125 protein-coding genes, 2 pseudogenes, 2 riboswitches and 1 other annotated feature (2 of these 130 only partly in view) are annotated in these 115343 nt (G+C 36.2%); of the genes and pseudogenes, 98 read left to right on the top strand and 29 right to left on the bottom strand.

Annotated features, from left to right (window positions below):
• The 3 genes from NY607_RS11925 to NY607_RS11935 all read left to right on the top strand — a co-directional run.
• Positions 1-557, top strand: partial view of a hypothetical protein gene (locus NY607_RS11925; protein ID WP_259419741.1) — the 3' end only. 1081 nt of this gene lie to the left of the window's left edge; 557 of the gene's 1638 nt are visible here — the last part of the coding sequence; its start codon lies off the left edge, out of view; its stop codon occupies positions 555-557.
• Positions 547-1251 (top strand): hypothetical protein, encoded by a 705-nt coding sequence (locus tag NY607_RS11930; RefSeq protein ID WP_259419742.1) that lies wholly within the window; start codon positions 547-549, stop codon positions 1249-1251. Before NY607_RS11925 ends, NY607_RS11930 begins: the two co-directional genes overlap by 11 nt.
• A gap of 384 nt (positions 1252-1635) precedes the next feature.
• A complete protein-coding gene (locus NY607_RS11935) occupies positions 1636-2061 on the top strand; it encodes a hypothetical protein (protein WP_259419743.1) in 426 nt (141 codons plus the stop codon).
• Between the two features lie 127 nt (positions 2062-2188).
• Here NY607_RS11935 and NY607_RS11940 read toward each other — a convergent pair whose 3' ends face one another.
• On the bottom strand, positions 2189-2746 hold the full coding sequence (locus NY607_RS11940; protein ID WP_259419744.1) for a carbon monoxide dehydrogenase: 558 nt from the start codon (positions 2744-2746) through the stop codon (positions 2189-2191).
• Positions 2747-3317: 571 nt separating this feature from the next.
• Here NY607_RS11940 and NY607_RS11945 point away from each other — a divergent pair.
• Both NY607_RS11945 and NY607_RS11950 read left to right on the top strand, forming a co-directional pair.
• Positions 3318-4664, top strand: a complete 1347-nt coding sequence (locus NY607_RS11945) for a M1 family metallopeptidase (protein ID WP_259419746.1) — start codon at positions 3318-3320, stop codon at positions 4662-4664.
• Positions 4665-5042: 378 nt separating this feature from the next.
• Positions 5043-5459: pseudogene (locus NY607_RS11950) on the top strand (DUF3888 domain-containing protein).
• Positions 5460-5601: 142 nt separating this feature from the next.
• On the opposite strand, the gene NY607_RS11955 reads toward NY607_RS11950, so the two are convergent.
• The 3 genes from NY607_RS11955 to NY607_RS11965 all read right to left on the bottom strand — a co-directional run bounded on the left by NY607_RS11955 (position 5602) and on the right by NY607_RS11965 (position 8583).
• Positions 5602-6012, bottom strand: coding sequence for a hypothetical protein (locus NY607_RS11955; protein ID WP_253294173.1), 411 nt, complete (start codon positions 6010-6012; stop codon positions 5602-5604).
• A 253-nt stretch (positions 6013-6265) separates the two neighbouring features.
• On the bottom strand, positions 6266-7204 hold the full coding sequence (locus tag NY607_RS11960; protein ID WP_216486247.1) for a hypothetical protein: 939 nt from the start codon (positions 7202-7204) through the stop codon (positions 6266-6268).
• Between the two features lie 386 nt (positions 7205-7590).
• Positions 7591-8583, bottom strand: a complete 993-nt coding sequence (locus NY607_RS11965; RefSeq protein ID WP_216486250.1) for a DGQHR domain-containing protein — start codon at positions 8581-8583, stop codon at positions 7591-7593.
• Positions 8584-8716: 133 nt separating this feature from the next.
• Here NY607_RS11965 and NY607_RS11970 point away from each other — a divergent pair, with 133 nt between their 5' ends.
• Together NY607_RS11970 and NY607_RS11975 are read left to right on the top strand one after the other, a co-directional pair.
• Positions 8717-9061 carry a helix-turn-helix domain-containing protein gene (locus tag NY607_RS11970; RefSeq protein WP_259419748.1) on the top strand — a complete coding sequence of 115 codons (345 nt, stop codon included), beginning with the start codon at positions 8717-8719 and terminating at the stop codon, positions 9059-9061.
• A gap of 96 nt (positions 9062-9157) precedes the next feature.
• Positions 9158-11350 (top strand): DNA topoisomerase III, encoded by a 2193-nt coding sequence (locus NY607_RS11975; RefSeq protein ID WP_216486255.1) that lies wholly within the window; start codon positions 9158-9160, stop codon positions 11348-11350.
• A gap of 49 nt (positions 11351-11399) precedes the next feature.
• Here NY607_RS11975 and NY607_RS11980 read toward each other — a convergent pair whose 3' ends face one another.
• Positions 11400-15965, bottom strand: coding sequence for an AAA family ATPase (locus tag NY607_RS11980; protein WP_259419749.1), 4566 nt, complete (start codon positions 15963-15965; stop codon positions 11400-11402).
• 101 nt (positions 15966-16066) lie between these two features.
• Between NY607_RS11980 and NY607_RS11985 the strand changes: the two genes are divergently transcribed.
• Together NY607_RS11985 and NY607_RS11990 are read left to right on the top strand one after the other, a co-directional pair.
• Positions 16067-17521, top strand: a complete 1455-nt coding sequence (locus NY607_RS11985; protein ID WP_216485773.1) for a DUF5677 domain-containing protein — start codon at positions 16067-16069, stop codon at positions 17519-17521.
• Positions 17508-18590: a hypothetical protein gene (locus tag NY607_RS11990; RefSeq protein WP_216485775.1), complete on the top strand. Its 1083-nt coding sequence runs from the start codon at positions 17508-17510 to the stop codon at positions 18588-18590. Before NY607_RS11985 ends, NY607_RS11990 begins: the two co-directional genes overlap by 14 nt.
• A gap of 160 nt (positions 18591-18750) precedes the next feature.
• On the opposite strand, the pseudogene NY607_RS11995 reads toward NY607_RS11990, so the two are convergent.
• Positions 18751-19071 (bottom strand): annotated as a pseudogene (locus NY607_RS11995) (toprim domain-containing protein); the annotation flags it as partial.
• Between the two features lie 375 nt (positions 19072-19446).
• Between NY607_RS11995 and NY607_RS12000 the strand changes: the two are divergent.
• The 14 genes from NY607_RS12000 to NY607_RS12065 all read left to right on the top strand — a co-directional run bounded on the left by NY607_RS12000 (position 19447) and on the right by NY607_RS12065 (position 33423).
• A complete protein-coding gene (locus tag NY607_RS12000; RefSeq protein WP_131520718.1) occupies positions 19447-20064 on the top strand; it encodes a TetR/AcrR family transcriptional regulator in 618 nt (205 codons plus the stop codon).
• 118 nt (positions 20065-20182) lie between these two features.
• The gene (locus NY607_RS12005; protein WP_036078132.1) at positions 20183-21325 is read left to right on the top strand and encodes an acyl-CoA dehydrogenase; all 1143 of its coding nucleotides are present in this window, start codon (positions 20183-20185) and stop codon (positions 21323-21325) included.
• A gap of 43 nt (positions 21326-21368) precedes the next feature.
• A complete protein-coding gene (locus NY607_RS12010) occupies positions 21369-23003 on the top strand; it encodes an AMP-binding protein (protein ID WP_131520719.1) in 1635 nt (544 codons plus the stop codon).
• A 15-nt stretch (positions 23004-23018) separates the two neighbouring features.
• On the top strand, positions 23019-24377 hold the full coding sequence (locus tag NY607_RS12015; protein WP_131520720.1) for an acetyl-CoA carboxylase biotin carboxylase subunit: 1359 nt from the start codon (positions 23019-23021) through the stop codon (positions 24375-24377).
• 68 nt (positions 24378-24445) lie between these two features.
• The gene (locus NY607_RS12020) at positions 24446-24658 is read left to right on the top strand and encodes an acetyl-CoA carboxylase biotin carboxyl carrier protein subunit (RefSeq protein ID WP_004225532.1); all 213 of its coding nucleotides are present in this window, start codon (positions 24446-24448) and stop codon (positions 24656-24658) included.
• A gap of 14 nt (positions 24659-24672) precedes the next feature.
• On the top strand, positions 24673-25590 hold the full coding sequence (locus tag NY607_RS12025; protein ID WP_131520721.1) for a hydroxymethylglutaryl-CoA lyase: 918 nt from the start codon (positions 24673-24675) through the stop codon (positions 25588-25590).
• On the top strand, positions 25587-26369 hold the full coding sequence (locus NY607_RS12030) for an enoyl-CoA hydratase (protein ID WP_259419752.1): 783 nt from the start codon (positions 25587-25589) through the stop codon (positions 26367-26369). Before NY607_RS12025 ends, NY607_RS12030 begins: the two co-directional genes overlap by 4 nt.
• 53 nt (positions 26370-26422) lie before the next feature.
• Positions 26423-27961 (top strand): acyl-CoA carboxylase subunit beta, encoded by a 1539-nt coding sequence (locus NY607_RS12035; protein ID WP_004225528.1) that lies wholly within the window; start codon positions 26423-26425, stop codon positions 27959-27961.
• Positions 27962-28006: 45 nt separating this feature from the next.
• Positions 28007-28660, top strand: coding sequence for a VanZ family protein (locus NY607_RS12040; RefSeq protein ID WP_259419753.1), 654 nt, complete (start codon positions 28007-28009; stop codon positions 28658-28660).
• A gap of 326 nt (positions 28661-28986) precedes the next feature.
• On the top strand, positions 28987-29712 hold the full coding sequence (locus NY607_RS12045; RefSeq protein ID WP_237899204.1) for a hypothetical protein: 726 nt from the start codon (positions 28987-28989) through the stop codon (positions 29710-29712).
• Positions 29713-29736: 24 nt separating this feature from the next.
• Complete coding sequence (gene ybaK, locus NY607_RS12050; protein ID WP_131520726.1) at positions 29737-30231, top strand: Cys-tRNA(Pro) deacylase; 495 nt, start codon at positions 29737-29739, stop codon at positions 30229-30231.
• A 120-nt stretch (positions 30232-30351) separates the two neighbouring features.
• A complete protein-coding gene (locus tag NY607_RS12055; RefSeq protein ID WP_131520727.1) occupies positions 30352-30987 on the top strand; it encodes a YczE/YyaS/YitT family protein in 636 nt (211 codons plus the stop codon).
• A 101-nt stretch (positions 30988-31088) separates the two neighbouring features.
• The gene (locus NY607_RS12060) at positions 31089-32165 is read left to right on the top strand and encodes a nucleotide kinase (protein ID WP_131520728.1); all 1077 of its coding nucleotides are present in this window, start codon (positions 31089-31091) and stop codon (positions 32163-32165) included.
• A 58-nt stretch (positions 32166-32223) separates the two neighbouring features.
• On the top strand, positions 32224-33423 hold the full coding sequence (locus tag NY607_RS12065; RefSeq protein ID WP_193767354.1) for a glycine C-acetyltransferase: 1200 nt from the start codon (positions 32224-32226) through the stop codon (positions 33421-33423).
• A 131-nt stretch (positions 33424-33554) separates the two neighbouring features.
• Here NY607_RS12065 and NY607_RS12070 read toward each other — a convergent pair whose 3' ends face one another.
• The 6 genes from NY607_RS12070 to NY607_RS12095 form a co-directional block, all read right to left on the bottom strand.
• Entirely contained in the window at positions 33555-34751 is a 1197-nt protein-coding gene (locus tag NY607_RS12070; RefSeq protein WP_131520730.1) for a CaiB/BaiF CoA transferase family protein, read from the bottom strand.
• Positions 34748-35908, bottom strand: a complete 1161-nt coding sequence (locus NY607_RS12075; protein WP_131520731.1) for an alpha-hydroxy acid oxidase — start codon at positions 35906-35908, stop codon at positions 34748-34750. Before NY607_RS12075 ends, NY607_RS12070 begins: the two co-directional genes overlap by 4 nt.
• A gap of 14 nt (positions 35909-35922) precedes the next feature.
• Complete coding sequence (locus NY607_RS12080) at positions 35923-36702, bottom strand: enoyl-CoA hydratase/isomerase family protein (RefSeq protein WP_131520732.1); 780 nt, start codon at positions 36700-36702, stop codon at positions 35923-35925.
• Positions 36703-36715: 13 nt separating this feature from the next.
• Positions 36716-37387: a methionine ABC transporter permease gene (locus tag NY607_RS12085; protein ID WP_004225517.1), complete on the bottom strand. Its 672-nt coding sequence runs from the start codon at positions 37385-37387 to the stop codon at positions 36716-36718.
• Positions 37380-38405, bottom strand: a complete 1026-nt coding sequence (locus NY607_RS12090; RefSeq protein WP_131520733.1) for a methionine ABC transporter ATP-binding protein — start codon at positions 38403-38405, stop codon at positions 37380-37382. The genes NY607_RS12085 and NY607_RS12090 overlap by 8 nt, the downstream gene beginning before the upstream one ends.
• Before the next feature lie 106 nt (positions 38406-38511).
• Positions 38512-39342 carry a MetQ/NlpA family ABC transporter substrate-binding protein gene (locus tag NY607_RS12095; protein WP_259419754.1) on the bottom strand — a complete coding sequence of 277 codons (831 nt, stop codon included), beginning with the start codon at positions 39340-39342 and terminating at the stop codon, positions 38512-38514.
• Between the two features lie 88 nt (positions 39343-39430).
• Positions 39431-39535: riboswitch (SAM riboswitch) on the bottom strand.
• A 122-nt stretch (positions 39536-39657) separates the two neighbouring features.
• Here NY607_RS12095 and NY607_RS12100 point away from each other — a divergent pair.
• Positions 39658-40161 (top strand): PPC domain-containing DNA-binding protein, encoded by a 504-nt coding sequence (locus tag NY607_RS12100; RefSeq protein ID WP_131520735.1) that lies wholly within the window; start codon positions 39658-39660, stop codon positions 40159-40161.
• 41 nt (positions 40162-40202) lie between these two features.
• Here the strand turns inward: NY607_RS12100 and NY607_RS12105 are convergent, their stop codons facing one another.
• A complete protein-coding gene (locus NY607_RS12105) occupies positions 40203-41372 on the bottom strand; it encodes a pyridoxal phosphate-dependent aminotransferase (protein WP_131520736.1) in 1170 nt (389 codons plus the stop codon).
• Positions 41373-41468: 96 nt separating this feature from the next.
• On the opposite strand from NY607_RS12105, the gene NY607_RS12110 reads away from it, so the two are divergent.
• Entirely contained in the window at positions 41469-42263 is a 795-nt protein-coding gene (locus tag NY607_RS12110; protein WP_259419755.1) for a carbon-nitrogen family hydrolase, read from the top strand.
• Between the two features lie 52 nt (positions 42264-42315).
• On the opposite strand, the gene NY607_RS12115 is transcribed toward NY607_RS12110, so the two are convergent.
• Complete coding sequence (locus tag NY607_RS12115; protein ID WP_259419756.1) at positions 42316-43884, bottom strand: PucR family transcriptional regulator; 1569 nt, start codon at positions 43882-43884, stop codon at positions 42316-42318.
• Positions 43885-44117: 233 nt separating this feature from the next.
• On the opposite strand from NY607_RS12115, the gene NY607_RS12120 reads away from it, so the two are divergent.
• From NY607_RS12120 to NY607_RS12185, 14 genes are all read left to right on the top strand, one after another.
• Positions 44118-45530 carry an amino acid permease gene (locus NY607_RS12120; protein ID WP_259419757.1) on the top strand — a complete coding sequence of 471 codons (1413 nt, stop codon included), beginning with the start codon at positions 44118-44120 and terminating at the stop codon, positions 45528-45530.
• Positions 45531-45553: 23 nt separating this feature from the next.
• Entirely contained in the window at positions 45554-47083 is a 1530-nt protein-coding gene (locus tag NY607_RS12125; protein WP_259419758.1) for a CoA-acylating methylmalonate-semialdehyde dehydrogenase, read from the top strand.
• 24 nt (positions 47084-47107) lie between these two features.
• A complete protein-coding gene (locus NY607_RS12130; protein WP_237899217.1) occupies positions 47108-48460 on the top strand; it encodes an aspartate aminotransferase family protein in 1353 nt (450 codons plus the stop codon).
• 483 nt (positions 48461-48943) lie between these two features.
• Complete coding sequence (locus tag NY607_RS12135; protein WP_259419759.1) at positions 48944-50527, top strand: glutathione ABC transporter substrate-binding protein; 1584 nt, start codon at positions 48944-48946, stop codon at positions 50525-50527.
• 66 nt (positions 50528-50593) lie between these two features.
• On the top strand, positions 50594-51517 hold the full coding sequence (locus NY607_RS12140; RefSeq protein WP_259419760.1) for an ABC transporter permease: 924 nt from the start codon (positions 50594-50596) through the stop codon (positions 51515-51517).
• Between the two features lie 13 nt (positions 51518-51530).
• Complete coding sequence (locus NY607_RS12145; protein ID WP_259419761.1) at positions 51531-52427, top strand: ABC transporter permease; 897 nt, start codon at positions 51531-51533, stop codon at positions 52425-52427.
• An 11-nt stretch (positions 52428-52438) separates the two neighbouring features.
• Complete coding sequence (locus NY607_RS12150; protein WP_259419762.1) at positions 52439-53431, top strand: ABC transporter ATP-binding protein; 993 nt, start codon at positions 52439-52441, stop codon at positions 53429-53431.
• Entirely contained in the window at positions 53424-54389 is a 966-nt protein-coding gene (locus NY607_RS12155) for an ABC transporter ATP-binding protein (RefSeq protein WP_237899223.1), read from the top strand. The genes NY607_RS12150 and NY607_RS12155 overlap by 8 nt, the downstream gene beginning before the upstream one ends.
• 18 nt (positions 54390-54407) lie before the next feature.
• Positions 54408-55286 (top strand): sugar phosphate isomerase/epimerase family protein, encoded by an 879-nt coding sequence (locus NY607_RS12160; RefSeq protein WP_112117293.1) that lies wholly within the window; start codon positions 54408-54410, stop codon positions 55284-55286.
• Between the two features lie 13 nt (positions 55287-55299).
• A complete protein-coding gene (locus NY607_RS12165) occupies positions 55300-56358 on the top strand; it encodes a Gfo/Idh/MocA family protein (protein ID WP_237899225.1) in 1059 nt (352 codons plus the stop codon).
• A 1-nt stretch (position 56359) separates the two neighbouring features.
• Positions 56360-57241, top strand: a complete 882-nt coding sequence (locus NY607_RS12170) for a sugar phosphate isomerase/epimerase family protein (RefSeq protein ID WP_103117394.1) — start codon at positions 56360-56362, stop codon at positions 57239-57241.
• A gap of 14 nt (positions 57242-57255) precedes the next feature.
• Complete coding sequence (locus NY607_RS12175; RefSeq protein WP_237899227.1) at positions 57256-58407, top strand: ROK family transcriptional regulator; 1152 nt, start codon at positions 57256-57258, stop codon at positions 58405-58407.
• An 18-nt stretch (positions 58408-58425) separates the two neighbouring features.
• The gene (locus NY607_RS12180) at positions 58426-59427 is read left to right on the top strand and encodes an asparaginase (RefSeq protein WP_237899229.1); all 1002 of its coding nucleotides are present in this window, start codon (positions 58426-58428) and stop codon (positions 59425-59427) included.
• A gap of 12 nt (positions 59428-59439) precedes the next feature.
• Positions 59440-60420, top strand: coding sequence for an N-acetylglucosamine kinase (locus NY607_RS12185; RefSeq protein ID WP_131520751.1), 981 nt, complete (start codon positions 59440-59442; stop codon positions 60418-60420).
• Between the two features lie 56 nt (positions 60421-60476).
• On the opposite strand, the gene NY607_RS12190 is transcribed toward NY607_RS12185, so the two are convergent.
• The gene (locus tag NY607_RS12190; protein ID WP_227744921.1) at positions 60477-61643 is read right to left on the bottom strand and encodes an FtsW/RodA/SpoVE family cell cycle protein; all 1167 of its coding nucleotides are present in this window, start codon (positions 61641-61643) and stop codon (positions 60477-60479) included.
• Between the two features lie 243 nt (positions 61644-61886).
• Here NY607_RS12190 and NY607_RS12195 point away from each other — a divergent pair, with 243 nt between their 5' ends.
• The 3 genes from NY607_RS12195 (at position 61887) to NY607_RS12205 (ending at position 66670) form a co-directional block, all read left to right on the top strand.
• Positions 61887-63557: a methyl-accepting chemotaxis protein gene (locus NY607_RS12195; protein ID WP_131520753.1), complete on the top strand. Its 1671-nt coding sequence runs from the start codon at positions 61887-61889 to the stop codon at positions 63555-63557.
• Positions 63558-63908: 351 nt separating this feature from the next.
• On the top strand, positions 63909-64862 hold the full coding sequence (locus NY607_RS12200; protein WP_004225462.1) for an L-threonine 3-dehydrogenase: 954 nt from the start codon (positions 63909-63911) through the stop codon (positions 64860-64862).
• Positions 64863-65050: 188 nt separating this feature from the next.
• The gene (locus NY607_RS12205; RefSeq protein WP_259419763.1) at positions 65051-66670 is read left to right on the top strand and encodes a long-chain fatty acid--CoA ligase; all 1620 of its coding nucleotides are present in this window, start codon (positions 65051-65053) and stop codon (positions 66668-66670) included.
• A gap of 43 nt (positions 66671-66713) precedes the next feature.
• Here the strand turns inward: NY607_RS12205 and trpB are convergent, their stop codons facing one another.
• The 4 genes from trpB to NY607_RS12225 all read right to left on the bottom strand — a co-directional run bounded on the left by trpB (position 66714) and on the right by NY607_RS12225 (position 70625).
• Complete coding sequence (gene trpB / locus NY607_RS12210; RefSeq protein ID WP_259419764.1) at positions 66714-67877, bottom strand: tryptophan synthase subunit beta; 1164 nt, start codon at positions 67875-67877, stop codon at positions 66714-66716.
• Between the two features lie 58 nt (positions 67878-67935).
• Positions 67936-68135: a binding site (T-box leader), on the bottom strand.
• A gap of 68 nt (positions 68136-68203) precedes the next feature.
• Positions 68204-68686 carry a QueT transporter family protein gene (locus tag NY607_RS12215; protein WP_131520756.1) on the bottom strand — a complete coding sequence of 161 codons (483 nt, stop codon included), beginning with the start codon at positions 68684-68686 and terminating at the stop codon, positions 68204-68206.
• A 6-nt stretch (positions 68687-68692) separates the two neighbouring features.
• A riboswitch (PreQ1 riboswitch) is annotated at positions 68693-68737 on the bottom strand.
• A gap of 64 nt (positions 68738-68801) precedes the next feature.
• Entirely contained in the window at positions 68802-69908 is a 1107-nt protein-coding gene (locus tag NY607_RS12220; RefSeq protein ID WP_259419765.1) for a site-specific integrase, read from the bottom strand.
• An 84-nt stretch (positions 69909-69992) separates the two neighbouring features.
• The gene (locus tag NY607_RS12225) at positions 69993-70625 is read right to left on the bottom strand and encodes a LexA family protein (RefSeq protein WP_221679247.1); all 633 of its coding nucleotides are present in this window, start codon (positions 70623-70625) and stop codon (positions 69993-69995) included.
• A 185-nt stretch (positions 70626-70810) separates the two neighbouring features.
• On the opposite strand from NY607_RS12225, the gene NY607_RS12230 reads away from it, so the two are divergent.
• Positions 70811-71026, top strand: coding sequence for an XRE family transcriptional regulator (locus NY607_RS12230; RefSeq protein WP_221679248.1), 216 nt, complete (start codon positions 70811-70813; stop codon positions 71024-71026).
• 109 nt (positions 71027-71135) lie between these two features.
• Positions 71136-71375, top strand: coding sequence for a hypothetical protein (locus NY607_RS12235; protein WP_259419766.1), 240 nt, complete (start codon positions 71136-71138; stop codon positions 71373-71375).
• Between the two features lies 1 nt (position 71376).
• Here NY607_RS12235 and NY607_RS12240 read toward each other — a convergent pair whose 3' ends face one another.
• Positions 71377-71736 carry a hypothetical protein gene (locus NY607_RS12240; RefSeq protein WP_259419767.1) on the bottom strand — a complete coding sequence of 120 codons (360 nt, stop codon included), beginning with the start codon at positions 71734-71736 and terminating at the stop codon, positions 71377-71379.
• 137 nt (positions 71737-71873) lie between these two features.
• Here NY607_RS12240 and NY607_RS12245 point away from each other — a divergent pair, with 137 nt between their 5' ends.
• Positions 71874-72116 (top strand): hypothetical protein, encoded by a 243-nt coding sequence (locus tag NY607_RS12245; protein WP_259419768.1) that lies wholly within the window; start codon positions 71874-71876, stop codon positions 72114-72116.
• Positions 72117-72119: 3 nt separating this feature from the next.
• On the opposite strand, the gene NY607_RS12250 is transcribed toward NY607_RS12245, so the two are convergent.
• The gene (locus NY607_RS12250; RefSeq protein ID WP_259419769.1) at positions 72120-72407 is read right to left on the bottom strand and encodes a hypothetical protein; all 288 of its coding nucleotides are present in this window, start codon (positions 72405-72407) and stop codon (positions 72120-72122) included.
• 108 nt (positions 72408-72515) lie between these two features.
• On the opposite strand from NY607_RS12250, the gene NY607_RS12255 reads away from it, so the two are divergent.
• The 41 genes from NY607_RS12255 (at position 72516) to NY607_RS12455 (ending at position 100366) form a co-directional block, all read left to right on the top strand.
• A complete protein-coding gene (locus tag NY607_RS12255) occupies positions 72516-72845 on the top strand; it encodes a DUF771 domain-containing protein (RefSeq protein WP_259419770.1) in 330 nt (109 codons plus the stop codon).
• A gap of 39 nt (positions 72846-72884) precedes the next feature.
• Positions 72885-73244, top strand: coding sequence for a hypothetical protein (locus NY607_RS12260; protein ID WP_259419771.1), 360 nt, complete (start codon positions 72885-72887; stop codon positions 73242-73244).
• Between the two features lie 283 nt (positions 73245-73527).
• Entirely contained in the window at positions 73528-74460 is a 933-nt protein-coding gene (locus NY607_RS12265; RefSeq protein WP_259419772.1) for a replication protein, read from the top strand.
• Positions 74435-74920: a hypothetical protein gene (locus NY607_RS12270; protein ID WP_259419773.1), complete on the top strand. Its 486-nt coding sequence runs from the start codon at positions 74435-74437 to the stop codon at positions 74918-74920. The genes NY607_RS12265 and NY607_RS12270 overlap by 26 nt, the downstream gene beginning before the upstream one ends.
• 13 nt (positions 74921-74933) lie before the next feature.
• The gene (locus tag NY607_RS12275; protein WP_259419774.1) at positions 74934-76472 is read left to right on the top strand and encodes a PcfJ domain-containing protein; all 1539 of its coding nucleotides are present in this window, start codon (positions 74934-74936) and stop codon (positions 76470-76472) included.
• A complete protein-coding gene (locus tag NY607_RS12280; RefSeq protein WP_259419775.1) occupies positions 76469-77323 on the top strand; it encodes a DUF3102 domain-containing protein in 855 nt (284 codons plus the stop codon). The genes NY607_RS12275 and NY607_RS12280 overlap by 4 nt, the downstream gene beginning before the upstream one ends.
• A 2-nt stretch (positions 77324-77325) precedes the next feature.
• Complete coding sequence (locus NY607_RS12285) at positions 77326-77535, top strand: hypothetical protein (protein ID WP_221679258.1); 210 nt, start codon at positions 77326-77328, stop codon at positions 77533-77535.
• A gap of 55 nt (positions 77536-77590) precedes the next feature.
• Positions 77591-77785: a hypothetical protein gene (locus NY607_RS12290; protein ID WP_259419776.1), complete on the top strand. Its 195-nt coding sequence runs from the start codon at positions 77591-77593 to the stop codon at positions 77783-77785.
• Between the two features lie 52 nt (positions 77786-77837).
• The gene (locus tag NY607_RS12295; protein WP_221679260.1) at positions 77838-78359 is read left to right on the top strand and encodes a hypothetical protein; all 522 of its coding nucleotides are present in this window, start codon (positions 77838-77840) and stop codon (positions 78357-78359) included.
• 269 nt (positions 78360-78628) lie between these two features.
• Positions 78629-78865, top strand: coding sequence for a hypothetical protein (locus NY607_RS12300; protein ID WP_259419777.1), 237 nt, complete (start codon positions 78629-78631; stop codon positions 78863-78865).
• Between the two features lie 197 nt (positions 78866-79062).
• Entirely contained in the window at positions 79063-79299 is a 237-nt protein-coding gene (locus NY607_RS12305; protein WP_259419778.1) for a hypothetical protein, read from the top strand.
• 180 nt (positions 79300-79479) lie between these two features.
• Entirely contained in the window at positions 79480-80436 is a 957-nt protein-coding gene (locus tag NY607_RS12310; protein ID WP_259419779.1) for a hypothetical protein, read from the top strand.
• A 64-nt stretch (positions 80437-80500) separates the two neighbouring features.
• Positions 80501-80803 (top strand): Rho termination factor N-terminal domain-containing protein, encoded by a 303-nt coding sequence (locus tag NY607_RS12315; RefSeq protein ID WP_259419780.1) that lies wholly within the window; start codon positions 80501-80503, stop codon positions 80801-80803.
• Positions 80800-81147: an HNH endonuclease gene (locus tag NY607_RS12320; RefSeq protein WP_259419781.1), complete on the top strand. Its 348-nt coding sequence runs from the start codon at positions 80800-80802 to the stop codon at positions 81145-81147. Before NY607_RS12315 ends, NY607_RS12320 begins: the two co-directional genes overlap by 4 nt.
• 122 nt (positions 81148-81269) lie before the next feature.
• Positions 81270-81800 carry a phage terminase small subunit-related protein gene (locus NY607_RS12325; protein WP_259419782.1) on the top strand — a complete coding sequence of 177 codons (531 nt, stop codon included), beginning with the start codon at positions 81270-81272 and terminating at the stop codon, positions 81798-81800.
• Positions 81797-83515, top strand: a complete 1719-nt coding sequence (locus tag NY607_RS12330) for a terminase large subunit (RefSeq protein ID WP_259419783.1) — start codon at positions 81797-81799, stop codon at positions 83513-83515. The genes NY607_RS12325 and NY607_RS12330 overlap by 4 nt, the downstream gene beginning before the upstream one ends.
• Before the next feature lie 14 nt (positions 83516-83529).
• Positions 83530-84744 carry a phage portal protein gene (locus NY607_RS12335; RefSeq protein ID WP_259419784.1) on the top strand — a complete coding sequence of 405 codons (1215 nt, stop codon included), beginning with the start codon at positions 83530-83532 and terminating at the stop codon, positions 84742-84744.
• On the top strand, positions 84713-85297 hold the full coding sequence (locus NY607_RS12340; RefSeq protein ID WP_396631595.1) for an HK97 family phage prohead protease: 585 nt from the start codon (positions 84713-84715) through the stop codon (positions 85295-85297). Before NY607_RS12335 ends, NY607_RS12340 begins: the two co-directional genes overlap by 32 nt.
• Positions 85290-86627 carry a phage major capsid protein gene (locus NY607_RS12345; RefSeq protein ID WP_259419786.1) on the top strand — a complete coding sequence of 446 codons (1338 nt, stop codon included), beginning with the start codon at positions 85290-85292 and terminating at the stop codon, positions 86625-86627. Before NY607_RS12340 ends, NY607_RS12345 begins: the two co-directional genes overlap by 8 nt.
• Positions 86628-86631: 4 nt before the next feature.
• Positions 86632-86892 carry a head-tail connector protein gene (locus tag NY607_RS12350; protein ID WP_259419787.1) on the top strand — a complete coding sequence of 87 codons (261 nt, stop codon included), beginning with the start codon at positions 86632-86634 and terminating at the stop codon, positions 86890-86892.
• Positions 86870-87208: a phage head closure protein gene (locus NY607_RS12355; RefSeq protein ID WP_259419788.1), complete on the top strand. Its 339-nt coding sequence runs from the start codon at positions 86870-86872 to the stop codon at positions 87206-87208. The genes NY607_RS12350 and NY607_RS12355 overlap by 23 nt, the downstream gene beginning before the upstream one ends.
• On the top strand, positions 87205-87633 hold the full coding sequence (locus NY607_RS12360) for an HK97 gp10 family phage protein (RefSeq protein ID WP_259419789.1): 429 nt from the start codon (positions 87205-87207) through the stop codon (positions 87631-87633). The genes NY607_RS12355 and NY607_RS12360 overlap by 4 nt, the downstream gene beginning before the upstream one ends.
• The gene (locus NY607_RS12365) at positions 87630-88112 is read left to right on the top strand and encodes a phage tail terminator family protein (RefSeq protein ID WP_259419790.1); all 483 of its coding nucleotides are present in this window, start codon (positions 87630-87632) and stop codon (positions 88110-88112) included. The genes NY607_RS12360 and NY607_RS12365 overlap by 4 nt, the downstream gene beginning before the upstream one ends.
• A gap of 3 nt (positions 88113-88115) precedes the next feature.
• A complete protein-coding gene (locus tag NY607_RS12370) occupies positions 88116-89174 on the top strand; it encodes a phage tail sheath subtilisin-like domain-containing protein (protein ID WP_259419791.1) in 1059 nt (352 codons plus the stop codon).
• Positions 89175-89187: 13 nt separating this feature from the next.
• Positions 89188-89622 carry a phage tail tube protein gene (locus NY607_RS12375; protein WP_259419792.1) on the top strand — a complete coding sequence of 145 codons (435 nt, stop codon included), beginning with the start codon at positions 89188-89190 and terminating at the stop codon, positions 89620-89622.
• A gap of 26 nt (positions 89623-89648) precedes the next feature.
• Positions 89649-90041 (top strand): phage tail assembly chaperone, encoded by a 393-nt coding sequence (locus tag NY607_RS12380; RefSeq protein WP_259419793.1) that lies wholly within the window; start codon positions 89649-89651, stop codon positions 90039-90041.
• A gap of 187 nt (positions 90042-90228) precedes the next feature.
• Positions 90229-92256, top strand: coding sequence for a phage tail tape measure protein (locus NY607_RS12385; RefSeq protein WP_259419794.1), 2028 nt, complete (start codon positions 90229-90231; stop codon positions 92254-92256).
• A 12-nt stretch (positions 92257-92268) separates the two neighbouring features.
• Complete coding sequence (locus NY607_RS12390) at positions 92269-92691, top strand: hypothetical protein (RefSeq protein ID WP_259419795.1); 423 nt, start codon at positions 92269-92271, stop codon at positions 92689-92691.
• Positions 92691-93668 carry an XkdQ/YqbQ family protein gene (locus NY607_RS12395; protein WP_259419796.1) on the top strand — a complete coding sequence of 326 codons (978 nt, stop codon included), beginning with the start codon at positions 92691-92693 and terminating at the stop codon, positions 93666-93668. The genes NY607_RS12390 and NY607_RS12395 overlap by 1 nt, the downstream gene beginning before the upstream one ends.
• Positions 93669-94034: a DUF2577 domain-containing protein gene (locus tag NY607_RS12400; protein ID WP_259419797.1), complete on the top strand. Its 366-nt coding sequence runs from the start codon at positions 93669-93671 to the stop codon at positions 94032-94034. It abuts the gene before it with no gap.
• A complete protein-coding gene (locus NY607_RS12405) occupies positions 94034-94477 on the top strand; it encodes a DUF2634 domain-containing protein (protein WP_259419798.1) in 444 nt (147 codons plus the stop codon). The genes NY607_RS12400 and NY607_RS12405 overlap by 1 nt, the downstream gene beginning before the upstream one ends.
• Positions 94478-95518, top strand: a complete 1041-nt coding sequence (locus NY607_RS12410) for a baseplate J/gp47 family protein (protein ID WP_259419799.1) — start codon at positions 94478-94480, stop codon at positions 95516-95518. It abuts the gene before it with no gap.
• Positions 95515-95862, top strand: coding sequence for a phage tail fiber protein (locus tag NY607_RS12415; RefSeq protein ID WP_259419800.1), 348 nt, complete (start codon positions 95515-95517; stop codon positions 95860-95862). Before NY607_RS12410 ends, NY607_RS12415 begins: the two co-directional genes overlap by 4 nt.
• A 16-nt stretch (positions 95863-95878) precedes the next feature.
• Positions 95879-96694 carry a putative phage tail protein gene (locus NY607_RS12420; protein WP_259419801.1) on the top strand — a complete coding sequence of 272 codons (816 nt, stop codon included), beginning with the start codon at positions 95879-95881 and terminating at the stop codon, positions 96692-96694.
• On the top strand, positions 96694-97869 hold the full coding sequence (locus NY607_RS12425; protein ID WP_259419802.1) for a hypothetical protein: 1176 nt from the start codon (positions 96694-96696) through the stop codon (positions 97867-97869). The genes NY607_RS12420 and NY607_RS12425 overlap by 1 nt, the downstream gene beginning before the upstream one ends.
• Before the next feature lie 14 nt (positions 97870-97883).
• Positions 97884-98180, top strand: a complete 297-nt coding sequence (locus tag NY607_RS12430) for a hypothetical protein (RefSeq protein WP_259419803.1) — start codon at positions 97884-97886, stop codon at positions 98178-98180.
• Positions 98180-98320, top strand: a complete 141-nt coding sequence (locus NY607_RS12435) for a hypothetical protein (protein ID WP_259419804.1) — start codon at positions 98180-98182, stop codon at positions 98318-98320. The genes NY607_RS12430 and NY607_RS12435 overlap by 1 nt, the downstream gene beginning before the upstream one ends.
• Positions 98321-98405: 85 nt before the next feature.
• Positions 98406-98801: a hypothetical protein gene (locus NY607_RS12440; RefSeq protein WP_259419805.1), complete on the top strand. Its 396-nt coding sequence runs from the start codon at positions 98406-98408 to the stop codon at positions 98799-98801.
• A 59-nt stretch (positions 98802-98860) separates the two neighbouring features.
• Positions 98861-99265 carry a phage holin family protein gene (locus tag NY607_RS12445; protein ID WP_259419806.1) on the top strand — a complete coding sequence of 135 codons (405 nt, stop codon included), beginning with the start codon at positions 98861-98863 and terminating at the stop codon, positions 99263-99265.
• A gap of 62 nt (positions 99266-99327) precedes the next feature.
• Positions 99328-99954, top strand: a complete 627-nt coding sequence (locus tag NY607_RS12450; RefSeq protein WP_310794749.1) for a peptidoglycan recognition protein family protein — start codon at positions 99328-99330, stop codon at positions 99952-99954.
• Between the two features lie 223 nt (positions 99955-100177).
• A complete protein-coding gene (locus NY607_RS12455) occupies positions 100178-100366 on the top strand; it encodes a hypothetical protein (RefSeq protein WP_259419808.1) in 189 nt (62 codons plus the stop codon).
• A gap of 233 nt (positions 100367-100599) precedes the next feature.
• Here the strand turns inward: NY607_RS12455 and NY607_RS12460 are convergent, their stop codons facing one another.
• From NY607_RS12460 to NY607_RS12470, 3 genes are all read right to left on the bottom strand, one after another.
• The gene (locus NY607_RS12460) at positions 100600-101121 is read right to left on the bottom strand and encodes a PH domain-containing protein (RefSeq protein WP_259419809.1); all 522 of its coding nucleotides are present in this window, start codon (positions 101119-101121) and stop codon (positions 100600-100602) included.
• A gap of 354 nt (positions 101122-101475) precedes the next feature.
• Positions 101476-101670: a hypothetical protein gene (locus tag NY607_RS12465; protein WP_066036958.1), complete on the bottom strand. Its 195-nt coding sequence runs from the start codon at positions 101668-101670 to the stop codon at positions 101476-101478.
• A 17-nt stretch (positions 101671-101687) separates the two neighbouring features.
• A complete protein-coding gene (locus NY607_RS12470; protein ID WP_259419810.1) occupies positions 101688-101888 on the bottom strand; it encodes a helix-turn-helix domain-containing protein in 201 nt (66 codons plus the stop codon).
• 162 nt (positions 101889-102050) lie between these two features.
• Between NY607_RS12470 and NY607_RS12475 the strand changes: the two genes are divergently transcribed.
• The 5 genes from NY607_RS12475 (at position 102051) to NY607_RS12495 (ending at position 107073) form a co-directional block, all read left to right on the top strand.
• Complete coding sequence (locus NY607_RS12475; protein WP_259419811.1) at positions 102051-102938, top strand: helix-turn-helix domain-containing protein; 888 nt, start codon at positions 102051-102053, stop codon at positions 102936-102938.
• A 108-nt stretch (positions 102939-103046) separates the two neighbouring features.
• A complete protein-coding gene (locus tag NY607_RS12480; protein ID WP_259419812.1) occupies positions 103047-103586 on the top strand; it encodes a hypothetical protein in 540 nt (179 codons plus the stop codon).
• A 563-nt stretch (positions 103587-104149) separates the two neighbouring features.
• The gene (locus NY607_RS12485; RefSeq protein WP_237899231.1) at positions 104150-105172 is read left to right on the top strand and encodes an ABC transporter substrate-binding protein; all 1023 of its coding nucleotides are present in this window, start codon (positions 104150-104152) and stop codon (positions 105170-105172) included.
• Between the two features lie 85 nt (positions 105173-105257).
• Positions 105258-106286 (top strand): ABC transporter permease, encoded by a 1029-nt coding sequence (locus NY607_RS12490; protein WP_009371612.1) that lies wholly within the window; start codon positions 105258-105260, stop codon positions 106284-106286.
• Entirely contained in the window at positions 106279-107073 is a 795-nt protein-coding gene (locus tag NY607_RS12495; protein WP_054549124.1) for an ABC transporter ATP-binding protein, read from the top strand. Before NY607_RS12490 ends, NY607_RS12495 begins: the two co-directional genes overlap by 8 nt.
• A gap of 477 nt (positions 107074-107550) precedes the next feature.
• Here NY607_RS12495 and ilvA read toward each other — a convergent pair whose 3' ends face one another.
• Positions 107551-108813, bottom strand: coding sequence for a threonine ammonia-lyase IlvA (gene ilvA, locus NY607_RS12500; RefSeq protein ID WP_131520758.1), 1263 nt, complete (start codon positions 108811-108813; stop codon positions 107551-107553).
• A gap of 289 nt (positions 108814-109102) precedes the next feature.
• Here ilvA and NY607_RS12505 point away from each other — a divergent pair, with 289 nt between their 5' ends.
• Positions 109103-109846, top strand: coding sequence for a TerC family protein (locus NY607_RS12505; protein WP_259419813.1), 744 nt, complete (start codon positions 109103-109105; stop codon positions 109844-109846).
• A 40-nt stretch (positions 109847-109886) separates the two neighbouring features.
• Here the strand turns inward: NY607_RS12505 and bshB2 are convergent, their stop codons facing one another.
• From bshB2 to NY607_RS12520, 3 genes are all read right to left on the bottom strand, one after another.
• Positions 109887-110576 carry a bacillithiol biosynthesis deacetylase BshB2 gene (bshB2, locus tag NY607_RS12510; RefSeq protein ID WP_259419814.1) on the bottom strand — a complete coding sequence of 230 codons (690 nt, stop codon included), beginning with the start codon at positions 110574-110576 and terminating at the stop codon, positions 109887-109889.
• Between the two features lie 13 nt (positions 110577-110589).
• The gene (locus tag NY607_RS12515; RefSeq protein ID WP_004225428.1) at positions 110590-110940 is read right to left on the bottom strand and encodes a YojF family protein; all 351 of its coding nucleotides are present in this window, start codon (positions 110938-110940) and stop codon (positions 110590-110592) included.
• Positions 110941-111486: 546 nt separating this feature from the next.
• Entirely contained in the window at positions 111487-111768 is a 282-nt protein-coding gene (locus NY607_RS12520) for a hypothetical protein (RefSeq protein WP_048393429.1), read from the bottom strand.
• 196 nt (positions 111769-111964) lie between these two features.
• On the opposite strand from NY607_RS12520, the gene NY607_RS12525 reads away from it, so the two are divergent.
• Positions 111965-112513, top strand: coding sequence for an acyl-CoA thioesterase (locus NY607_RS12525; RefSeq protein ID WP_131520761.1), 549 nt, complete (start codon positions 111965-111967; stop codon positions 112511-112513).
• A gap of 43 nt (positions 112514-112556) precedes the next feature.
• On the opposite strand, the gene thiD is transcribed toward NY607_RS12525, so the two are convergent.
• Entirely contained in the window at positions 112557-113387 is an 831-nt protein-coding gene (gene thiD, locus NY607_RS12530) for a bifunctional hydroxymethylpyrimidine kinase/phosphomethylpyrimidine kinase (protein WP_131520762.1), read from the bottom strand.
• Positions 113388-113562: 175 nt separating this feature from the next.
• Here thiD and NY607_RS12535 point away from each other — a divergent pair, with 175 nt between their 5' ends.
• The 5 genes from NY607_RS12535 to NY607_RS12555 all read left to right on the top strand — a co-directional run.
• Positions 113563-114240, top strand: coding sequence for a uracil-DNA glycosylase (locus NY607_RS12535; protein WP_259419815.1), 678 nt, complete (start codon positions 113563-113565; stop codon positions 114238-114240).
• A gap of 75 nt (positions 114241-114315) precedes the next feature.
• Positions 114316-114492 carry a hypothetical protein gene (locus NY607_RS12540; protein ID WP_048393435.1) on the top strand — a complete coding sequence of 59 codons (177 nt, stop codon included), beginning with the start codon at positions 114316-114318 and terminating at the stop codon, positions 114490-114492.
• Positions 114492-114758 carry a YwdI family protein gene (locus NY607_RS12545; RefSeq protein ID WP_131520764.1) on the top strand — a complete coding sequence of 89 codons (267 nt, stop codon included), beginning with the start codon at positions 114492-114494 and terminating at the stop codon, positions 114756-114758. Before NY607_RS12540 ends, NY607_RS12545 begins: the two co-directional genes overlap by 1 nt.
• A 26-nt stretch (positions 114759-114784) precedes the next feature.
• Positions 114785-115165 carry a DUF423 domain-containing protein gene (locus NY607_RS12550; RefSeq protein WP_048393440.1) on the top strand — a complete coding sequence of 127 codons (381 nt, stop codon included), beginning with the start codon at positions 114785-114787 and terminating at the stop codon, positions 115163-115165.
• Between the two features lie 163 nt (positions 115166-115328).
• On the top strand, positions 115329-115343 hold the beginning of the coding sequence (locus NY607_RS12555) for an amidohydrolase (protein ID WP_310794747.1). The gene runs 1161 nt beyond the window's last position; the window shows 15 of its 1176 coding nt (coding positions 1-15); the start codon lies at positions 115329-115331; its stop codon lies beyond the right edge, outside the window.

Raw genomic sequence — 115343 nt, forward strand, 5'->3', positions numbered from 1 at the left:
TAGCAAATATGGCAGGTCATCAAAGTATTTATACACAAAATGAATATTTCTCTCATGCGAAGCATTTTGCCACATCTTATGTATATATAATGGCTCAGAAAAAATTAGGATTTTCATTTTCTAAAAACTTTTCTGGTGGATTAGTCGGCTGGAAACGCTATATGTACGATGTTGGTAAAACGATTTCTTATGAAGAATTAGATTTAGAACAAATTGTTGGACAAGTTGATTACGGTATCTGTAAAGAGTTAGAGAAAGAGTTTCCTATGAATTGTATTGAGGACTGTAGATTCTGTAATAAGTACTATTTCAAACCTGCTGTTTCAGAATTTAATGAAGGAATGGAATGGTTGGTTAATGAATCTAACCAAATGAAAATTAAAATTGAAAACGCAATTGATTTCATGAAAGATATAGTTACTAATAGTATAAATAATGACAATAAGGCTGCTCAGAATTTATTACAAACCACATCACAAAACCTTGTGAGTTACATGGATTTAAAAGCTATAGTCGACGCAAAGATATTGGAGAGTGATAAAAATCATGAGTTCTAAAGAATATAAAAAAGGACCTGGAAGACCAGAAAGTTACACTGATTCAGAGCTAAAAGAGCTAGCAGTTAAAATAAAATATAAATTTAAAGGTGTGAAAATTACTCCTTCGTTACTGGACCAAGAAACAGATATAGGTAGAAACACTTGGAGTAGAAGATTAAAAGATTTCTTACAGGAATTAAATGACCCTATTTTGCGCTCAATACCTTTAAATGATTCAGATGAAATTTTTCTACCTAACATAGAAATGATTTTTGAAAAATATGGAGATAATAAAATCGGTATAATAAGAGAATTATATTCTTTAGAAGAAATGATAGATACTTTATATTCTGAAGTAAAATTATTAAGAGATGAAAATAAAAAGTTAAGTAATTATAGAATTGAAGCTATCAAATACAAAAAACAATCTACAGAGCAGTTTCAAAAAGCAAAATACTACGAGGAATTATACAATAAAACAGTTGCTTCAAGTTTATATCCACATCTATATTCTAAATCTCCTCTTTTAAAAGAATTTAACATCAATAACAAGCTTATAGATGTTAAAAATAATACGGATAAACATATGATGTTTAAGAATATTAAGCTAGATGTCGATGTAGAAGAAACTTATGAAGAGAGTTTGTCTTTAGATGAAATAAATAAAAAAGAGGATGTAATGACTCTTTTAAAAGATGAATTTGATTTATAAATGTAGCATGGAAATAACGGTTTATAAACAAATATATCGATAAAAGTGCGTTTTACGGCAATTTAAAAGAACCCCTTTTGATAGAAGTTTAATCAAAAGGGATAATTATCTAACATATTTAAGCTTCTTTTTTATAAAAAGAAAGATTTATTTTTTTGTCTTGTGATATTCAACAATCGCGCCCGATTGTAGAAGATCATAAGGATATTTTTTCTTAAACAAAGCAAGTTTAACTCTTTTGATTGTTTATAAAGTTTAGCTATTTACAAAATTCTTAACCATAAATATCCCTGTTAGCATTGTCCTTACGCAGTTTAAATCAATATTTCTGGAACATAATAAGTTGTGTTGAAATAAAAATAAAAAATAATTAAGGAGTGTACAATGAGAAAAATTTTATACACGTCACTAGTCTTTATTTCTTTGATTTCCATTTTTTTAAACAGTTCAATTTCTGCAAAATCTCAGACTACAGAAAACGTTGAAAATTCTTCGTATATAAAAAATAGCGATGAAGGAAAAGTTGTTTTTAGTTACAAAAGAGATTTTAAATCTTTAGCAAATTTTTTCAACCTTTCTGAGAATGAATATTTCCAAATGCGGGAAGATAAAAGCATGATTGAAATTGCTGAAATTCAAGGTATAAACAAAGATGATCTATTTTATTATTTGGTTGCTAGAAATTATGAAGCTCTGGAATCGGCGTACAATAAAGGACAAGTAGATTTACATTTTGTTATGGATTATGTTTTATATTTAAAACAAGATGTGGAGCAAGAAATGCAAGCTAAAAGAGATATTGATTTTTAATACGAAGATTAATTAGTCAACTCTACTTTAAACACTAAATAGCCATCTGTTGAGAAATCAGCCAGATGGCTATTTCATTTTATAAGGTCCCAATGATTTTCATCTAAATTATTATTTAAATTAATTATTAAATTGAGTTAGCTATTAGAACAAAAGTTTCAGGTGTTACTTTGTTGGCTACTTTATTATAAATTCCAAGTATATACTGCAAATTATTTTTTTCAAATACAAAAAAGTTAAATAGTTGATGCTCAAAATAAATGGCTTTTGCACCATCTTGAAGTGTATACTCTTTTCCATTTAAGTTCAGTTTATCTGCAAAGTCCAATTTGTTTTTTAAAGGACGAATATCAATTTTATAAATATTATTACTTAAATCTTTGTTAATAAACCTAATTTCCAGGGAATCATTCACATTATAGTTCTTATCTTCAAAGAATCTTCCATATTGATGTGTGAAAGAAATAGAAGGCAACTTTTCGGGTACCTTTACATCACATTTACAATGATTTTCAAATTCCTTAACAGCAGCTTTTACAGATTTATATCCAGCTTCAGTGTACTTTTCCTCAAAAGAGGGAGGAGTATCACTCGACTTTGCATTTTTTACTGTTCCAAAACACCACACGCAAATTAATAGACTAAATAAAACCATTAGAAGAGGAATACGTTTATCCAATTTCATCACCCTTATTTTTTATTTAGATATAGTATGTCTTGTTCATTTACAATAATTCTTTCTTCAACTATTACTATCCTGCACCTTTAGAAAGTGATAATCTTCATAGTATATTTGCTTCATAATGATTCTCTTTAAATGTGTTATTCAAGAAAATGACCCTTTCCATGAAGAAAGACGCTTTCCTATTTCAGAAAAGCGCCCGATTGTTGAAGATGTTTTTCTGTGTCCCCAAACTTTTATTTTAGAACTTTTTTTGTATCGAACCCATCTGGTGAATTTTTCGTTGTGCTTTCCACAAAAGATCTTTCATTTTCGATTTCAACAATTTCTCCTGTAATTGTGGTAGAACATCATTATCAAATCCGACATTTTGAGTAGAGAAACGTAGTAACTATTAAGTTCAAGAAATATGTATAAATTTAAAAACTTTTTAGTAAATTCATATAGTGGAGTAAATTTTTTTAGTGTTACGTAGATTGGAGGGGAAGTTATTAAGAAGAAAATAATTATTATATTTTTAGTCTTATTATGTGTATTTTTCGCAGCATGGAAGTTAAATAAACAAGATGATAACTTGGAATCGACTGTTACTAAAAAAGTGAATAGAGAAGAATTTATTTCCAAAGGAGTAAATCCTGGAAATTCCAGTGATTATGACATTAAACTAACAATGGATACTAACGGAAATTTCCAATTTGAATTAACCGGTTTAATCAAAAATCTATCTACCGATGATTGGGAACAATTAACCTTCTATTTTATACCAAATATATTTACAAAAAGTGTTTCACCAGAGCTGGAAAATCCCTCTACGGTTAATTTTCATAACATATCTATTGATGGAAAAAAAGTCGTTTACACATTAGAAAGAGATACTTTAAATATTCAACTTCCCCATAAGTTGAAACCTAATCAAGAAGTTAAAGTTTATTTTTCCTATGAACTCACCTTTCCTGAACAAGGCTTAAGATTTACAAAGAGTAATAATGGTAATTTTCATTTAGCTCAATTTTACCCAATGCTTGCAACATATAGGAACTCTCGGTGGAACAAGGAGTCTTACCGAGATAGAGGAGAGACTTACCATACTGGATTTAGTAATTTTAAATTAACATACGATATTCCGAAAGGTTTCACCTTTGTATCTTCATCTGATAAAGAAGTCTTTCCGAGTTCAAACGTTGGTTCCATTGAAGCAAAGAATATAAAAGAAATATTTGTCGCTATTTTAAAAGATCCTATACTTGTGGAAAATGATGGGGGCCCTTCCGTTAGAGTATTTGGATTTAATGAAAATAAAGAAAAACTATATCGAGAAATAGCAGATGAGGCTATAGCTGCAATAAACTATTTTGAAGAAATTATTGGTCCTTATCCTTTCAAACAATTTGATATTATAGTAGATGGAATGGGGATGGAGTATCCAGGAATAGTTACAGTTGGTTCGATTTATAATACTGGTCCTAGTAATTCTCAAGAGCTAAAAAATATGGTGATACATGAAATTGCTCATCAATGGTTTTATGGGATCGTTAGCAACGATCCTTATAGTGATGCATGGTTAGATGAAGGTTTCGCAGTATTTGCAGCGAGTTTATTCAAACTTTCCAAATTGAAAGAGACTGAAGATTATAATTCAATGTACAGACCAGATCCTAATTTAGAGTTACCAGTAAATTTACCTCTCAATCAATATGAATCCAACATGAGTTCCTATGTTTATGGAAAATCTGCCAGAAAGTTATGGGAATTATTTAAAGATAATGGAGAGGTTAAAGAAGCTGAAAAATTTTTAAAAATATATTACCATTTTTATAAATATAAAGAAATTGATACTAAAGAATTTGTGAGATTCGTAAAATACTATTTTGATTTAAAAGATGATACCCTATTTGAGGGTTGGTTAGAACTAGAAAAATAAAACCTAATAGTCAAAAGAGACGTAAAAAAGCACCCTTTAAGGCTGCAGTGAACTTTAGATAAAAGGTATCTAGAAGAGTATTCTCGATACCTTTTTTGTCATTCTTATTTTTCATCATTTAGATTACTCCTTTTAGAAGTAACGTACCCTAAATGTTCTTTACTATCCTGCTCTGTTGGTTTAAGTGAAAATCTTCAAAATTTCATTGCCTATTACGATTTTCTTTAAATGTATTACTCAAGAAAATGTCCCTATTCATGAAGAAAGACGCTCGTCATTACAGAAAAGCGCCCGATTGTGGAATAAGCACATACTTTAATACGAAGAGGAAACAATACAATTAATTTTGATAAAGGTATAAGAGGTGTATTGAAGAAAATGAAAAAGATGTTAATCACTTTTGTACTATCCCTTGTTCTTATTATTTCTTTTCAAACAACCGGTGTTTCATCTTCTGAAGCAACTTAAGACTCTAAAGAGCTAAGATTACAGGATATGCTTATGATTATGCTTACTCCTTATATCGAAAAGGACTTGCGTAAATATTATTATCCGAAGGTTGTAAAAGATTTTTCACCTGCTGTCGCTCCATGGAAAATTGAAGTGATAGATACAAGAAGAGTTAATGGCTTTCGTGGCTTTATATTACAAATTACGTTTGATATAGAGCCAACCGATGGTGGACAATGGATTCCAATTGGGAAAGACCGAATGACCTATGAAATTTCATCTGGACCTACGATTAAATTGATAAATCACACACACCTCAAGACGTATGAATATCAATCGGAATAATTGGTACATTAAAAGCAAAAAGGCGCAAATTCATCTTCTGAAAATGTGCCCTTTAATTGAATAACGATTAACCTTCTATTAGCTGGTTTAGTTGAAGAAGAAAAGTGAAGTTTATTCAACATTAGCGTCCTTTGTGGAAAGGTTAATGAAATCTAAACCAAGCAAACCATTGGCCTTGTTTATTTTTGGTCACGAAAATTTGTCTGTGTGATGCATCATATGCCGGTAAATACTTCGGAAAGAGTACTTCCACAAACCAAGAATTGTTAGCTATTTCCTCCCCGCAATAATGTTTCGCCATTGCATAATAAGCTTCCGGATGTGGTGCTTTTGAAAGATGTGCTATGGTTTCTATTTTCCAACCTTTATAATTATCTTCTTTATAAACCTGAGGAATAATTGTATTTAATGCATTTATAAGACCTTTATCTGAACTGATATGTCTCAAACTTTGCGAGTTCGGACATTTACCATTGTTAATTAAAAAGGGTACTTCCTCATCTGTTTCAGCAAATGATATTTGAGCGTGCATCAATATTCCTAAAAAACACATGTAAATAATAACTCTTAAATAATTTATGATTCATCACCCCTTGAATAGTTATTATTCATAAAGTAAGGGGTTTTTATGCTAATCTTTATAACAATATGCATCGATTGTTGAACTAACTTGCTTCGTTTGTTGAGTAAAGAAAAAAGAGCTGCCTAAGCAACTCAATGATCTTCAAGAAAAGCGCCCTTTAATGGAAAAACATAAATATTTAAAAGAGCTAGAGCTTTAGAAAATAAGATTGACCTAAATCTCACTATTTTACTTCCTTATCATTTTTATCCCTAATAATAATTTCGTATGGAATTTCTTCAATCGATAACTCTTCTATTTTCAACTCTATGATTTTATCTACATATTCTGTAATTTGATTTATCTTTTTATCAGAATTCCCGAACCATTTAGATGAATGGATGTTAGTTTTAATAATAATTTGTAATGGTTCGGGGTGGAATGAATAGGCAAACCCCCGATATTCCTTAAATCTCTTGTTCGTTTCTTCTCTTATCGCATCAAAGATTGGTTGCCAATCTTGATCACGTAATGCAAGTTTGCTTTTTTTCCTTATCTTAACTGTATAATCTAAGTCCGTATTTGAGTGAATCGTTTGACCGATGATTTTTTTGAGTTCTTCAATTTCTTTACTTTTCTCTAAATCTTCCTTCATTCCTTGTATTTCAATAATGATTTCATTATTTGGATTAGTTGAGATTGAGTTAGAATGGTATCCCTTTTCCTTTAATAAAGCCGAAATCTCTTCAAATACTTTCGTCATAGATTTCCTTAACTTTTCATCTTCTTCACTTAATGTAGGATAGCTATCTAAAGTGAGAAAATCTACTTTAAAATCTTGAAATCCAACCTTTTTAGCAGTGGTATGAATGATCTTTTCAATGTTTATTTTATTCGCTTCTAATAACGCCTTATCCTGGACTTGCACAGTTAAGTTTCGTTCTTCATGTGAAAAATTTAAACCAACTTGATACCCACTATCCTTTAGTTCCTTAAAACTCTTTGTTAAAAACTGCTCTAATAACTTCTTTTCCGTTTTAGATTCTTCCATACTTTTAACTAAAGTATTTTCTATTTTTTCAGTATTTACAGATGCTGATGTATTTGACTCTTTTTTATGTAACATATTAGATGCCGTAATTATGAGTAATAACACAACAAAACCTGTTAGGACTTTTTTCAAAATACCGCCTCCTATTAAGAAGGTATGTCGGTTTTTTCACATTATTCTCATTGCCATTCCACATAATTGTAAATGTATTTCTTTACTTTATCCCACTCGCGTTATTAAACAATCTGGCCCGATTGTTGAACACAAGTTAAAAAAATTACTTAAACTAACCAGCGCCGTTAGTCTAAATGCGTTTCTTCACTATCTTCATTGTTGCTTTAATAAAAATACCCAATAAAAATCATCTCTCAACAAAGAAGTCTCTAGTCGGGAGATGATTTTAATTAACCTATATTTAAAACTATCTAAATTTGTAGTAAGTTATCGACATTAATAAAAAGGCTACATTTCAAAAGATAAATTATATTATACTTTTGGAGTCCTTTAAATTTACTAAGTTATTTCAAACAATTTCTTATGTCCTCAGCTAAAATTTTTGACCCCGAAATTCCTTTTAAAAATTTTAAATCTCCATTTGACGACCAATCGATTTCTCCTAAACTTTGCAGCTTTTTTGCGATTTTAACAGAATCTGTTTGTTGTGATTTTTCTGAGTAAAATTCATTCACTAGCTCATTACCTACTATAGCAAGAGCGTTTAAACATGTTATATGTGTGAGTCGGTAATTTTTATAATCATTCCATTCATCAGGTAGCAATTCTTTGATTAAATTAAAGTAAAATAATGTAATATTCAATATTTTTTCCTTTGGTAACTTTGCTAAAGGTGATTTTTTAGTTAATAAATTTACAATTTGATATAAATTTTGTAAGGTAATATGTTTTTCCTTTGTACGTCTACCAATTAATGTTCCCTTACTAAAAAAGGGGCTTTCCGGCTTTATTATAAGATTAGTGGCTATCCATCCAAAATCGTCATTATTCCGGTTTAAATAACGACTCAACGAAGTACCGATTCCTTTAGCTTTTGTATTAATGACATCGAAAAGTTTAATTTCATCATCATCATCTAAATAATGAAAAGCTAAAAATGGCACAGTTAATGTACTATCTGTTTCACTAATATATTCTTTAATTCCTCCTAAACGATGCTGCCCGTCCATCAAGGTTCCCTTTTTTCGGCATACTAAACGGCCATAGCTTCCTCTGCTTCTATCATATGCATGAAATTCCCAGTTTCCACAAGCATTTAGTAGTATAGGTGTATATAATGAATCTTCACCTTGCGATAAATAATCAGCAAAATCTTTACATCTCTTTTTGTTTATAGGACGTTGATAGCCTTTACCTGAAGGATCATTAAATAATTTTGAATAACAGAAATTAATAGCTATTTGTGATGATACTGCACCTTGATATATTACTCTTCCCCTCATCTTTGATTGGATAACATTTTCTATAACTATATTTGAACTTAAATGACTGTTCATATAAGTAAACACTCCTTAAAAATATTTCAAAGTACATAATAGTACTTATAAGTAATAAAAACAAATAAAATGTACTTTTATGAAACTTCATGTGAATTTGCGCCTCACATAGTCTTTAAGTGAGGTGATTAAAATGGAACAGTTAGTAGATATCGTTGGTGTTAATATTAGAGAAATTCGAAAGCAAAAAAAGCTAACCCAAGAAGAGCTAGCAGAAAAGTGTGGGTTACAAACTTCTTATTTAGCAGGAGTTGAGCGTGGAGATAGGAATATTACTTTACAAACGTTAGAAAAAATTGCTTTAGGGTTAGAAATTAACGCTAAGGAACTATTTGAACTGGAATCACCATTAATTAAGCTAGCCTTGGAAAAACAACAATTACTACAAATATTCACAAGCTATATGCAAGATAAATCTGAAAAAGAGATTCAATTGTTAATAAATATTGCGAACAATATTTTTGAAACATACAAGTAATGATTTTATATAGTTTGAGCAAATGATAAAAAAGGCTCATAACTTATTTGAGAAAGAGTTCTATGTTATATTTGCATCATAAGAAAGGGTGTTTTTATGTCAAAAATAGCGGTGCTAGCTGAAAAACCTTCAGTTGCAAGAGATATTGCAAGAGTATTGAAGTGTAACAAAAAAGGAAATGGATATCTTGAGGGAGATAAATATATAGTAACTTGGGCTTTGGGCCATTTAGTAACACTTGCCGATCCCGAAAGCTACGATATAAAATATAAAACTTGGGATTTAGAGTCTTTACCGATGCTACCTGAAAAGCTAAAGTTATCGGTAATCAAACAAACAGGAAAGCAATATAATGCGGTCAAGCATGTATTAGAGAGATCGGATGTATCGAGTTGTATTATTGGTACCGATAGTGGTAGGGAAGGTGAGTTAGTTGCAAGGTGGATTTTAGAAAAATTAAAGTACAAAAAACCTATTCAACGATTATGGATTTCATCTGTTACCGATAAAGCAATTAAAGAAGGCTTTGCAAACTTAAAGCCAGGCAAAAATTACGATAATCTATATCATGCAGCGGTTGCTCGTAGCGAGGCAGACTGGTACATCGGTTTAAACGCAACACGTGCTTTAACAACACGCTTTAACGCTCAACTAAACTGTGGACGTGTACAAACACCGGTCGTTGCAATGGTTGCAGCACGTGAAGATGAAATAAAACATTTTAAGCCACAAACGTATTATGGCATTGAAGCGCAAACTAACGATAAATTAAAGCTAACATGGCAGGATGCAAAGGGCAATTCACGTAGCTTCGATAAAGATAAAATCGATACAATCGTTAAAAAGGTTAGCAATGACAATGCTAAGGTTGTCGAAATCGAGCGTAAACCGAAAAAAACATTTGCTCCTGGCCTATATGATTTAACTGAGCTGCAAAGGGATGCAAATAAAATTTTCGGCTACTCTGCTAAAGAAACATTGAACATTATGCAAAAGCTTTATGAGCAGCATAAAGTTCTAACTTATCCACGAACAGACTCGAGATTTATTTCGAGTGATATCGTTAACACATTACCAGAGCGTTTAAAAGCTTGCGGTGTTGGCGAATATCGTTCACTTTCGAATAAAGTATTAACGAAGCCGATAAAAGTAACTAAAGCATTTGTAGACGATTCTAAAGTGTCTGACCACCATGCTATTATTCCAACAGAAGAACGTGTGAACTTTGCAAACTTTAATGATAAGGAACGTAAAATTTACGATTTAGTTGTAAAACGTTTCTTAGCGGTATTCTATCCTGCGCATGAATTTGAGCAATTAACGCTACGTGCAAAAATTGGCAATGAAAGTTTTATTGCAAGAGGTAAAACAATTGTGACAGCTGGTTGGAAGGAAGTATATGAAAACCGTTTTGATGATGAAGAAAATCAAGACGATTTAAAGGAACAGGTCTTCCCTCGTATAGAAAATGGTGCAACACTAGAAGTTCGTTTAATAGCACAAACATCTGGTCAAACGAAACCTCCTGCACGTTTCACTGAGGCCACATTATTGTCTGCAATGGAAAATCCAACAAAGTATTTACAAACAAATGATAAGCAACTGGCAGATACTTTAAAATCTACTGGTGGATTAGGAACGGTTGCAACACGTGCTGATATTATCGACAAGCTCTTTAACTCGTTTATGATTGAGCAACGTGGTGGCAAAGACATTTATATTACTTCAAAAGGTCGCCAGCTATTAGATTTAGTCCCAGAAGAGTTACGCTCACCTGCTACAACTGCTGAGTGGGAACAAAAGCTAGAGTTAATTGCCAAAGGGAAAATGAAAAAAGAAGTTTTTATCAATGAAATGAAGAAACATACGCAAAAAATTGTTGCTGAAATTAAAGCAAGCGATAAAAAATATAAGCATGATAACATTTCAACGAAATCATGCCCTGATTGCGGAAAGCCAATGCTTGAAGTAAATGGGAAAAAAGGTAAAATGCTTGTCTGTCAGGATCGTGAATGTGGTCATAAGAAAAACGTTGCACGCATAACAAACGCTCGCTGCCCTCAATGTAAGAAGAAGCTAGAGTTACGTGGTGAAGGAGATGGCCAAATCTTCGTATGTAAATGCGGTCACCGTGAGAAGTTATCTGCATTTGAAGCTCGTCGTAAAAAAGAAGGCAGTGGTAAAGTGGATAAGCGAAGTGTGCAGAAATATATGAAGCAGCAGGAGAAAGAGGCTGAGCCTTTAAATAATCCTTTTGCAGATTTATTAAAAGGTTTTAAATCCGAATAAAGTGAAAACTAAAGCAGCTATACATTTATACGCTGCTTTAGTTTTCTTTTTATAATCTAGAAAAAAGTTCTGACCAATTATCGATGAAATCGCCTTCGCTACTGATTTTATATTTAAGCTTGAATGGAACTGTATAATGACCCGTAATCCACAATTTGTGCAGATTTATAATTTCATTTAAAAAGAATTTTTTCTTTTCAAGAGGGAACCCTTTACAGTAGGCAATAATATAGTTTTCTATATCACTAGCTAAAGCGTGTATTTTACTATCGAGTAATTGATTTGGCTTTCTAAATAGTTGAATTATATTTAAGAAAATTTGTTTTTTATATTCCTCATCTATAGAGGAAAAAATATGTTTATATATAATGTCTACATTATCATAGAACCATGGCGTATTATCTCTAGTGCAAATTAAATGATATATAGAGTTGTAGAGTACTTTTGCATTTTTACGAGATATAAGTGGATCTATGCATTTAATATCACCTAATAGTTCATTAAAGTTAACGTACTTATTATTCTCAAAATGATTTTCTTTAATTAAATCTAAAATTTGTGGAATATCTATCCCACTTTTTGATTTAATATTCAGTTCCTTGTCATTGAAAAAACGGTTCTCAATTCTATATGCATCTCTAGATATCTTAGGTAGTTTAAATAAAAATGAATATTGTTTTTTCATTTTCTCAATGTAAGCTTTATTATCTTCTCTAGTTTTGTTTGCTATTATTGCATCTCTAACATCTGATAGATAAATACAATTTAAGTTATAAAAGCTTTCATTTCTAAAAGATTCATTAAATGGGAAGACTCTTCTAGCTGCATTTATAAGAATATCGCATTCCTCATCTGTGAATATATGACCCTCCATGTTAGAGATAATTCCATCAAAAATTGTTCTCATCCAGTCAGGGTCGTACGTATGCTCTAAATTAAAGAATCTATAAAAATCATTGGGACCACAATTCATAGCAGCTTTAGAAACAGCATTTATCAAATAAATTGAAGCTCTATTATCACCTAATTCAGAAGCAATATTGTTGATATTTAATAGCTCAATCCCTGCTGTTTTCCAAATAGATGGGTCATTATCTGATATAATCTCGAACCATTCAAGTAAATTGAATAACGAATATTCTTTCCTGCCAATATACCCAAGAAATTTAGATGATAAAATATTTTTAGAAGCTAATATCTTAGAGGAATCAATCACACTTTTAGATAAATCTAAGAATAAATTAGCCAACCTCTGCAATTCAGAAAATTCCTCTTCCCATACTTTCCCTTCATTATCCATCCAATATGAATATAACTCACTTAAAACTTTATTCTCTCCGAATTCTTGAAGAATAGGCCAGGTAGATTCTAGATATAAAATGTTATTAGGATTTTCTAAATGTCTTTTTAATACTTCAATTAATTTATTTTCATATTCCCTTGGTAATAAATCTGTAACTTCTTTTAATTGATTTAAAAGCCAACTTGAGACTGATAAAATATCAAAATGACTAAGTGTGGTGAAGTTATTCGGATTAAGAATGTTTACTAAATGTTTTTCAAATTCATTAGTATATTGGACTTCTTGTGAATTAATCATTTTATAAAGTTTCCCAAGATAGTAAGCAGCTTGTACATAATTTGAGTAAATCTCTAATTGAATATCTGATCTTGAATAATTAAGCTTATTAAAATCTTCCACAATTACTTCATAGGCTTCATTTTCATACGATTTTGCTATGACTAGTAAAAGGATTGGTTTAAATGAGCGGTCAAAATATTTTTCTCCCTTAAAAACTTCTAATTTTGCTTTTGTGATGATAAATTTTACAGATTGAACTTCTTCAACCATATTACTTTTTAAAGCCCAGAAATATATTTCTAATAATGTGTATAAATCATATTCTTTATAATTTTTCTTACTAATTAATGAAAGTAATACATCTTCTGTATAATGTCTAAGAACACTAACAAGAAATCTTTCATAATCTGTTTTATACATAATAGGTATCCTATCTATTTTATCTAAAATATCATCAGGTTTAGCTTCTGAAAGATAAGATAAAAGCCCATTTGAATAAAGTGCTACAATAATTTTTTCATCTTCATCTAATAAATCTTTGATATGAATATTTCTATTAAAACAAGCATTTAAGTATCCAAATCTCCAAAGTATTTCTTCAATATCTTCATTCAAACTATCTTCTACTATTAATGGTATATTAAGTAATTCAACTAATTCTATTGGACCCATAGTTCCAAACCACTTATTAATTAAATTATTACTCCTATTTTTCTCATTATTTTCAATTAAGTAAAGTACATCGTTTAATATTTCTAATACTTCATCTGTACTTAAATTTTCAACAGGAGAATAATATTTTTCGCTATCTTTTAACTCTATATATTCTATAGAAGGCACGTAATTAATGTCAGCCCACTGATTACTCTGTAAAAATTGATTTAGAGTACTAATAGAAAGGCTTAGTTTAAATAAATTATCAATATCAAAATTTTCTTTTATATAATCTAAGCAAAATAATATCTGCTCTTCAATTTCTTCTAAAGGTCTACGATATTTTATAGCATCTTTAATATATCCAGGATTCATTAATCCAAAAAATTCGTTTTGTCGTTGTGCCTTAGATAACAAATTAAATATATGCCCATGTTTTAAAGGAATATCTCTGCACCTTACTAATAAAAAATCTGCTAAATAGGAAGATACTTGCTTTAATATATATGGATCTTGTTCTAAAATTTTTTGTAGGTATATTCTAAAATCATTATGAAAAACCGTATACACACCTTCATGCGCAATTATTAAAGGGAAAAGCTTATCGAGTACATTTTTCCACTTTAAAGCTTCTAGACCTAAGTCAGGAAAAATATTTTCTAAATCTTTAAAATGTATTCCTTTATTGATAAGACTAAACAATCCTGCTAGCATTTTCTCAAGATGCTCAAGTGTATCCCCAAATTCTGAAATAGTACTTTTCCAAATATATTCATAATATAGATTTAAACCTTGCGAGATATTCTGTGTTTGTAATACACTTTCAAATTCACTTAGATTCGAATATTTTTGAGCTTCATGAATTAAAAAGATAGATAATAATATGTTCCCCTTTGTATTGTGATGAATAAAATTAGCTACCGAGGACCTTTCAGTATCATTTAAAACTACTTTTGAATTCTCACATAGGCTCTCTACATCTTCTACGGTAACAGGAGGCATTTCTATTTTTAATACACTTGAATCATTTATCCAAGTAGGATAATTATTATAACTATTTATAGGTTGTCCAATAATTACAAAGCAAACTCTATCTGAAAGTAATTGGGGTGGCAAAAGAGTATTTAAAAAACTAGAATCTTGTCCAGATCTAGCTGCATGATCAATTCCATCTATAAGAATAATTGTTTTCCTACCACTTAGTTCACTCATAATTTCTGCTAGACGAATGACTTCCTTACGCAAATTATCAATAGAATCAATAAACTCTATTGACATAGGGACGTTATATTTAGAAAGCTGCCCTTTTAATTTATCTTTTAATTGTAAAAGTAAATCCCCCCATAAAATTCTTGGATTACTTCCTCCTTTATCAGCTGAAAGGTAATCAGATTTTATATTTAGAGGTTTAAATGTATAGTATTTCAAAGAAATTATAGAATTTACTTTATTAACTAAAAAACTAGCTACATTTGTTTTCCCTGAGCCAGCTTCTCCTGATAAAAATATTACTTTTTTATCGGTATTTAGAATTTCTCTCTCGAAATCTTCACAGAATTTAACTCTGGAATCTATAAACGGCTCTGTAGTAGGTAAACTTACAATTCCTTTAAAATCATAAGACTCAATAGATAATGCCTCGTATAAATCTTCTAGTAAGATTTCTTCTTTATTTCTATGAGTAGTCGTCCAAGTAAATAATGCAACAACTAGTTTATCAAATAGAGCTTCTGAAATACGTACACTACTTTGGAAAGTAGCTTCGAGTTTATTTATGGCAATCTTTTTTAACTCTAATAAACCTGGTTGAGAAGCTTGAATTTCTAAAACCCTTAAAAACTCCAATTTTTGTTTGTCATCTTCTAATATATCTAATTCTGTCAGAAATTTTTCCCAAGCTTTTTTCCATTCTTCAGGAAAAACAATATCGTTAATTCTTTTAACAGTATGTACTTGTTCGTTTAATTTTTTTAAAAAGCTAGTTAATCCAGGTCTATAAAGACCAGCTCTATTATTAGGAGTATCATTAATAGTCCTATTAGTATAAAGAATAACTTTTTTTACATGTACATCTTTATTTAACTTCAACCAATCTTTAGCGAATTTAGAAATATAAGATTGATCGTTCTTTCTAAAGATAATATCCGAAAAGCTTAACTGATCTTCTTCACGTGTATGCTTAACTTGAATACATTCAACACTACCATCATGATATTTTATGACTACATCATCTAGCCCTTGTAAATCTGGGGCTTGTAATGTTATTGATTTAATAGTGTTATCTGAATTAAGCATATTTATTGCTTTATCTAAGCCTACCGTCCATTCATACCAATATGGATCTGCTATTCCTGATGTTGGATTTTTTATTTCAGTCATTAGACACCATCCTTAATTAATTTTTAGTTGTTTTTCCAGTTTACTTTAAAAAATGATAGAATTGTAAGTGAATATTATACAAAGAACAGGGGGGCTAATTCATGGAGTATAAAGGTCATAAATTGAAAAAGGGAAAATTTATAACACCTTTCAATGAAATATTAACCCAAATTGGAAAAGAAGAACAATGGTATTTGGGAAGACTACCCGAGTATATTTGGATAGCTTTAATTTACAAATCTAATTCTCGCCAAAAATCTTTTCAATTAATTGAATCTATTTTACAAGAACTGAATAAATACTTACCTGCAGAAGACAATCACCCGAGGATTTCAAACATTTTTAAACTCTCTGAAGAAAAACAGAAAAAATTTTATGAATACTTATTAACTAAAGTTGATAAAAATATTTTATCTCCACTCACAATTATTGTTAGTTATTCAGTGAGTAGAACATTTGCAAAATATTTTTCAAGCCATAAAGATACCTTTGAAGAAAAAACAAACAAATTAGAAGAGATTCTCAAAGAATTTTCAAGTCAACATTCTAATCAAACTACAGACCTAAGATATTTAATTTTTTTCTACATGCAATTAAAAAATAGAATTATTATGCCTGCACAACATCTGGAACTAATTGAACAGTATCCATTATTGGAACATGATAATCCTTTAATGGCGATGATTAGACCTACTATAAGAACTTTAGAAATGATGTCACCTGCTTTTGAAAAAAATATAGATATAACGTATCTTGAATTATTTTGGGAAAGGATGAGTGAATTGACTGAATGCGAACTTTTTCAAGTTAAGTTTGATGTAGAAGATTTAATAGACAAAAAGGAGTTTTTGGAACAAACATATAATGAGTTGAAATATTTCACAGATTTATTCCACACAACATCTCCATTGGATAATAAAATGTTAGTTCTATTGGGAATAGCAACCTTTTCATATAAACGTTTTTTGGAGTTAGTAGAACATAATCTTTATAACACTATCACAGGTCGAAGTATCACTAGATCTTTAATCGAAAACTATATTATGATGAAATATTTACTTCTTAGAGAAGAACATAAAGATAATATTTGGGAAGAGTATCAATATTACGGGTTAGGGCAGTTTAAACTGATAACCGAAAGATATGAAGATAGTGGCGATATTTATCCTAATAGTCATGTAGATTATAAATATATAAGCTTTCTAGTGGAAGAATACAAAAGTAAAAATTTTATTGATATGGATTTGAAATATTTTGGAAGCCATAATATAAAAACTAAAGCAGAAATGGTGAATGAATCCGATTTGTATAAACATTTATATGATTATGATTCAATTTATGAACATGGTTTATGGGGAGCTATTAGAGAAAGTAGCTTATTAAAATGTGATACTGCTAGTCATCAATTCCATTGTGTACCAGACATTGAGAATCAACAGAATTTAAAAAGTGTATGGCATGATTCTAAAATGCTTATGCAAAAAACATTAAATCTTTTAAAAGAATTGTATGGATATCCTTACCACTTGGAGGAAATTCAAAATGGTAAAAACTAAATTCATGGAAGAATTGATTAAAATCCAAAATGAATACATCTATCTTTTAGAATTAGGATTAACAGATTGGGAGGAAGAATATTTTATTGAGTTTATAGAAGAATTAAATTTATTTTGGAAAAGAAATGAAAATGTATTAAATTCGATTTATGAATATGAATTTCCTGAATTAGAGACTGTTTTCCTTACTGCTGTTACTAAAATAGATCTTGAATATTTACAACATTATTCTATGAAAATTAGTGGTAAAATCTGTTTAATAGATGATCCTTTAATAAGCTATTTAAACCTTTTAGATAAAGATCTCCCTCCAAAGATGCGAGAGAAATTCTCAGAAGTAATTCAAAAAAATATACGAGAATCTATAGAATTATTTAAAATCTGCTCACACGATTTTTTTATCTTACCTATACGCACTATAATTCCGATTGAAATTGTTACTAAAGCTGCCAATCAATTTTTTGTTTCTTTATTCGAAGGTATTACTAGTATTGAAGATTACTTTAAAAAAATAAACACTTTTGAAGACATAGAAAGGTATTTGAAGGAGCCAGTTAAAGACTGGATATTATTTGGTTGGGATGATGATTATAGAAATAGTACTTTAAATGAGAGATTTTCAAACTTTGTAAATACAGAATTTATAGGGGATAAAAAGGCTCCTGTAAATCAAATATTTTTCTTTTCTCAAATAGGTTATTTATCACAAGGAATGAATATCTTATTCGCCATGTCAACAATTAAGTTCGTACCTTATATCCGTGGAGAATTGCCTTTCAAATATCTCACTGTATTATATACCTCTTTGAAACATAATTTAAATTTAGATTTAGATCAGCAAATTATTAGAACTACTATTAGCTACTTTTTTGAAAGAATTTTTGACTTTGAAAAATTAACTGATGTACTGTATGAAGAATTCCTAACTAAGATTAGTGGATTAAATTTATATCAATACGTTACTCAAAGTTTACAACTCGAAAATAAAGAGTTACATGATATTAGCTTACGGGACATTGATTTAGCTGTGAATGAATTTTATGAGAACAAATTTTTAGCTCTGTTTTAAATGTAGGAGCTTATCAAATATGAAATATATTTGATAGGCTTTTAATTATGTACAAATTCAGCAAAAGTATTATGTGCAAACGGAAAACGCAAGATATTCTTGTAATCAAAGCTTTTAATATGATATAGGATTTATGTACACTCTATTTTTATAGAGATACACCCGTATCTGTAGCAATGATAATTTCATTAACATCATTACGTGAAAGCTGACTTTTGACTGCATTAAATTGCTTTCCAGTTTGCTTTATAACCGTTAATTTTAAACGTTCTGGTAGCATGGGTAGATCTTCTAGATTCCATGTTTTATATTTCACATCATAGCTTTCAGGGTCAGCCAGAGTTACAAGATGTCCAAGCGCCCAAGTAACAATATATTTATCTCCCTCAAGGAAACCATTTCCTTTTTTATTACACTTCAGTACACGTGCGATATCACGTGCTACAGAAGGTTTTTCAGCAATTACTACGCTCTTTGCCATTGTTAACACCCTTTCATAGTTCCATGGTTTTAAATATAGCATAGGTTGAGTGGGTTCGCAGTTTTACTGCAATGTAAAATGCATTTAGTAAACAAAGAAAAGAAAGGGAAGAAAATTTGTCATGAAAAGCAAAGAAGCTTCATATGGTGTATATGTGATTTTAGCTTTTTAATTTCTGTTCTATGTAAAATTTTTGCTCGTAATTTTGCGAAAAATCTATTTTGTTGCTAGACACCAAATTTTGAGAATGCTATATTTATGTTGTCATAGTATTTTTATAATTAGGAAAAAATAGAATACTTTATGGGTTTGAATGATTTTTCCTGATTATAAGGAGTGATGAAGTATAGAGCTAGATGAAGGATGATAGGGCCTATGGTAAAGAAAACGTTAAAACAAAGAATTGTAGACGCTTCAGTTGAATTGTTTCAACAAGATGGTTATCACAATGTAACAGTGGATCGTATTGTGGAATACATTGGGGCATCAAAGGGTGGATTTTATCATAATTTTAAATCAAAAGATGAACTGTTGTATGAAATTCATGATGTCTTTATTTCATATGTCATTCAACAATCGCAAGCTGCATATGACAAATTCGATACACCCATCACACGTTTGTGTGCCATGCTGCAAACACTGACACAAGTATTTGATATGTATCAAGCACATATTACGATTTTTTATGAAGAAAGTCGTTCACTCTCAGATGAATATAGTGACATCATCCATAAAAAGCGAGATCACTATCGTGATATTTTACAAAGAGTGATAGCAGAGGGTCAGGAAGCAAAGGTTTTTCGTACCGAATTACCTTGTACAATTGTGACAATGGCAATTGTCGGGATGATTAACTGGACATACAAATGGTTTAAGCAATCAGGACCATTAACGATGGAGCAAATCACAGATGTTTTTACCGATATGGTATTACGGGCAATTGTGACAGAACAAGCCATGGAAGAAGCGAAGCAATTTATAATAAAGGGGTAGCCAGTAGGAAACACTGGTTTTATTATTTGTTTTTACAAACCGACTAGTCGGTATTAACTGTAAGTAATTGTTCTTAAGCTACATTACTATGGCAAATTCGACATTAGGGGGATTAGGGATGAATTTTGAATTAACAAAAGAGCAAGAGATGATTCGAGACATGGTGCGTGATTTTGCTGAGAAGGAGATTAAACCGTATGCTCGTGAGGTTGATGAGACATCAACAATGAGAATAGAGAGCTTTAAGAAGATGGCAGAACTAGGCTTATTGGGTATCCCGTTTCCTGAGGAATATGGTGGATCAGGTGGTGATACGGTGTCCTACGCTTTAGCTGTAGAGGAGATTGGTCGAGCATGTGGGGGCACAGGGTTAAGCTATGCAGCTGCTGTTAGCTTAGGAGCCTCTCCAATTTACAACTTCGGCACAGAGGAACAAAAGCAAGAGTGGCTAGTTCCATTAGCTAAGGGTGAGACATTAGGATCATTCGGTTTAACAGAGCCAAATGCAGGTTCAGATGCAGGGGGCACACGTACTACAGCTGTTATCGATGGTGATGACTACATTATTAACGGAGAGAAATGCTGGATCACCAATGCAGGATATGCTCGACAAATTATTGTAACGGCGGTAACAGGTAAACGTGAAGATGGTAAAAAGATTATTTCTTCTATTATTGTGCCAACAAACACACCAGGCGTAACAATCAACTGTAATTATGACAAAATGGGTGTACGTGGCTCCAATACATGTGAAATTGTGTTAGAAAATGTCCGTGTCCCAAGAACGAATCTATTAGGGGATGAAAAACGTGGCTTTAGCCAGTTTTTAAATACATTGGATGGTGGTCGTATTTCCATCGCTGCTCTTTCTGTTGGAATTGCCCAGGCTGCTTATGAAAAGGCACTAAAATTCGCGAAGGAACGTGAGCAATTTGGTGCACCTATTTCGAAGCTACAGGCGATCCAATTTAAGTTAGCTGATATGGCAATGGAAATAGAGCTTGCTCGTACGTTAGTACATAAAGCAGCATGGTTAAAAGATCAAAAGAAACCATTTGGCAAAGAAGCTGCGATGGCTAAACTATTTGCTTCTGAAATGGGCTTCCGTACATGTAATCAGGCAATCCAAATTCATGGTGGTTCTGGATATATGAAAGAATACGATGTAGAACGTCATTTACGTGATATTAAATTAATGGAAATCGGTGAAGGAACATCTGAAATTCAACGTCTTGTTATTTCTCGTCTAATTGGCTGTTAATCATCATCAGTTAAATTAAATAGCATAAATGAGGGGGATCTTCATGGCAGAACTTGTGTATCAAACAATTGGTCAATTGCTAGATGAACAATCAAAAAAGTACCCGCAGAATGAAGCATTGGTCTATGCTGACAGAAATTTACGCATGACTTATGAGCAGCTAAATCGTCAAGCTCGATACGTAGCAAGAGGTTTAATGGCTCTTGGAATTGAAAAGGGAGACCATATCGCAGTATGGACGACAAATGTTCCAGAGTGGGTACAGCTTCAATTTGGTACAGGGAAGATGGGTGCTCCAATTGTAACGGTAAATACGAATTACCGTGCAAGTGAGTTGGAGTACTTATTGAAGCAATCTGATGCTAAAACGATTTTTTTAATTGAAAATTATCGAGACCATTCTTTTATTAATACACTGCAAGAGTTATGTCCAGAGCTTGAACATTGTGAACCAGGTAATTTGCAATCAAAGCGACTACCTTTATTAAAAAATGTTATTTTAATCGGTGAAACCAAATACCCCGGCGTACTTAATTGGTCAGACGTTTTAACTGCTGCCGAGCAAGTAACAGAAGAACAGCTAGATCGAAGAGAGCAATCTCTCCATTATGATGATGTCATTAATATTCAATATACTTCTGGTACAACAGGCTTTCCTAAGGGAGTAATGCTAACGCACTTTAACTTGGTCAATAATGCTGTCAATATTGCTGAATGTATGCGTTTAACGGCAGAGGATCGTCTATGTATCCCAGTCCCATTCTTCCATTGCTTTGGTTGTGTCATAGGAACATTAGCCATTACAACGAGTGGTGGAACCATGGTACCAGTACAGGAGTTCTCACCTGAAGAGGTACTAAGAACCGTTCAACAAGAGAAATGCACTGCATTACATGGCGTGCCAACGATGTTCATTAGTGAACTGAATTTATCGAATTTTGCATCTTTCGATCTTTCAACTTTACGTACAGGAGTCATGGCAGGATCAAACTGTCCAATTGAAGTTATGAAAGCGGTCATTGAGAAGATGGGCATGAAAGATATAACAATATGCTACGGTCAAACAGAATCATCACCTGTTATTACACAGACAAGAACGGATGACCCGCTAGTGTTAAAGGTGGAGACAGTTGGCCGCGCTTTACCTAACCTAGAAGTAAAGATTGTTGTTCCTGGAACTACCGAGGAAGCTCCGACAAATGAACAGGGAGAGCTATGTACGAGGGGCTATCATGTGATGAAGGGCTATTATAAAAACCAGGAGGAAACAGATCTTGCGATTGACGAGGATGGTTGGTTGCACACAGGTGATTTAGCAACAATGGATGAAGCAGGTTATGTCCGTGTAACAGGTCGTTTAAAGGATATGATTATCCGTGGTGGCGAAAACCTATATCCTCGTGAAATTGAGGAGTTCCTTTATACACATCCGAAAATTTCAGATGTTCAGGTTGCAGGTGTCCCTGACCCTGTTTATGGCGAGGAGGCGGCAGCTTGGATTGTTTTAAAAGAAGGGGAGCAGGCTACAGCGGTTGAAATCCGAGATTATTGTCGGGATAAAATTTCTAGACATAAAATTCCGCGACATATTTTCTTTATTGATAACTATCCAATGACTGCATCTGGAAAAGTTCAAAAATATAAATTACGAGAAGATTTCGTTATGACCGTAAAGTAAGGAGGGGCAGTGACTATGTTCAATAAGGTATTAATTGCAAATCGTGGGGAGATTGCTAGACGAGTGATCAGAACATGCAAGCGCCTAAATATTCATACGGTTGCAATCTATTCAGAGGCAGATGCTAAAAGCTTACATGTGAAAGATGCAGATGAGGCTTTCTGTGTTGGGAAGCCACCGGTTGCACAGAGCTATTTAAATATCGACCGCATTCTTGAAATTGCACTAGAAAGTGGTGCAGAGGCTGTTCATCCTGGCTATGGTTTACTATCAGAGAATGCAAATTTTGCAAAACGTTGTACAGACGCAGGTTTAGTGTTTATCGGGCCAAGTGCTGATGTGATTGCTTCAATGGGCAGTAAATTAGAGGCACGTAAAACAATGAAAGCTGCTGGTGTACCGATTGTAGAGGGTGTAGAAGCGCCTGTGAAGGATGTAGAAGAAGCCACTGACATAGCGGAACGTTTAGGCTATCCGATTATGTTAAAGGCATCAGCAGGTGGTGGCGGTATCGGTATGCAACTAGTTGAAAATGCCGAGGAACTAGCTAAAGCTTTTGAGGGAAATCAAAAGCGTGCACAATCATTCTTTGGTGATGGCACGATGTATATGGAGCGATTCATTGCTAACCCTCACCATGTCGAGGTGCAAATTATTGCTGATCATCAAGGTAATGTCGTTCCATTATTTGAACGAGAATGCTCTATTCAACGAAGAAATCAAAAAGTAGTAGAAGAAGCACCATCACCGTTTATCTCACAAGAGACAAGAGAAAAAATGCTAGAAGCGTCAGTTAAGGCGGCGAAGCATATTGGTTATGTCAATGCTGGAACAATCGAATACTTGGTTGATGAAGATCAAAACTTTTATTTTTTAGAAATGAATACAAGACTACAGGTAGAGCATCCCGTTACGGAGGAAATTACGAAGCTTGATTTAGTAGAGGAGCAATTAAAAATTGCTGCAAAACAACCTCTTACGTTCACTAGAGAAAGTATGACTAAAGAAGGGCACGCGATTGAAGTGCGCATATACGCTGAAAATCCTTCGACGTTTTTCCCGTCTCCAGGTACCATTACGACTCTTGAATTACCGACAGGTGAAGGGATTCGACATGAGTGTGGTGTAGAGTCTGGTTCAGTGGTAACACCATTCTATGATCCAATGATTAGTAAATTGGTGGTGTGGGGGGAAACAAGAGAAATTGCCTGTGAAAGATTAGCACAAGCGCTAAAGACGTATAAAGTGGAGGGGATTCAAACGAATATCCCGATGCTGTTAAAAACCGTCACACATGAACAATTTTTAAAAGGCTATACGACAACAAAATTTGTAGAGCAATATTATTTACCGCAATTAGCAGAAACAAAATAACAATTATCATGTATTCGTGCTTCCATAGAGGGACGAATACATGATTAAAAAATTAGGAGTGAATGATTATGGCAACAGTAAAAGCAAGCATGGCAGGAACAGTATGGAAAATCGTCGTAACAGAGGGCGAGAAAGTGACAGCAGGTCAAGATGTAGCCATTTTAGAATCGATGAAAATGGAAATTCCAATTGCAGCAGAAGAGGATGGCGTAGTGACGAAAATCATTGCCAATGAGGGAGACTTTATTAACGTTGATGATGATATTTTAGAAATTGAATAAGAGGAGGCTTGTTTATGCAGCTACCTAAGCAAGTCGCAATCAAAGAAGTTGGTCCCCGTGATGGCTTACAAAATGAAAAAACGCATATTTCAACAGCTGATAAAGTGCAATTAGTAAATTTATTAGGTCAAACAGGATTAAATTATATTGAAGTGACATCTTTTGTGCATCCCAAATGGATTCCTCAATTGGCAGATGCAGTTGAGGTTCTGCAAGCCATTAAAAGACATAAGGATATTACCTATGCGGCACTTGTACCCAATATGCGGGGCTTAGAACGTGCATTGCAGGCTGAAGTAGATGAAGTAAGTATTTTTATGTCTGCTAGTGAAAGCCATAACCAAAGTAATATTAATAAAACCATAGAAGATACATTTCCCATATTAGAGGAAGTTGTAGTAGGAGCTCAGGCTGTAAAGAAACAGGTTCGAGGTTATATCTCAACGGTTATTGGTTGTCCTTATGAGGGATATATACACCCTGACAAGGTATTACGAGTAACGGAAAAATTATTGGAGATGGGTGTGACGGAAATATCGCTTGGTGACACAATTGGTGTTGGTGTACCGACACAGGTTGAGTTTCTTTTAGAGGAATTGCTAAAAAGGTATCCTGCTGAAAAATTTGCCATGCATTTTCATGATACACGTGGGACAGCATTAGCCAATATTATGAAATCCTTAGAGATGGGTATTACCAAGTTTGATAGTGCGCTTGGTGGGCTAGGGGGCTGCCCATATGCAAAGGGTGCCTCAGGTAATGTAGCCACAGAAGATTTATTGTATTTATTCGATGAGATGGGCATTGAAACAGGCGTAGATCGACAAAAGGTGCTAGAGGCAGCACTCTTTATTGAAGAGAAGTTAGGCAAAGCGGTTGCATCAAAGCAAATGGCTATTGTCCGCAATGAAAGGAGTGCAAATCAAGGATGACACAACTCATTCGATTTGAATTACTAGAGGGTAGTATTGGACTTATTACTCTTTCAAGACCAGAAGCTGCTAACGCTATGTCGATTCAATTACTGCATGAGCTGTCTGACACACTTGATCAAATCAATGGAGATCCAGCAGTGCGTGTAGTCCTTCTAACAGGTGCAGGCGAAAAGGCATTTTGTGCAGGTGCTGATTTAAAGGAACGTAAAGGAATGTCTGATCGACAAGTGAAGCAGATCGTGCAGCTGATTGGTGCCACTGTGGCAAAAGTTGAAACGCTTGCACAGCCTGTCATTGCTGTCCTAAATGGTGTAGCCTTTGGTGGGGGCTTAGAGCTGGCACTAGCTTGTGATTTACGAATTGCGGCTACACATGTAAAGCTTGGCTTAACAGAAACATCGCTCGGAATTATTCCAGGAGCTGGGGGAACACAGCGGCTTCCACGTCTAATTGGTCTTGGTAAAGCAAAGGAATTAATTTATACAGCACGTAGGCTGAATGCCGAAGAAGCTGAAAATTATGGCATTATTGAGTATGTTTATGAAGGACATGAGGTATTAGATAAGGCACAACAGCTTGCACTGGAAATGGCAAAAAATGCACCACTCTCTTTAGTGCAAGCCAAAGTTGCGATCAATCAAGGTGTTGAGGTAGATTTAGCTACCGGGTTAAAAATTGAATCACTTGCATATAGTGCACTGATCCCAACAGAAGACCGGTTAGAGGGCTTACTTGCCTTCCAAGAGAAGCGGGCGCCACAATATTCAGGGAAATAAAACGCAAAGAAATAACTTTGGTGTAATCGATTGGGCAAAGGGAGGAAATAAACATGAGCAATATCTCGACAGAAAATACACCACCTACAATGAAAGATAAAATTTTAGCAGGTGGATTACCAAAATATCATGACAAAAATGCACAGCAAGGCAAGCTATTTGTACGTGAGCGTCTTGAACTATTACTCGATGATGGTCTTCAATCAGAGGATGGGCTCTATGCGAACTGTTTAGCAGGGGATTTACCAGCAGATGGCGTCATCACTGGTATTGGCAAAATCCATGGTCGTACGGTTTGTGTGCTAGCTAACGATTCAACGATTAAAGCTGGTTCTTGGGGAAAACGTACAGTTGAAAAAATGATTCGCATTCAAGAAACCGCTGAAAAGTTGAATTGTCCATTACTTTATTTAGTGGATTCAGCGGGTGCGCGTATTACAGATCAGCTTGAAATGTTCCCAGGACGCCGAGGCGCAGGACGCATTTTCTACAATCAAGTCAAACTGTCAGGAAAAGTTCCGCAAATTTGTTTATTATTTGGTCCTTCCGCAGCGGGTGGTGCCTATATTCCTGCATTTTGCGATATCGTGGTGATGGTAGAAGGGAATGCTTCTATGTATTTAGGTTCTCCTCGTATGGCTGAAATGGTTATCGGTGAGAAAGTAGATTTAGAAACAATGGGTGGCGCAAAAATGCACTGTTCCGTTTCGGGTTGTGGAGATGTGCTTGTTAAATCCGAACAGGAGGCTATTACTTATGCGCGCAAATATTTAGGATACTTCCCGAATAATTATGCAGAGCGTAGCAAGGTAGAGGCTCCTAAACCACCAGCTTCATTTGATAAATCTATTGAAGAATTAATTCCTCAAAATCAAAATGTACCATTTGATATGTATAAGCTAATTGATCGTATTATTGATGAAGATTCGTTTTGTGAGGTGAAGAAATTATTTGCACCAGAATTAATTACAGGCCTTGCACGAATTAATGGACAATCCGTTGGGATCATCGCTAACCAACCACGCGTTAAGGGAGGCGTGCTATTCCATGATTCTGCTGATAAAGCGGCGAAATTTATTTCACTTTGTGATGCATTCAATATCCCACTGTTATTCCTAGCAGACGTTCCAGGCTTTATGATTGGTACTCAGGTAGAAAAAGCAGGAATCATCCGTCATGGTGCTAAAATGATTTTTGCCATGAGTGAGGCCACTGTTCCTAAGCTAACGGTCATTGTGCGTAAAGCGTATGGTGCAGGATTATATGCAATGGCTGGCCCTGCGTTTGAACCAGACTGCTGTATTGCTTTATCAAATGCACAAATTGCCGTAATGGGACCAGAGGCTGCTGTCAATGCCGTCTATGCCAATAAAATTGCAGAACTTCCAAAGGAAGAGCAAGCAAGCTTCATTGCTGAGAAACGTAAAGAATATCAAGAGGAAATTGATGTGTATCGCTTAGCTTCAGAGCTTATCATTGATGATGTGATTGAGCCTAATGAGCTGCGTAAGGTACTAGAAAATCGCTTAGAACTTTATATGTCAAAATACTTATTATTCTCACAACGTAAGCATGGGGTAAATCCAGTTTAAACATACTTATTAGAAGGCTGTCTCTGCTGGTAGGAGACAGCCTTTTTGGATGATAATTTTTTCAGCTACTTGCAAGCTATAGTTGAGCATATTAAAATATGGGAAGGAATAAAAGGGAAGTGGGTGTTAAGCTTGTCTAAAAACAACATAGCGGATGTTCAAAATAATGCCAAGCTCCCATTACCATATCGGGATGTCATTGATACATATTATTTACCGCTAAAGGTTGCAGGTTGGATTTTATTTAGTATCTATTCATTTATGGCTTTTTATAAATTGGTTATTGATCGCTTAGTAGATGTAGTCGTCATTTTATTTAAGGGAGATTACTCTATAGGTGACTTAGGATTGTTTGATTATAGTAGCTGGCGATTAACTACTAATTTTATTCCCTTCGAAACGATTCTCCGTTATATAAACTACTCTCAATATTTTAATTGGGAAATTATAATCGTTAACTTACTTGGCAACTTATTAATTTTTACTCCAATGGGCTTTTTACTGCCATTACTATCGAAGAAATTCCGAAAAGCGTGGGTTATTATTTGTTTAGGCTTTATTTCTAGTCTTGCTGTCGAAACCGTACAATTTATTTTTACCGTTGGTTCTGCGGATATTGATGATTTAATTTTAAATACGATTGGTGCAAGGCTTGGTTACTTAGCCTATAAAGGTATATTGATTAGACCCAAAAAATGAGAAAAGCAGTCCAGTATGAAGGGGCTGTTTTTTTATGTTGATTAACACCATTTATTTAGTGTATATAGTAATAAATTTATTGAAAAGGGCATGTAGCTAATAAATGAATATGAAAATATTAGATAGATAAGGTTCTTTATACCTATTTTCGGAAATGATTAGTATCTCTTTAGGAGGTTAGTAGTAATTAGTGCTTGAATTTAATAGTGAAAATTCCGATAATGAGTGTACAGAAACTATTTAAATGGTATAGATAGAGTGTGAGAAAGAATGTTCATATCTATTAACTTATTCGCATATGAAGATAGAAGGGTGAGGTGAAAACTATGAAAATATCAAATTTAATGGAACAAGAAAGAATTTCATCCCAGCATAATCGTAAAAAAATACTTCAGCGTAAAGAGGCAGGAGATGCCTATAGAAAAAATGCGATGTATTTTCAGCCAAAGAAAAATCCATTATTGATTGAACTTGAAAATTTATTATTAGGGCGTACTGACCAAGATTTGTATGACCAGCAGCAAGAAGAGTCAAAAGAAGTAACTCCTCAGCAGAAAGCCATAATGGAAGGTTTACAGCAAACAGAAAAGAATGTAAGGGCCCATGAGCAAAGCTATAAAGTAGGAATGAATGATAACGCTGATCTCTCGCATATATCCGATTCAGAACTAGGTAACACAATGCACATTTTAGAGCAGGTACGTAATGCAGCATTGTCATCAGCAGAGCCTTCTACTCAAGATTTACGTGTGGCGCAAAGCATTGATGCTCAAATACAGCATATGTTAAATAATTCAAATTTTGATGAGGTTGCCACAAATGAAAGTGAACCATCTTTTGTGCGTGACATCATTGAAGTGAAGGTTCCTGAACGTTACTCGAAGGAATTGAAATTGGACCCATTTGCAGATACAATTTTCGGTAAGAACTATGAGACTGCATTCAAGTTAAGAGCATTTAAACAGGTATCAGAAAGATATGCGGCTCACGTTCAAATGGCGAAAAATGGCTATCGTCCAGACAAAGATTCTATGTTCTCTTTGATAGCCTGATGCTGTAGATAGGAGATTGTTGACATGGCAAAGGCAAAGCATGCGAAAACGAATGCGATTCGTTTATTAGAACAACAAAAAATTCATTTTGATGTGATGGAATATGAAACAGGGGACGGTCAAGTAGATGGTGTTTCTGTAGCTGAGAAGATAGGACAGCCTGTTGCTCGGGTATTTAAAACATTAGTAGCAAAAGCAAGTGCCCAAAAGTTATTTGTATTTGTTATTCCAGTAGCTGATGAGCTTGACTTAAAAGCAGCCGCGAAGGTAGTTGGGGAAAAGAAAATTGAAATGTTAGCGGTAAAAGATCTACTTAGCCATACTGGTTATGTTCGTGGTGGATGTTCACCAGTAGGGATGAAGAAGTTATATCCAACGGTCATCGATGCATCTGCTCAAGAACAAGGTAGTATAATCGTTAGTGCAGGGAAAATTGGTATGCAAATTCATGTACAATTAGAAGATCTGAAGAATATAACAAAGGCACAACTTGCCTCAATTACAACTACCCATGAGTGAGAGAATGGGTAGTTTTTTTACGCGGTAAGATAAACGGTTTAGTTCAAGCACTATAGCTTAATTTTGGTTGAAAGTATGATACAGTAATAGCAATATTATTCATAGAGAGAAGGATAAGGAATGCGTAGAATAATGGGGTGGCGTTGGACCTTTTTTATTGGTGGCTTAGTGGTGATGTCACTTGGCATCACGATGTCGATAAAGGGGAAAATTGTTGGCACAAGCCCATGGGATGTTTTACATGTAGGTCTATTTCAAAATTTTGGGTTAAGTATTGGCACATGGTCTATTGTAACAGGACTCTTTATAGTTGCTTCAACATCCATTGTTTTGCGTCAATGGCCAAAGATAGGTACTTGGCTCAATATGCTGTTAATTGGCTCGTTCATTGATGTATTTAACTGGATGTTGCCCTCAACGGATGTATTTGGCTTACAAATTACATATTTTATTATTGGCTTATTTGTTTTGAGCTTTGGCTGTGGAATGTATATCGCACCGAATATGGGCGCAGGACCGAGGGATACCTTAATGATGATACTTGTCGAAAAGTTTGGTGGATCTATTAAAACAGCAAGAATGGGAATTGAAGTACTTGTAACCATTATTGGCTGGCTTCTAGGAGGACCAGTTGGAGTAGGGACGGTATTGATTGCCTTAACTTCAGGCTATATTGTGCAATATTCATTACCGTATTGTCGTAAAATATTGATGAAATGTATTGGAAATATGGAGGGCATGAAGCCATTCTATTAAACCATGAAGCTACTTAGATCTGTAAAGGATAGAAGTAGCTTCTCATTTTTTTTAGGGTTCTTTCATATAATGCATGGCATAAGCTAAAGGAGGAACGACATTTGAACGGAAATGTAACGTATTATTTTGGACACGCATTGACTGGCCAAGGTGTGAAGCATTTATATAAAGAAATGATGGAAGAGGCGTCTCTCGTTTATTTTTTGCAAGGGCCTGCCACATTTAAAGGTTCAGAACTGTTAAAAGAACTAGGATACTTCTATGTGAAACAGGGCTTTGCTGTCGAGTGGTTTAAGCATGCTTTATTAGAGGAGGTTGTTGAGGCCGTTTATATAAAAGGCTGTAACAGACTTTTTGTATGGGCATCTGAGTGGAATATCGAGCCAACTTTACTCGGTACAAAGCATCGTGTCATGTCTTTCTATGAATGCTTAGAAGACATACAGCTTAAAAAGGTTGGAGAACAGCTTGCAGAGGCGATGCAAGAGCGTGCAACATGGCGTGAAAAATGCATAGCGAAACTGGATCGAGCAATCAAGCTACATGATGACTGGGAGGTTGTCACACAAAGCTGTATGAACTGGCAGGCATTAAATGAACAGGTGGAAAATTTAAAGTCGGAAGTGTTCCAATCTATTATTCTGAATAAAACAGGTATGCGGACACATCGTTTACTGGGAACGCTAACTCCTAGAGGTGCGGAAAATACAGTGGATAGTATCACCAAAAGTATCACGACTCGCTTCATGATTAAAGGTAAGCCAGGTACAGGCAAATCTTCACTAATGAAAAGCTTAGCCGATGAAGCAAATGCAAGAGGGCTTGATGCACAAATTGTTTGGTGTGGCTTAGATGCGGGATCTGTAGATATGGTCATTATCCCAGAGCTTAATTTCTGTATTTTTGATAGCACAGAGCCTCATATCTTTGATCCAGAGGATGGTAGGTTAGGGGATAAGATATTTGATATTGGTCAACATTGTGCGCTGTCAGAGGAAGCAGAAACGGCGATCGAGGCAGTGCGAGCACAATACAAAGAAGCTATACAGGATGCGATGGGCCATTCCAAACGATATGCAGAAGCTGAATATACCGTTCGTCGTTTATTAGATAATTGTCTATCGGCTTCTTTATGGCGCGAAAAAACAGCGCCACTATTCGAAAGATTAACAAAGTAATGTAGCTAATGGCTTGCATGTGCTAAACTAGGAGCGAGAACAGTTTTCCTAGGAAAGGATGATACGCTTGTCAAAAGTATTGAATGCATTTTTAGATGAAAACCTACAAGCCCTACATGAACAAGGCTTATACAATGAAATCGATCCAGTAGAGGGAGCAAATGGCCCAATTATTCAGGTCCGTGGCAAAAATCTTGTTAACTTATCCTCTAACAACTATCTTGGTTTAGCAACAAATGAAGAATTAAAGCGTATTGCCAAAGAGACAATTGATAAATACGGTGTTGGAGCAGGTGCTGTTCGTACAATCAACGGGACACTTGACTTGCACGTAAAATTAGAAGAAAAGCTTGCTGAATTTAAAGGAACAGAAGCGGCTATTTCTTATCAATCTGGATTTAATTGTAATATGGCAGCTATTTCAGCTGTAATGGATAAAAATGATGCCATTCTATCAGATCAATTAAACCATGCATCTATTATTGATGGATGTCGCTTATCGAAGGCAAAAATCATCGCGTTTAATCACTCTGATATGGGAGATTTACGTGCAAAGGCAAAAGCGGCAAAGGAATCAGGTTTATACAATAAAATCATGGTTATCACAGATGGTGTCTTCTCAATGGATGGTGATATTGCTAAATTACCTGAAATTGTGGAAATAGCTAAAGAGTTTGATTTAATCACGTATGTGGATGATGCACATGGTTCGGGTGTAACAGGTAAAGGAAAAGGAACTGTGAAGCATTTTGGATTAGAAAAAGAAATTGATTTCCAAATTGGTACATTATCAAAAGCCATTGGTGTAGTAGGTGGCTATGTAGCAGGTAAGAAAAATTTAATTGATTGGCTAAAAGTTCGCTCACGCCCATTTCTATTCTCAACAGCATTACCACCAGGTGATGTAGCCGCTATTACAGCAGCCGTGCAAATGCTGATTGATTCAACAGAGCTACACGATAAACTGTGGGATAATGGTAATTATTTAAAAGCGGGGCTTGAGAAGCTTGGCTTTAATATTGGTGCGTCTGAGACACCAATTACACCATGCATCATTGGGGATGAAAAATTAACACAGGAATTTTCAAAACGTTTATTTGAAGAAGGCGTTTATGCAAAATCAATTGTCTTCCCAACAGTTCCAAAAGGTACAGGACGCGTTCGAAATATGCCAACAGCAGCACATACAAAAGAAATGCTTGATGATGCAATTGCGATTTACGAGAAGGTTGGTCGTGAATTAGGCGTTATTCAATAAGAAAAAGGCTTCCTCATGGATGGGGAAGCCTTTTTTGCATGATAGAAAGAAAAAAGTGAAGGATAGAATCAAAAAAGTGACCGATAGAAGCCTAAATCTAATGGATAGCGATCTAAAAATAGGTAATCTCTTTATTTTGCCCCAATTATTTTGCCTGCCTTGAGCTGTTGAATAGCTTGATCAGAAATATTTAATGCCTGTAAAACTTCTTCATTATGTTGTCCTAATGTAGGTGCTGCACTTGTTAGTTGTCCAGGTGTTTGTGAAAACTTTGCTGGGAATCCCAATGTTCTCATTGGTCCGGCAGTAGGGTGTTCATAGGACAGTACCATGCCACGCTCTAGTATATGGGGGTCATTTAATGTTTGGTCATAAGAATAGATTGGACTAGATGGTACACCGTGCTTATCCAACAGTTCGAGCCAGTAGATAGCCTTATGCTTGATTAGCTCGCTTTCAATTTCTGCTTCTAGCTCCCTCACATGTTGGGCACGTGAATAGTTGGTAGTAAAGAGAGGATTGTCTAACCAATCAGGTCGATTGACAACCTTTACCGCAAAAATCTCCCATAGCTTTTGATTGCCAGCACCTACTAGAATATAGTCATCCTGTGTTTTGAAACCTTGATAGGGCGCAGACACACGATGGGCGGTTCCTGTTCGATCAGGTAACTCACCCCTTCCGAAGTAAGCAGCGGCCTCCCAAACAGTCCACGCAAGACCTGACTCTACTAAGGACACATCAATATATTGACCTTCACCACTACGAAGCTTATAAATATAGGCCATTAAAATCGATTGTAAGGCTGTTTGTGCAGCAGCAATATCATTCACCGCAAAGCCAACTTTTACAGGTCGTCCATCTGCTTCACCTGTCATATGCATTAAGCCACTCAGACCCTGAGCCATAATATCATAGCCACCCTTTTGACTATAAGGACCTGTTTGACCATAACCGGAAATAGAGCAGTAAATTAGGCCAGGATTGATGGCTTTTAATGTATCATAATCAATACCAAGCTTTTTCGTGACACCTGGTCGATAATTTTCCACAAGTACATCAACAGATTGGATCAATTCTTTAAATAAAGCCAGTCCCTCAGTCGTTTTTAAATTGATGCAGACACCCTTTTTATTACGATTAACCATCATATACATATGACTTTCTTCATTAACGAATGGACCCATTGTACGGGTATCGTCTCCATTTGGGTATTTTTCAATTTTGATAACTTCTGCACCCATATCTGCTAATACCATGGTGCAATAAGGACCTGCTAAGACTTGTGATAAATCGATAACCTTTAATCCTTGTAATGCTTGTTTCATTTAACCTCAGTCCCATCCTGTTTGACTAATGTGATATTACGTAATCCTTTGACAGAGGTGGAACCTGCTAATGCGATGGAAACCTTTAATTCATCATAAAGATTGGTCATCACCTTTTCGACGCCTTGTTGTCCTTCAAGGGCTAACCCATAGACGAAAGGACGTCCAATTGCAATGGCATCTGCTCCTAAAGCAAGTGCTTTTAAGGCATCCATACCACGATACACACCACTATCTAATATAATAGGAATTTGTCCATTCACAACTTTCGCAATAGCAGGAAGGGCATCAAGTGAACCAATTACGCCATCTAATTGACGGCCACCATGGTTTGATACAATAATGCCATCAATACCATTGTCGATAGCAAGCTTTGCATCTTCAGGATGTAGAATTCCCTTCAATAAAATAGGAAGGTTAGTACGTTTTTTTAACGCTCGAACATGCTCCCAATTAAGCGTTGGGTGGAAGACATTTTGCAAGACACCTTGTACATAGGACTCGAATGAATCATCAGGTAAAGCGGCTGTAAAAACAGGATCATTCATATAATTACCTCTTGCATAGCCTAGCTTCAATGGTGAAAATTGATTGCGTACATCTTCTTCACGCCAGCCAAGCATTACGGTATCGACAGTTAAAACGATCGCTTCAAATCCAGCTTTCTCCGCACGTGCAGCCATACTAAAAGCAATTTCTTCATTAGTAGACCAATATAATTGAAACCATTTTGTTGCGGAAGGGGCAGCCTGAGCAACTTCTTCAAGAGCAAAAGTGGAAACAGTGCTTTGTATATAAGGGATATTTAAAAACTGGGCAGCACGTGCAACGGCAAGCTCACCTTCATCGTGAACCATTCCATTCATGCCTACAGGAGCAAAAAGCAAAGGAGTTGGATATGTTTTACCAAACAAATGAACCGATGTATCAACGTTTGACACATCATTTAAAAATCGGGGAACAATGGAATACTTCTCAAAAGCTGCACGATTATTGCGCAGTGTTTGTTCACCGCCAGCACCTGAACGGATGTAGCCAAAAGGGCCAGCTTCGATTTTTTTCGCTACGGCCTTTTCTAAATCTGCAAAGCAAATGGGAAAGGGGGCTTGTGCAGTGATATTTTTTAAGAGTAGATCGCCATCAGTTATGTTTGTCATCATTACTACCTCACTTATTTATTGAAAATAGGCTTTCTTTTATTTAAAAAGGCTTGTATACCTTCGTTATAATCGTCTGAACTAAATGAATCCAAAACTAACTGTGCCAGCTCATCGTTTTCTTCATTTTCACCATCAACAATTGCTTGGATAATTTTTTTGATGCCTGCGTTTGCAATGGATGATTTACTTAATAAATGTTCAGCGAATTGCAATGTCGCCTCATTAATATCCTCTGGTTCGTGGAGGGCCGTGATTAAACCAATATTTTTTCCTTCTTTAGCTGTAAAAATAGTAGCTGTGTACAAAATTTCCTTTGCCTTAGCGACACCAACAATATTGATGAGACGTTTCGTGCTTTCTAAATTATAGACAATACCTATGTTTGCAGCGGTGATGCCTAGCTTACTCTTAGGTGTTGCTATTCTAAAATCACAAGCGTTTGCTAACTCTAAGCCACCACCAATTGCTAAGCCCTGAATCATAGCAATTGTCGGGTGCGGAAATTTATAGAGAGCATCGATCGCCTTTAGAGCCAATTCATTATAGGCTTTGGCATTGTCTGTAGCATAACGAACATCTAAAAATTCGCTAATATCTGCCCCAGATGAAAAGGCTACTTCATTGACACCGCGAACAATTAAAAGTTTGATGGAAGAATCTACACGGAGTAGCTCTAGTTGGTCTACTATGGCTTGAAACATTGCCCTTGATAAAGAATTTCGTTTATCTGGGCGGTTTAATACTAACGTTGCAATATAGCCATTTTTCTCTACATAAATTTCCTTTGTCATCTTCATTCTCCTCTTAATCTTTTTTCAACTTCGCGGCGAAGCGGTTACCAATGGATTGAATGCTCTGTACAAGGATGATTAAGATAAAGACAGTTGCATACATCACATCAACCTCATAGCGTAAATGACCATAACGATAGGCAAGGTCACCTAAACCACCAGCACCAACCATTCCTGCCATTGCTGTTGCACCAATTAATCCTATTGTGGCAATTGTTAAGCCTAAAATAATAGATGGTCGAGCTTCACGTAATAGGACATGCCAAATGATATGGCGACGTTTAATACCCATGGCTGTGTAGGCTTCTACCACTCCTGAATCCACTTCTAAAAGCGCAGATTCCATCAGTCGTGCAATATAAGGAGCTGTGTAAACAACTAGCGGAACGATTACACCTTTAACACCAATTGTTGTACCTACAATTAACTTAGTAAAAGGTAAGATGAAGAATAATAAAATGATAAATGGAACAGAGCGAACAATATTGATAAATAGATTAAAAAACTGATAGAAAAATTTATTTTCAAAGGATTGTCCTGGTCGTGTTAAAACGATTAATAGCCCTAATGGAATGCCAATCAGAATGGAGAACAATAATGAAATTCCGACCATTTGAAATGTTTCGATAATTGCTTTGCCAATAACATCTGACCAATCTGTAAAGAAACTTTGGATACTACTCATTGAACGCACCTCCTAATTCTTCCACTGCCACGCCATTTTCTGAAAAATACGTTAACGCTTTTTGGACAATCTGCGTCTCGCCATGTAAATGCACCACAATATTGCCGACAATACCGTTTTTTAATTCAATAATATTAGCTGTTAAAATATTTGGTTGCACATCGTATACCTTAGTGACTTCTGCTAATAATGGCTTACCAGTACTTTCACCAAGGAATGTTAAACGGATTACACTTCCTGAAACATTTAATTGCTCAATAAGAGAAGGGGATAAATTACGTTGTGAAATTGTATTCAAAAACTTTCGCGTTGTAGGGTGCTTTGGTTTTGCAAAAAGTTCAATCGCTGTGCCGAATTCTACAACTTTCCCAGATTCTAGAACAGAAACCTCATCACAAATTTTTTGAATGACATTCATTTCATGTGTAATGAGCAGAATTGTAATTCCTAATTCACGGTTAATCTTTAACAACAATTCAAGAATGGCTTCCGTTGTTTCAGGATCAAGTGCACTTGTTGCTTCGTCACTAAGTAAAATTTCTGGTTCCTGTGCTAAGGCACGCGCAATAGCCACACGCTGTTTTTGACCACCTGAAAGTTGATTGGGGTAACTGTCTAGTTTATCTGTTAAACCGACAATTTCAGCATACTTAGCTACTCGGCTTTTTACTTCCGCCTCTTTATAGCCTAGTAGCTTTAAGGGAACTGCAATATTATTGTAAACTGTTGCTGTTTTTAATAGATTAAAGTGCTGGAAGATCATCCCGATTTTTTGGCGTGTTTGACGTAATTCGTGAAGAGAAAGGGTCGTAATGTCTACATTGTCTATCACTACTTTTCCTGCTGTAGGACGTTCTAGTAGATTAACGCAACGAATGAGTGTACTTTTACCAGCACCACTATAGCCGATTACACCATGAATTTGTCCCTTTTTTACGTGAAGATTGATGCCATCCACAGCTTTTATGATGCCTTTTTTCGACTTGAATTCTTTTGAGATATTTTGTAATTGAATCATGCGATTGTATGCTCCTTTCTCTACCTTCTAAAAAGCAAGAATCTGCTCGTTTTCCTATAGAGGAATTTCGGCAGATTCTTCGGCTTATAGAAGCTTCCTGAATGTATTACCAACTAGGGATTACTGAACCTTTGAATTCCTCTTCGATGAATTGACGTACTTCATCAGATTGGTAGGCCTCAACGAACTTTTTAATTGTTGGATCATTTTCATTTTCAGCACGCACGACAATATAGTTTACGTATGGAGAATCAGTAGATTCCAATAAAATAGAGTCATCTTTAGGGTTAATGCCAGCTTCTAATGCAAAGTTTGTATTAATAGCTGCTACATCTACTTCACTAAGTTGTTTAGGAATTTGAACGGCCTCTAATTCAATGAATTTTAAATTCTTTTTGTTTTCTTCTACATCACGGATCGAGGCTGTTAAGTCTGCGCCCTCTTTTAACTTAATATAGCCAGCTTCCTGTAAAACAAAGAGGGCACGGGCTCCATTCGTTGGATCATTTGGTAAGCCAAACGTTGCTCCGTCAGGAATGTCATCAAAGGATTTATATTTTTCTGAGTAGATACCCATTGGATTTAAAATCGTTTTGCCCACTGGTACTAACTCTGTATCATGATCTTTATTAAATGTATCCAGGAAAGGCTCGTGTTGATAGCTGTTCGCATCAAGATCACCTTCAGCTAAGGATGTATTAGGTAAAACATAGTCAGAAAATGATTTTAGCTCTACTTCTAGCCCGTTTTCTTTTGCTACTTTAGCAGCTACTTCTGCAATTTGTTCGTGTGGACCAGAAGTGACGCCTACAACGATTTTCTTTTCATCAATTCCTTCAGCTTGGCTTTTACTATCTTCTTTAGAGCCACAGCCTGCTAAAGCTGCTACTAATGTTAAACTTGCTAAACCTACTAAAAATTTATTTTTCTTTTTCATGAAAATACCTCCAAGATTGTTTTTATCGGTTTTTTGAAAATAAAAAAACTCTCTTACAAATTAAGAGAGGCTCATGAAAAGATGTCCTCTCTTATCTATCAAACGAAGATCGTTTGCAGGATTTAGCACCTTCCTTTAAAAAGGAGGTTGCCGAGCTTCATAGGGCCAGTCCCTCAGCTACTCTTGATAAGAGATTTATAATATTTTTTTGTAATTCCGATAGAACTAATATAATTTATAGGGTATAGTAAGTCAATAAATAATTTTTAAATTTTTTATATAATTATAATATTTCGACACAAAAGAGGGATAACAATGTCTGTAAGAGTTAATTATGGTATAGGTTCATTTGGTAAGGTTATTAGTGCTCGTTTTCTAACGGGAACAGATATCATTGAAGGGATTGAAGCGCTTTGCGAAGAGAATAATATAGAGTCAGCAACAATTGTAAGCTGTATTGGCAGCTTTCAAAAAAGTAGCTTTGTTTATTTAGTGCCAGATGCAACAGCTCAAATTCATGTTCGTTTTAGTAATGTGATTGAAAAAGAGGGACCACTAGAATTTATTCAAGGTTCAGGTGTGGTGTGTAAGCGAGATGGTGGATATGAGACACATTTCCATGGTTCTATGAGTGATCAATGTGGTGTAGTATCGGGTGGGCATTTAATAAAAGGGGGAAATCCTGTTATAACTGCTGACATCGTGTTGGCAGAGGTACAAGGTATTCAACATATTCGAAAATGGGATGATGAAACAGGTCATGTTCAATTTTATCCATTAGAAGATGGTTTAGGGCAACCAAGGAAAATTGAAAAATAGTAATAATCCTGTAGCTAGAGATAGCTACAGGATAAGGCACATTATCTATTAAACAATTGTAATTGCTCGATTCTATGGATTGCTTCACGTAAGCGCTCCTCACTAACTAGCAACCCTACGCGCACATAGCCTTCACCATATTGACCGAAGCCATTACCTGCTGCTACAGCGATATCAGCTTTTTCGAGCAATAGATCAGCAAACTGTTCACTTGTATAGCCTAGTGGTACAGGGAGCCATGCGAAGAAGGAGCCTTTTGGAGCCGTAACATGCCAGCCAATTCTTCTAGCTTCTTCAATGAGTACATTTCGGCGACGCTCATAAGTAGCTCGTAGTTCATCCGCACATTGCTGGGAAGCTGTCAGTGCTACTGCTGCAGCTTGTTGAATGGCAGGGAACTGACTACAAAACAGATGATCCTGAATAAGATTAATAGCAGCAATAATCTCGGCATTCCCTACAGCGAAGCCTATACGCCAGCCAGCCATATTATAGGTTTTCGATAATGTATACATTTCAACTCCTACTTCTTTTGCACCATTTGCTTGAAGGAAGCTAACTGGTTTATTACCGTCAAATCCTATTGCCCCATAAGCAAAATCATGTGATACGATAATATTGTGTTCCTTCGCAAAGCGAACGGTCTCTTCAAAAAACGCAAGTGATGCTGTACCACCTGTAGGGTTGTTTGGGTAATTTAAGTAAAGAAGCTTTGCCTTTTCTTTCACTTCATCAGGTAATGCATGATAATCAGGTAAGAAATCATTTTCAGCAAAAAGGGGCATTACTTCAAAATTGACGTCTCCTAGTACGACACCTGATAGGTAATCTGGATAGCCAGGGTCTGGTAAGAGCATCGTGTCACCAGGGTTTAACACAGCTAAAGGTAGCTCTACTAGACCAATTTTTGTTCCACCAAGAATCGCTACCTCTGTATCAGGATCTAGTTCTACCTGATATTCACGTTGATAAAAGTCGGCCGCCGCTTGGCGTAATTCAGCGAGACCTCTAAATGGTGAATATTTGTGGTTTTGAGGATTTTCAGCCGCTTCCTGTAATGCTTGAATGATGTGAGTAGGCGTTGGCTGATCGGGATTTCCTTGCCCAAGGTTAATGACATCACGCCCTTCTTCTAGGGCCAAGTTTACTTTTTGAACGAGTGCTGCAAAAAATTGAGTGGGTAGTTGCTGTAGTTTTTTAGAGAATTCCATGCATAATCACCTTTTTCAGAATATAATAATTATTATTGAAGAATATGAAGCAAATAGTATTACTTTTTCTGTTAATTGTCTAGAGGAGGAATAGAGATGAAAATCGGTTGTATTCAATTAAATGTTGGCTTTGGCAAAGTGGAAGAAAATTTTGCACGTGCTGAAGAGAAGATTCGAGAAGCTGCAAAACAAGGGGCAGAAATTATTGTGTTACCTGAAATGTGGAATACAGGCTATGCTTTGGAAAAACTACCTGAGCTAGCAGATATCGATGGTGAGCGGACACAAGCCTTTTTAGCTAAACTAGCTAAGGAACTAGATGTACATATTGTAGGTGGCTCTGTTTCAACAAAGAAAGGCGACAAATTTTATAATACGATGTATACCTTTGATCGTAATGGAGAGCTTGTAGGGGAATATAGCAAGGCACATCTTTTCCGTTTAATGGACGAGCATCTTTACTTAGAGGCAGGGAATGAAATGAATCGTTTTGCTCTAGGTGACATTGAAGCTGCTGGTGTTATTTGCTATGATATTCGCTTCCCAGAATGGTTACGAGCCCATGCATTACAAGGAGCAAAGGTATTATTTGTACCAGCGCAGTGGCCAACTCCAAGGATTGACCATTGGAAAACATTGCTACAGGCTCGGGCAATTGAAAATCAATGTTTTGTCATAGCCGTTAATCGTATTGCAAAAAAGATAGAAAACTTTAATGGGCAATCCATGATTATTCAGCCTTGGGGAGAGGTACTTTGGGTTGGTGCTGAGGACGAGGAAGTAGCGGTGATCGATGTAGACTTTTCTATTGTTGATGAAGTACGTGGAAGAATCCCTGTTTACGATGATCGCAGACCTGGACTGTATCAGGATGTAGTTGTGAAAGGGTAATAAAGGGCACGCTTAGGAGGGGAGATAGCCTTTTAAGCGTGCCAACTTTTTTCTAGCTCTTATCCTCGATCAATGAATTGGCTAGTAGCATAAATTCAAGTGTAATGCGGTTATGCCCATTCATAAAATTTTTGCCTAGTAAACTTTCAAGCTTTTTTAAGCGGTGATAGAGTGTTTGACGAACAATAAATAATTGATTCGCTGTTTGCTGTTTAGAGCCATTTGTTTGTAAATACACCTGCAATGTTTCGAGAAGCTTACTATTATATTTTTTATCGTATTCAATAACGGGCTGTAAATAGTCGTAAATCACTTCCTGTAAATCCACCTGCATTTGTAATTTATAGATTAAATGATATAAATGCAGATCATCATAAAAGAACGAGGACGTTTGTACTTTTCGACAAATATATAAGGTTTCTAGTGCAGTTTGATAGCTTTTAGGAATTTCATCTACATCACAAACGACCTTCCCAATAGCTATCTGATAACCTTGTGCCTGCTGCTTTTTATAGAATTCAGTTTTGACCAAAGAGGAAAACATGTTGTTTAGCATATCACGAATGGCTTTACTATCTTTTGTATGCAGTAAAATAAAAATAATATAGCTTTTTCTTTCAAATAAAAATGGAATAAAGCCATGTTGCTCAAAGAGATTACGATAATAAAGCTTACTATAGACTACATCCTCCTGTGCCTTTGTCAACGTATTAGGAGAAGCCAAAATAAAGACAGTGCCACTAGAATGTGTATAGTTAGCATAATGGGTAACGATAAATTTATAAATTTCCTCTTTAGACAGTTTTTGATCAATCCAATCAGCTAAAATCGAAGCATCCTCAATATTCTTTTTTTCCTCAATATAAAACTCTCGCATTAAAAGCTGTGCCAATGCTGTTGCCGTGCGATCTAATATTAATAATTCAAATTCGGAGAAAAGCCCATCTTCTCGATAAATTGATAAATCGGCATAATGTTGATCAAATAGAAAAATAGGCTCATGTTTAAACTGCTGAGTCGATGTATTCAATGTTAGGAATTGCTGCCGCTTTTTATGAGCCATATTTGGGAAAAAGACAGGTTCTCTTCCCTTAATGGAGAACATAATTTGTATTTTTAATTCATTATACATATTTTGTAAAATGTCGTCCGCGTTTTGTCCTAATACTGCATTTTTGTTCAATGTTTGTGAGTAAGCTTCTAGTGAAGAAATCAATAGATATTGCTGATTGATAATTTGGCTATGTAAATCCTGTGTAATACGAACAAAAGGAACTGCTTCATGGAAAACAATAATAGGAAACTGGTGACGGTTGGCAAGTGTTAAAATCGCCTCAGGTACTGCTTGAATAGAGGTGCCATATTCAATACAAAGGGCAGCACAATTTTTTTGAATGATGGCTTCTATAAAGGATACAAAGTCCTCAATACTATGTTGGAGACTAAGCCCTGTAGTTAATACTAACTCTTCACCAACTAAAAAATTATCAACATGTATGATTTCTAGTACATGTGCCCATTTAACGCTCCTTGTTAATCCCTCATGACCTGCAACTACCTCTGCATTTTGAAAATATTTATTCTGTAAAACGTCTAGTACTTTTAGTTGAAATGGGCTCATTTTTGCCCCTCCTTTTGACATGCGTGTCTGTGGTTAGAATTCAATAATTTCTGCTTGGTGATAAAAATTTACTCATAAAATCGTTTAAAAATTATTTTAAGAATATTTAGTCTATTTTACATTATGTATAAAACAAAAGTATAGAATTTTACAGTTTGTCTATTACTTCAACGTTATGAAAGATGTAAGATTTTTGTAAGCGATCAAGCAATCTACTAAAAGAGGTGACAGATATGGGGCAACAAACGCATTTACAAAGAGGATTAAAGAAGCGGCATATGACGATGATTGCGATTGCCGGTGTAATCGGTGCTGGACTATTTATGGGGAGTGGCTCGGTCATTAACCTAGCTGGTCCAGGGGCAATTTTATCGTATATATTTGCAGGAATTATCGTTGTATTAGTTATGCGTATGCTAGGTGAGATGGCGGCAGTCAATCCAACGAGTGGCTCGTTTGCTCACTATGCACATGAAGCCATTGGTCCGTGGGCAGGTTTTATGATTGGATGGTTGTACTGGTTTTTCTGGGTGATTGCCATTGCTTTAGAGGCAACAGCAGCAGCTGCCATTATTCAATATTGGTATGATGGGATTCCTTTATGGCTATTAAGTCTGTTATTAACTGTAGTACTTACATTAACAAATGTTCTTTCTGTCAAAGCTTTTGGTGAGTTTGAGTATTGGTTCTCTCTTATTAAGGTTGCAAGTATAGTCGTTTTTCTAGGTCTTGGTGCATTTATTATCTTTGGTATTGCTCCAAACTTTACTGCTGTTGGTATGACCAACTTAGTTGAGCAGGGTGGTTTTTTACCAAATGGTTTTGGTGCTGTTCTAATGGGTGTCGTTATCGTTATTTTTTCATTTATGGGGACAGAAATCGTTGCGATTGCTGCTGGTGAATCGGATGAACCGTTAGCCGCTGTCACAAAAGCTACCAATTCTATTACTTGGCGTATTTTAATTTTCTATGTAGGCTCTATTGCAGTTGTAGTGACGCTATTGCCTTGGCATTCCTCAGATATTTTAACAAGTCCTTATGTAGCGGTACTTGATTATATTGGTATTCCTGCAGCTGCACAAATTATGAATTTTGTTGTTTTAACTGCTGTATTATCGTGCCTAAATTCTGCACTTTATGCTACATCAAGAATGGTATTTTCTTTAGCGGAAAAAGGAGAAGCACCAAAAGCATTTTTAAAATTAAACAAAAATGGTGCACCTGTCAATGCCATACTTGCCGCAACATTTTTCTCATATATTGCGGTCATTATGAACTATGTGTCGCCAGATAAAGTATTTATGTTTTTATTAAGTTCTTGTAGTGCTATTACGTTGATTCTTTATTTAATCATTGCCTTTTCACAATTAAGAATGCGACGGAAGATTGAGCAAGAAAATCCAGAGCTATTAAAGGTGAAAATGTGGCTATTTCCATATTTAACATATTTAACAATAGTAGCAACAACAGCATTACTCATTGCGATGTTCTTTATAGAGTCTATGCGCTCACAAATATTATTTACATGCGTTATTGTGGCCATTGTGATGATTTTCTATATGCTGACTCAAAAGAAAAAGGTGATCAAACAAGCCGAAGAATCAAGTTCTCTTTTCACAAAAGACGAGTTTGATTTTGAACAATAAGACGAAAAAAGGAGTGGTCCATTATGACAGTTCAACAAGAAATGAAAACGCTAACACATTTTATCCAAGGAGAAGAGGTCACAGGCACAAGTAACAGATTCTCTGAAGTATATAATCCGTCAACAGGTGAGGTTATTGCAAGAGTACCCCTTGCTTCAAGAGCCGAGGTAAAGCATGCTATTCAGTTAGCTAAGGAAGCCTTTCCAGCATGGAAAAAAACATCAATTGGGAAGCGGGTAGAAGTGCTACATCGTTTCCGTCAGCTGTTAGTAGAAAGACAGGAAGAACTTATCAATGTGATTTGCCAGGAAAGTGGAAAAACTAAGGAAGATGCGAAAGGTGAAATTGTCCGTGGGATTGAATCTGTGGATATGGCGATCAGTGCCCCACAACTGCTAAAAGGAGAGTATTCCGTCAATGTAGGTGGAAATATTAATGCTTTTTCTGCCAAATCGCCTCTTGGTGTAGTAGCAACCATTGCACCATTTAATTTCCCTGTTATGGTACCACTGGCTATTACAAGTATGGCTGTTGCGGTAGGAAATGCCGTTATTCTAAAGCCATCTGAACGTGTACCTATTTCAGCATTATATTTGAGCCAATTATGGAAAGAGGCAGGTCTACCAGACGGTATTTGGACAGTGGTTAATGGAGATAAAGAAGCAGTCGATGAACTATTAGAAAATAAAGAGATTCAAGCCATTTCATTTGTTGGCTCAACGCCTGTTGCTGAATATATCTATCAAACTGGGACAAAGCACAATAAACGTGTCGCTGCATTTGGTGGTGGAAAGAACTTTATGATTGTTATGCCTGATGCCAATTTAGAACAGACAGCAAATGCCTTTTTAGGAGCAGCATATGGCGCAGCATCTCAGCGTTGCATGGCTATTTCTGGTGCACTCGTTGTAGGGAAGGATACGGAGCAACGATTTACGGAAATATTGAAAAATAAAATTTCCGAACTAAAGGTAGGGCCTTATACAGAGCAAGACGTCGATTTTGGTCCTGTTATCACTAAACAATCAAAGGAAACGATTATACGTTATATCGATGGCGCAGTCAGTGAAGGAGCGAATCTTGTCATTGACGGAAGAAATCCAAAAGTATGTGAATCGTCAAATGGTTTTTATCTTGGTCCTACTTTACTTAATCATGTCACACCAGAAATGACGATCTTCAAAGAGGAGGTCTTTGGTCCAGCACGTATTGTAGTAGGGGTTGATTCACTACAAGAGGCTATTGATTTAATAAATGATCATGAGCTTGGCAATGGTGTCACAATGTTTACAAGCAGTGGAGCGGCAGCGCGTAAATTCCAAGAAGAAATTGAGGTGGGCATGGTAGGGGTAAATGTGCCAATCCCAATCCCAGTTGGCTATCATAACTTTGGTGGGTGGAAACGATCTAAGTTTGGTGAAGGGCATATGTTTGGTCCAGATCAGGCGAGGTTCTTTACAAAGGCAAAAACGATTTCTGAACGTTGGCCCGACGAGACAGAGGATACAACAAGCTCCTTTGCGTTCCCAAGTAATAACGATGCGAAAAACTAAAATAATAATAAGGGGTGTTTGGCGATGACGCAGATCAATCTTAAAAGCGATGTTTTAGCAAAGGATGAGCAATATGTTTGGCATTCGATGAAACCCTATAATCCGCAAGCCACGTATGTAGTAGAGAAATCTGATGGCGCAAGAATCACTGATACAAATGGTACGGAATATATTGATGCGATGGCTGGGCTATGGTGTGTCAATGTTGGCTATGGTCGTAAAGAATTAGCGGATGCAGCACATGAACAAATGATGAAAAATGCTTATGCACCTTTATCTCAGGGACATTTACCAGCAGTCGAATTAGCCGAAAAACTTAATGAAATGCTTGGTGGAGATTATGTTATTTTCTTCTCTAACAGTGGTTCAGAGGCGAATGAAACAGCTTTTAAAATAGCTCGACAATACCACCAGCAAAAAGGACAAAGCTCGCGCTATAAAATCGTCTCTCGCTACCGTGCTTATCATGGGAACTCATTCGGTGCATTAGCGGCAACAGGGCAGGCGGAGCGTAAATATAAATATGAGCCTCTATCACCTGGCTTTATCCATGTTGCACCACCTGATCAATATCGTGAGCATGAAAGTGAGACTATTGCACCATTAGATTTAGCGAGTGTAAAGGCCGTAGACAAAACGATGACCTGGGAGCTGGGCGATACAATTGCAGCAATGATCTTAGAGCCTATTATTACAGGTGGTGGTGTCATTATGCCTCCAGAAAACTATTTAAAAGGTATTGAAGAAGTATGCAAAAAACACGGCGCTTTAATGATTGTGGATGAGGTTATTTGTGGCTTTGGTCGTACAGGGAAGCCATTTGGATTTATGAATTATGGTGTAAAGCCTGATATTATTACAATGGCCAAAGGAATTACAAGTGCCTATTTACCATTATCAGCTACAGCGGTAAAGCGTGAAATATATGAGGCGTTTACTGGATCAGATGCATACGGCTATTTCCGCCATGTAAATACATTCGGTGGCTCACCGGTGGCATGTGCAGTCGCATTAAAAAATATTGAGATTCTTGAGCAAGAGGCTTTATTTGACCGTTCCAAGGAAATTGGTGCAGCAGCACTAAAAACACTGCAACAAGAATTACAGCATCACCCAAATGTAGGAGATGTACGAGGCAAAGGCTTATTGATTGGAATTGAATTAGTGGTAGATAAAGTTTCGAAAGAACCTTTACCTGTAGAGAAAGTGAATGCTGTCATTGCAGCATGTAAAGGGCAAGGGGTCATCATTGGGAAAAATGGAGCTACTGTAGCAGGATTTAATAACGTCTTAACGTTATCACCACCACTTAATATTGCACAAGAAGATCTTGACCGCATACTAAATGTGGTTGTGAATAGTATAAATACGCTATAGCAACTATTCATGTAGGTTCTAAAAGCCATGTAATAAGGGCTTTTAGAACTTTTATATTGGACTTTGGGGCAAGAAAAAATTCTAGGGATAATTATTATAGTTCTATAAAAATAATTATAAAATTCTGAAATTTATTTAAAAAATAGTGGAAATATTAGATTTCGTAGTTTATAGTTGTTAAAAAATAATTAATTTTCTGATAATAAGAAATATCCTAAGAGGGAATATTTTTTTAATCATTTATTTTCAGCGATGGAATAAATATACCTTGTATGTTGAACTATACTTTCTGATTAAATGCAATTGTGATAGTTGAGGGAGCAATTTTTCCTGAAATGAATTGTCTAATCGTAAGAAAATATAGTTTATTTTTTGCCTACTTATTTTCATCAGTGGAGAAAATAACTGTTTTTTGGTAATTATATTTCTTAATTTAAGTTATAAGAAATATTTTTATATATTTTTACAAAGGGAGTAGATGAGATGAATTATGTTAAAAAATTGGTTTTTGTAATTCTATGTACGTTGCTTTTAGCGGCATGCGCAGAGAAAGAGAATTCTAACGCATCAAATACTGGGGACAAGTCTACTACAGATTCAGGTACAGCTAGTTCAAAAAATGAACTTGTTATCGCTGTAAATGAAAACTTTATTTCAATGGATCCGCATAACACAGGGGATACGAATTCGAGTTCTGTACAGGAGACAATGCTAGAAGGATTGTTAGGCTTTAATGCAGATGGTCAAATTATTAAGGTTTTAGCAGATGACTACTCAATTAGTGAAGACGCGCTAGTCTATACGTTCAAACTTAAAGAAGGGGTTACTTTCCATGACGGGGAGCAGTTTAATGCTGAAGCTGTAAAGGTCAACATTGAACGAATCATGAATGATGAAAGCTTACGTTTATATTCTCGTGGTTTTAGCTTAATCAGCAATGTTGAAATTCTAGGTGACTATGAAATTAAAGTTACTTTAAAAGAACCATATGGACCAATGATTACGCGATTCGGCGTTGCCAAAATGATTAGTCCAAAAATGATTAAAGAAAATTCAGCAGACATACCTAAAAAACCTGTTGGTACAGGACCATATAAATTTGTTGAATGGGTACAAGGAGACCATTTAACAATTGAAAACTTTGATGGCTATTGGGATGGGGGAGAACGTGTTGCTAAAATCACCTATAAACCAGTGCCAGAAAACGGCTCGCGCGTAGCGATGCTAAAAGCGGGCGATGCTCAGGTTATCTATCCAGTGCCAGCACAAAATATTGATGAGCTTTCTAATAGTAAAGATGTAGAGGTAAATAAGGTTCCTTCTACAATTGCACATTACGTTTCATTAAATACCTATAAAAAACCTTTGGATGATATTAAAGTTCGACAAGCCTTTAACTACGCAGTGGACAAGGATGCTTATTTAAAAGTGGTGAATGCAGGGCTGGGTTTACCATTAGACTCAATTATTCCTTCCAAAACCGTTTATTATAAGCAGCAAAAAATGTATGAACACAATATTGAAAAGGCAAAAGAATTATTGGCTGAGGCAGGCTATCCAGATGGCTTCGATATTGAAATCTGGGGGAACACAAACTCGGATACGATGAAGGGTATGCAGTTTATTCAACAACAGTTAGGTCAAATCGGTGTAAAAGTAGAAATTAAATCAATGGAAGAAGGAACTTTATCAGACGAAATCTATGGTGCACAAACACCAGATGATGCGAAATTACAAATGTGGTATGTGAGTTGGTCAGCGTATGCTTCGGATATAACGAATGCAACAAAGCCTCTTTTCCATAGCGTATCATTCCCACCGAATGGTGCAAATACAGCTTACTATCATAACACGGAGGCAGATCAATTAATGGATGAAGCTAACTCCATTTCAGATGTAGATCGCCAAGCTGAACTATATGAAAAATTACAGGAAATCGTTTATCAAGATACACCTTGGATTTTCTTAGGGGTAGATGAGGTTGTTTACGGTGTACGTTCAAATGTGAGCGGTGTGCTAGTAAACCCTACAGGTGGACTTGATGTGAAGAATGCCAAAGTGGAGTAATGAACAGTTAAAGGAATTGATGCTCGTCAATTCCTTTTCTACAAAAATAGAAAGGAGGAAGGCCACATGTGGAAGTATATAGCAAGAAGAACGATTGAAATGATACCGATATTAATTGTCATTTCCATATTAACATTCTTATTTATTCATTTCATACCAGGTGACCCTGCAAGATTAGTAGCTGGTAAGGATGCCACGCTAGAAGATGTTGAAAATGTACGCCATGAGTTAGGTTTAGATAAACCCATTCTTAAACAATACATGGATTATATGAAAAATCTTTTGACGGGTGAGCTAGGAACATCTTTAACAACAGGACTACCTGTCATAGATATGTTTAAAACAAGGTTTATGCCTTCTCTTCATCTTACTTTCCTTTCCATGTTTTGGGCTACATTAATGGGTTTGGTGATTGGTGTTTTTTCTGCCATCAATAAAAACAAATGGCCTGATTATTTTGGTATGGTAACGGCTGTTTCTGGCATCTCAATTCCAGGATTTTGGTTGGGCTTATTATTAATTCAATTATTTTCAGTGCAGCTAGGGTTATTTCCGACAGGTGGATTAGATGGCTTTTCTAGTTATATTTTGCCCTCCTTGACCTTAGGGGCTGGCATTATGTCAATGATTGCGCGATTTACTCGTTCTTCCATGCTTGAAACGTTACAAGCTGATTTTATAAGAACAGGGAGAGCAAAAGGATTGAAAGAACACTCCGTTATTGTGACCCATGCTTTAAGAAATTCCTTGATTTCTGTGGTAACAGTAGCAGGTCTGCAATTCGGATTTCTCTTAGGAGGATCGGTGGTAGTGGAGACAGTCTTTAGTTTTCCAGGAATGGGACGACTTTTAATTGATTCGATTGCCTTTCGAGATTATCCCGTCATTCAGTCTGCACTGCTGTTATTTGCATTTGAATTTATTTTAGTCAATTTAATAGTTGATGTGCTTTATACCGTGTTAAATCCAAAAATCCAATTAAATTCTTAAGGGAGGGAACAAAATGACTTCACCAACTACTGTGCAAAATAGCCAAGTGCAAAATACACAAAGAAAATACTCTCCTCTTAAAGAATTTTGGAAGTCTTTTAAAAAACAAAAGGCTGCTTTGGTAGCAAGTATCTTTATAGGATTGTTAATTGTAGTCGCTATTATTGGCCCTTATATCGCACCTTACGATCCTTTTGAACCGAATTATAATGCTTTATTAGAGGGACCAAGTACAAGTCATTTGGCAGGAACGGACGAGTATGGTCGAGATATTTTTAGTCGTTTAATAGTAGGCGCAAAAATATCCTTAATGGTGAGTTTCAGTGCCGTATTTTTAGGCTTAATACTAGGAACTATTTTAGGTTTAATTAGCGGTTACTTCGGTGGGTGGGTTGACAAAATCATCATGCGTAGCTGTGATGTGTTGTTTTCATTTCCTGATTTATTATTAGCGATTGCCATTGTAGCCTTATTGGGCCCTGGTATTAATAATGTCATCATTGCTGTGATGATCTTTAGTGTGCCATCTTTTGCTCGTTTAGTCAGAGGTGCTACATTGAATGCGAAGGAGAATGTCTATGTAGAAGCAGCACAATCTATGGGAGCATCGCATGTTAGAGTGCTGTGGAAACATATTTTCCCTGAAACAATTAGTGAGTTAATCATTTTTGTCACAATGCGTATAGGGACAGCCATTTTAGCAGCTTCTGGTTTAAGTTTTTTAGGCTTAGGTGCAAGCCCTGAAATGCCTGAGTGGGGAGTAATGCTAAGTAGTGGGCGTGACTATTTAGGGACATCTTCGCATGTAGTCATCATGCCAGGTATTGCCATATTTTTAACCGTACTAGCATTTAACTTAATAGGTGATGGATTACGAGATGTGTTAGATCCAAAAATAAAAAATAATTAAGGAGAATGCCTATGCCAGAACATGTATTGCGAGTAAGTGACTTAGAAACGTCCTTTACGCGTGATAATAAGGAAATCAAAATTTTAAGAGGTGTCAATTTTTCCATCCGTAAAGGGGAGATAGTAGGCTTAGTGGGAGAATCGGGCAGTGGAAAAAGCTTAACATCGTTATCCATCATGCAATTATTTCACGGTACTACAGGCAAAATCGTCAATGGCTCTATACATTTTAATGGACATGACTTGACGAAAATGTCCGAATCAGAAATTCGGAAGATTCGTGGCAAGCAAATGGCCATGATTTTTCAAGAGCCCATGACTTCTTTAAATCCTGTCTTAAAAATAGGCAAGCAGTTAATGGAAGCAATTGAAATGCATTTGAAACTGCCGAAAAACGAAAGTAAGCATCATGCAATCCAAATGTTAAAAAGCGTGGGCATAGGAAGAGCTGAGGAAATCATTTATGAATATCCACATCAGCTCTCAGGAGGAATGCGCCAACGGGTAATGATTGCAATGGCTATGGCCTGCCACCCTAATTTACTTATTGCCGACGAACCAACCACTGCGCTTGATGTCACGATACAAGCTCAAATTTTAGAGCTAATGAAAAAGCTAAAGGAAGAAAATGAGACAGCTATTTTATTAATTACACATGATTTAGGTGTTGTGGCGGAAATGTGCGATAGGGTAGTGGTCATGTATGCAGGGCAGGTTGTAGAGGAAGCAGATGTCTTTGAATTATTTGCTAGCTCCAAGCATCCCTATACAAAAGGTTTAATTGCATCTGTACCTAAAATTGGTGATAACAAAGAGGTATTAGATTCTATCAATGGTCAAGTACCATCCCCACAAAATATGCCGAATGGTTGTAAATTTGCTCCACGTTGTAATCAAGCGATGTCTATATGCCATCAGGAGAGTCCACCGACAGTAAAAATTTCGGCTACACGCCAATGTAGCTGCTGGCTATATGTGAAAAAGGATGTGGAAGTAAATGCCTAACAGTATATTAAAAGTGGAGAATTTAAAAAAGAGCTTTCAAATAGCCGGAGGGTTATTTCAAAAAAAGCAATATGTTAACGCAGTTATAGATGTCTCCTTTGAAATAGAAGAAGGTACGACATTTAGTTTAGTTGGGGAAAGTGGTTGTGGGAAATCTACTACGGGCAGATTAATTACTAGATTACTAGCACCAACGAATGGAAGTATCGAGGTGGATGGGAAGGAAGTAGCTACTGCAAAGCCGTCCGAATTAAGGCACTTAAGGCAAACTGTTCAAATGATTTTTCAAGACCCATATGCCTCATTGAATCCAAGAATGAAGGTCAAGGAGCTTGTTGGAGAGCCTTTAGAAATTCATACAAAGCTTTCGAAAGCAGAGCGTGAAAAACTAGTGCTTGAAATGCTGGAAGTCGTTGGATTAAATGCTGAACATGCTGATCGCTATGCACATGAGTTCAGTGGTGGACAAAGACAGCGTTTGGGTATTGCTCGTGCTTTAATTACAAAGCCAAAATTAATCATTGCTGATGAGCCTGTGTCTGCGTTGGATGTATCTATACAATCGCAAATATTGAATCTATTAAAGCAATTGCAGCAAGAATATAAAATATCTTATCTCTTTATTTCTCACGATTTAAGTGTTGTAGAACATATTAGCCATTATATTGGGGTTATGTATTTAGGATCCATTGTAGAAATTGGGCGTAAAGAAACCATATTTAATGAACCAAAGCATCCCTATACACAAGCGCTCATTGCTTCCGTACCGATTGCAGACCCAACATTACGAAAAAAGAAGATCGTTTTAACTGGTGATATTCCAAATCCTAAAAATCCGCCGAGTGGTTGTACCTTCCACACAAGGTGCCCCTTTGCATCAGATATATGTAAGCAAGCTATACCAGAAATGAGGAAAATTAACGAAGAGCAAAGTGTTGCATGTCACTTTGTTAACTAATGGAGAGGATGTTTATAAATGAAAATAGGGTTAAGCACATACAGTATGGTTAAAAAAATGAGACAGGGAGAGATGGATGTTCTAGATGTTTTACAATGGGTAGCAGACAACGGTGGTCAGCATGTAGAATTAGTGCCCTATGAATTTACGGTTGTAGATAACTATGAACTTGCAACTGAAATTAAAGATAAAGCAGCAGAGCTAGGATTAGAGTTATCCGCCTATTCGTTACCAGCTAACTTTATTCAGGATACGGAGGAAGCTTTTTTAGAAGAAGTTGAACGTTTAAAGAAACATATTGATGTAGTACATCATATGGGTATTCACATTATGCGCCATGACGTTACTCTCTTTACCTTACCAAAGGAGCAAACATCCATTCATTATTACAACGAGCATTTTGAAGAAATGGTTAGAGGCTGTCAGTTAATTGCAGATTACGCGAAACAATTTAATATTACGACAACGATTGAAAATCATGGCTTTAATGTTCAAACAAGTGATCGTGTACAACAATTAATTCATGCGGTAAACAGAGACAACTTTAAAACAACTTTAGATATCGGTAATTTTTTATGTATTGATGAAGAGCCTCTCATTGGTGTTATGAAAAACATTCCTTATGCTGCTACAGTGCATTTCAAAGATTTTTATATTCGTCCTTATTATGAAAATCCAGGTGAGGGCGAGTGGTTCCGTACAGTTCATAACAACTACATCAGAGGTGCTATTGTCGGGCATGGTGATATAAATATTCGAGAAATTATTAAACTCGTAAAAGGCAGTGGATATGATGGCTATCTTACTATTGAGTTTGAAGGAATGGAAGATTGCCAAGTAGGTTCAAAAATAGGGATGGATAATGTACGTCGTTTATGGAATGAATGCAAGCTCTAAAGGAGGAAAGCACATGGATAAATTAAAAGTTTGTGTCATTGGCACAGGTTCTATTTCAGATTTTCACTTAGGTTCCTATACGAATAATCCATACGTTGAATTATATGGCGTGTATGATGCTTCCATTGAACGAGGCAAAGCAAAAGCAGCCCAATTTGGAGCAACACATGTTTTTTCTTCAAAAGAAGAGCTATTCGCAGATAAAAATGTGGATGCTGTCAGTATTTGTACATGGAATAATACGCATGCTGAATTGGCGATTCTTGCTTTGGAAAATGACTTACATGTTCTAATAGAAAAGCCGCTATCTATGACTTATGCAGAGGCTCTAAATATCCAAAAGGTTGCAGAAAAGCATCAGAAAGTATTTCAAGTGGGCTATGTAAGACGATTTGCAACAAATACCAAAGTACTGAAAAGCTTCATCGACGATAACAAATTGGGCGATATTTATTATGCCAAAGCTTCCTGCCTAAGAAGATTAGGGAATCCAGGAGGCTGGTTTGCCGAAATTGATAAGTCTGGCGGCGGACCTTTAATTGATCTAGGGGTACATGTAATTGATATATGCTGGTACTTAATGGGTAGACCAAAAGTGAAACGTATAACAGGTCATACTTACAATCAATTAGGAAATCGAAATCATATAGAAAATTTATCCTTCTACAAGGCTGCAGACTATGATGCAACTAAAAACACAGTAGAAGACTTAGCAAATGCCCTCATTACATTTGAGAATGGAGCATCGCTAATGGTAGACGTTTCCTATACACTACATGCTTTAAAAGATGAAATAAGTATTAAGCTATATGGCACGAACGGTGGAGCAGAGCTAGAGCCTGAATTAAAAATTGTAAGTGAAGAGCATAATACAATTTTAAATATTCATCCTCAAATTAACGATCTAACTTTTGATTTTGCGACAGCCTTTCAAAATGAAATTAATTCATTTGTTGATTGTTGCCTTCATCATTATGATTCAGTTGCACCTGTGGAGGATGGGGTAGAAATTATGAAAATCTTAGAAGGTATTTATATTTCTGCAACTGAAGGAAAGGAGGTTGTTTATTAAAATGGTAAAATTGGATAATAAAATCGGTGTGATAGTAGACAGCTTTCGTTTACCTATTCGTGAAGGTTTATTAAAGGCGAAAGAAGTTGGGGCACAGGGGGTACAAATGTATGCCGTTTCAGGTGAGCTGGACCCCGATAACCTAAATGCTGAACAAAGAGCAGAATTGAAGGCGTATATTTTAGGGTTAGGTCTAGAAATCTCCGCCTTATGTGGAGATTTAGGAGGACATGGCTTCCAAGATAAAGCAGAAAATGCCTGGAAAATCAAGAAATCGAAAGAAATACTGCAATTAGCCAAGGACCTAGGAACATCCATTGTTACAACCCATATCGGTATTATTCCTGAAGATGAAAATGACCCAATCTATCAAACAATGCTGGAAGCTTGTGAAGAATTAGGACAATATGCTACATCATTAGATGCTTATTTTGCGATTGAAACAGGGCCAGAAACGAGTAAAACATTAAAAGAGTTTTTAGATAAGCTATCAACGAACGGTGTATCGGTTAATTTTGATCCAGCCAATATGGTGATGGTAACAAAAGATGATCCTGTAGCTGGAGTCAAACTATTAAAGAAATATATTGTACATACACATGTAAAGGATGGTATTCAACTGCAGTCAACGAATCCTAAAGATGTGTACGGGTACTTAGGATACGATTCTGGAACATCTCATGATAAAATAGAAGAAATGGTGGAAAATGGGGAGTTTTTTAGAGAACTTCCATTAGGTCATGGAGATGTCAATTTCGAGCTTTATTTTTCAGCTTTACAAGAAATCGGATACAATGGCTATTTAACTATTGAACGAGAAGTGAGATCAAATCCCGAAAAAGACATCAAAGAAGCTGTACAATTCATAGAAAAGTTTAAATAGGGGTTGAATCTAATTTGAAAAAGCAAGATCAAGTACAAATGCGAAGACAAAATAAATATATTGTGCTTGACGCAATAAGGCAGATGGCGCCAATTTCAAGAATTCAATTATCAAAATATACAAAAATGAGCCCTACGACCATTACTCGTATTGTGCAGGAGCTAGAAGCGGAAGGCTTTATTCTTGAAGGGGTATCGGAAGAAACAGCCATTGGTAGACGTCCTACGTTAATTCATATGCGAGAAGATGCTTTATATACGATTGGGATAGAAATTGACTGTTTTTCTATTCGGATAGGTATACTAGATTTCTTAGGGAAGCTTATTGCCTTTCAGGAAGTCAAATGTAGCATCAAGCATCAATACGAAGAAGCTATATATCTACTTAAACGATCTATAGAAAATATCATGACAGAATATCAGATTGCTCAGGATAAATTACTAGGCATTGGGATAGGAATTCCAGGAGTAATCAATAACGAGGAAGGAATTATCGTTTCCTCTGAGCAATTGAAGTGGGAAAACTGCCCTATAAGAGAAGATTTGAATGGTGTTTTTGGTTGTGAAGTCATCGTAGATAATGAATTAAAAATGCAAATCATTGCTGAAATTGGTGATATCTATACGCCACAGTATTCAAATTGTATTTTAGTCGGAATTGGAACGGGAATAGGAGCATCCATATTATTAAATGGAGAAGTGTATCGTGGCATTCAAAATAAAGCTGGAGAAATAAGTCATATAACGATTAATCCCTTTGGTGAAATGTGTCACTGTGGTAAAAGAGGATGCTTATCGATGTATGTTTCTGAAGTTACGCTGTTAAAAAGAACACCTAAAAATCTTAATATTCAATCAATAGAAGAGATTTTGCAGTGTGTTGATCAAGGTGAGCAATGGGCGATCGATATTCAACAAGATGTAGCTACTTTTCTAGCTATAGCCATCAATAATCTAGTTTGTTTATACGAACCAGAGGCTGTCATCGTCAGTGGAGAAATTATTGAGCACAATGTGACATTTCAAAAACTACTTAGTGAAAAGTGTAAACAGTATATATGGAAGGAATTACAACCCTACTTTGATTTACAGTTTTCCAATCAATTAAAAGAAGGGGTTGTTAAAGGAGCGGCATTACAAGCACAAAAGCAGTTGCTGTCTGTTTAAAGAAAGGTTGGTTGATTCGTGGCTTACTCAGAATTTTTAAAGGAGTATCGTTCAGGATTAATGGAAAATGTGCATTATGGACAAATGAGTGCTGTGAATCTAACGAAGGAAGAATTCGTCTCTGTAGGTCAAGACTATGAGCCTGTGTATTTTCGTTCTGCAGCAAAACCATTTCAAGCCATTCCCATTTTTATGACTGATTTTATAGAAAAATACGGAATTACTTCAAATGAAAGTGCATTATTTCTGGCTTCACAAAGAGGCGAAATTTATCATCAAGAGGCATTAATCTCTTTGCTGGAAAAACTCCCTATGAATGAAAGTGATTTAATTTGTGCAGCATCCTATCCATTAAATGAGGAACCTAAAACACAGTATATTCAACAGGGATTTGAAAAGAGGAAACTCTTTCATAATTGCGCGGGCAAGCATTTAGGATTTTTAACTGCATGTTTAGCAAATGGCTATGATGTCAAGCAATATTGTCATCCAGAACATCCACTGCAACAGATGATAAAAAAATATATTGCCTATTTAAGTGAATATGAGATAGAGAGAATTCGTACAGGGATTGATGGCTGTGGTGCACCTGTCTTTGCAATTCCGCTAAAAAACATGGCCATTGCCTATTTAAAGTTAGCACGACCAGAATTGATTGATGATGAACTAATTCGTGAAGCAGTAATAAAGCTTACAGCAGTAATGAATCAAGAGAATCATATCATTGCAGCACAAAACTTTATTTGTACAGCATTATTAAAGGATTCTAATATTGTGGCGAAGGGCGGAGCACAGGGCGTATACTGTTTTGCTCTTAGAAATGAAGGAGTAAGTTTCGCCTTGAAAATTATGAATGGTTCAGAAAGTCCATGGCCGAATGTAATTGCTTCTGTATTGGAACAAATGCAGTATAAAAATCAAGAAACAATTGAGCGTATTAAAGCATTGTCTCCTGCATTTGTGCATAATGATGCAGGGATAGAGGTAGGAGAAATTGTATCTACAATTAAAATTGTATAGAGGTGAAGGCACTTGCATGTTTTGGCAATAGATGGTGGTGGAACGAAAACGATTGCAACAATCTCAACATGTCATGGGCAAATTATGGCGCTAGCTGAAACAGGCAAAAGTAATCCCACATCCATGAGCTTCGAGCATTTTACAGAGACGATAACAGAATTAATAAATGATTTAAAAAGACAACAGCCTCACGAATTTCAACACATTACAAAGTGCCATGCGGGCCTGTCTGGTGTAACAGAAAATAATAATGAGAAAATTACCTATGCATTATTAACCTCGCTTTTACCGAAAGGCTGTCAACTATCACTATCGAATGATGGAATGAACGCGCTGTATGCAGGAACCTTGGGGCAGCCAGGCATTGTACAAATTTCTGGTACGGGTGCGATTACACTCAGTATAGATGCATCTGGAAGAATTGAACGTACAGCAGGATGGGGTTATATTTTTGATGATGAGGGCAGTGGCTATGATATTGGCATTCGCACATTAAAAGCGGTATTTAAAGCATTCGATAAAAGAGGTCCTGAAACGCTTCTAACAGCAGCGGTATTAGAATATTTTCGATTACAATCCGTTCCGCAGATAATTGAAGTGGTATATGGTGAAGGACATCCGAGGGATACCATATCTCCTTTAAGTAAGGTTGCAATTGAATGTGCTAAACGTGGTGATGGAGAAGCCAATACGATTATTGATCAAGTGTGCCATGTTTTTTATCAAAGTATAGACGCTTGTTATAATAAAAACCCGTTTGCACATAAGCAAGTCAAAGTAGTGCTAGCTGGTGGCGTTTTTAATGAATTGGAGCTATTTACTAAAAAATTAATCGCTATAGATAAAAAGAGTAGTAATCAGTATCACTTCGTGGGTGCTTATAGCTTACCGGTAGGTGGTGCCGCTTTAGCTGCTTTAAAATTACCATATAATGAAGCAAAGCTATTTATTGATCAATATAATGCAAGTATGAAGAAGTTTTTAACGAGTTAATACCCCTTAACTTTGCAAGTAGAGAAAAGCATGTACATGTCTCTACTTGCATTTTGTCAGTCTCCTACTTTAAACATATACCCCTTATATGAATTATGAATGATCATGACGATTCCGATAAGCATAAAATTGGATAATAACGAACTTCCGCCATAGCTTAAAAAGGGTAGGGTGACACCTGTGACAGGTAAAAGTCCAATGGTCATGCCTATATTTTGAGTAATTTGAAAGGCTAGTAAGCTTGAAATACCTGCCCCCATTAAAGTCATAAAGGGGTCTCGCGCTACTACCGTAATAACAACAATACGATAGATAACAAAAAATAGTAGTGCTATTACAAATGCTCCTCCAATAAAACCTAGCTCTTCCGCAATAGTAGAGAATATAAAATCGGTATGTTTTTCTGGTACATAGACATTGTTATGTAGATAGCCCTTGCCCACAAATTCTCCTGATCCGATAGCCATAAAGCCTTGGCGTACTTGAAAAGAAGAATCTGTATATTCATAAGGCTGAAGCCATCCATAAATTCTAGAAATCTGATGTCCTGAGAGAGCACCTAAAACCTTCTCTGTAAAAAATTCATTAAATCTGACATAGAGCACTACCATCGTACTGATGATAACTAGAGGAACGGCCGTAAATATGGCAAGAAGCTTTCTATGAATACCTGAAAAGAAAATCATTGGTAAAATCATTGCCATATACAGCATGACCATACCTGTATCGGGTTGTCTATAAACAAGTAGCGTAGGAGGAAGGACAATTAGCCCGATTTTTATAAGTAACCAAAAATCTGCTAGATAAGAGGGGCGAACATTTTTCTCTTGATGAGCAATAATGACCTTACTCACAACTATTAAAAAAGCGAATTTTAAAAATTCCGATGGTTGGAGAGAACCTAAAAACGGGATCTGATACCATGATTTTGCCTGATTGATCGTTCGAGCAATGCTTTCAGGTGCAACAATAAGACCAGCCGTTAAAGCAACTATTAGGAAGTAAAATGGCCATCCAATCTTTTTCAATTGTTCAATATCAAGCAAGGAAATTCCAAACATGATGGTGAATCCGATGACATAAAATAAAAACTGTTTGATAATAAAGGAACTTGAATACTGTTCAAAATTTACACTACTAGAATGGACAAAAAGGCAACTAATAGCGCCGAGTAAAAGAAGACTTATTACTAAACTCCAATCTAACTTCTTGAATTGCGTCAAATGTAACACCTCCATTCTCTATTAGGAACGCTGACAATGTATGGAAGGTTGCGAATGTTTTCCTAAAAGTAGTATGAATAAGTAGCAACAATCTGGCTAATTTAGCGAGTTAAATTACCTAAATAAAACTAAATGATGGGTATAAATTCTTAATATTTCGATTAAAATTTACAAAAATATAACACTGGCTTTATATCTCTATACTATCATTATTGGTAAGAGTTGGAGGAGGAGCCAAGGATCATGCATTTTTTCCGTTTCATTAAGGTGAAGGACAAGTTACTTGTACTCATGATTGTTTGTGTATTATCGAATGTATTGCTAGGTGTATTCAGTGTAGATTATTTAAGGAAAATGTCGTGGCATGCAAGTGAGAGTTACACACAGGGACTTGTCCCAATTGGATGGCTAAATGAGCTAGAAGAATCACAGCGTCGATTGGATTTTATAGTAGATTCGAAGGGTGACGATAAAGAAATGACAGCCATTTTACAAAACATGGCCCAGCCTTTAGAGCATCTAGATAGCCAAGAAATTGATAAAAAGATGAGTCATCAAATTAAGAAGTATAAGTCATTGCTTAAGAAGCAGGAAGAAGCCATTGAGAATTTTAAGCAATTGAACCATGGTGAGCTAGATCAGTTTTATGTGCAAACATTTTTACCAATTAGTCAGGAGAGTCATGCATTATTAGAAGATACGCAAAATTATTTGGTTCAACGAGCAAAAGATCAACAGCAGGCTTATCAGAAAGATGTGCAATTTGGCTACTTGTTACTAGGTGGTGTATGCTTAGCGGTTGTCTTGCTTGTTATCCTTATCGGTTTTATCGCAACGAAGGCAGTCAATGTGCCAACCCGTCAACTAAAGTCGTTATTAAAACGTGCAGAACAAGGTGATTTCACTGCCAATGCAAGTTATGTAGCTCATGATGAGCTTGGTGAAGTAGTTCTGTCTTACAATCAAATGGTAACAGAGGTGAAACGACTACTCCATACTGTGACAGACAGTGCCTATGAAGTAGAAGAAATGACTGGGAAATTGCAGAAATCCTCTGAGCAATCATCAACAACGACATTAAAAATAGCGAAGGATGTACAATCTATTTCAGAGTCAACGTCTGCTTCTTCTAGTAAATTAGCTTCGAATACGGCTTCCTTAGAGGAAGTTTTAAATGATGTACAGGTTATTTTAGAAAAGGTTCAGGTTGTAGAAAGTTTTGCACAAAAAACGGCCAGAGATGCAGAAAGCGGAACTGAAATTGTACAGGCTAATTTAACGCAAATGCAAGCTATTAAGCAGGCGGTTGAAAAATCTAATACAGCTATCTTTAATTTAGTAGAGCGAGCTGCATCGATAGATCAAATGATTGAAGTAATAGAAAGAATAACAGCGCAAACAAATTTATTAGCTTTAAACGCGTCAATTGAAGCCGCTAGAGCAGGAGAGCATGGTAAAGGCTTTGCAGTAGTGGCTAATGAGGTTCGTAAGCTTGCAGAGCAAACTGTTCAATCGACACAAACGATTACATCCATTGTACAGAACATCCATTTAGATTCGAGTTATGCGGTACAAATGATGGAAGGCGTTTTAGTGGCGACTGAAAAAGGTGTAGCTGTTACAGGACAAACTGCGTCAAGTTTTGATCAAATTTTAGAAAAAGTACATACTATTAAGCCTTATATTATGGAAGTATCTGCTACGGTTCAAGAGATTGCCAATCACACGAAGAAGGTAAGTGAGGATGCAGGTATGCTGACAGCCTTATCTGATACGAATGCCGTGTCTACTAAGCATGTAGCTACGTTAACAGCTGATCAATTAACAGCTCAGCAACAGTTCCATAATTATATTAAGGAATTGCGCAAAGTATCAAAAGTTTTGCAAATAGCTGTCAAACGTTTTTCGATATAATTTAATATTAAAGAATAATATTCGAAAAGGGTCTTCTTTGCAAAAAATAGCAAAGAAGATTCTTTTTTTGCATGGTTACAAAACTAGCTTATGAAAGTGCAAAAGTTTTGTGTTTTTGAGGTGTACAAATGTGTTTTGTATATTTTTGTAGCACAATATTTTTCATGACCTCATATACTGTGAATAAGGGATTGTATGTTCTTTGTAAGGAATATTGTTAATATAATTGTTGTATTTTCAAAACGAACACATTATAATGAATTTCATTGAAAGTGTTATTAAATCAATGTTTATTAATATATTTTTGTACTTTCAGAAAGTACAATTGTTCACATGTGGAGGTTTTGGGAAATGAAAAAGATTATTGTTACTGGAGCACTTGGTCAAATTGGTTCTGAGCTAGTAGAAAAACTTCGTGGTATTTATGGAGAGGACAATATACTTGCTACAGACATTAGAAAGCTTGAACATACTAAGGGCCCATTTGAAATATTGGACGTGACAGATGGACAAAGAATGCATGATTTAGCAAAGGACTTCGGTGCAGATACGATGATGCATTTAGCAGCATTATTATCAGCTACAGCAGAGAGAAATCCATTGTTAGCTTGGAATTTAAATATGGGTGGATTAATGAATGCGTTAGAAGTTTCACGTGAGTTAAATATGCAATTTTTCACGCCAAGCTCAATTGGTGCGTTTGGTCCGTCTACACCTAAGGAAGATACACCACAGGATACTTTGCAAAGACCAACAACTATGTATGGGGTAAATAAGGTAGCGGGTGAGTTATTATGCGATTATTACTTCAATCGTTTTGGTGTTGATACACGCGGAGTACGCTTCCCAGGGCTAATTTCTTATGTAACACCTCCAGGTGGTGGTACAACAGATTATGCAGTAGAAATTTTCTATGAAGCCATCGAACAAGGCAAATATACATCGTATATTCAGGAAGGTACATTTATGGATATGATGTACATGCCAGATGCCTTACAAGCTATTGTAGATTTAATGGAAGCAGACGGTAGTAAGCTTGTTCATCGCAATGCTTTTAATATTACAGCCATGAGCTTCGAACCTTCGCAAATCGCGGCTGAAATCAAGAAACACTTACCAAATTTCACAATGAGCTATCAGGTAGATCCTGTTCGTCAGGCCATTGCAGATAGCTGGCCAAACTCTTTAAATATTGAAGCGGCTCAAAAAGAATGGGGCTTCAAAGCAGAATATGATTTAGCTAAAATGACGGTAGATATGTTAGAAAAATTGAAAATTAAACTGCATAAAAAAGCAATTTCATAATAGATAGGCAACGGGTGAAGACTAGACTTCATCCGTTTTTTTATATTTAAAAGAAAATTATTGGAATATATAGATTAAATTATGAAATTAAAATATAATAATATTCGGAATATTAATAGTATTCAGTTTAATTGATGCTATGATAATTTCACAAGGGGAAATTCACAAATGAAGGGATGATGGGTTTTATGATGCAAGCACCATTAGTTTTAACTAGTTTTTTTAAACGAGCAGAGAGCTATTTTGCAAGAAAATCAATTATTTCACGGACAAGCCCACACAAAATACATCGTTTAACATATGGGCAGTGGGCAAAAAGAACGCGTCGTTTAGCAGATGCCCTTACGAAGCTTGGGATGACAAGAGGAACAAAAGTCGGCTCCTTTGCGTGGAATCAGCATCGACATTTAGAAGCTTATTTTGCTGTGCCTTGCTCAGGGGCAATCTTACACATGGTAAATATTCGTTTATCAGAAGAGCATTTGATCTATATTATTAATCATGCAGAAGATGAGATTTTAATGGTAGATGTAGATTTATTACCGATCATTGAAAATATTGCGCCAAAACTTGATACAGTGAAACATTATATCATTATGACGGATGAACCAGCTTTGCCAAAGACTACATTACAAAATGTTTTATCCTATGAGGACATATTAGCTACTGCTGATGAAGAATTTCAATTTCCAGAGGATATTGATGAAGAAACACCTGCCGGTATGTGCTATACAAGCGCCACAACAGGGAATCCAAAGGGGGTTGTCTATTCCCATCGGGGTTTAGTATTACACAGTATCATGCTGAGTATGTCTGACTCTATGGGAATTGCGGAAAGAGATGTCGTGATGCCGATTGTACCCATGTTTCATGCAAATGCATGGGGCTTGCCTTTTGCTAGTGTCAATGTGGGTGCTACACAAGTTCTACCAGGTCCGCAATTTACTTCAGCATTAATAATGGATTTAATCGAACAAGAAAAGGTTACATTAACTGCTGGTGTTCCAACCATTTGGATAGGTGCCCTACAGGAGCAGGAAAAGAAAGAACGAGATATTAGTTCTTTAAGAGCGATATGCTGTGGTGGATCGGCTTCACCAACTCGACTCATTCGGACATTTGAAGAAAAATATGGGATTCCTTATATTGTTGTCTACGGCATGACGGAAACTACACCAATCGTGGCATTGTCTAATTATATGTCATGGATGGAAGATTGGCCGATTGAAAAGCGTATTGAAGCTCGAGCGATGCAAGGGATGACAATGGCAGGTATCGAATCTAGTATTATTAATGAGGCGGGGGAGGTACCTTGGGATGGCGAAACAATGGGGGAATTACGTTTAAAAGGCCCATGGATTTCCAACGAATACTATCGTGATGAGCGAACAGCAGATGCCTATCGAGATGGTTGGTTATATACTGGTGATATTGCTGTACGAACAGCAGATGGCTTTATTAAAATTACGGACCGTACGAAGGATCTTATTAAATCAGGTGGGGAATGGATTTCCTCTGTTGATTTGGAAAATGCGCTGATGACTCATGATGCCGTTTTAGAAGCGGCTGTCATTGCCATGCCCCATGCTAAATGGCAGGAGCGTCCATTAGCTTGCGTTGTATTGAAAGAGGGACAATCAGTAACTGAACCAGAGCTTCTTGCTTTTTTAGAAAATCAATTTGCCAAGTGGTGGGTACCAGATGCAGTCGTCTTTCTAGAAGAAATTCCAAAGACATCTGTCGGAAAATTCCTGAAAGCGAAGCTGCGAGATAATGTAGCAGAAATTTATCCTAAATCATTGGTATAGGTAAAAGAGCGATTTCCGTAAATGGAAGTCGCTCTTTTTTGAGTTATTTAGTTAGCATGTGGAAGACTTGTTCAACGTCTTTATCGCCACGACCAGAGATATTAATAATTAAGCTTTCATCAGGTGATAAAGTTGGTGCTAATTTTAGAGCATGTGCGACTGCATGTGAGCTTTCAAGAGCAGGAATAATACCTTCAACCTTAGAAAGTACTTGGAAGGCATCTAAAACCTCTTCATTTGTCACGGTCACATACTCAGCACGGCCGATTGTTTTCAAATGGCTATGCTCAGGTCCCGCACCTGGATAATCTAAACCAGCTGCTATTGAATAGGTAGGGAGTGGGTTACCTTCTGCGTCCTGAAGTACTAAACATTTGAAGCCGTGTAGCTCTCCTGGTGTTCCTTCGTTTAAGGTAGCAGCTTTGTCTGGCTCTATTCCAATAAGACGAACATCTTCGTCTGCAATATAATCAGCAAATGCCCCAATGGCATTACTACCGCCTCCTACACAGGCAAGAACAGCTGTCGGCAGCTTTCCTTCCTTTTCTAATATCTGTTCACGACTTTCGCGGCTAATCACTGATTGAAAATGTTTAACCATTGATGGGAAGGGATGTGGTCCAACTGCTGAGCCTAATAAATAGAAGGTTGTTTCATAGTTTTCTACTAAGTCAGCGAATGCCTCATCTACTGCATCCTTTAAGCGGCCTTGCCCTTTATCGACAGCTACAACTTTCGCGCCGAGAAGTTCCATGCGAAATACGTTCAATGCCTGACGTTTTGTATCTTCCAAGCCCATATAAATCGTGCAATCCATTCCAAACATGGCACACGCTGTAGCTGTTGCTACACCATGTTGACCTGCCCCTGTTTCGGCAATCACGCGATTTGCTCCCATACGTTTAGCTAGTAAAATTTGTCCTAATACATTATTGATTTTATGGGAGCCTGTGTGGTTAAGGTCTTCACGTTTTAAATAGATTTTTGCGCCACCTAATTGCTTTGTTAAATTCTCTGCAAAATAAAGAGGGGATTTACGACCGACATATTCACGGAAATAGTAATCTAATTCTTGCTTAAAATCATCATCCTCTTTATACTTTTGAAAATTCTCATCTAGTCTATTTAAAACATTTTGAAGCTCCTTTGGAACAAAGCTTCCACCAAATTCACCGAAATATCCCTTTTTTTCTACTACTGTACTCATCTTAACTCGACTCCTCTATGCTAATTTTTCCAAAAAAAAAGCCACTCCAATCCCTCATAAAAAGGACGAGTAACCGTGGTGCCACCTTCATTCGCAATTTTTGCGCGCTTTCCTGCTCCGGTAACGGGGAGCGAAACGGCCTTACATTTGATAAGGCTGCTCTGAAGTCCATTCACAAGTCTGTACTACTGGTTTGCACCAACCACCAGCTCTCTAAAAGTAACAATGCTTGCTACTACTCTTCTTCCTTGCATTTATTAGAAAGAATTGTAGAGTATTTTCAGAATAGTGTCAAGAAAAAAGACGAATCTAAAAAGATCCGTCAGTTAAATCAAATTTTTAAAGTCAAGGCGTTTGTTTAATACATACATAATCGGTGCACCTACAGCTAATACAACAAATTCACCCGCCGCGACGGTTAGCCAAGTCCAGAAAAATGGCAACTCTAAAGCCAAGTTCAGCTCAAAGGCAATGATAAACATAGTACATGTAAAGAGCAATGTATTAATAATTAAACGTGCCCAAATATTTTTGACAAATTTACAGATTAAAATAAACAGGCCAAGAGTAATCATTGAATGACCTACACCAAACACTAAATCGTAAATGCCAAGTGGTGAAAAGAGATTAGAAATCAATACACCAATAATAATCCCTACGGCAAAGCGTGGATTAAAGGCCACTAAATGGTTAAACATCTCAGATACTCGGAACTGTACCTCTGTAAAACCAAATGGGGCAACAAGCATGGTTACAGCTATATATAGAGCTGCAATGATACCACTTGCTGCTAAAAATTTTATTTTCATATTCATTTCTCCTTAGTTTTTTTTCGTGGGATGGTTACGAACCACGTAGAGCAAGTGCAATCATATCAGTATTCATGCGGATTTGTAAATACCTATGTGTAAATTATGTGTAAAATTATAAAGCGGCTAAAATATTCATTGTATTTCTCTCATCTTCTTCACGAAGTTCTTTGATAAGGTGTGTGTAAATTCGAATGGTTGTATCTGCATCTGCATGGCCAAGTCTTTCAGAAATATACTGAACTGAAATTCCTTTATAAAATAAAATGCTGGCATGAGAATGACGTAAACCATGAATAGAAATTTCTTCTATCTTTAATTCACATAGTATTTTTTTTAATGCTTTATTAACACCTGTATTGCTGAAAACTTTGTATTTAGAAGCTGGATTATAAAACACCAATTTATGAATGTTTTCTGGAGTCACTTCAAAAAAATGATTGAACAGACGCATCGTTACTTTGTCTATTTTAATAATGCGGTTTGAACTTTCTGTTTTTGTCTTTTTAATACCTTCATCATAGGAGTTTGTATATCCCCATGTCTTGTTAATGTTGATCGTATTGTCTTTGAAATTAAAATCATTTCTAGTGAGTGCGATTATTTCGGCAAAGCGCATCCCAGATTTCAAAGCCAATAAAATAATATAATACACAGGCCTGTTAACTTCTTTTAATGATGCAATTAGATAACTGGATAACAACTTACTTTCAGTATAGTTAATATGCTTTTCATCACTCTTTTTGGAGTCCTGGCCAGAAATGGTTGCATTTCTTGTGAAATCAGAGGGGATGATACCCTCATCAACAGCTTCGCGTACACAGGCCCTAATATGAGCATTGATTTTTTTTACTGTTTCTTTAGATTTGGTCTTTCCGTACTCATTAAGAAAAGATTGATAATCACTCTTTTTGATATGCTGTAAGGGGGTGTTAGAAAAGTGCTTTCTAATTACCTTCAATGTATTTTTGTAATGTACTTTTGTAGGTGGTGCAGTATTAGATTTGTAAATAGACACCCACTGTTCAAAATACTCATCAATCGGTTCTAATTTCGTAACAGGATTAAAACCCTTATTTAATTTAGACTCGACCTCAGCAGCTGCGATCTGTGCCTCTTTCTTCGTTTTGAAACCGCCCTTGCGTATAGGTTTTGATTCACCATTGACCATACGGCTGACAATATACTGCCAAGTCTTTCCGCGTTTTGTGAAACTCGCCATACACATTCTCCTTCCAGTGATATAAGAAAAGAGCTAGACGAATGAGCCTGCTCTTTTTGTTTAATTAATTTTTAGCGCTAATAATTAATCAAGATTCACAATGTAAGTTACTACTTTACCATGTAGACGTAGATCGTCATATGCTTCACTAACTATGTAATCTGTAAAGCTAGTATCATATGATTCGGGTCTGAAAATTAATCGTTCACCATCTCTATAAAATCTCTTAACTGAGAAACTATAACCGTTGCTATAAACAATGATGTCGTTATTATCTAGATCTGCGATGTTGATTGGTTTTACAGCTATAAGAGATTTATGAGGAATAACTTTATTCATAGAGTCTCCGTTAACTCGCATGATAAATATTTCATTATCTCCTGCATATCTACCTAGTAATTCGTCTGGAATTGTGATGGTGTCTTTCTCAGAAATTCCATCAATGGTGATTGGTTCTCCTGCTGAAACTGGTGTAGGGATATAATCGTATTCAGAAACAGCTTGGAAGGCCTCTTTTTCATCCCAACCCATTAGATATGAGGGGGAGAGATTTAATGCCTTACTTAGTTTAGTTACTATGGTATAAGGCATATCTTCTATTTCGTTTTTTTCGTATCTATATATGGTGGCTCGGTTTTTCCCTATCATATCCCCTAGTTGATCAGCAGTGATTTTTAACTGTTTCCGCCTAGATTTAATTTTGTCTCCCATGTTCATGGTATTTTCACCTCCCATCTGTATCTATTATTCTAAATATTTTTTCGCATATATGCAACTTTTAGTATTCTGTTAGATAATTATATTGCATATGTGCGAAAAATGATTGACAAAGAGAATTTTACCAATTAAGATATGATTAATCGCATATATGCGACATCTTTCTTAGGGAAGGAGGATAATAGATGAATGTTAATGAATTGAAGAGAAAAATTATTGAAAACGGAATGAATATTGAAATGATGTCCTTAGCTATTGGAATGAACAAAAGTACATTTTATAGAAAGATGCGTAATCGGGGTGAAACATTTACAGTTAAAGAAGTGAACCTCATCTGCAAACGGTTATCTCTTTCTAAGGTAGAAGCAATGGTAATTTTTTTTGGTGATTATGTCGCATAAACGCGACTTTATAAGTGGAGCGCTGTGATACCGAGCCGATGACGGTATATAAGTCCTTATAGCTGATGAGACGGTAGCAACGTTAGATTACTGGGAGTGGGGTGAGAGGATGGATGCAGAAAAGAATAAACAAAGGTTCCGGGAGTTATCTGAAAAGCATCACCAAAAAATGGATGAGGTTCTGGCATACGGAAAAGCCCATTCGCCTGAAGAGCGAAATGGGCAAGAATTTAAAACGAAAATGGAGCAGTACAGCCAAGAGCTGAATGAAATAATGAGAGAAAAAATGCTCATATGGTATCGAATATTGTATCCGGAGCGGGGCAATCAGCTTGAAAGGAAATTTTAACTTAAGATTGATAGTCAACAAATACAAAATCTTCAAGTTGTCTAGTAATTTTCCTCAATGAAATATGCATTATATCAAGAGTTTTTTCATCTTCGTCATAAGGACTTATATTGCGTTTGATTAACTCGGTGTGAAAATAATTCAGAGCTTTATTTAGCACATCTAGTTCTTCTTTTGGAAAAGTGTAATTTTCGGCTTCGAATTTAAATTTAGCTAATGTCGTATTACTTCTGGTACGTCTTTCGTCAGATTCACCACAAGAATATAAATGGCAATTTTTGATAGCCCAATCAAGAGCGATATTTACTAGTGTTTTATCATAGTCATTTAAATCTTTAAAGACGCTGGCTGTGTTTATCACTGTATATCACCTCACTTTCTAGGTGAATTATACCAAATTACCAAAGTGATGTGATACCGAGCCAATGACGGTATATAAGTCCTTATAGCTGATAAGACGGTAGCAATGTTAATCAAAACGAAAGTGAGGTGAATAGTGTGGAAGAAAAATTTGAGATTTGGCTATCAGATACTCAAGAAGTGATCCGGGAACGGGCTGATTCATTGTTGAAATGTATGAAAGAGAACTGCTCAACATATGGGGAGCTTGATTGTCTTATCCATAAATTCAAAAGAGATGTTTTGTTTCAGAAAAAGTTTCAGAGATTGGAGCCTGTGTTTGATGTTCTTTATCAATTAATAGAGAGTGAAAAAAATGCCCTCTCAATTAGAGAGGACTGATAATTAGTCAACTACAGATATAGATTTAACAGCAGAGGTAAAATATATTTCTTTGTCTTCACCTTCACCAATGGAAAATGCTTGATGGGAGAGTAAGAATCCGCCAATTCCTAATCTTTCATCAGTAGTGCTAAGTGGTGAGCCTTTTTTATCAAAGTTACCATCTATATCGCCAACATAATTCTGTTTTAAGTAGAATCCTTTGTCAGAAGAATAGTTGTTAATACCAACTAAAACTGTATCAGGAGAAACAGTAATTTTTTCTCCATCAATCATGTTAATGATTATCAATTCTATCACCTACCTTTCTAGGTGAATTATACCAAATTACCTATGTGCTGTGATACTTATGCCACGGATGCAACGTTAAAAAAATACATGGAAGCGAGGTGATGATAAATGCAACAACTTCAAGTCAATTTAACAATTCCAGTTCCAGAAGGTTATGTGATGGTGAAAAAAGTGGAACTAGAAGAACTTAAACAGGAGAGTTTAAGTGGTATTTGCTGGACGATGCAGGATTTAGAAAGCCGTATTAAGAAAAAGCGTGACTGGATTAAAGATAATGTCCTTTTCCCTTCAAAGTTTAGAGAAATACTTGATACCGAAAACGGTGGATTTGTTTATTATCCAAAAGGAATAGGGGAAAAGTGGTCGTTTCATGCAATGCAGATGGCAAACTTTATAGATGAAAATTATAGCTCGATTTTTGGTTATGAGGGCAAATGAGATTTGGTGAAAATAAAAATTTGAATTGGAGGAACAAAGATGTTAGGGGAATTACAAACAGCATACGGACAAGCTTTAAAAAATCTAGTATTCGTAGATTTTGTTAATAAAAAAGTAATTGGTACAGGTGGATTAAATGCATTAGAAATGGAGCATTCAAAAGAAAGTGCTTGTTGCAGAGATATGATAACGGCTATTAATTTACATTTTCACGAAGGGGATTTCGATTTAGTGAAGGAGCGGATAGAAGTTCTGACAGATAGAGTCAATTATATCAAGTCTCTAGAAGGTTATTTAAAAGAACAGCGCTGCAACAAATTATTTGAGATTGCTAGTCATTTGTGCAAGCAGGGAAAATTAGCAAAAGTGGTGAGACGTGATGTTAATCCAAATTGTTAAATGCATAAAAAAACTGCTTAATCGCTCCAACGATTAAACAGCATGTAAATCTTGTGAATTTGATTCCAATCACTAACTATGTCCAGTAGTTAGTAACTTTAAAACCTTTGCCGTACTTATGAAGGTGCGGCTTTATTTGACTATTGCCAAATACCTTAACGCTAGTATAGCAACCCTCATGGTAATTAGTCAATTAGCGTCCTTGTAATAGATATTAGGTTTACGACGATGCCCTAAATATGACAAGGATAATAGATTATTAACAACATGGGGAGAGAGTTACATGAAGAGAAAACACAACATTAAGCATGTATTAGCAGCATACGAGGATTCGTTTGCAATAGAGAAAAAGGATAGTAGAGAAGAACATATTGAGAGTTTACGTGCCAAATCCTTAGCTGGGTATCGTGTGAAAACGATTAAGAGTGGAGAAATATTGGAAGTTGAAGCCTACCCTTTTTGGGAAGTACCACAGGGTTTACGTAAAAAGAAAAGTGAGAGTAGCCAAGCACAAAAGAATCTGAATGATAAAAACACTAAGAAACATGTTACACGACTTATTAACGCAAATTTCAGAAATTATGTGGATATTTGGCTTACGTACACTTACCCACAAGGGAAAATGCCAGTAGATTTTGAGCAGGCCAAAAAGGATATGACAAATCTTATCAGACGAATGAAAAATTGGCTTAATAAGCAGGAGCAGTACAAGGATTTTGAGTTGAAGTATATCTATGTGACAGAGCATACAAAGGACGGCAGTAAAGTGAGGGCTCACCATCACATGGTTACAAATTTTCCTAATCGTGATGTTGCTGAAAAGTTGTGGAATTGTGGAGGACGTACTCAGTCAAGACGACTGCAAAGTGATGATTTTGGCTTTGAGGGAATGGCTCGTTATATCACAAAAGAAAAAGGTAACAAAACGATGAAGCGTTATACACCTTCTCGCAATTTAAAGCAACCAACAGTTACAGTGGCGGATACAAAGCTGACTCGTAGACGTGCAGAAAAGATTGCTAAGGATGAAGTATCGGCACATGAAATTTTTGAAAAGTGGTACAAGGATTATCAATTCAAAGACATGCAAGTGAAGTTTTCTGATTTTGTTTCAGGAGCTTATTTGTACGTGCGTATGAAGCGAATTGACAATTTTGCCAAAAGAAATACAAATCGTGGAGGCGATAGGGATGGAGAAGATGGACCATCACATTGAAATGATACAAGAAGGGCAAATGAATATTTTTGAAGCGGAATACCAAGCGAAGGAACAGGAGGTTTTAAAAGTGGTAGAACAAGCGAAAACAAAATTAATGACAGAACTCAGAATGGAAGGGGTGCATCCTTACATTTCGGCAATAGGTAATTTCCTGTTGGATTTTATAAAGGACAACCCATCAGCTGCAGAAAAAATCATGGTGAAAGGCAAAACGATTATTGGCAGCATGAAGGAAATGCGTAAAATAGCTGAAAAACAGCAGGTTAATAATTGCGGGGTTTTAACACCAGAGCAAGGATTAGAAGCGGTCCTAAGTTATTTTGATATTAAGCCAAAAGAAAAAGTTCCAGTTGTTAAGGTGGCTACACCAAATCTATCAAATCACACACCAAAAGAGTCAGTTGTTGCTCCAAAACCTACACAACGTTTTGAAGCCTCGCTGGACGAATTTTTGTAAGGGGGCGACATCGATGGAACACGATGCATTTATTGAATCATTGCTTGCGCATTTTCCAACCGAAGTACCTGAACATGTGCAATTTGAAGCGGAAGAAAAAGCGTTGCTGTTGAGCAGATATATTTTTGTAAACAGTGGAAAGAATCGGACAGGCTACTGTACACATTGTCGAAGTACATTCCCTGTTGAAGATCCGATTAAGCAAGATGGACAAGGAGAATGCCCTGAATGTTTTTCGAAATGTAAATACAAAAAGGCATGGTTGGGGCGAAAGACTTTAATCGATACAGCTTGTATTTTACATTGCCAGAAATCTGTATTAGATCCATCTGTAGTAACGGTGGAATGGTTATATGCTTCTCGAGATTATAGAGAGGATTTCAAGAATGTGAGTACAGAGTATACAGCTGTTGCGCGTTTCGTATACGACTATGAAAATAAAATTTGCCAAAAAATCGAGGGTGGATGGAGTGGTCGATGGTGGGCAGAGGGTGGATTCAGTACGCCTGGCTTCTTACAGAATAGATCCTTTGTGTCCAGAAGAATCATGGGTGAAACATTTGAAGATGGTATTGGTGGAACGCCTTTTCAATACAGTGCTTGGCAACGATATGATTATGAAGCTGTATTAAAGTACCTACCGTTGGTTGCAAAATACCCAAGTGTAGAAATCCTAACGAAAGCTGGATTAGATAGTTTCGTATTAGCGAAAATATATGGACTTAAAACTTTTAGTGCAATAAATTGGTCAAAATCTAAATTACATCACATTTTCAAAATGTCGAAGCAAGACTTTCGATTATTAATGGAGAATAACGTCGCAAGTTCGTTGTATCACACAAAAGATTTTCTTTTTAAAGCTTGGGTAGTGCAGCAATGGCGGAAAGAAAAATCGAAAATGAATATAGATGAATTGCAAAACTACATGAAGAGCTTCGCTGTAGAAGATGACATGAAAACATTGAAATTTATAAGGAAGTTCACTTCCCTCCATCGTTTGTTTAATTATGCAAACAAGCAATTCGGAAAAGATAAAAAACATTTTATTAGATGCCATCAAGTATTGATCACTTGGCGTGATTATTTGATGGATTGTCAAAAGTTAAAGGTTCATATTGATGATGCGATTATTTTCCCAAATAGTTTGCGTAAGGCACATGAAGAGACTATTAAACGTGTGAAACATTACGAAGACGAGCTTATGCGTAAGAAGGCGAAAGAGAGATACGAAAAAATTAAGCATTATGAGTTTGAACTTGGCCAATTGAAAATAGTAGTCCCGCATACAGCCAAAGAAATTATCGATGAAGGGAATAAATTGTCTCATTGTGTTGGAGGGTATGCGCAGCGGCATGTGGATGGCCAGACAACAATACTATTTATTCGCAAAACCGAAAACCCTGAGGAATCATTCTACACTGTGGAAGTTAAAAATGAGAAGGTTTCACAAGTACGTGGAACCAAGAATAATCCTGCGACAGAAGATGTCCAAGCATTTATTGAAGAATTTAAAAAGCAAAAGTTAACTAAGAAAGTGAGGAAAGCGGTATGACGCAATTAATTACAGAACGGTCTACAGATGTTATTGCAGCTGAAATCAATGCAATTAAATTCCAAACACAAACAATGATGTTGCAGGCTTCGGCTGAAATAGGAAAAAGGCTGATTGAGGCAAAGGACCAATTACCTCATGGTGAGTGGGGAAAATGGTTGAAGGAGAATGTAGAGTACAGTCAATCGACAGCAAATAACTTAATGCAAATCCATGTAGAGTATAGTTCAAATTCCCAAGCGTTTGGGAATTTGAGTTATTCGAAAGCAGTGGCTTTATTGGGTATTGATGCTGAAGATCGAGAGGCATTTTTACAAGAAAACGATGTTGATGAAATGTCTACTAGAGAGCTTCAAAAGATTGTTAAAGAGAAACAGAAACTTGAAAAGGAAATGGCCAAGCGTGAAGCGGATGCCGCAAAAGAAAAGAGTCTGTTAGAAAAAGATATTCAGGACCTTAAACAACAGCTGCAAGATGTTCAACAACATGTAGGTGAGAATGAGGTTTCGGAAAAAGAGATTAATAGGTTAACACAAGAGTTGGCCGTTGCTGAGTCCAGGGCGAAAAAGTTAGAAGAGAGCTTAAAAGCCAAACCAATTGAAGCGGCCACTGTTGAGATTATTCCAGATGATGTGCAAAAGGAGTTGGACCAACTTAGGAGCAAAGTGAATGAGTCATCTGATCCTGCAGAGATAAAATTCAAAATGCGTTTTGAGTCATTGGTGAATGAATTTAATTTAACATTGCTTGTACTTGATGAAATCGGGGATAGCGAGGTGAAGATCAAGTATACAAATGCTGTTCATAAGTTAATGGATAAAATGCGTGCCACTTTGGAGGGAGGGGTGTAGTAATGTCGGGTCTATATTGGAGTGCTGCTCAAGGTGAATATATTAAGTGTCCTGTGGAAGGTTGTAAGCATATAGGCATCGTCATTACTGCAGCTCACTGCCGAATTGAACACGGTATGACTCGAGAGGAAGTAAAAGAGAAATATGGTCAACCTAAAAACGTTTCGAAGCGGAAAACAAGAACAATTGAGAGGGATACGTATCTAACGTAGTTGAGGACTGGTTAAATACATTGTACAGAAGCAAACATGAAAAGAGAGGTGAAAAATGCAGACAGTGATATTTTTGTTACAAATATTATTTATTATGTATTGGTTTATGCTTGGACTATTAATTGTATTTAAGGTTTATATGCCTCCAAGATCAGTAATAGCAACAATGCTTATTTTTACTGGAATATTAATGGCTATTATAGTATTTTCACCTGTACCAATTACAAAGGTGCATATTTATCTTCATTGAGTAATTACTAAACAGAATGTTAGAAGGATAAATAATAATTGGAGGTGTGCCGATGAGTAGCATCGCACAAGAACAAATAGCTGCTATAGCAGAAGTTGCTATAGCCAAATTCAACGAGCTTCAACAAGAAGAAAAAACTAAAAGATTGGATAGACGACTTTTTAACACAAGAATATTGTTGAAGAATTACCGTCACTTAAAAGTGTATTGCGATGAAATGAAAGAAAACATGGATTTAGAGGGTGAGGAGCAAGAAGAAATAATTTCACCTGATAAAGAATATCTTACATTAGAATCTATAAAAAGAAGCGAAGCTCGTACGCTTGCAATGATGAGATTTATCGACAATATGATTAGGGTATACAAAATGGACTGTAAACACTTGGGTACAGAAGCGGTGCGAAGATATGAAACGCTTTTACACTTTTATATAAACGATGAAAGAAAGACTTACGCAGAAATAGCAAAACTGCATAATGTACATGAACGTACTGCTCAACGGGATCTGAAAGAGGCAGTTCATGCGATGTCAGTCCTTTTTTTCGGCACAGATGGATTGCGGTTACAGTTATAACTGTGTCGTAAAGATGTCGTTTTAAATGCTTTGTAAATATTATATAGTGTAGATGTAGAGTAATTGGATTTACTTTACATCAAGAGTCTTCCAACTCACACGTGAAGTCCCGTTTGATAAACGGGCGAACAACAAAATAGACGTCTGCTGGAACGTCAACACCCGAGTCACACTAAAAAGGTGTGACTTTTTATTATCAATAAATAGAACGAACGTTCTTTATTTATGCTATACTCAATCCATCAACGTTTTGATGGGAGGGATAGCGAATGATAGTAAATGAGATGGACAAATATGAATTAACGAATTTTATGAAAGAAGTAAAAGAGTATATTTGTAGACCAGGTGGTGTGTATTTCTCTCATTTAACCAAAGATGATCTTAACGAAATATTAAATCCTCCAACAGATGATGATGGTTATGTACACAAGTATTATTTATCTGAGAATACAAAAATACTGGTTGAACTAATATCAGATTTAATTAAAAGGAAGTCGCGTTCTTAATAAAGTGTGGAAGTGGTGGGTAATAAAGCGTACGGAAATGTGCTAACAAATATTAAACATTACGAAATAAGCACGTTACTTGTACGTGTATGTCGGAAACAAATAATAAAGGTTACTCTTAAATGGTGACCTTTAGTTTGAGAATATGAAAGAATAATTATATAATTATGTAAAATTGTTTCAATAGGAGGAGTTTAATGCCAGATTTTAAAGAAATTTTTGGAGATGGACCTGAGATAATTCAAAATCATATCCTTGTTGTAATTGGAGTAATGGCGCTAGTAATAATTGTACAACTTATCTTTAAAAAGATTACTAAGATGCCTAATTGGCTGTTTAAAATTACAATGCCAATAATTACTTTCGGAGTTTTTATTTTAGTTATATTAAGCTATTACCTACCTGGCATAGCAAGTCAGTTAGGTTTTAATTAATACTTAAAAGTCACACTCAAAATATGAGTTGTGGCTTTTTATTATTCCTAGAGTTGAAATAGTAAATGTATGTCGGAAACGAGCAATTGTGACTACTCCAAAAGGTGTAGTCTATTTACTATTCCATTATTCCTGAAATAATAGTATAATCTGTTATTATTTGTTGATAAAGGAGTAATTATGGAAGATATAGTTTCTGTTGAATTTAATGCATGGTGGTTGTTAGTAGTTCCATCGATGTTGATTATTGCCATAGTAAGCCTTACCTTAATAGTAAAAATTCCACCACTTATTAAAAAGGACATAAAGAAAAAATCCTTAACCAGTTGGATAGAAGTTAAGGATTTATTATACTGGCTTTTAATAATCTGTTTAGGATCAATTAGTTTGTTTACTTATCAATATAGAGGAAATAGTGAAGTAATTGATCATTGGGGATTTGCAGGTACGATTGTATCTATTATTTTAGCTGTTGTTGCAATTGGCTTTACCTTATTTCAAACTTTGTCTAGTAATCTTTCTAGTGAAAAAATAGCAGATTCGGCAATTAAAATAGAACAAGTTACACAAAATTTAGATTCTAAAGCTTTGTCTGAATCAAGCCAAGTGATGATTGAATCTGCTGAATTTTTAAGAACAAAAATTAACTTGATAGAAGATAAATTAAATTCAATAAATATTGTACAAGAAACATTAAATGAAATTGCAGCATCAAGTTTTGGAAAAGGACCTAGTACAGATTCAGATTCACTCAATTTAGATGCAATAGATTTAGATGTTTTTATTGATAAAGTAATACCACATGTACCTTATTATTCAAAAATGTATTTATATATGCATGTTAGATTATATAATTCTAAGATTTATTTTAACGAGAAAACTATAGATGGTATTAGAGACGAAATATCTAAATATGATCGGAATAATCAAATACAAACTTCTTCTGAAGAATATTTAAAAGGTGCTAATTTGGCTTCTGAGGCAGCTACACGTTGTTTCTTCATTGGATTAGGTTTGAGAGATAAATTTAAAGAATTAAGTAATGATAAACAAATTAGTATTATTGATAAAATTAAAAAACTAATACATGATCATCATTCAAATTTAGTTGATGATTATATTAATAATCTAAAATGATTTTTATTGGTCACATCTAACAAGGTGTGGCTTTTTATTATGTCGTTGAAAGGAGCAATTAACAATGAAAGTACCAATTCGCACAACAGCTAATGGAACTGAATACTGGGATAGTGAAGCAAAGAAGGTATTGTTTGTACCTGCAGGTATGAGGCCATCTTTCGAAGTAACTGAGAAACCTGAGTCGATGCTATATGTAGAAGTTAAACCATCAACTGACACACCAGTATTTAATTTAGAGGGAATGACTGCTACACAGCTGAGAGAGTTTGCAGAAGAAAACAATATCGAAGTACCAGGTAATCTAAAGAAGCCTGAGACAATCCGCAAGTATATTGAGGAACAGTTAGTAGCTGATGCAGAATGAAATACTGTAGTGAACAAGGATGCCGACAGCTAATCGATAAAGGTCGATACTGTGATAAGCATAGACGAAAGAAAAGGAATGTAGGTGCCAGCAATAAACCTTTCTATAGCACAGAGGCATGGAGGGATTTAAAGGCTGAATGTTATCAGCGAGATAAGGGAAGATGTACACGATGTAATAAGTTTGTGTTTGGTAAGAGCGCACAGCATCACCACATCATACCGATTAACGTTCGGCCAGACTTGAAACTTGATGCTGGTAACGTCACAACCTTATGCCCAACATGTCACATGATTGTTGAACATGAGACAAAACCGAAGCCAAAACATAATTTCAAATGGTGATAGCCCCCCTACCAAATTATAATTTTGGCCATTTTGCTGTAGACCGTATGAGCATGTAATTGCGCGCCTCAAAATGAATTTTTGAAAAAATTTTAAGTGTGACAAAGGCAGGTGAATAGGTATTGACCAAAAAACATGAACAGGCATTTGAGCTTTTTAAAGAGAGTGAAGGAAGTCTTTCAAATGCAGAAATAGCAACGGCTGTTGGTGCTGCAGAGTCTACGGTTAGAAAGTGGAAAAGTCGCTATAATTGGCTTGAACAATTGGGATTAGTTCAGAATGTCACAGTAGAAGAAAATGAAAGTGTGACAAAAAGTAAACCTTCTAATCGTGAACTGCAGCATAAACGGATAATAGACTCATTGGTGGAGGCTGGAACCTATTCGCCTGCTTTGGATTTGTTAATTGAAGTGTACTTGGATTGTTTCGAAGAATATGAAAATGCAAAAGACATTGGTGAAAATACTGAAAAGCTTAGAAAAGAATTAGCCCGATTACTTGGCCAACTTGGATTAGATGGTAAAAATAAAGATCTCATTAAAAAATCAGGAACATTACTTGCGAAAGGTGACGAGGAAAAGAAAAAAGATCCTGAGCCTGAAAGTGAAAGTAGCAAGCTTGTTCAATTTAGACAAAGGAAAATGAGATCATGATAGATTTTGAAGTAAATTATGCTGATGAATTTGTAAAAGAGTTCGATTCTAATCCAAAAGCTTATCCGAACAGTATTAAACTAATGGTGAAGCGCTATAAACGATGGAAGAAGCGGAGAGATATTTGGTTTGATAATGATAAAGCCAATGACATGTTATATTTCACCGAAACATTTCTGAAACATGCTAAAGGGCGATGGGCTGGCCAACCTTTGATTTTGGAGTCCTGGCAGAAGTTTTATTTTGCTAACATTTACGGATGGCAAAGAGAAAATGAATTTGGAAAAGCTGTGCGAGTAATAAGAAATGCCTACCTGCAGGTGCCGAAGAAAAACGGTAAGACGATTATGGGCGGTAGTCCTGTAATTTATGGAATGTATGGCGAGGGTGTTAAAGGCGCTGACTTCTACATATCAGCAAATACGTTTGAACAATGTCAAAATGCTGCTATTCCTATTGGCCTAACGATTGAAAACAGCCCTGATTTACGTCCAGGTACCCGAATTTACAAGGGTAAAGAAGATACAATCCGATCTGTTAAATACACCTTTGTAGAAGACGGCATAAAATACGCTAACACGTTGAAGGTTTTAACAAAAGATAATGCAGGGAACGAGGGTAAAAATCCTTATTGTAATTATTTCGATGAAGTCCATGCACAAATGGACCGTGAACAATATGATAACTTGCGATCTGCTCAAATTGCCCAGGAAGAACCGTTGAATATCATCACTACAACTGCTGGAAAGCAAACAGGAGCATTGGGCGCACAAATTCACGCCTACGCTAAAGAAGCTATGAAGAATGATAATGATGATTCATGGTTTGTGATGATTTATGAACCAAACAAGGGTTACGATTGGGAGGATCGCGAAGTGTGGCGCATGGTAAATCCGAATATCGGTGTTTCTGTAAACATGACATTTTTAGAAAATGCATTTCTAGAGGCTCAAAATAACAGCTTTAACCGTGCTGAATTTTTATCTAAACACTTAAATGTATTCGTCAATTATGCCGAAACCTATTTCGATCTTGACCAATTGGAAAAAATGCTTGTTGATGATCTTGGAGAGCTTGAAGGTTCAACATGCGTGGTGGGTGTCGATTTATCAAGACGAACTGATTTAACTTGTGTGGATATTAACGTACCGACATTTGATGATGATGGCGAACCAATCTTAAAAGTAAAACAAATGTATTTTATTCCTGAGTTTGGGATTGAAGAAAAGGAACTGCAGCGAAATGTTCCGTACAGAGAGCTTGCCGAAAAAGGATTCGTTACATTATGCCCTGGTAAAACAGTAAGTGAAGATATGGTAAACGAATATGTAGAGTGGGTCTTTGATAATTTCGATTTAAGGCAAATAAATTATGATCCTGCTTTGGCTGAAAAGCTCGTTGAACAGTGGGAAATGCTAGGAATACCATGTGTAGAAGTTCCGCAGTATCCAGCTGTGATGAATGAACCGTTTGATGATTTCGAGATACTACTATTACAGGATAAAGTGATAACAGATAATCCATTACTTATTTTCTGTGCATCCAATGCCAAAGTAATAACGAATATAAACAATTTAAAAACACCATCCAAGCGAAAAAGCCCTGAACATATAGACGGCTTTGTCGCTTTTTTAATTGCTCATAAAGAGTCATTAAACATGATGGCTGAAAGCATGGATGGACTAGATGAATATATTAAATCAATTTATCGATAAAGCGAGGTGAGATAGTGCGAATACGAGATAGGTTTTCAAGGTATTTAGTAAAACAGCTTGAAAAGCGAGGTTTAATAGAGGATTCATTAGGTGGAAGTGTTCGTGTAAATGGTTGGGTTGCCGATGACGAAAACATTTTACATTCCAGTGATGTATATGAATTGATGCAAGACATAAGTAACCAAATAGCTTTGGCCCAGGTGGTAGTAGAAGACCAGGAAACAGGCAAAGATATTACGAACCATCATATTTTAAAATTACTACGCAATCCAAATAAATATTTAACAGGCACAGAATTTATGAAGCTTATGGTAAATACCTATTTAGTTGAGGGTGAAGTATTTCCTTTTTTTACAGGGAAGGAGATTCATATTGTTTCGAATGTTGAAGCTGAATTAGACGATAAGCTAGTGGAGCGTTATAAAATTAACGGTACTGAAATACCTTCTAAAATGATCCGACATATTAAAAACATAGGTCTCAATCACTTGAAAGGTGTTGGACTAAAACAATTAGGAAGGGATACCTTAGAGGGCGTTATGAGTGCTGAAAAGGTACTTACAGATAAGTACAAAAAAGGCGGTATTCTAGCATTCTTATTAAAACTAGATGCTCATATCAATCCGAAAAATGGCGCTCAATCCATCTTAATTAATTCGATCCTGGACCAACTAGAAGGAATTGACGATAGCCGTACAATTAAGCTCATTCCTTTAGGGAAAGGATATTTAATTGATGAATTGAAAAGCCCAATCGATGATGCCAAAATACTTTCTTACTTGAATGTCTATAAGAAAGATCTTGGAAAGTTTTTAAATATCGATGTTGAAACTTACAGAGCCATGTTAAAGACAGATTTAGAGAAAGCCATGATGTACTTACACAACAAGTCTGTTAAATCCATAATGCAAAACTTTGAAGACCATTTGAGTCTTCTTTTTTTTGGCCCAAATTCGAATTTACGGCTGAAATTCAAGATTAATATTTTGGACTTTGTACCATACAGCACGAAAACAAATATTGCTTACAACCTCGTTAGAACAATGGTCGCAACACCTGACGATGCTCGCGATAATTTACTTGGCTTTGATCGCTTATTCACTGAAGAATCGATGAAGCTTTATATTTCGAAGGATTTAATTGCAGGTGAAGACATTAATAAAGCGACAGACGACAGCTTGAAGGGGGGTGACGATGGTGGCCAAGCAAAAGGAGATTCGGACACTTGATATTCAAGGACTCCAAACAAGAAGCCAGGGCGATAGTGAGTCGAATGTGATTGAAGGTTATGCAGCTGTATTTAATTCTCCAACAGATATATGGGGCATGTTTACAGAAATTATAGCGCCAGGTGCTTTTGCTGATGCAATTGCTTCAAATGACGACATACGCGCTTTATTTAACCACGATTGGAACAATGTCTTAGGAAGAACCAAGAGCGGAACATTGCGCTTGTCAGAGGACGCTAGAGGGCTTAAATTCGAAGTGGATTTGCCAAATACAACGTTGGCTAGGGATTTATCAGAGAGTTTAAGACGTGGCGATATTTCGCAATGCTCGTTCGGTTTTGTTCCTACAAGTGAAACATGGGATTATGAACCTGAAATACCTGTTCGAACAATTAACACCGTAGAGTTACATGAAATTAGTGTCGTAAGTATTCCAGCGTATGAGGATACAGAAGTAACATTGCGCTCCAAAGAAGCCAATAAGTCGATTGAATTGCGATTGAAGTTAATACAAAAAATAAACTCAGTTTTGGAGGAAAACAAACATGAATAAAAAACTATTAAAGGCATTACAGAAACGTTTAAAAGGACGTTTAACAGAACTACGCTCACAATTAGAAGCTGGTGATATGGCAGAGGATGCAATCGAAGGTGTTACCGCTGAGATCGAGGAAATTTCTGCAGAGCTCACAGAAACAGAACAAGCGCTTGCTGATTTAGAAGACGATCCAGGTAATGAAGATCCTGAGAATCGAAGCGCTGATGATCCTGACGAGGAAGAGGAAGACGAGGAAGAAGATAAAGAAAAAACTGATCCTGAAAAACGTAGTGGCATTGTGTCTCAATCGGCACAAACTGCAATTAATGCTATTGGAAATGTTCTATCAACACGTAACGCTAAGTCTACTAAGAAACGAGAAGCTGAAATTCGTTCAGCATTTGCTAACTTTGTAGTCGGTAACATTTCGGAGTCAGAGGCTCGTTCACTTGGTATTGAGGTGGGGAATGGTTCTGTAACTGTTCCAGTTCAGATTGCTAAAGAAGTAATCTCATACGCCCAAGAGGAAAACTTATTACGAAAATACGGTTCTTATGTTGAGACTGATGCAGATGTCAAATATCCAGTTCTAGTTAAAAAAGCAGAAGCTAATGTTAATAAGAAAGAACGTTCAACGGAAATTGAAGAAACAGACATTGAGTTCGATTCAATTGATTTAGATCCAGCTGAATTTGATGCCCTTGCTACAATCACGAAAAAATTATTAAAACGCACAGGGGTAAATATTGAACAGATTGTAATTGATGAATTGAAGAAAGCTTATGTTCGGAAAGAAACAAATTATATGTTCAATGGTAATGACGTAGGGAATGAAAATCCAGGAGCATTAGCTAAGAAAGCAGTCACTTTTTATGAGAGTGAAACAGTAAATTTAGAAGCCGCAGGATTAGCTAATAAGCTGTATTCTCAACTTGTTAAAATGAAAGGGCAAGTAACGACTGCAGTACGTAAAAAGTCAATGTGGATTGTAAATGGTGCTGCTGTGACTGCTCTTGAAGGTTTATTGGATGCAAATGGCCGCCCACTTCTTTACGAAACACCAGATGGCTTAGGCTATAAATTACTTGGCCATAATTTAGATTTTACGGATGCAGCTGATGGTATTGATCCAACAAAGCCAGTATTTTATTTTGGTGATTTTAAAGCTTTCCACATTCAAGAAATTAAAGGCGGAATGGAGCTTCAAAAGCTAGTTGAAAAATATGCAGGTACTAATAAAATTGGCTTCCAAATTTACAACCTTATTGATGGCCAATTAATCTATTCACCATTTGAGCCAGCAGTTTACCGTTATGAAGTAGGAGCCACTAAACCAGGGAGCTGATTAGATGGACGAACTATTAGAACAATTTAAGGAACATATTCATGAGGACGGTGAGGGAGACACTTCACTGTCCTTTTATTTAAGAAATGCCAGGCGGTATGTGAAAAATGCAACAGGTACCGAACAAGAATATTTGGTGTTGATGGTTGCAGGAATTATGTATGAATACCGTGTTGCAGAAGATGAATTAAAAAAGGCGCTTGATGCCCTTACACCTTTTATGATTTTGGAGGTGTATGACGATGCCGAAACACCAATCCAATAAGCTGAAAAAAAGAATTAGTATTTTGGGTAATGTTGAGGTTGAGGATAGACTCGGAGAAACAACCAATAAATTTGAACCTATCAAAACAATTTGGGCTGAAATAGTACCTCAAACAGGGTCACTTCAAAAGCAAGCTGCAGATACCGTTCTTACTAACGTTACCCATAAAATTAAGGTGCGCTATACAGCTGGCAAAGACATTACAAAAGAAATGCAGATTCAATACAAAGGACATACATTTGAGATCAAATATATTTTAGATCCTTATTTTGAAAACAAATGGCTAGAGATCTTTGTCCAGGAGGTGTTGCTATGAGTATACAAATGCAAGGCTTAACACAATTCCAACAAGATTTGTTTGATGTTGCCACCAAGAAATTACCTAAAGAAGCTCCTAAATTGATGCGTAAAATTGGTTCAAAGGCCAGGACAACTGTAGCTAAGAAATCTCGAAGCCTTGTTAAAAAGAAAACAGGCGGATACCACAAGAAGTGGAAACGAGGAAAAGTCTTTATTGGTTATCAGGGCGAACTTGTTGTACGTGTTTACAATTCATCACCTCACGCACATTTGGTTGAGGATGGTCACTGGATGGTAGACCATGAGGGTAATAAAACAGGTGATTTTGTCCATGGTAAAAAACCGTTGGACAAGGGCATGCGAGAATTTGAGTCATCGGGTGACGTAGAGAAAGAAACTGTAAAATGGCTAGATGAATTGTTGAGGAAAAACAAGCTATGATTACATTCGAAAATATTAGGGCAACAGTAACCAAGAAATTAAAAGCAAATTTTAAAGGGTTAAAGGTATCAAGTAAATCTGTAAAGGATGGCTTTACACGGCCATCGTTCAAAGTGGAATTAGATAATGTGAAGCGTGAGGGCTATTTGACACAAGTTGAAAAGTCTTGCACGGTTCGCATTTTTTATTTTCCTACAGATGAAAATGATAACGCGATTGAGTTTTTAGATGTTCAAGAAGCTTTAGGAAATTTATTTGATCTTAAATTTCCAGTAGAAGATCGCCATTTGGATATAGTCGAACCTGATTTTGATGAAATTGATGGTGTGTTGCAGTTCGAATTTGATCTTCAATTCTTTGATGGCCGTGAACCTGGTTCGGGAATCAACATCGAAGATGAAATTAAAAATGGCAAAGACTTTTATGAAAAATATCCAATTGAGCATATGGGCGAATTGGATGATGAGGAAGGGGATTAAAGAATGGGCCTACCACAAATTATTATCGATTTTAATGGTAAAGCCGTTACAGCGATCAAGCGAAGCCAGCTAGGTATTGTTGCATTGATTTTAAAAGACGATGCTCAAACAGCTGAAACATTGACTTACAAAAGTATTGAGGACGTACCAACAGAGGTATGGTCGCCTGAAAGCTTAGATTACATTAAGTTAGCGTTTATGGGTACACCAAGCAAAATCATTATTGAACGTTTGCCAACAACAGCAATTGATTACAACGCAGCCTTAACACGTTTAAATAATAAGCGATTTAATTATTTGGCCATTCCAGGTATTGAAGACAAGGACACAACTACCATTGCAACTTGGATCAAAACTAAGCGTGATAATAACAAGAAAACGTTCAAAGCAGTATTGCCTAACAATGATGCCGATCATGAAGGAATCATTAATTTCACCACAACAGGAATCAAAGTCGGTGAAAAAGAGTATACGACTGCAGAATATACAGCACGAATTGCTGGCATCATGGCAGGGCTACCATTTACTCGTTCATCTACTTATTTTGAATTGAATGAGATTGATTCTATAACAGAAATTGAAGACCCTGACGCAGCTGTTGATAATGGCGAGTTAATCCTTATTAATGATGGTGAAAACATTAAAATCGGACGAGGTGTCAATAGTCTGACGACAACGACAGGTAAAAAGACTGAGGACTTTAAATCAATCCGTGTTATGGAAGTTCAGGACTTAATCAAAGACGATATTCGCACCACATTCGATAAGAACTACATCGGCAAACATAACAACATCTATGATAATCAAGTGTTGTTTATCCGTTCTATTAATGCTTATTATGACGGCTTAGAGGGCGAGGGAATTCTTGATCCGAACTTTGATAATAAGGCGGAAATAGATGTACGAAAACAGCGGTTGGCCTGGGAGGGTATCGGGCGAGATACGTCAGAATGGGACGACCAAAAAGTAAAAGAAATGTCCTTTAAAAAGAATGTATTCTTAGCAAGCAATATAAAAATTGTGGATGCTATCGAGGACTTAGATATGGACATTGCGATTTAAGGAGGATTGACACATGAGTAAATTAAAATCTAATCGAGTTATTAACGGCACATACGGCAGTGTGTGGGTGAACAATGAAAAATGGCTTGATATTGAGGAATTTGAAGCCAAAGTAGCCATTGGATATGAAGATGTGAATATGGCAGAAGATCCAGCAACTCATAAAAAAATGACAGGGTGGTCAGGAGAAGGGACTTTAAAAGTTAAAAAGATTTATAGCCGTGGGGCAGCACTATTAGCAAACGATGTAAAAAAAGGTATGGTTCCTGATGTAAATATTGTTGGGAAATTAGCTGATCCTGACGCGTTTGGTGCAGAACGTGTAGCTATTAATGAAGTTACTTTTAATGAATTTACGTTGCTTCAATTTGTACAAAAATCAATTGGGATGGAAGAATTACCGTTTAATTTCGCAGATTATGATCCAATTGATTTGATTAGTGCTTAAAACACATATTTTGGAGGGAAACTATAATGTCAAAAAAAGAAATTAAGCGATTAACACTTACGGATTTAATGAAAGAGAAAGAAAAGTATCAGGTGAAGGATGATGTTACAGAGGTTGTACTTGTGGAACGCTTAGGCGTGGAAGTAGTTTTGCGTAAACCTGAAAAATCTTTATGTGTAGATACTATGAAAATGGGTCGAGATGAAAACAATGATACTGACGCAGACGAGTACATGGTATATAACACAATGGTTGAACCAAATTTAAAAGATCCTGAATTGAAAAAAGTGTATGGAGGCACATTGCCAACTGACATTGTAGCTAAAATCTTTGAGCCTGGGGAGATCGCTTTGCTATCAGATATTGCTTTCGAATTAGCAGGATACAAAAAAGGCGGAGTTAAAGCCGTAAAAAACTAATTGATAGTGATGATGATTTTTATTTTCTTCATCACTATATTCAAAAAGGACGTAAGCTTGACGAGTTGTTGAATTTACCTTATGACGAAAAGCTATTCATGACGGCTAGCATTGAAAAATATTTAGAAGAAATGAAAGCTAGAGCGCTAATGCTTTAGCTTTTTTCTTTTGTAAAGGCGGTGAGAAATTGGGAAATAGGGTTATATCTGCAGTTCTTACATTGCAAGATCGTGATTTTTCTAGCAATTTAAGAAGAGCGAGTGATCGTGCTGATGATTTTGGCCGAGGTATTACAAGAGTAGGTAATCAGATACAACGATTTGGGCAAGGTGCAACTAGGATATTTAAAACGGTGGGTGCTGGTGCAGCTGCCTTAGGTGCTGCAGGTGTTGCAGCCTTTGGGGCTAGTGTCGGTAAAACTATCTTAGACATGGGCAGCTCTTTGGATATGTTAGAGGTCCAAACAGGTGCTACAGCTTCGCAGATGGAAGTATACGGAAGTGCTGCAAAAGAAGTATTCGGCAAAGGGTACGGTGAAAATATCGATGAAGTAACTAATGCTTTAGCGAGAGTAAAACAAAATATGCATAACATCGATAATGGGGAGTTTAGTAAAGTTACTTCCAATGCATTGTTATTAGCTAAGACATTTGATTCGGATGTGAACGAAGTCACTCGCGGTGCTAACAATATGATGGAAGCGTTCGGTATTTCTGCAGACAAAGCGTTCGATTTGTTCACTGCAGGTGGGCAGAGAGGGCTTAATTTTAGTAACGAAATGTTTGATAATGTTGCAGAGTATTCGTCCTTATTTGGCAATATGGGATATTCTGCTGAGGAATATTTCGGAATCATGGAGCGAGGGGCCAAGGCAGGTGTTTATAACTTGGATTATGTGAATGATGTCATGAAAGAGTTCCAAATCCGAGTTAAGAACGGCTCGAAATCAACAGACGAAACATTTTCAGCCATGAGTAAATCTACCTTTGATTTATGGGAATCCTTCAACCGAGGTGAAGCGACTGTTGCTGAGGTTGCAAGTGCTGTAACAGCTGAGTTAAAAGGGATGGATGACCAGGTAACAGCCAACCAATTAGCTGTTGCGCTCTTTGGTACCAAGTGGGAAGACCTCGAAGCAGGGGCAATGTACGCAATGCTCGGGGCCAAAGACGCCATGACGGATTTTGAGGGAGCTACAGATACCGCAGCCGCCAAAGTGGAAGGTAGCCTAAAAAATAGATTGATTTCCTCATGGCGTGAACTACAGGTCGGAATAGCTGATGTTGTAAATGGAGCTGGCGCACAGGAATTCTTGCAAGGTGTTGCTCAAAAAGCAGATGAATTGGTACCTAAGATTCAAGGCATCGTACAAAAAGCATTTGAGTTTGGAAATACAGTGCGCGAAAATTGGGGGCCGATTAAAGAAACGCTTATTGGTGTTGGTACAGCTGCAGGGGTTGTAGCCGCAGGAATGGGAACATTAAAGGTTATTACCACAGTTACTACTATGGTCCAGGGGTTTAGAACAGCTATGGGGCTAGCTACAGCTGGACAGTGGGCAATGAACGCGGCCATGCTTGCGAGTCCTTTGACATGGGTAGTTGTCGGCATAGCCGCTGTAGTTGCTGCAGGTGTCTTGTTATATCGAAATTGGGATACAGTCAAGGCGAAAGCAGGTGAATTATGGGCCACGACTAAAGAAAAATTTGCTGGTATTAAATCAGCTGTATCTAACTTTGTGCAACCTGCCATTGGTTGGTTTGAATCAATAGGACAAAAATGGAATAGCTTTAAAAATTCTATTTCTAGTTTTAAAGTTCCTAAATGGGTTTCCTCAGTAGGAAGTACAATCGGAAAGGCTGCAGGAGCCGTTGGTAAATTCGTTTCAGGATCACATGCTACTGGCTTAAATCGTGTTCCTTATGACGGTTATATTGCAGAATTACACAAAGACGAAATGGTTATACCTGCTCGACAATCTGAAAGGATTCGTGCAGCTGGTGGATCAATCGATAATGTGGATCAAATGGTGCAACCATCACCAGGAACAGTAACGACGCCTACACCTACAGGAGCTACGCCACAACCAACAGCTTCAAATACTGGCGGTGGTGTACAAGTTATTATCCAAAACTTAAATGCCAAAGGCGTAACAGCAATGGAAGTAGCCAATGAGTTAGTGCCATTATTACAATTACGACTGGCTAATTTATAGGAGGTTGAATAAATGGACATTTTTTTAAGCACAATGGATCGAAAACAAATTATTCAACTTCCTATAGTGCCACCTGATTTTAAAATACCAAGTCCTGTGAGCAATGAAGTCTTTACAACAATTAATCAGGGTGACATTAAATTACTTGGACGTAGGGGCTTGAAATCACTTACTATTGATTCTTTTTTTCCTTCAAAGGTGTATCCATTTTCACGAAACAATAAATATTTTGGGTGGGAGTATTACGAGATCATTGAGGGCTGGATAGACAAACGAATGCCAATCCGACTGATCATGTCGAACACACCTATTAATATGCTCATGACAATCGAAAACTTTGAGGCTGGACTTCAAGATGGATCAGGCGATGTTTATTATTCGCTGGCCCTATCAGAGTTTAAAGAGATCATTTTAGAAACAAAGAAGGTGAAATAATGGCTCATGAATTATGGCTAATTAAAGGTGTTACCATGACGAATATTACGCCTTTACTTGGCACATTAACCTGGCGTAGCAACATGGAGGAATTGGGGGACGAAATCAATTTTAGTATAGCTTTTACTGATACAAATTACTTCCCTGTGAATCCGTGTGATATTGGCGATATGGTGGCCCTATACAATAACGGTAAAGAAATTACGCGAGCTATTATTGTGGACGAGTTGAAAAATGGAAGATCACCAATTGCATACGTTGCCTTTGATTATGCCTTTTATCTAAACAAATCGAATGCAGTTTATCAATTTAATAAGCTATCTGCAGATGCTTGTATCAAGAAGATCGCCAAAGACTTCAATATCCAAGTAGGTAAGATTGTATCTATTCCAAAACCTATCGATCAAATATACAACGATAAAAAGGTAAGTGAAATTATAAAAGACATTCTTACTATTGCAGAGCAGTCGTTAGGTGTTAAATACCTCATGGAAATGCGCCAGGGCAAGCTATACATCGAAAAGCAAGGTGATGTCGTTGTAACAGGCACATTTCAATTGTATGAAGGTGGCCCAAAGTACGACATTCATTCAGCTCTTATGAATCCTTCTAAAAGACGCAGCATTACAGAAATGGCTAATACAATTCAGGTTGTCGGAAACAATGACAAAGTAGTTTTAACCAAGTCTGATAATAAAATGGCTGAGAAATATGGTCGTATTACTAAAGTTGTGAAGCTAGATCAGAATGAAAAGAAAAGTGCTAAACAGGTGGCTGAAAATGAATTAAAGCAGTTATCAAAAGTATCAGAAGAAAATAGCGTTGAATTGATGGGCCATGATGATTTTAGAGCAGGCCGATTGTTTAAATTAGAGGAACCAACTACAGGCATTAAGGGTACTTTCTTGATTAAAGATGTATTGCATACGATTAGTAAAGGCATACACACAATGAAACCTACGTTAGAGGTGAAGTAAATGGATTCGATTACAACTTTAGCTAAGATACTTAAAGATAAAGAAAATCCTAAACCTGTGTCAATGTCTACTGGAATTGTTATTTCACCACCGCCAAATGCCCAAATACGCTTAAATGATACTGTCATTCTTGGTAATAACAAATTAGTTTTTGCTGCTCATGTTCTTGAAGCTTATGAGCGTGAATTGGAATTAGAAGGTGACATTACATTTGCTGATCCGACTTTAGGAGAAACCACTTTTGAGGCTAAGAAAGTAAAATCCACAACAAAGGACACGCTCAAAGAGGGTGACGAAGTAATACTGTTACCAACTGCAGATGAACAGCTGTATTTTGTTGTAGGTAAGGCGGTGAGGTTCGAATAATGTTACCTAAAATCGCACGACTAGAATTTGATACACAGGAAATTAAAACGGACTTGCCGCCACTTGGTAAGTCTTTTTTGTATGACTTTGATAAGGGTGATTTTGTATTTAAGAATGGAAAAATGGTTGAAATACATGGTCTTGAAACTTTAAAGCAATGGATCTTAAAAGTGCTTAAAACAGAGCGCTTTCGCTTTAGAATTTACAAAGACATTCCTTATGGTGTGATGTTGGAGGATCTGATAGGTTCTAGCCTACCACGCGCCTTTATCGAAGCTGAAATTAAACGAGAAGTTACAGCATCCTTATTGGAGCATACGCACATTCAGGATATTCAGGAATGGCAATTCAGCCATGATGGGAAGTGGATGCGGATAAAATTTAAAGTTATCACAGTAGAAGGTGCATTTGAGATTGACGAGCCATTGAAAGGGGTGGCCTAAATGGAAGATGAAAAAGTCATACATGAGCGTATGATAGCTAACATTAGCGATGATTACGACAAATCAAAAGGGAATTTCGTGTATGATGTGACGAAGCCTGTTGCTGTAGAATTTGCTGAACAACAAAAGAAGATTGCTGCAGTACAAGAAAAATTAGATGTAGAGAATTTGACAGGTGATGAATTAACGCGTTTTGTTTATCAGCGAACAGGGCGAATCCGTAAACCTGCTACACAGGCTACGACAACCGTTATTGTTTCAGGTACAGCTGGCACACTTGTTAAAACTGGTGAATTAGTAGGGACAGATACGATTTTATATACAGTAATTGAAAATGTCACTCTTAATGAAAGTGGCTTCGCGCATGTTCGTATTCAGTGTAACGAGTTTGGCCGAATAGGAAACGTGCCAGCGAACACAATTACAAAGTTTCCTGTTTCAATCAATGGCCTTGTAAATGTCTATAATCCTGAGCCTGTTGTTGATGGATATGATGAAGAAACAGACAAAGATTTACGCCAGCGCTATTATGATAAGTTTCAGCGTCCAGGTAAGGCAGGCAACAAATATCATTATCGAGAATGGGCCTTAGAAGTAACAGGTGTTGGAGATGTAAGGGTAATCCAAAGATATAACGGCCCATTAACTATGAAAGTGGTCGTAATCGATGCAAATAAACAACCCGCCAATGCAGAGTTAGTTCAAAAAGTTTACGACCATATATCAGAGCAAATGCCATTTGGGGTCGAAGATTTAGCCATTATACCTGCTATTGGTGTTCCAATAAATCTCACAGCTACATTGAGTTTAGCAGATGGATATACCGAGCCCGTAGCTAAATCGAACATTAAGGAAAATATGATTGAATATCTAAAAAGAATTGCTTTCAAAGAATCCTACGTTAGTTATGCGAAAACAGGTAGTGAGATCATTGATAGTGAAGGGGTATTGGATTATCAAAACTTATTACTGAATGATGGCATCGCGAATATTTCAATAGGTAATGAAGAAGTTGCAATTATGGGAGGTGTTAACGAATGAATCATATGACAGTGTATTTAAAAAATAAGGTACTAACGGACAATTTAAGGACACTACCAGTATTTGTCGCATTATTTGTAGGTGACACGGAGGTAAGCGCCACAGGTTATGTAAGGCAGCCGGTGGTGTTTGCTACACCAACGGATGGTCAAACATCGAATGACGTTGAAATTTTATTTCCAATAGCAACTGAAAACTGGGGAGATATATCGCACATCGGCATTTCAGATGCGTCAACAGGTGGCAATTTATTGTTTAAATCGCAGGCCGAGTTTACAAAGAATATCGATGTTTCAAGTCAGTACAAGATCCCTAAAAACTATTTAATTGTCCGTTTAAGGTAAAGGTAGGTGAGGGCAAATGCATGCTATACCGCAATCTGAGTGGGGCCAAGTATCAGTCTTTACCTGGGGAGAGCTATCAGCGCACCAATGGGAATGCTTTCGACTTGCTTTGATGATTACCGACACAGAGCTGCAGACACATGGTGTTTCTGTTGCATTATCAGGTGTAACAAACGAGATAATAACAGAGCTGCAGACGCAAGGTGTGAAAGTGGTACAGTCACCTATAATCATGCAGACAAAGTCCGAAATGATTACAAGTATTGTTGTTTCTACTGAAGACTATCTATCAGACATGATTAAATATTTACCTCTATATGAACGTAAATCAAACATCTTTAGAACAATATTAACTGCAGATGATAGAGAGTTAAGAAATGCCGAGCAACAGCTTGAAATAGTGAACCGTAACATTTTTATAGATACTGCTATTGAAGCACTACCTATTTATGAACGAGATCTTGGCATTAAACCAAATAGCACATTGCGCTATGACCAGCGTCGCGAACAAATTATCGCTCGCAATATTGCAGCGTTTGGTCAAACAACAAAGGACACTATTAAATTAGTTGCGGCTGCATTCAGCAATGGTGAAGTAGAGGTAAATTCAACAAATACGCCAGGTGTGTATGAGATTAAATTTGTTGGTGCAAAAGGCATCCCAAACAACATGAATGGCTTAAAAGAGTCTATCGATATGGTAGCGCCTGCCCATCTGCAATTTGACTACACATACACTTTTAATGCTTGGGAATTTTTAAGTAACAAAACATGGGGTGATGTTAGCAATATAACATGGGACCAATTACAAATATGGGATGAGGTGAGCTAATGGAATATACACAAAATCTAAATCTAAAAAAGCCTGGTCTCACAGATAATGTGAATGTTAATGATCTAAATGAAAATATGGATGTTTTAGACGACACCATTACGGACTTAAAAGATGATTATGAACAGTTCAAAAGCAGTAAAGGTCAACCAGGTGGACTTGTCGAGCTAGATGAAAACGGTAGACTGCCTGTCAGCTTTGAAAGTGCTGAATCTGCATCTCTAAAAGATAAATTGCAACTTGAGATATTAGACGAAAACTTTTATGTTCAATATCTAACCAACTTGAGCACTAGTATGCTTTTGGACTTGGATGGCAAATATGCGTATATATTCTCTTTCAATCTTGCAAATAGGTACTATGTTTACAAGTATGATCTTCGAACTAATATGCAAATAAGTCGATCTAGTGATTATTATATTGCGATGAGCAGTGGTGTGGTACAAAATGAGACACATTTATTTGTACCAGTGGGTAGAGGAAGTACAATTAATAGAAATGAATTAGCAAAAATAAATAAAGAAACTATGGTTACTGAAAAGATAGTAAGTATAGGCAACGATTTTGGTAGTGTAGTTTATTATAATGGGTTAATTTATGTGTCTTATTATGGTGGCTTTGTTAAAGCATTTTCGCCAGTGGATTTATCAGTTGTAAAATCTGGAAATCCGTTCGATACCACTAGTGGAAGCTCTGATACAAAAATAGACATTACCCCTGACGGTAGAATGTTCGGATTTATGATACTTTACGACGTTAAAAAAATTAGAGAAATAGATCTGGAAACATTCACCTCGATAGCAGCTATTGCAACAAGCTTTGAAATTCAATGGGTATCATGTAAAGATAATAAGTATGTATACTTCGTCCAAAGGGAGGGTCCTACTACATCATACACGTATCATCTTGGAAGACTTAATATAAGTAACGGCGCTATAAAGCAAGAAAATATTAACCGTTTTCAACGATTTAAAGCTAATTCTACTATTAGTCTGATATTCGCGGACGAAAAATATCTCTATCTATTAATAGACAATCGTTTGAATAAAATTAATAAGGATACTGGCGTTAAGTTGTTCGACAACGATTTTACAGGCATGAAAGATTTAACAAAAGGATCTGATGGAAGATTGTATTTTATGCAGACAAATACAATCTTTAGGACATTATACTAAAAGGAGAGGATACTATGATCTACGTATTCGAAGGTGAAAATAATTTAGCAAGTGTGGTTTTCGATGGAAAATATCTGTCCCAAGAAAATAAAGATAAAGCTATTAAACTGGAATCATTACCAGTAGATGAATCAACGACTTCGCAGGCTGCAATACTAAAAGCTGATAGCAAAACAGGCAGAGTCTGGTACGAGTATGTTGACAGAGTACCTACTGTAGAAGAAGTTAATGTTCAATTGCAAAAGAAAGTCAATGAATTAGAACAAGCCATTCTTGAATTAACGTCAATTATCGCAGGAGGTACAGCGTAATGTTTACAACAAATTCAGCTTTGGTAAAATTGTGGGCAAAAAATGTGGAGAATGGGAACTATGAAAGGGAACAGGTACCAAAACTATCAAACCTTCAAGAAATGGTATATGAAGTTTTAGATGCAGAAGACGCAGCGTAGGCTAGCGTTATTTTTATTTTCCTTTTTTGAAACCTTTTCCTATTTTGCTCGTAAGTAGAAGTAAATGAAAGGGAGGGTACTAATTATGGAATATACTAAAATTGCAACTGCTACTGAAAGAGATGTAAACAAGTATTTAGAAAAAGGTTGGAAATTGATTGATACAACAAGATCTTCATATGATGGAAGTGGGAACGATACAAGTATCACTTATCATCTTGGATATCCTGTCGAAAATCATATTTCCGATTTGCTTTCTATTATTAGATCTTATGAAGAGAATGGTTTTAAAGAGAAGTTATTTTTTAAATGGGCTGAGGATTCAGGTATTAATTTAGATGACTATAGCAAAAATGGTGGAATTGGATGGGGAAATGATCATCCTACCCTTGAAGCTATCGCAAAATATGAGAAAGTAGTTAATAACAAGGAAGTAACATATTATGCAACACGTTCAGAAAAAAGCGATATAGAGTTTTAAAAATAGTAAGGCACTCTCAATTGAGGGTGCTTTTTATTATGTAAAAGGGAAGTGTTCAGATGGAAAAATGGATTGCTGTAGTAAGTGGAACAATCGGCACAATCGTTTCGTATTCAGTCGATGGGTTAGGAATGGCAGTGACGGTTCTAATCGGTTTCATGGCTATTGACTATGCTACTGGCATCATGTGTGGGGTAGTTAATCAAAACTTAAATAGTCGTACAGGCTTTAACGGCATCATACGCAAAATCTATTATCTAATGTTAGTTGGATCAGTTTATTTATTGTCCGTTGTGATCCCTGGTATCGAGTACGCAGGTGATGGGGCAGCCATTGCATTTTGTGTACTAGAATTTATTTCAATCACGGAAAACGGTACTAAAATGGGCTTGCCAATGCCTGACTTTGTAAAAAATATTTTAGCAATCGTTAAGGATAAAACAGGAGAGGGTGAGGTTAAATGAGTTACACTTTCAGACAAATCTTATTACCTTCAACAAAGTATCCAATAAAGGCACCTTTCATCATGGCACCGCAATTCATAACCGTACACAATACTGCCAATGATGCGCCTGCAGAGAACGAAATCTTATACATGCTTACGAACAGCAATCAAGTATCGTACCACGTCGCTGTAGACGATAAAAACGTTATTCAAGCTATTCCGTTCAATCGTAACGCCTGGCATTGTGGTGACGGACAAGGCAACGGAAATCTAAAGTCTATTGGCGTGGAAATTTGCTACAGCAAAAATGGCGGCGCTCGTTACGCTATTGCTGAGGAAAACGCCGTACAATATATCGCCAGTCTATTGAAGCAATACGGTTGGGGAATTGAGCGAGTGAAGAAACACCAGGATTGGAACGGTAAATATTGTCCACATAGAATTTTAAGTGAGAACCGTTGGAATAGTTTCTTGAACCGTATTAAAAAAGCTATGGAATCAAATGAATCAGAACAACAAACGGAAAAGGATGATGATATTATGAAATTCACAAGCACAACCGCAAAAGCTGCAGTACGTGATTATATTCAACAAGCAGTCGATAAAGAGTTGATTGATAAAACCTGGTTAGAAAAATTCGATAATGGAAGCATGACAAGTGGTGACTTTGAAGGATTGAAAATTATCATCGCTCAACGTAGCAACTAATAGTAAAGCCCAGGCGCTCATTTAACAGTGAGTACCTGGGCTTTTTTGTTTTCATAGACTAAAGATTTTACAAAATGACCAAAGAACTGTAAATTGGTATATAACTGGCAAACTATTAACTACTTTGTAGTTTTTGTTGCTATGTATCATTCGGATTACATAATCTTCATACGAAGTTGGTTAGTGGTTTCCAGCCAAAAAAACCAACAAGGGGATATGTATAATGAGAAATTTAAAGCGTGATTTGATTTTTGCAGGTTTTATTATTTTGCTGGGTGTTTATGTAGGAATGATTGAAGTTAAGTTTGACATTTCCATTAACCAAGAAAATATTAGTGCAACTGTTTTATTTATTCTAGGTATTGTATTTACACTTTACACTAGTTGGGATAATGGAAATAAAAAATTGTAACAGAAACTATATAAAATACTCAGGATCAATAGAAAGGGGGTGATAAAAAAATGAAAATTGAAGGTACATTATCACGTGTTTTTGCGTGGGAAAGTTATACAATTAGAATCTGATGATAATTATACTTTTTATTTATAAATACGCTTTAACTTTTCATTCAAGTATCCCTTAGTTGGTAACCGCCATATTTTATGGCGGTTTTTTTGCATGAGAAAAGCCACCCATTTGAGTGACTAGATCCCTAACAGTTGCTTTTTCTTCGCATCAAATTCTTCCTGAGTGATTAATTCATCCTCTAATAGTTCCTTCAATTCTCGAATTTCATCGGCTACCTCATACATATCCTTTTCAACTTTACCTGCAGGAGCAGAAGATGTTTTTGCCATTGCTTTAAGGTTCTCAATCCCACTCTTAATTTCAAGTGCAATATGCGCTGGCACATCGTCAATGATTGCCTTATTTCCAGTAGATACGATTTCAATAGTAGAGTAAACAAGCTTATTAGAAATGTTAATACTGCTAATTGAAGCTAAAGGAATGCTTCTTTCATCGTTAGAAACAATGCCTTTGATTTCATGTAATAAAATACGTTGGTCAGTTACATAAAGCTGTTTGATGCCTTTAACGGATGCACATACAGCTAGTAGCGTTTCACCTTGATCCGTTAAGCGATCATCGAACATTTGAATTTGTTTAGCCATTGCCTTTTTCTTACCAAAGCCAGCAAATTTTATTGTTTCTGCAATTGTATCCATGTCATGCACCCCTTACAGATATTTGTAATCTTATTTTATAGAAAATCCTACCAATAGTACATATAAAAAAACAGACAACCAATGTTAGTTATCTGTTATCGTATATTTCATCATCGCAGTAAACACAATAACCTTTCCCGTTTTTAATTGGAACGGGTGAACAACATAGTGAACATTGAATAGTTTTACTTTGATCATTTATTTTTTTAATGAAATTTTTACACCCACATAAATGACACTTTATAGCTGAATCACTACATATAGCTTTGCAATTATAGCATCGTTTTTTATCCACGTTATCACCGTCCTATAGGTATTTAGAGGATAGATAAAACAAAATATCGACAACCCTGATTAGTTATCTGTTTTCTCTTTTATTTCATATGTCACGACTGCTTTAATGCCATCTTTATTTCTAGTCGTCTTTGTATCAAAGGATACATACAATTCATCAATTGTATAACCTTCATTTAACTTCGCTTTAAGAGCATCTCTCAGTGCCTTCTTTTGTATATTCGAGATTTTTGTTACCAACTCGTTTAATTCCATCCCCATCACCCCACAGATTATTTCAGTTCAAGTATTTCGTTCATATCAATTATTTCAAGGGCTTTACATATTATTGCAAGTTGTTCGCGGTTAATGGTGCTACGTTGATTGTTTACAATTTCACTTATTGCATTTGGTCTAATTGAAGTCATTTCGGCTAATTGCTTTTGAGAAATTCCACGTTCCTCGATGATCTTCTTTAACTTTACCTCAATCATTTTTCCACCACCTATCAGATAAATTATTAATACCATTATAACACTATATCGCTATTTGAGAAATATTTTATTCAATTATGTTGACATATCGATATGTCGATATTAATATGTATATAACGATATGTTGTAATATCGATATTTAGTGATAACGAGGTGAAAACGATGGCATTTGAATATTTAGCAACTTATAAAACATTTGAATCTGTAGCAGACATGGACACAGCTGTAGAAAATCACATGGCTGCTCATTACTACGATTTAACAGAATCAGAACGTGCCATCGTTTTCAAGCTTGCTAGCCATGCATTAGAGCATCCAGGAGCTTGTCATTTGAAAGCTGCCACAATTGCTGCAGCATTAGAGATTAGCACAAAGACAGTTTATCGAGCTATTTCAAAACTGGAATTGTTAGGGATTGTTAAGAAAGAAACGACTGTAAAAAGCAAGGGTGGGCAAGGAGCAAGCATCTACATTATTTTGCCTTACAATGTCCCACCGTCAATGTCCGAGCGTGGAAATGTTGAAAAGCCTTGTGAGAGTAAGGTTGAAGGGCAACAATCTGAAAACCAATCATCTAAATCTTTTAATCATTTATCTTTTAAAACAAGCACTTTACAAGAAATATATAATAATGCTCACGCTGAAAAAGAAACTCATAAGGAATGGATGAATGAGTACCAGGTGATGCTATTTGATTTCATGAATAGCTTGCCATTAGCAGATAACTTGAAAGATGAATTGCACAAGGTTGTAATGGCTGCACAGGTTGAAAATGCACCTGACTTTATAAAAGCTAAGAACGTTCTATTCAAAATTGCTATGGACATTAAAGAGGGAATTTTAACAGTTACAAGCACATTAAGAGCCGTATTTGTAGGAGCGTTTAATAAGGCTGTAGAACGTTCTAGTATGAAGCAATATAATTCATCATCTATAGAAGAAACAGCAGATAGAGAGCGTCCTGTGCCTTTCTATAATTGGCTGAATGAGCGTGATAGTCGAACAGAAATATGTAGTAGACCATACTTAGAAAACTGGCTTGAATGGTGAAAGGGGAATAATAAATATAATGTTTTGAATAGTACCAGTATATCCAAAAAGATGCTAAAATTTAGTAGGTTTTAAGCTTTTAGTAATTGAAAAATATGGAGGTACTACATGCAGGATACAAAAAAATTTTCTACTGCAAGATTATCAGAAATAAATTTTATAGTTATTATGATTGGTGTAACATTTATGATTATAGGAATATCAAGTATCTTTGGTATTACTGTTATAAATTCAATGTTTGTCCTTGCAATCTCGTTATCAGGTACATTTTTTGTCCTTGCAGATATTGTTCAATATCTATCAGATACTTATTCATCTAATAATAGTAAAGTAATAAAGAGCTTAAAATTTTTCAAAAGTATAAGTTTAGCCCTTTCTATTCTTTCGCTGTTAACATTACCATTCTTGAATATCCAGGTGAAAAATGCAGAAATATTAGCTACTGCCTTTTCAATTATTGCTATTGGATTAACTATTATTAATTTGAGTCTAAATAACAAAAGGATGCAAAATGAAATTCTTGAAAGAGTGATAACTGGATGGGAAAAGTCTGATGAACAAACAGAAAAAGCAATAAAACAGGCAGAGGATGCTAACGCTTTAGTTGAAAGAGTTTTAGATATTTTAGAGAAGGAAAAATTAAAATAATATATACCTCCAAAATCTTAATTATATAAAAAAATGACCACTCCAAATGGGGTGGTCATAATATTTGCTTGTGAAAAAAATGTGTAAAATGAAACAAAAACTAATCTTAGCTAAACCTAACGTGAATTTTTGAAGAAAGTTGATAAACGTTGATAACACTGAGTTTTTGTTTTAATTAAAATTACTCATTGGAATTAATTCTAACCTAATTTTTTCGTGGGATGGTTACGAACCACGGTGCTTTCACACAAGTAAATATTCTATTATAGATATCTAGTAGAAGTCAAATGTCAGACTTTGTCTATAATGTCCTATCGTCGCAAAATTGTCATAAATATTTTTTACTATGTTGAAAAAAGAAATCGATTAACTAAAACAGCGTAGTTTAGCGGTTTAAAGCGCCAAATTAAATGAAAAACTAAAATATTTTGTCACTTTTAAAAGTCAGAACATTCATAATGTTGTTGACGGAGCTCGATAATAACGATAATATAGCGATACATTCACACTTTGTTTGGATAAAGTGCGATAGATATTCGAGAATATAATCGGGGGGATTATTTGTGAAAAGCAATGTAAAGAAGTTGTCATTCCTTCTTTTTGGATTAGTGTTGCTTCTTGCTGCTTGTGGTAGCGGTGGCTCAGGTACAGCAGATTCAAAAGGAAATGAAAAAAACAATGCAAGTGAGAGCGGAAATGCAGACGATAAAACATATAAAATCGGGATTACTCAAATTGTTGAGCATCCATCGTTAAACGCAGCAACGGAAGGCTTTAAAAAAGCAATTGAAGATGCTGGTTTAAAAGTTGAATACGATCCACAAATTGCGCAAGGAGATAACAGCCTTAACACAACGATTGCTAACAATCTAGTGAGTGCAAACGTAGATTTAATTTTTGCTAACTCTACACCTTCTGCACAAGCAGCTGCAACAGCAACAAGTGATATTCCAATTATTTTTACATCGGTTACAGATGCTGTTGGTGCACAGCTAATTGACTCAATGGAGAAGCCAGGGAAAAATATTACAGGCACAATTGATCTACATCCTGAAACGATTTCTAAAACAGTAGCATTCTTAAAAGACCTTGGTGCGAAAAAAGTAGGGATGGTCTACAATGCGGGTGAGCAAAACTCAGTTGCCCAAGTTTCAGAAGTGAAAAAGGTTATGGATGAACAAGGTTTAACGGTGGTAGAAGCATCAGCATCCACTTCAGCAGATGTAAAGCAAGCGACAGAATCTCTAATTGGTAAAGTAGATGCTTTCTATATTATTACTGATAACACAGTAGTTTCTGCTTTAGAATCGGTAATTGATGTTGCCAATACGAATAAATTACCATTAATCGTAGGAGAATTAGATTCTGTGGCACGTGGTGGTTTAGCGGCTTATGGATTTGAATATTTCGATATCGGTTATGAAGCAGGTCAAATGGCTGTGAAAATTTTAAAAGGTGAAGCAACACCTGCTGATACACCAGCACAATATCCTCAAAATCTGAAACTATTAATCAATAAAAAAGTAGCAGATGATTTAGGCATCGAAATGAAAGATTCTTGGGGTGCAGAAATTCTAGAACAGTAAAACGAAGCGGGGGAGAACTATCCCCGCTTTATCTTCATTTTACAAGCGATATAAATAATAAAGAGATTTAGGAGATGATTCAACGATGTTTTTAGCATTATTTGGCGCAGTGGAGCAAGGAATCATCTATGCAATTATGGCACTTGGTGTATATTTAACATTTCGGGTGTTAGATTTTCCGGATTTAACGGTTGATGGAAGCTTTGTAACAGGGGCGGCAACTGCAGCAACAATGGTTTTGCTTGGCTACCACCCAATCTTAGCGACTTTAGTGGCAATTGTTGCTGGATTTATTGCTGGATGTATGACAGGAATTCTTCACACGAAAGGAAAGATTAATCCGCTTTTATCAGGAATTTTAATGATGATTGCTTTATATTCAATTAATCTACGTATCATGGGGTTAACTGCAGAAAATACGATAGGTCGCCCGAATATTCCACTACTAAACTCTGAAACAATCTTTTCAAAGTTTCAATCTTTTTGGAGTAATTTAGGGATCGATGATGCTATCAATAACCTATTAAAAAGCATAGGCTTTCAGCATGTACCAGGTACATGGAGTGTGCTGATTGTTGTATTAATCATCACGATTTTAATTAAGTTAATAGCAGACTGGTTCTTAAAGACAGAAGTTGGGCTAGCTATCCGAGCAACTGGTGATAATAAACGAATGATTCGCAGCTTCTCTGCAAATACAGATACACTTATCATTTTGGGGCTAGGTCTTTCCAATGCGCTTGTCGCATTTTCTGGAGCTTTAATCGCACAATATTCGAAGTTCTCTGATGTTAGTATGGGGATTGGTATGATTGTGATCGGTCTCGCATCCGTTATTATTGGTGAAGCTATTTTTGGGACTAAAACTATTATCCGTACAACGTTTGCAGTTATTGCAGGAGCCATCATTTATCGTATTATATTAGCTTTAGCATTACGTGTAGATTTCCTTGATTCAGGAGACATGAAATTAATTACAGCGATCATCGTTATTTTGGCGCTGATCTTACCGCAATTTATTAATAAGAGTAAAGAACGTAAACGTAAAGCTAAACGTGCTGCAGAACTTTCACAAGTAAAAAAAGTAGAGCAGGGAGGTAACGGCCTTGCTTAAATTACATGGTATTAATAAGGTATTTAATGAAGGAACACCTGATGAGAAGATTGCACTTGCGGAGATCAACCTACATTTAAAGCCCGGTGATTTTGTGACAATTATAGGTAGTAATGGTGCAGGTAAATCAACGATGATGAATATGATTTCAGGTGCTTTAACACCCGATTTCGGTACAGTATTGATTGATGGTAATGATGTGACAAGTTTGCCTGAATATAAACGCTCTCAATACATTGGGCGTGTCTTCCAGGACCCAATGGCAGGAACTGCACCTACGATGACAATTGAAGAAAATCTAGCATTAGCATACTCTCGAAATAAACATAGAGGGCTACGCAATGGTGTGGACAAAAAGCGTCGTGAATTTTTTAAAGAATCGCTAGCGATGCTTGGTTTGAATCTTGAGAATCGTCTTTCTGCTAAGGTAGGTTTACTTTCAGGTGGGGAACGTCAAGCTTTGTCGCTCTTAATGGCTACCTTCACAAAGCCATCTATTTTATTGCTAGATGAGCATACAGCTGCACTTGATCCATCACGTGCAGAATTAATTACCCGTATTACGAAATACTTAGTGGAAAAAGATAATTTAACCACATTAATGGTAACGCACAATATGCAGCAAGCATTAGACTTAGGGAATCGTCTTATTATGATGGATAAAGGCCAAATCATTTTAGAAGTTGGTGAAGATCGCAAACATGAATTAACAATTCCTGATTTAATGTCCGAGTTTGAACGTATTCGTGGGGAAAAAATGAATTCAGACCGTGCTCTATTAGGTTAATATCGAAACGCTCATACACTTGTATGGGCGTTTTTTTATAGTGTTAGAAAAGTATTTTTATGAATGGTGAAAATACTTGATTTCTTAAGTGGGATTCCGATCTATCTCATGGGAGTCAAGTAGCCCTCCAATCCAGCTCATCAATTTAGCAAAGGTCCTCACTACTCTTTATGGAGGGGCGTTGTCACACATCGTTTTTCCACATTGTTAGTATGATAGAAAATGAAAGGACACAGTTTCAAATGGGTTGATTGGAGAGGAGTCAGCTCTTAGGGGATTTAGCGGCTCATCAGATGCCACCTGGACGCTGGCGGAACAGATATCGATCCCTCGCCTTGCCAGAATGTCTCTTTCCGCAGACGATATTGTTTTTTCAACATCAACTAGTTTTAATAATTTTTATTTAGGGAAATAAAACGATTGATAAATTTTATCACATAAAAAAGCCTCACTTTCAGAGAAGTGAGGCTCTTGATTTTAAACGAGTAAGCCAAATAGTTGAATATCGTTGTTTACTTCTTTGTATTTGAAGCCGAATTCATCCATTCGGGCAAGTAGTCCTTCATATTCAGCACGATCACCTAACTCAATGCCGACTAGTGCAGGGCCACTTTCTTTATTATTTTTCTTGGTATATTCAAAGGTAGTAATGTCATCGTTTGGTCCAAGTACACTAGTGAGGAATTGACGTAATGCTCCGGCACGCTGAGGGAAGCTGACGATGAAGTAGTAAAGTAAGCCTTCGTGTATAAGTGACTTTTCTTTAATCTCCTGCATTCGTCCAATGTCATTATTCCCACCACTGATGATGACAACGACTGACTTACCTTTAATTTCTTCTTTATAAAAATCAAGAGCTGCCACTGATAATGCTCCTGCAGGCTCAGCGATAATCGCATGTTTATTATATAGATCTAGAATGGTCGTACATACCTTGCCTTCAGGTACAAGAACAATATCATCTAAATAGCGACGGCAAACATCATAAGTATGATGACCGACGCATTTTACTGCAGCACCATCAACGAATTTATCAATCCAATCAAGAGCAACTGCGCCACCTTCAGCAAAGGCAGCCTTCATACTACCAGCACCAGCAGGCTCCACACCAATAATTTTACTAGTAGGAGAGAGATTTTTAATGTAGGCAGACACGCCTGACATTAAGCCACCACCGCCAATACTTCCGAATACGTAGTCGATTGGCTCCTCCATATCATTCATAATTTCTACCGCTACCGTTCCTTGACCAGCAATGACATCAAAATCATCAAATGGATGAATGAAGATTTTACCATGCTCTTCACAATAGCTCAACGCGCTTTCAGCAGAATCATCGAATGTATCTCCTGCTAAAATAATTTCCACATATTCACGACCAAACATACGTACTTGGTCTATTTTTTGCTTCGGCGTTGTTTGTGGCATAAAAATGCTTGCTTGAATTTTTAATTGGGCACAGGCATAAGCTACACCTTGTGCATGATTGCCTGCACTTGCACAGACAACCCCAGCATTGCGCGCTTCATCCTCGATTTTTTTAATTTTATAATAGGCACCACGAAGCTTGAATGAGCGTACATGCTGTAAATCTTCGCGTTTAATATAAATATTAGCTCCGTATTTCTCGGATAAATAGTCGTTTTTTTGTAGTGGTGTGTGCACAACTACATCTTTTAAAAAATGATGTGCAATCAGGACATTCTCCACTTGCACGGTTCTAGTATCAGCAACTTCCATAGTATTCATCCTCCGTTATACGTTTAAAACATTTATCTATGATAGCACACTTTATTTGCTTTTTGTGATTAATTTTTAGTAAATTCTAAATTTTCCGTGTCTATTTTATGATGTAAGCGTTTTATCTTGATATAGCTAATTATTTTATAAAGAAGCAATGTCTCAGACCTATAATTAGCTCAATTTAAGGGGAGAAAATCTGTTGTTTCAAATCTAAAAAATACGACTCTCATAACAAAAATGGTCAAGCATATACTAGATTAGCTTAGGACAAGTAGGAGGGTATGTAGTGGAAATCATTCAAGGAATTTTATCAACATATTGGAAGTTTTTTGATTTGGCGATGTGGCAAGAAGTACTAATGGACCCCGTCTCCTGGGGACTAATATCCTCATTAATTATTATAGAAGGTTTGCTGTCGGCAGATAATGCACTGGTATTAGCGGTACTAGTGAAACATTTACCAGATAAACAGCGAAAACGGGCATTAATGTATGGTATGCTAGGTGCCTATTTTTTTAGATTTTTATTTATTGGCATAGGTGTTTATCTAGTAGAATTTTGGTTTATTAAAGTATTAGGTGCTTTGTATTTAGGTTGGCTTTGTGTAGCTCATTTCCTTCACATAGGGAATGAGGATAGTGTAAAAGAGGTAAAGAGGTCAGGATGGATGGTGCGTCTTTTCGGCACGTTTTGGGCAACTGTCATTTCTGTTGAGCTAATGGATATTGCTTTTTCAATTGACTCAATCTTTGCTGCGTTTGCGATATCAGATCAGGTCTGGGTGCTTTTAATTGGTGGGATGTTAGGCATATTAATGATGAGGACGATTGCAGGTGTTTTTTTAATCATCATTGAAAAAATACCAGAGCTTGAAGCAACAGCCTTCATAATTATAGGTGTCATCGGCTTAAAAATGTTAGTAAGTGTTTTCAATATCCACATCCCTCATTATTTATTCTTTCTTTTCTTAGTGATTGCTTTTTTCATCACGATCATTGTGCATATGATGAAGAGGGTAAGAGCTGTCTAATTAAAAAGTACTGTTCTCCAAAATGAGAACAGTACTTTACTTATTTTACATATTTATCTGGGTCAACAATATAGAACTTTTCAACATTAAGCCAGCTCTCGCTCATTGGTTGGCCGTCATCAATACGTTTTTCAGTCTCCTGCATCATCCAACCAGTCTGAGACGCATGGGCTTGTAATGCTTTTAATTTGTCCATTCGCATTTCCCGAATATCATAGACCACATGTGGTTCACCATTTTTTTCAATCGTATCATTGGCGAAGGCACAACCGAATATTTGTGGACGAGCAGCCTTTGGCATACGACGTACAGCTTCAACTACAGCCCGTGCTGTTGCTTCATGGTCTGGGTGAACAGCAAAGCCAGGTAAAAATGTGAAAATTAAAGAAGGCATTAGTTCTTCGATTAGCCCTTCCATTAATTTTACCATTTTCTCATCATCTTCAAATTCTATTGTTTTATCACGTAGACCAAGCATGCGTAAATCTTGAATACCCATTGCCTCTGCCGCTGCAACCAATTCCTTACGACGGATTTCAGGTAAAGACTCGCGTGTAGCAAAGGGTGGATTACCTAAATTACGTCCCATTTCGCCTAATGTTAAACAGGCATATGTAACAGGTGTATTCATTTTCTTTGTATAGTAGGCGATGGTTCCCGCAACTGAGAAAGCCTCATCATCTGGGTGAGGGTACACAATTAAAATATGACGTTGTGGTTGTAAATTCAAATAGTCGTCCCCCTTAGTAAGTAAATGGCGTTTCACTAATTTCAAGCGCAATCGCCAATTTTCCAGAGTAGTCTAGTCCAGCCATTAATAAACGGCCTAAATCATCTAATTCAAAATGTGTAATGCCTTGAGCATAAACCCAGCCATGAGGTAATTTTAAACCCACACGATGAGGTGCATTATCTACAACCTTAGCAAGCTCATAGTTAATTTTAGCATTGCGAATAAAAGCACCTGCATTAAAAAACTGTTCATCATAGTGTGCTGCATAAGATCCGTTTGTCGTCTCAAGATGAATATAAACGTCTTTGTTGGCGAAAGAATTCAGCAATTTTTGCAACGTCTCTACTTGTACTTCTTGCATCTTAACACTCCTCTCGATCATTTCTCTTTTAAGTATAGTAAAAAAAATTCGCAAAGGGAAATTGATTGCTTTGATAAAAAAATTGATGATTTATATTTACAAACCTTAGCGCCATTTGGTCCAAATTTTTTGAAAGTGTTAGCATCCAGGGAAATAAATCATCATCTCTAAATCTATGACAAGTCCTTAAGCAATATTCTTGAAAAAATTATTGTAATGTATCAATATAGGGAGTGTGAAAATAAATATGTACAAACTGTGTCGTTTTGCATTGTATCCGTTTTCACATATGAAAAGATATTGCAACCATGACTTCTTCCTAATTCGTGTGTGTAAACAGCTCCACCTGTTGAAGTAGTATTATTTCAGAAATAATGAATTCTATCTTGGTACAATAGATGACGTTCCTTGAACAGGTGATGCAAGGTAGCTGTGAAAAAGGGAAGAAAAATGAAGCTCATTATCATAGTATAATAAAAACCGCGACTCTCTTTATGACGGAGAGTCGCGGTTTTTTATTGAAAATTAATGTAGGCTATGTATTTGTTAGTATCGATTGAGCTTTCGTTCTATTGTATCTAAACGATTATTAACATTTTGTAATTGTTTAAACATTTGCTTCATATAAAGATTTTGATCTTGGGTTTCAGTAGTTTTGGCTTGTGCCAATTCTTCCTCCTCCTGCAGAGCCAATATTGTGGCAAGGGTGGATAATGAGTAACCAAGTGTTAATATGATGGAGGCAATTACTTCAACTTTTGAAGAGGTGATTTCTCCAGCTAGTAAACCTGATTCTTCCGTTAAGTCTTCTACCTTGTTTTTTTTCATTTTTTCCCCTCCCATACAGCTAATATATGGGGTATGAGGCATTAACGTATCTTGTCCAATTTTAATCTTTATCGGATAAATACTCATCATTAAATAATTGTTTAGTATTTGTAATTTTCTAATAATTACATTGATTTTTCCATTTAAATATAGCATTATAGTAGGAATAAACAAGATGTTTAGAGGGGGAACTGGAGTGAATAAGGACTTTAAATATTGTAAGGAATCAAGAGTGATGCGTACAAGTCGTGTATTTCCAAACGATGTGAATAATCATAATACATTATTTGGCGGACGGTTGATGAGCGATATTGATCAAGTTGCTTCCATTTCAGCTGCAAAGCATAGCAGAAGAGATTGTGTTACAGCCTCAACTGATTCAGTCGATTTCCTACATCCCATTCGCCCAACAGATTCGGTTTATTTCGAATCGTATGTAGCTTGGACGGGAAGATCTTCTATGGAGGTTTTTGTCAAAGTCATTTCTGAAAACTTGAAAACTGGGGAGAGAAAGGTGGCAGCGACTGCATTATTAACTTTCGTGGCATTGGATGAAAATAACAAACCAGCACTGGTCCCACGAGTAATTCCTGAAACAGTAGAAGAGACAAAATTGCATGAAACAGCTTCAGAACGAGCGAAGGCCCGTGCAGAACGTAAAAAGGAAAGTAAAGCGTTAGCGCAATTTATATCTATGAATGATCCATGGGATTATCGGCTAGAAATGATGGAGAATTATATGTAAAAAAAGGGATGTCTCAAATGACTTTGAGACATCCCTTTCATCCTTATATTTCTGTTACTGTTACGTGTGGAGCACCAAAGCGAGATTTCGCACCATGCATGACAGGACCTACATATTCATTTAGCGCCCAGCCATGTGCAATAGCTGCGGATACAAACTCTTTTGCTTCAATAACAGAATCTTTAATAGTAAGACCATTCGCAAGGTTCGCTGTGACAGAGGCAGCAAAAGTACAGCCTGCACCGTGGTTATTTGTAGATGGAACTTTTTCAGATTCTAATAAGTAGAATGTTTCACCATCAAAGAATAAGTCTATTGCTTTTTCAGTAGCTAGAGCTTTTCCACCTTTAATGACAACAGCTTTAGCCCCTAGTTCATGGATTTTACGAGCGGCAATCTTCATGTCGTCAATGTTTTTGGGTGTACCTGTGCCAGCTAATTGTCCAGCTTCAAAAAGGTTTGGTGTTGTTACTGCTGCTAGTGGTAAAAGATGCTGAATCATGGCATCTGTGTTACCTGGATTCAGTACTTCATCGTCACCTTTACATACCATAACAGGATCGATGACAATATTTGAAGTCCCTGAATTTGCAATAGCCTTTCCAGCAATACGAATAATTTCTTCTGTGGAGAGCATCCCTGTCTTAATGGCATCAATTCCTGTGGAAAGAGCTGTGTCAATTTGTTTTTGTAGTAAATCGGTTGGCAAAGGTGTGACGTTATGTGTCCAGCCATTAGGGTCCATTGTTACGACAACTGTTAATGCCACCATCCCATATGTACCGTGCTCTTGGAATGTTTTAAGGTCAGCTTGCATTCCTGCACCGCCTGATGTATCTGAACCTGCAATTGTTAATGTTTTTTTTAGAGTCATGTAAAGGATCTCCTTTATCGTTAAGAGTTATAAAATTAACATCTAGTATAGTCCGATTCTGATTCTATAAAAATAGCCAGAATACTATATTTTTATATGGTCAGTTTCAACTGATGCTTGAATTCATCTTTCATTTTTTGTACCGTTGTAAGAAGAGAAAGGGGCTTAAAGAACGATGAAACAAGTATTCCCGAATGATTGGCAAGAAGTACTCAAAGAAGAATTAGAAAAACCATATTATCAAAAACTACGTCAATTTGTCGCAAATGAATATTCGACACAAACTATTTATCCACCAATGGATGATGTGATGAACGCATTTTATACAACAGCATATCATGATGTGAAGGTTGTTATTTTGGGACAAGACCCTTATCATGGGCCTAATCAAGCGCATGGGCTAAGCTTTTCTGTTAAACCAGGTATTCCACATCCTCCTAGCTTACGGAATATGTTTCAAGAGCTACAGGATGATTTAGGCTGTCCAATTCCTCAAAATGGAACGCTAACAAAGTGGGCTGAACAGGGTGTTATGCTATTAAATACGGTGCTTACAGTTCGAGCAGGACAAGCGAATTCCCATAAAGAACAAGGGTGGGAGCAATTTACCGATGCTGTTATCGATCTATTAGCTGCAAGGGAAGAACCACTAATTTTTGTATTGTGGGGCAAACCAGCGCAACGCAAAAAGCAATTAATCCGAAAATATAAAACACCACATGTCATACTCGAAGCGCCACACCCAAGTCCATTAAGTGCTTATCGAGGATTCTTTGGTAGTAAACCTTATTCAAAGATTAACCAACAATTAGTGGAGTGGGGCAAGCAGCCGATTGATTGGTGTTTAGAATAGATTGGCACAAATCGTTTGCTTTATACGCTTTAGCAATCATGTTACATTTAATATAGAAGAAAGTGAGGGACATTGATGAAGGTGAATTGTTTTAAGTGTCAATTTTTTAAAGTAACCTGGGACCCTCAAAACCCACGCGCATGTGCAGCTTATGGCTTTAAAACAAAGCAAATACCATCCGTTGTTGTGAAGCAATCCTCGGGTGTAGATTGTTTAAAATTCGTACCAAAAGTAGAAAGCGGGAGAATGTAATGATTTCTTATCAGGCCGTTATACAGCAACTTGAAAAACAATTATCTAACGCAACAAATGCGGGGAATGATCAGCAAATTCGTGAGGCACTTACAGCCATTCGAGCATTATGTGATGTGGTGTTAGATTCTTCAAGTGATGCACCATCTATCACTCCTCATAAGCATGTACCGCAAATGCTTGTGTCAGAGTCAAAACCATCCACTTTATATACAACAAAGATTGAAGAAGATGGAGCAAATGGTGATTCCATTTTTGATTTTTAATCCATTTTAAAGGTAGGGTAACGAAAATGAAAAGATTTATCGTGACAGGTGCTCTTCATGGCCTATTAGCAGTAGCATTCGGTGCATTTGGTGCACATGCTTTAAAGGAAATTTTAGATGAATATAGTCGAGGTATTTGGGAAACGGCTGTTCAATATCAAATGTTTCACGCTACAGGATTACTAATCATTGGTCTGTTAATGAGCTCTAAACTATTAGGTGAAGTGAAACAATTAAATCTAGCAGGTATTTTCTTTAACCTTGGTATTGTTTTCTTTTCTGGGAGCTTATATGTTCTGGCGATAAGTGGTATTAAAGTATTAGGAGCTATTACACCAATTGGTGGCGTACTATTTTTAGCGGGATGGCTACTTATTATTTTAACTGCTCTCAAGCATGCTCGCTAATTTTAAGCTGACTCTCTTACATTATTTGTAGGGGGGTTTTTCTTTGTTATGAGTCATCTTTCAAAGATAGGGATTTAAATCCTATCCATTTTGTAAGAATTTATAGTACACTACTAATATTACTTGCAATATTTCGAAAATACCAAAAGTGAGGTTACGTAGTATGGAAAAACTATTT

The organism is Lysinibacillus sp. A4 (genome assembly GCF_024919535.1).
Taxonomy (GTDB): Bacteria; Bacillota; Bacilli; order Bacillales_A; family Planococcaceae; genus Lysinibacillus; species Lysinibacillus capsici.

Coding starts and splice junctions, on each gene's coding strand:
- NY607_RS12125 (WP_259419758.1), top strand. CDS start 45,554: ATGACAGTTCAACAAGAAATGAAAACGCTAACACATTTTATCCAAGGA.
- ybaK (WP_131520726.1), top strand. CDS start 29,737: ATGGCAAAGGCAAAGCATGCGAAAACGAATGCGATTCGTTTATTAGAA.
- NY607_RS12370 (WP_259419791.1), top strand. CDS start 88,116: ATGGGCCTACCACAAATTATTATCGATTTTAATGGTAAAGCCGTTACA.
- NY607_RS12045 (WP_237899204.1), top strand. CDS start 28,987: ATGAAAATATCAAATTTAATGGAACAAGAAAGAATTTCATCCCAGCAT.
- NY607_RS11935 (WP_259419743.1), top strand. CDS start 1,636: ATGAGAAAAATTTTATACACGTCACTAGTCTTTATTTCTTTGATTTCC.
- NY607_RS12110 (WP_259419755.1), top strand. CDS start 41,469: ATGAAAATCGGTTGTATTCAATTAAATGTTGGCTTTGGCAAAGTGGAA.
- NY607_RS12425 (WP_259419802.1), top strand. CDS start 96,694: ATGGAATATACACAAAATCTAAATCTAAAAAAGCCTGGTCTCACAGAT.
- NY607_RS12255 (WP_259419770.1), top strand. CDS start 72,516: ATGCAACAACTTCAAGTCAATTTAACAATTCCAGTTCCAGAAGGTTAT.
- NY607_RS12330 (WP_259419783.1), top strand. CDS start 81,797: ATGATAGATTTTGAAGTAAATTATGCTGATGAATTTGTAAAAGAGTTC.
- NY607_RS12170 (WP_103117394.1), top strand. CDS start 56,360: ATGGTAAAATTGGATAATAAAATCGGTGTGATAGTAGACAGCTTTCGT.
- NY607_RS12445 (WP_259419806.1), top strand. CDS start 98,861: ATGGAAAAATGGATTGCTGTAGTAAGTGGAACAATCGGCACAATCGTT.
- NY607_RS12020 (WP_004225532.1), top strand. CDS start 24,446: ATGGCAACAGTAAAAGCAAGCATGGCAGGAACAGTATGGAAAATCGTC.
- NY607_RS12220 (WP_259419765.1), bottom strand. CDS start 69,908: ATGGCGAGTTTCACAAAACGCGGAAAGACTTGGCAGTATATTGTCAGC.
- NY607_RS12155 (WP_237899223.1), top strand. CDS start 53,424: ATGCCTAACAGTATATTAAAAGTGGAGAATTTAAAAAAGAGCTTTCAA.
- NY607_RS12420 (WP_259419801.1), top strand. CDS start 95,879: ATGCATGCTATACCGCAATCTGAGTGGGGCCAAGTATCAGTCTTTACC.
- NY607_RS12405 (WP_259419798.1), top strand. CDS start 94,034: ATGTTACCTAAAATCGCACGACTAGAATTTGATACACAGGAAATTAAA.
- NY607_RS12270 (WP_259419773.1), top strand. CDS start 74,435: ATGGAGAAGATGGACCATCACATTGAAATGATACAAGAAGGGCAAATG.
- NY607_RS12100 (WP_131520735.1), top strand. CDS start 39,658: ATGTCTGTAAGAGTTAATTATGGTATAGGTTCATTTGGTAAGGTTATT.
- NY607_RS12285 (WP_221679258.1), top strand. CDS start 77,326: ATGTCGGGTCTATATTGGAGTGCTGCTCAAGGTGAATATATTAAGTGT.
- NY607_RS12450 (WP_310794749.1), top strand. CDS start 99,328: ATGGCACCGCAATTCATAACCGTACACAATACTGCCAATGATGCGCCT.
- NY607_RS12200 (WP_004225462.1), top strand. CDS start 63,909: ATGAAAAAGATTATTGTTACTGGAGCACTTGGTCAAATTGGTTCTGAG.
- NY607_RS12490 (WP_009371612.1), top strand. CDS start 105,258: ATGTTTTTAGCATTATTTGGCGCAGTGGAGCAAGGAATCATCTATGCA.
- NY607_RS12105 (WP_131520736.1), bottom strand. CDS start 41,372: ATGGAATTCTCTAAAAAACTACAGCAACTACCCACTCAATTTTTTGCA.
- NY607_RS12295 (WP_221679260.1), top strand. CDS start 77,838: ATGAGTAGCATCGCACAAGAACAAATAGCTGCTATAGCAGAAGTTGCT.
- NY607_RS11975 (WP_216486255.1), top strand. CDS start 9,158: ATGTCAAAAATAGCGGTGCTAGCTGAAAAACCTTCAGTTGCAAGAGAT.
- NY607_RS12065 (WP_193767354.1), top strand. CDS start 32,224: ATGATACGCTTGTCAAAAGTATTGAATGCATTTTTAGATGAAAACCTA.
- NY607_RS12360 (WP_259419789.1), top strand. CDS start 87,205: ATGAGTATACAAATGCAAGGCTTAACACAATTCCAACAAGATTTGTTT.
- NY607_RS12135 (WP_259419759.1), top strand. CDS start 48,944: ATGAATTATGTTAAAAAATTGGTTTTTGTAATTCTATGTACGTTGCTT.
- NY607_RS12515 (WP_004225428.1), bottom strand. CDS start 110,940: ATGCAAGAAGTACAAGTAGAGACGTTGCAAAAATTGCTGAATTCTTTC.
- NY607_RS12365 (WP_259419790.1), top strand. CDS start 87,630: ATGATTACATTCGAAAATATTAGGGCAACAGTAACCAAGAAATTAAAA.
- trpB (WP_259419764.1), bottom strand. CDS start 67,877: ATGAGTACAGTAGTAGAAAAAAAGGGATATTTCGGTGAATTTGGTGGA.
- NY607_RS12305 (WP_259419778.1), top strand. CDS start 79,063: ATGCCAGATTTTAAAGAAATTTTTGGAGATGGACCTGAGATAATTCAA.
- NY607_RS12320 (WP_259419781.1), top strand. CDS start 80,800: ATGAAATACTGTAGTGAACAAGGATGCCGACAGCTAATCGATAAAGGT.
- NY607_RS12535 (WP_259419815.1), top strand. CDS start 113,563: ATGAAACAAGTATTCCCGAATGATTGGCAAGAAGTACTCAAAGAAGAA.
- NY607_RS12355 (WP_259419788.1), top strand. CDS start 86,870: ATGCCGAAACACCAATCCAATAAGCTGAAAAAAAGAATTAGTATTTTG.
- NY607_RS12375 (WP_259419792.1), top strand. CDS start 89,188: ATGAGTAAATTAAAATCTAATCGAGTTATTAACGGCACATACGGCAGT.
- NY607_RS12460 (WP_259419809.1), bottom strand. CDS start 101,121: ATGGATACAATTGCAGAAACAATAAAATTTGCTGGCTTTGGTAAGAAA.
- NY607_RS12520 (WP_048393429.1), bottom strand. CDS start 111,768: ATGAAAAAAAACAAGGTAGAAGACTTAACGGAAGAATCAGGTTTACTA.
- NY607_RS12315 (WP_259419780.1), top strand. CDS start 80,501: ATGAAAGTACCAATTCGCACAACAGCTAATGGAACTGAATACTGGGAT.
- NY607_RS12165 (WP_237899225.1), top strand. CDS start 55,300: ATGGATAAATTAAAAGTTTGTGTCATTGGCACAGGTTCTATTTCAGAT.
- NY607_RS12545 (WP_131520764.1), top strand. CDS start 114,492: ATGATTTCTTATCAGGCCGTTATACAGCAACTTGAAAAACAATTATCT.
- NY607_RS12265 (WP_259419772.1), top strand. CDS start 73,528: ATGAAGAGAAAACACAACATTAAGCATGTATTAGCAGCATACGAGGAT.
- NY607_RS12455 (WP_259419808.1), top strand. CDS start 100,178: ATGAGAAATTTAAAGCGTGATTTGATTTTTGCAGGTTTTATTATTTTG.
- NY607_RS12475 (WP_259419811.1), top strand. CDS start 102,051: ATGGCATTTGAATATTTAGCAACTTATAAAACATTTGAATCTGTAGCA.
- NY607_RS12090 (WP_131520733.1), bottom strand. CDS start 38,405: ATGATTCAATTACAAAATATCTCAAAAGAATTCAAGTCGAAAAAAGGC.
- NY607_RS12435 (WP_259419804.1), top strand. CDS start 98,180: ATGTTTACAACAAATTCAGCTTTGGTAAAATTGTGGGCAAAAAATGTG.
- NY607_RS11990 (WP_216485775.1), top strand. CDS start 17,508: ATGGTAAAAACTAAATTCATGGAAGAATTGATTAAAATCCAAAATGAA.
- NY607_RS12480 (WP_259419812.1), top strand. CDS start 103,047: ATGCAGGATACAAAAAAATTTTCTACTGCAAGATTATCAGAAATAAAT.
- NY607_RS12145 (WP_259419761.1), top strand. CDS start 51,531: ATGACTTCACCAACTACTGTGCAAAATAGCCAAGTGCAAAATACACAA.
- NY607_RS12035 (WP_004225528.1), top strand. CDS start 26,423: ATGAGCAATATCTCGACAGAAAATACACCACCTACAATGAAAGATAAA.
- NY607_RS12470 (WP_259419810.1), bottom strand. CDS start 101,888: ATGATTGAGGTAAAGTTAAAGAAGATCATCGAGGAACGTGGAATTTCT.
- NY607_RS12080 (WP_131520732.1), bottom strand. CDS start 36,702: ATGACAAAGGAAATTTATGTAGAGAAAAATGGCTATATTGCAACGTTA.
- NY607_RS11930 (WP_259419742.1), top strand. CDS start 547: ATGAGTTCTAAAGAATATAAAAAAGGACCTGGAAGACCAGAAAGTTAC.
- NY607_RS12000 (WP_131520718.1), top strand. CDS start 19,447: ATGGTAAAGAAAACGTTAAAACAAAGAATTGTAGACGCTTCAGTTGAA.
- NY607_RS12030 (WP_259419752.1), top strand. CDS start 25,587: ATGACACAACTCATTCGATTTGAATTACTAGAGGGTAGTATTGGACTT.
- ilvA (WP_131520758.1), bottom strand. CDS start 108,813: ATGGAAGTTGCTGATACTAGAACCGTGCAAGTGGAGAATGTCCTGATT.
- NY607_RS12230 (WP_221679248.1), top strand. CDS start 70,811: ATGAATGTTAATGAATTGAAGAGAAAAATTATTGAAAACGGAATGAAT.
- NY607_RS12300 (WP_259419777.1), top strand. CDS start 78,629: ATGATAGTAAATGAGATGGACAAATATGAATTAACGAATTTTATGAAA.
- NY607_RS11940 (WP_259419744.1), bottom strand. CDS start 2,746: ATGAAATTGGATAAACGTATTCCTCTTCTAATGGTTTTATTTAGTCTA.
- NY607_RS12150 (WP_259419762.1), top strand. CDS start 52,439: ATGCCAGAACATGTATTGCGAGTAAGTGACTTAGAAACGTCCTTTACG.
- NY607_RS11965 (WP_216486250.1), bottom strand. CDS start 8,583: ATGAACAGTCATTTAAGTTCAAATATAGTTATAGAAAATGTTATCCAA.
- NY607_RS12195 (WP_131520753.1), top strand. CDS start 61,887: ATGCATTTTTTCCGTTTCATTAAGGTGAAGGACAAGTTACTTGTACTC.
- NY607_RS12075 (WP_131520731.1), bottom strand. CDS start 35,908: ATGACAAACATAACTGATGGCGATCTACTCTTAAAAAATATCACTGCA.
- NY607_RS12400 (WP_259419797.1), top strand. CDS start 93,669: ATGGATTCGATTACAACTTTAGCTAAGATACTTAAAGATAAAGAAAAT.
- NY607_RS12205 (WP_259419763.1), top strand. CDS start 65,051: ATGATGCAAGCACCATTAGTTTTAACTAGTTTTTTTAAACGAGCAGAG.
- NY607_RS12160 (WP_112117293.1), top strand. CDS start 54,408: ATGAAAATAGGGTTAAGCACATACAGTATGGTTAAAAAAATGAGACAG.
- NY607_RS12290 (WP_259419776.1), top strand. CDS start 77,591: ATGCAGACAGTGATATTTTTGTTACAAATATTATTTATTATGTATTGG.
- NY607_RS12415 (WP_259419800.1), top strand. CDS start 95,515: ATGAATCATATGACAGTGTATTTAAAAAATAAGGTACTAACGGACAAT.
- NY607_RS12410 (WP_259419799.1), top strand. CDS start 94,478: ATGGAAGATGAAAAAGTCATACATGAGCGTATGATAGCTAACATTAGC.
- NY607_RS12430 (WP_259419803.1), top strand. CDS start 97,884: ATGATCTACGTATTCGAAGGTGAAAATAATTTAGCAAGTGTGGTTTTC.
- NY607_RS12380 (WP_259419793.1), top strand. CDS start 89,649: ATGTCAAAAAAAGAAATTAAGCGATTAACACTTACGGATTTAATGAAA.
- NY607_RS12140 (WP_259419760.1), top strand. CDS start 50,594: ATGTGGAAGTATATAGCAAGAAGAACGATTGAAATGATACCGATATTA.
- NY607_RS11980 (WP_259419749.1), bottom strand. CDS start 15,965: ATGACTGAAATAAAAAATCCAACATCAGGAATAGCAGATCCATATTGG.
- NY607_RS12310 (WP_259419779.1), top strand. CDS start 79,480: ATGGAAGATATAGTTTCTGTTGAATTTAATGCATGGTGGTTGTTAGTA.
- NY607_RS12115 (WP_259419756.1), bottom strand. CDS start 43,884: ATGAGCCCATTTCAACTAAAAGTACTAGACGTTTTACAGAATAAATAT.
- NY607_RS12260 (WP_259419771.1), top strand. CDS start 72,885: ATGTTAGGGGAATTACAAACAGCATACGGACAAGCTTTAAAAAATCTA.
- NY607_RS12010 (WP_131520719.1), top strand. CDS start 21,369: ATGGCAGAACTTGTGTATCAAACAATTGGTCAATTGCTAGATGAACAA.
- NY607_RS12120 (WP_259419757.1), top strand. CDS start 44,118: ATGGGGCAACAAACGCATTTACAAAGAGGATTAAAGAAGCGGCATATG.
- thiD (WP_131520762.1), bottom strand. CDS start 113,387: ATGACTCTAAAAAAAACATTAACAATTGCAGGTTCAGATACATCAGGC.
- NY607_RS12085 (WP_004225517.1), bottom strand. CDS start 37,387: ATGAGTAGTATCCAAAGTTTCTTTACAGATTGGTCAGATGTTATTGGC.
- NY607_RS12540 (WP_048393435.1), top strand. CDS start 114,316: ATGAAGGTGAATTGTTTTAAGTGTCAATTTTTTAAAGTAACCTGGGAC.
- NY607_RS11955 (WP_253294173.1), bottom strand. CDS start 6,012: ATGTGTTTTTTAGGAATATTGATGCACGCTCAAATATCATTTGCTGAA.
- NY607_RS12015 (WP_131520720.1), top strand. CDS start 23,019: ATGTTCAATAAGGTATTAATTGCAAATCGTGGGGAGATTGCTAGACGA.
- NY607_RS12215 (WP_131520756.1), bottom strand. CDS start 68,686: ATGAAAATAAAATTTTTAGCAGCAAGTGGTATCATTGCAGCTCTATAT.
- NY607_RS12550 (WP_048393440.1), top strand. CDS start 114,785: ATGAAAAGATTTATCGTGACAGGTGCTCTTCATGGCCTATTAGCAGTA.
- NY607_RS12070 (WP_131520730.1), bottom strand. CDS start 34,751: ATGAAACAAGCATTACAAGGATTAAAGGTTATCGATTTATCACAAGTC.
- NY607_RS12025 (WP_131520721.1), top strand. CDS start 24,673: ATGCAGCTACCTAAGCAAGTCGCAATCAAAGAAGTTGGTCCCCGTGAT.
- NY607_RS12440 (WP_259419805.1), top strand. CDS start 98,406: ATGGAATATACTAAAATTGCAACTGCTACTGAAAGAGATGTAAACAAG.
- NY607_RS11970 (WP_259419748.1), top strand. CDS start 8,717: ATGGAACAGTTAGTAGATATCGTTGGTGTTAATATTAGAGAAATTCGA.
- NY607_RS12390 (WP_259419795.1), top strand. CDS start 92,269: ATGGACATTTTTTTAAGCACAATGGATCGAAAACAAATTATTCAACTT.
- NY607_RS12395 (WP_259419796.1), top strand. CDS start 92,691: ATGGCTCATGAATTATGGCTAATTAAAGGTGTTACCATGACGAATATT.
- NY607_RS12095 (WP_259419754.1), bottom strand. CDS start 39,342: ATGAAAAAGAAAAATAAATTTTTAGTAGGTTTAGCAAGTTTAACATTA.
- NY607_RS12350 (WP_259419787.1), top strand. CDS start 86,632: ATGGACGAACTATTAGAACAATTTAAGGAACATATTCATGAGGACGGT.
- NY607_RS12465 (WP_066036958.1), bottom strand. CDS start 101,670: ATGGAATTAAACGAGTTGGTAACAAAAATCTCGAATATACAAAAGAAG.
- NY607_RS12005 (WP_036078132.1), top strand. CDS start 20,183: ATGAATTTTGAATTAACAAAAGAGCAAGAGATGATTCGAGACATGGTG.
- NY607_RS11985 (WP_216485773.1), top strand. CDS start 16,067: ATGGAGTATAAAGGTCATAAATTGAAAAAGGGAAAATTTATAACACCT.
- NY607_RS12345 (WP_259419786.1), top strand. CDS start 85,290: ATGAATAAAAAACTATTAAAGGCATTACAGAAACGTTTAAAAGGACGT.
- NY607_RS12235 (WP_259419766.1), top strand. CDS start 71,136: ATGGATGCAGAAAAGAATAAACAAAGGTTCCGGGAGTTATCTGAAAAG.
- NY607_RS12055 (WP_131520727.1), top strand. CDS start 30,352: ATGCGTAGAATAATGGGGTGGCGTTGGACCTTTTTTATTGGTGGCTTA.
- NY607_RS12225 (WP_221679247.1), bottom strand. CDS start 70,625: ATGAACATGGGAGACAAAATTAAATCTAGGCGGAAACAGTTAAAAATC.
- NY607_RS12275 (WP_259419774.1), top strand. CDS start 74,934: ATGGAACACGATGCATTTATTGAATCATTGCTTGCGCATTTTCCAACC.
- NY607_RS12280 (WP_259419775.1), top strand. CDS start 76,469: ATGACGCAATTAATTACAGAACGGTCTACAGATGTTATTGCAGCTGAA.
- NY607_RS12130 (WP_237899217.1), top strand. CDS start 47,108: ATGACGCAGATCAATCTTAAAAGCGATGTTTTAGCAAAGGATGAGCAA.